The organism is Bacillus sp. FSL P4-0334 (assembly GCF_038004825.1).
GTDB classification, from domain to species: domain Bacteria; phylum Bacillota; class Bacilli; order Bacillales; family Bacillaceae; genus Bacillus; species Bacillus velezensis.
Window position 1 is genome coordinate 1,314,386 of sequence record NZ_JBBORX010000001.1, and the last position, 115,343, is coordinate 1,429,728.

At 48.8% G+C, this 115,343-nt stretch carries 89 protein-coding genes (2 of these 89 running past the window's edge); 62 read left to right on the plus strand and 27 right to left on the minus strand.

The window, feature by feature from the left end; genetic code table 11:
- Nucleotides 1-309: the end of a YcdB/YcdC domain-containing protein gene (locus NSQ37_RS06830; protein WP_160222827.1), read on the plus strand. Its footprint begins 1,050 nt before the window's first position; only the last 309 of its 1,359 coding nucleotides appear in the window; its start codon lies beyond the left edge, outside the window; its stop codon occupies nt 307-309.
- On the opposite strand, the gene NSQ37_RS06835 is transcribed toward NSQ37_RS06830, so the two are convergent.
- Nucleotides 306-809: a M15 family metallopeptidase gene (locus NSQ37_RS06835; protein ID WP_011996280.1), complete on the minus strand. Its 504-nt coding sequence runs from the start codon at nt 807-809 to the stop codon at nt 306-308. The genes NSQ37_RS06830 and NSQ37_RS06835 overlap by 4 nt on opposite strands.
- A 109-nt stretch (nt 810-918) precedes the next feature.
- Here NSQ37_RS06835 and NSQ37_RS06840 point away from each other — a divergent pair, with 109 nt between their 5' ends.
- The 6 genes from NSQ37_RS06840 to NSQ37_RS06865 all read left to right on the plus strand — a co-directional run bounded on the left by NSQ37_RS06840 (nt 919) and on the right by NSQ37_RS06865 (nt 7,390).
- On the plus strand, nt 919-2,040 hold the full coding sequence (locus tag NSQ37_RS06840) for a response regulator aspartate phosphatase (RefSeq protein ID WP_007409040.1): 1,122 nt from the start codon (nt 919-921) through the stop codon (nt 2,038-2,040).
- A 115-nt stretch (nt 2,041-2,155) separates the two neighbouring features.
- Nucleotides 2,156-2,935 (plus strand): glucose 1-dehydrogenase, encoded by a 780-nt coding sequence (locus NSQ37_RS06845; RefSeq protein WP_257726587.1) that lies wholly within the window; start codon nt 2,156-2,158, stop codon nt 2,933-2,935.
- 83 nt (nt 2,936-3,018) lie between these two features.
- Nucleotides 3,019-4,698 (plus strand): glycoside hydrolase family 13 protein, encoded by a 1,680-nt coding sequence (locus NSQ37_RS06850; protein ID WP_326364953.1) that lies wholly within the window; start codon nt 3,019-3,021, stop codon nt 4,696-4,698.
- Between the two features lie 185 nt (nt 4,699-4,883).
- Nucleotides 4,884-5,843 carry a metal ABC transporter substrate-binding protein gene (locus tag NSQ37_RS06855; protein WP_011996284.1) on the plus strand — a complete coding sequence of 320 codons (960 nt, stop codon included), beginning with the start codon at nt 4,884-4,886 and terminating at the stop codon, nt 5,841-5,843.
- A 54-nt stretch (nt 5,844-5,897) separates the two neighbouring features.
- Entirely contained in the window at nt 5,898-6,593 is a 696-nt protein-coding gene (locus NSQ37_RS06860) for a metal ABC transporter ATP-binding protein (protein WP_003156655.1), read from the plus strand.
- Nucleotides 6,551-7,390, plus strand: a complete 840-nt coding sequence (locus NSQ37_RS06865; RefSeq protein ID WP_007409044.1) for a metal ABC transporter permease — start codon at nt 6,551-6,553, stop codon at nt 7,388-7,390. The genes NSQ37_RS06860 and NSQ37_RS06865 overlap by 43 nt, the downstream gene beginning before the upstream one ends.
- A 44-nt stretch (nt 7,391-7,434) precedes the next feature.
- On the opposite strand, the gene NSQ37_RS06870 is transcribed toward NSQ37_RS06865, so the two are convergent.
- On the minus strand, nt 7,435-8,430 hold the full coding sequence (locus NSQ37_RS06870) for an LLM class flavin-dependent oxidoreductase (RefSeq protein ID WP_007409045.1): 996 nt from the start codon (nt 8,428-8,430) through the stop codon (nt 7,435-7,437).
- Nucleotides 8,431-8,705: 275 nt separating this feature from the next.
- On the opposite strand from NSQ37_RS06870, the gene NSQ37_RS06875 reads away from it, so the two are divergent.
- The 10 genes from NSQ37_RS06875 to NSQ37_RS06920 all read left to right on the plus strand — a co-directional run bounded on the left by NSQ37_RS06875 (nt 8,706) and on the right by NSQ37_RS06920 (nt 18,804).
- A complete protein-coding gene (locus NSQ37_RS06875) occupies nt 8,706-9,302 on the plus strand; it encodes a TerD family protein (RefSeq protein WP_043021499.1) in 597 nt (198 codons plus the stop codon).
- 23 nt (nt 9,303-9,325) lie between these two features.
- Complete coding sequence (locus NSQ37_RS06880; RefSeq protein ID WP_007409047.1) at nt 9,326-9,907, plus strand: TerD family protein; 582 nt, start codon at nt 9,326-9,328, stop codon at nt 9,905-9,907.
- A 32-nt stretch (nt 9,908-9,939) separates the two neighbouring features.
- Nucleotides 9,940-10,518, plus strand: a complete 579-nt coding sequence (locus NSQ37_RS06885) for a TerD family protein (RefSeq protein WP_003156645.1) — start codon at nt 9,940-9,942, stop codon at nt 10,516-10,518.
- Between the two features lie 38 nt (nt 10,519-10,556).
- Nucleotides 10,557-11,330 (plus strand): TerC family protein, encoded by a 774-nt coding sequence (locus tag NSQ37_RS06890; protein WP_003156644.1) that lies wholly within the window; start codon nt 10,557-10,559, stop codon nt 11,328-11,330.
- A 69-nt stretch (nt 11,331-11,399) separates the two neighbouring features.
- The gene (locus NSQ37_RS06895; protein ID WP_326364967.1) at nt 11,400-13,022 is read left to right on the plus strand and encodes a YceG family protein; all 1,623 of its coding nucleotides are present in this window, start codon (nt 11,400-11,402) and stop codon (nt 13,020-13,022) included.
- Between the two features lie 6 nt (nt 13,023-13,028).
- Entirely contained in the window at nt 13,029-14,117 is a 1,089-nt protein-coding gene (locus NSQ37_RS06900) for a toxic anion resistance protein (RefSeq protein ID WP_007609246.1), read from the plus strand.
- A gap of 115 nt (nt 14,118-14,232) precedes the next feature.
- Complete coding sequence (locus NSQ37_RS06905; RefSeq protein ID WP_025284192.1) at nt 14,233-15,435, plus strand: MFS transporter; 1,203 nt, start codon at nt 14,233-14,235, stop codon at nt 15,433-15,435.
- A gap of 382 nt (nt 15,436-15,817) precedes the next feature.
- Nucleotides 15,818-17,074 carry a glycine/proline betaine ABC transporter ATP-binding protein OpuAA gene (opuAA, locus tag NSQ37_RS06910; RefSeq protein ID WP_003156640.1) on the plus strand — a complete coding sequence of 419 codons (1,257 nt, stop codon included), beginning with the start codon at nt 15,818-15,820 and terminating at the stop codon, nt 17,072-17,074.
- A complete protein-coding gene (gene opuAB / locus NSQ37_RS06915) occupies nt 17,075-17,923 on the plus strand; it encodes a glycine/proline betaine ABC transporter permease subunit OpuAB (protein ID WP_003156639.1) in 849 nt (282 codons plus the stop codon).
- Nucleotides 17,923-18,804, plus strand: a complete 882-nt coding sequence (locus NSQ37_RS06920; protein WP_007409051.1) for a glycine betaine ABC transporter substrate-binding protein — start codon at nt 17,923-17,925, stop codon at nt 18,802-18,804. Before opuAB ends, NSQ37_RS06920 begins: the two co-directional genes overlap by 1 nt.
- 34 nt (nt 18,805-18,838) lie before the next feature.
- Here the strand turns inward: NSQ37_RS06920 and NSQ37_RS06925 are convergent, their stop codons facing one another.
- The gene (locus NSQ37_RS06925) at nt 18,839-19,960 is read right to left on the minus strand and encodes a M20 peptidase aminoacylase family protein (RefSeq protein ID WP_341123442.1); all 1,122 of its coding nucleotides are present in this window, start codon (nt 19,958-19,960) and stop codon (nt 18,839-18,841) included.
- 133 nt (nt 19,961-20,093) lie between these two features.
- Between NSQ37_RS06925 and NSQ37_RS06930 the strand changes: the two genes are divergently transcribed.
- The 4 genes from NSQ37_RS06930 to NSQ37_RS06945 all read left to right on the plus strand — a co-directional run bounded on the left by NSQ37_RS06930 (nt 20,094) and on the right by NSQ37_RS06945 (nt 25,540).
- Nucleotides 20,094-21,527: a YfcC family protein gene (locus tag NSQ37_RS06930; protein ID WP_038456901.1), complete on the plus strand. Its 1,434-nt coding sequence runs from the start codon at nt 20,094-20,096 to the stop codon at nt 21,525-21,527.
- Nucleotides 21,528-21,618: 91 nt separating this feature from the next.
- A complete protein-coding gene (locus tag NSQ37_RS06935) occupies nt 21,619-22,107 on the plus strand; it encodes a DUF6773 family protein (protein WP_007409054.1) in 489 nt (162 codons plus the stop codon).
- 229 nt (nt 22,108-22,336) lie between these two features.
- Nucleotides 22,337-24,316 carry an alpha-amylase gene (amyE, locus tag NSQ37_RS06940; RefSeq protein ID WP_341123446.1) on the plus strand — a complete coding sequence of 660 codons (1,980 nt, stop codon included), beginning with the start codon at nt 22,337-22,339 and terminating at the stop codon, nt 24,314-24,316.
- Between the two features lie 270 nt (nt 24,317-24,586).
- Entirely contained in the window at nt 24,587-25,540 is a 954-nt protein-coding gene (locus NSQ37_RS06945; RefSeq protein ID WP_011996292.1) for an L-lactate dehydrogenase, read from the plus strand.
- Between the two features lie 41 nt (nt 25,541-25,581).
- On the opposite strand, the gene NSQ37_RS06950 is transcribed toward NSQ37_RS06945, so the two are convergent.
- Nucleotides 25,582-27,114: an MDR family MFS transporter gene (locus NSQ37_RS06950; RefSeq protein WP_015239110.1), complete on the minus strand. Its 1,533-nt coding sequence runs from the start codon at nt 27,112-27,114 to the stop codon at nt 25,582-25,584.
- A 113-nt stretch (nt 27,115-27,227) separates the two neighbouring features.
- Here NSQ37_RS06950 and NSQ37_RS06955 point away from each other — a divergent pair, with 113 nt between their 5' ends.
- The 3 genes from NSQ37_RS06955 to NSQ37_RS06965 all read left to right on the plus strand — a co-directional run bounded on the left by NSQ37_RS06955 (nt 27,228) and on the right by NSQ37_RS06965 (nt 29,211).
- Nucleotides 27,228-27,689 (plus strand): MarR family transcriptional regulator, encoded by a 462-nt coding sequence (locus tag NSQ37_RS06955; RefSeq protein ID WP_151280404.1) that lies wholly within the window; start codon nt 27,228-27,230, stop codon nt 27,687-27,689.
- A gap of 63 nt (nt 27,690-27,752) precedes the next feature.
- Entirely contained in the window at nt 27,753-28,382 is a 630-nt protein-coding gene (locus tag NSQ37_RS06960; protein WP_341123448.1) for a LysE family translocator, read from the plus strand.
- Nucleotides 28,383-28,449: 67 nt separating this feature from the next.
- A complete protein-coding gene (locus NSQ37_RS06965) occupies nt 28,450-29,211 on the plus strand; it encodes a YqcI/YcgG family protein (protein WP_341123450.1) in 762 nt (253 codons plus the stop codon).
- Nucleotide 29,212: 1 nt separating this feature from the next.
- Here the strand turns inward: NSQ37_RS06965 and NSQ37_RS06970 are convergent, their stop codons facing one another.
- Complete coding sequence (locus tag NSQ37_RS06970) at nt 29,213-30,541, minus strand: amino acid permease (protein WP_341123451.1); 1,329 nt, start codon at nt 30,539-30,541, stop codon at nt 29,213-29,215.
- A 124-nt stretch (nt 30,542-30,665) separates the two neighbouring features.
- On the opposite strand from NSQ37_RS06970, the gene NSQ37_RS06975 reads away from it, so the two are divergent.
- Both NSQ37_RS06975 and nadE read left to right on the plus strand, forming a co-directional pair.
- Nucleotides 30,666-31,262 (plus strand): DUF1989 domain-containing protein, encoded by a 597-nt coding sequence (locus NSQ37_RS06975; RefSeq protein ID WP_011996295.1) that lies wholly within the window; start codon nt 30,666-30,668, stop codon nt 31,260-31,262.
- A gap of 134 nt (nt 31,263-31,396) precedes the next feature.
- Nucleotides 31,397-32,215, plus strand: coding sequence for an ammonia-dependent NAD(+) synthetase (gene nadE / locus NSQ37_RS06980; protein WP_007409061.1), 819 nt, complete (start codon nt 31,397-31,399; stop codon nt 32,213-32,215).
- Between the two features lie 50 nt (nt 32,216-32,265).
- Here the strand turns inward: nadE and NSQ37_RS06985 are convergent, their stop codons facing one another.
- From NSQ37_RS06985 to NSQ37_RS06995, 3 genes are all read right to left on the minus strand, one after another.
- A complete protein-coding gene (locus tag NSQ37_RS06985) occupies nt 32,266-32,550 on the minus strand; it encodes an antimicrobial peptide LCI (RefSeq protein WP_011996297.1) in 285 nt (94 codons plus the stop codon).
- A gap of 165 nt (nt 32,551-32,715) precedes the next feature.
- On the minus strand, nt 32,716-33,309 hold the full coding sequence (tmrB, locus tag NSQ37_RS06990; RefSeq protein ID WP_326364966.1) for a tunicamycin resistance ATP-binding TmrB: 594 nt from the start codon (nt 33,307-33,309) through the stop codon (nt 32,716-32,718).
- A gap of 54 nt (nt 33,310-33,363) precedes the next feature.
- Entirely contained in the window at nt 33,364-34,152 is a 789-nt protein-coding gene (locus NSQ37_RS06995) for a sugar phosphate isomerase/epimerase family protein (protein ID WP_326364951.1), read from the minus strand.
- Between the two features lie 219 nt (nt 34,153-34,371).
- On the opposite strand from NSQ37_RS06995, the gene NSQ37_RS07000 reads away from it, so the two are divergent.
- The 9 genes from NSQ37_RS07000 (at nt 34,372) to NSQ37_RS07040 (ending at nt 45,127) form a co-directional block, all read left to right on the plus strand.
- Nucleotides 34,372-35,682, plus strand: a complete 1,311-nt coding sequence (locus NSQ37_RS07000) for an MFS transporter (RefSeq protein ID WP_326364950.1) — start codon at nt 34,372-34,374, stop codon at nt 35,680-35,682.
- 125 nt (nt 35,683-35,807) lie between these two features.
- Nucleotides 35,808-36,368, plus strand: a complete 561-nt coding sequence (locus tag NSQ37_RS07005) for a shikimate kinase (RefSeq protein WP_038456909.1) — start codon at nt 35,808-35,810, stop codon at nt 36,366-36,368.
- Nucleotides 36,369-36,508: 140 nt separating this feature from the next.
- Nucleotides 36,509-37,465, plus strand: coding sequence for a cephalosporin C deacetylase (gene cah / locus NSQ37_RS07010; RefSeq protein ID WP_038456910.1), 957 nt, complete (start codon nt 36,509-36,511; stop codon nt 37,463-37,465).
- A gap of 65 nt (nt 37,466-37,530) precedes the next feature.
- Nucleotides 37,531-38,316, plus strand: a complete 786-nt coding sequence (locus tag NSQ37_RS07015) for a nucleotidyltransferase domain-containing protein (protein WP_011996301.1) — start codon at nt 37,531-37,533, stop codon at nt 38,314-38,316.
- Between the two features lie 187 nt (nt 38,317-38,503).
- Nucleotides 38,504-39,415, plus strand: a complete 912-nt coding sequence (locus tag NSQ37_RS07020; protein WP_087920787.1) for a proline dehydrogenase family protein — start codon at nt 38,504-38,506, stop codon at nt 39,413-39,415.
- Nucleotides 39,416-39,432: 17 nt separating this feature from the next.
- The gene (gene pruA, locus NSQ37_RS07025) at nt 39,433-40,980 is read left to right on the plus strand and encodes an L-glutamate gamma-semialdehyde dehydrogenase (RefSeq protein ID WP_011996302.1); all 1,548 of its coding nucleotides are present in this window, start codon (nt 39,433-39,435) and stop codon (nt 40,978-40,980) included.
- 91 nt (nt 40,981-41,071) lie between these two features.
- Nucleotides 41,072-42,526 carry a sodium/proline symporter PutP gene (gene putP / locus NSQ37_RS07030; RefSeq protein ID WP_015239118.1) on the plus strand — a complete coding sequence of 485 codons (1,455 nt, stop codon included), beginning with the start codon at nt 41,072-41,074 and terminating at the stop codon, nt 42,524-42,526.
- A gap of 157 nt (nt 42,527-42,683) precedes the next feature.
- Nucleotides 42,684-43,919: a PucR family transcriptional regulator gene (locus NSQ37_RS07035; protein WP_108725177.1), complete on the plus strand. Its 1,236-nt coding sequence runs from the start codon at nt 42,684-42,686 to the stop codon at nt 43,917-43,919.
- A gap of 197 nt (nt 43,920-44,116) precedes the next feature.
- Nucleotides 44,117-45,127: an NAD(P)/FAD-dependent oxidoreductase gene (locus NSQ37_RS07040; protein WP_163113940.1), complete on the plus strand. Its 1,011-nt coding sequence runs from the start codon at nt 44,117-44,119 to the stop codon at nt 45,125-45,127.
- A gap of 55 nt (nt 45,128-45,182) precedes the next feature.
- Here NSQ37_RS07040 and cobA read toward each other — a convergent pair whose 3' ends face one another.
- The 5 genes from cobA to nirB all read right to left on the minus strand — a co-directional run bounded on the left by cobA (nt 45,183) and on the right by nirB (nt 54,019).
- Entirely contained in the window at nt 45,183-46,622 is a 1,440-nt protein-coding gene (gene cobA, locus NSQ37_RS07045) for a uroporphyrinogen-III C-methyltransferase (protein ID WP_326145693.1), read from the minus strand.
- Between the two features lie 66 nt (nt 46,623-46,688).
- The gene (gene nirD / locus NSQ37_RS07050) at nt 46,689-47,009 is read right to left on the minus strand and encodes a nitrite reductase small subunit NirD (RefSeq protein WP_007409365.1); all 321 of its coding nucleotides are present in this window, start codon (nt 47,007-47,009) and stop codon (nt 46,689-46,691) included.
- Between the two features lie 20 nt (nt 47,010-47,029).
- Entirely contained in the window at nt 47,030-49,447 is a 2,418-nt protein-coding gene (nasD, locus tag NSQ37_RS07055) for an NADPH-nitrite reductase (RefSeq protein WP_341123455.1), read from the minus strand.
- Nucleotides 49,448-49,566: 119 nt separating this feature from the next.
- Nucleotides 49,567-51,699, minus strand: coding sequence for an assimilatory nitrate reductase catalytic subunit NasC (gene nasC / locus NSQ37_RS07060; protein WP_326364946.1), 2,133 nt, complete (start codon nt 51,697-51,699; stop codon nt 49,567-49,569).
- Nucleotides 51,692-54,019, minus strand: coding sequence for a nitrite reductase large subunit NirB (gene nirB, locus NSQ37_RS07065; protein ID WP_326364945.1), 2,328 nt, complete (start codon nt 54,017-54,019; stop codon nt 51,692-51,694). Before nirB ends, nasC begins: the two co-directional genes overlap by 8 nt.
- 180 nt (nt 54,020-54,199) lie before the next feature.
- On the opposite strand from nirB, the gene NSQ37_RS07070 reads away from it, so the two are divergent.
- From NSQ37_RS07070 to NSQ37_RS07095, 6 genes are all read left to right on the plus strand, one after another.
- Entirely contained in the window at nt 54,200-55,405 is a 1,206-nt protein-coding gene (locus NSQ37_RS07070) for an MFS transporter (RefSeq protein WP_085341717.1), read from the plus strand.
- A gap of 185 nt (nt 55,406-55,590) precedes the next feature.
- Nucleotides 55,591-56,793 carry a GTP-binding protein gene (locus tag NSQ37_RS07075; RefSeq protein WP_085341718.1) on the plus strand — a complete coding sequence of 401 codons (1,203 nt, stop codon included), beginning with the start codon at nt 55,591-55,593 and terminating at the stop codon, nt 56,791-56,793.
- A gap of 64 nt (nt 56,794-56,857) precedes the next feature.
- Nucleotides 56,858-57,994, plus strand: coding sequence for a zinc-dependent alcohol dehydrogenase (locus NSQ37_RS07080; protein ID WP_025284207.1), 1,137 nt, complete (start codon nt 56,858-56,860; stop codon nt 57,992-57,994).
- 14 nt (nt 57,995-58,008) lie between these two features.
- Entirely contained in the window at nt 58,009-58,443 is a 435-nt protein-coding gene (locus tag NSQ37_RS07085) for an RDD family protein (protein WP_012116767.1), read from the plus strand.
- Nucleotides 58,444-58,514: 71 nt separating this feature from the next.
- Entirely contained in the window at nt 58,515-58,838 is a 324-nt protein-coding gene (locus NSQ37_RS07090; protein WP_085341719.1) for a YckD family protein, read from the plus strand.
- A gap of 103 nt (nt 58,839-58,941) precedes the next feature.
- The gene (locus tag NSQ37_RS07095; protein ID WP_025284208.1) at nt 58,942-60,378 is read left to right on the plus strand and encodes a glycoside hydrolase family 1 protein; all 1,437 of its coding nucleotides are present in this window, start codon (nt 58,942-58,944) and stop codon (nt 60,376-60,378) included.
- Nucleotides 60,379-60,418: 40 nt separating this feature from the next.
- Here the strand turns inward: NSQ37_RS07095 and comJ are convergent, their stop codons facing one another.
- From comJ to hxlA, 4 genes are all read right to left on the minus strand, one after another.
- Nucleotides 60,419-60,817, minus strand: coding sequence for a competence protein ComJ (gene comJ / locus NSQ37_RS07100; RefSeq protein ID WP_007609299.1), 399 nt, complete (start codon nt 60,815-60,817; stop codon nt 60,419-60,421).
- A 20-nt stretch (nt 60,818-60,837) separates the two neighbouring features.
- Nucleotides 60,838-61,275, minus strand: a complete 438-nt coding sequence (locus NSQ37_RS07105; protein WP_003156588.1) for a NucA/NucB deoxyribonuclease domain-containing protein — start codon at nt 61,273-61,275, stop codon at nt 60,838-60,840.
- A gap of 357 nt (nt 61,276-61,632) precedes the next feature.
- The gene (gene hxlB / locus NSQ37_RS07110) at nt 61,633-62,190 is read right to left on the minus strand and encodes a 6-phospho-3-hexuloisomerase (RefSeq protein ID WP_007409354.1); all 558 of its coding nucleotides are present in this window, start codon (nt 62,188-62,190) and stop codon (nt 61,633-61,635) included.
- Nucleotides 62,187-62,822: a 3-hexulose-6-phosphate synthase gene (gene hxlA / locus NSQ37_RS07115; protein ID WP_015239130.1), complete on the minus strand. Its 636-nt coding sequence runs from the start codon at nt 62,820-62,822 to the stop codon at nt 62,187-62,189. The genes hxlB and hxlA overlap by 4 nt, the downstream gene beginning before the upstream one ends.
- 231 nt (nt 62,823-63,053) lie before the next feature.
- Here hxlA and NSQ37_RS07120 point away from each other — a divergent pair, with 231 nt between their 5' ends.
- From NSQ37_RS07120 to NSQ37_RS07155, 6 genes are all read left to right on the plus strand, one after another.
- On the plus strand, nt 63,054-63,416 hold the full coding sequence (locus NSQ37_RS07120) for a winged helix-turn-helix transcriptional regulator (protein ID WP_341123458.1): 363 nt from the start codon (nt 63,054-63,056) through the stop codon (nt 63,414-63,416).
- A 591-nt stretch (nt 63,417-64,007) separates the two neighbouring features.
- The gene (gene srfAA / locus NSQ37_RS07125) at nt 64,008-74,762 is read left to right on the plus strand and encodes a surfactin non-ribosomal peptide synthetase SrfAA (RefSeq protein WP_341123459.1); all 10,755 of its coding nucleotides are present in this window, start codon (nt 64,008-64,010) and stop codon (nt 74,760-74,762) included.
- 21 nt (nt 74,763-74,783) lie between these two features.
- Nucleotides 74,784-85,544, plus strand: a complete 10,761-nt coding sequence (srfAB, locus tag NSQ37_RS07140; protein ID WP_445661285.1) for a surfactin non-ribosomal peptide synthetase SrfAB — start codon at nt 74,784-74,786, stop codon at nt 85,542-85,544.
- A gap of 34 nt (nt 85,545-85,578) precedes the next feature.
- Nucleotides 85,579-89,415 carry a surfactin non-ribosomal peptide synthetase SrfAC gene (srfAC, locus tag NSQ37_RS07145; protein ID WP_253600724.1) on the plus strand — a complete coding sequence of 1,279 codons (3,837 nt, stop codon included), beginning with the start codon at nt 85,579-85,581 and terminating at the stop codon, nt 89,413-89,415.
- 19 nt (nt 89,416-89,434) lie between these two features.
- Complete coding sequence (gene srfAD, locus NSQ37_RS07150) at nt 89,435-90,166, plus strand: surfactin biosynthesis thioesterase SrfAD (RefSeq protein ID WP_012116775.1); 732 nt, start codon at nt 89,435-89,437, stop codon at nt 90,164-90,166.
- Nucleotides 90,167-90,287: 121 nt separating this feature from the next.
- Nucleotides 90,288-91,598, plus strand: coding sequence for an aminotransferase class I/II-fold pyridoxal phosphate-dependent enzyme (locus NSQ37_RS07155; RefSeq protein ID WP_043021388.1), 1,311 nt, complete (start codon nt 90,288-90,290; stop codon nt 91,596-91,598).
- A 34-nt stretch (nt 91,599-91,632) separates the two neighbouring features.
- On the opposite strand, the gene NSQ37_RS07160 is transcribed toward NSQ37_RS07155, so the two are convergent.
- Nucleotides 91,633-92,028 (minus strand): YcxB family protein, encoded by a 396-nt coding sequence (locus tag NSQ37_RS07160; RefSeq protein WP_038455972.1) that lies wholly within the window; start codon nt 92,026-92,028, stop codon nt 91,633-91,635.
- Between the two features lie 139 nt (nt 92,029-92,167).
- Nucleotides 92,168-93,130 carry a DMT family transporter gene (locus tag NSQ37_RS07165; protein ID WP_081111619.1) on the minus strand — a complete coding sequence of 321 codons (963 nt, stop codon included), beginning with the start codon at nt 93,128-93,130 and terminating at the stop codon, nt 92,168-92,170.
- Between the two features lie 118 nt (nt 93,131-93,248).
- On the opposite strand from NSQ37_RS07165, the gene NSQ37_RS07170 reads away from it, so the two are divergent.
- Nucleotides 93,249-94,559, plus strand: coding sequence for an aminotransferase-like domain-containing protein (locus NSQ37_RS07170; protein ID WP_341123460.1), 1,311 nt, complete (start codon nt 93,249-93,251; stop codon nt 94,557-94,559).
- Here the strand turns inward: NSQ37_RS07170 and NSQ37_RS07175 are convergent.
- From NSQ37_RS07175 to NSQ37_RS07200, 6 genes are all read right to left on the minus strand, one after another.
- Nucleotides 94,554-95,228, minus strand: coding sequence for a 4'-phosphopantetheinyl transferase family protein (locus NSQ37_RS07175; RefSeq protein ID WP_024084876.1), 675 nt, complete (start codon nt 95,226-95,228; stop codon nt 94,554-94,556). The two genes, NSQ37_RS07170 and NSQ37_RS07175, sit on opposite strands and share 6 nt — an antisense overlap.
- A 98-nt stretch (nt 95,229-95,326) precedes the next feature.
- Entirely contained in the window at nt 95,327-95,938 is a 612-nt protein-coding gene (locus NSQ37_RS07180; RefSeq protein WP_023356699.1) for a YczE/YyaS/YitT family protein, read from the minus strand.
- A 117-nt stretch (nt 95,939-96,055) separates the two neighbouring features.
- The gene (gene tcyC / locus NSQ37_RS07185; protein WP_080131074.1) at nt 96,056-96,799 is read right to left on the minus strand and encodes a cystine ABC transporter ATP-binding protein TcyC; all 744 of its coding nucleotides are present in this window, start codon (nt 96,797-96,799) and stop codon (nt 96,056-96,058) included.
- Between the two features lie 12 nt (nt 96,800-96,811).
- The gene (locus NSQ37_RS07190; protein ID WP_003156375.1) at nt 96,812-97,516 is read right to left on the minus strand and encodes an amino acid ABC transporter permease; all 705 of its coding nucleotides are present in this window, start codon (nt 97,514-97,516) and stop codon (nt 96,812-96,814) included.
- Entirely contained in the window at nt 97,503-98,300 is a 798-nt protein-coding gene (gene tcyA / locus NSQ37_RS07195) for a cystine ABC transporter substrate-binding lipoprotein TcyA (RefSeq protein ID WP_020955311.1), read from the minus strand. The genes NSQ37_RS07190 and tcyA overlap by 14 nt, the downstream gene beginning before the upstream one ends.
- 128 nt (nt 98,301-98,428) lie before the next feature.
- Nucleotides 98,429-99,301, minus strand: a complete 873-nt coding sequence (locus NSQ37_RS07200) for a LysR family transcriptional regulator (protein ID WP_003156371.1) — start codon at nt 99,299-99,301, stop codon at nt 98,429-98,431.
- 93 nt (nt 99,302-99,394) lie between these two features.
- On the opposite strand from NSQ37_RS07200, the gene NSQ37_RS07205 reads away from it, so the two are divergent.
- From NSQ37_RS07205 to NSQ37_RS07220, 4 genes are read left to right on the plus strand one after another with little or no spacing between them, the layout of a single operon-like run.
- The gene (locus NSQ37_RS07205) at nt 99,395-100,009 is read left to right on the plus strand and encodes a non-oxidative hydroxyarylic acid decarboxylases subunit B (protein WP_132106754.1); all 615 of its coding nucleotides are present in this window, start codon (nt 99,395-99,397) and stop codon (nt 100,007-100,009) included.
- 2 nt (nt 100,010-100,011) lie between these two features.
- Nucleotides 100,012-101,433, plus strand: coding sequence for a phenolic acid decarboxylase BsdC (gene bsdC / locus NSQ37_RS07210; RefSeq protein WP_007410249.1), 1,422 nt, complete (start codon nt 100,012-100,014; stop codon nt 101,431-101,433).
- 17 nt (nt 101,434-101,450) lie between these two features.
- On the plus strand, nt 101,451-101,678 hold the full coding sequence (locus NSQ37_RS07215) for a non-oxidative hydroxyarylic acid decarboxylases subunit D (protein ID WP_007410250.1): 228 nt from the start codon (nt 101,451-101,453) through the stop codon (nt 101,676-101,678).
- Nucleotides 101,678-102,139 carry a hypothetical protein gene (locus tag NSQ37_RS07220; RefSeq protein ID WP_076425718.1) on the plus strand — a complete coding sequence of 154 codons (462 nt, stop codon included), beginning with the start codon at nt 101,678-101,680 and terminating at the stop codon, nt 102,137-102,139. Before NSQ37_RS07215 ends, NSQ37_RS07220 begins: the two co-directional genes overlap by 1 nt.
- A 48-nt stretch (nt 102,140-102,187) precedes the next feature.
- Here the strand turns inward: NSQ37_RS07220 and NSQ37_RS07225 are convergent, their stop codons facing one another.
- Entirely contained in the window at nt 102,188-103,666 is a 1,479-nt protein-coding gene (locus tag NSQ37_RS07225) for a peptide MFS transporter (RefSeq protein WP_012116786.1), read from the minus strand.
- A gap of 278 nt (nt 103,667-103,944) precedes the next feature.
- Between NSQ37_RS07225 and NSQ37_RS07230 the strand changes: the two genes are divergently transcribed.
- A complete protein-coding gene (locus NSQ37_RS07230; RefSeq protein ID WP_341123463.1) occupies nt 103,945-105,690 on the plus strand; it encodes a right-handed parallel beta-helix repeat-containing protein in 1,746 nt (581 codons plus the stop codon).
- A gap of 91 nt (nt 105,691-105,781) precedes the next feature.
- Here NSQ37_RS07230 and NSQ37_RS07235 read toward each other — a convergent pair whose 3' ends face one another.
- Nucleotides 105,782-106,003, minus strand: a complete 222-nt coding sequence (locus NSQ37_RS07235; RefSeq protein WP_007410254.1) for a hypothetical protein — start codon at nt 106,001-106,003, stop codon at nt 105,782-105,784.
- 121 nt (nt 106,004-106,124) lie between these two features.
- On the opposite strand from NSQ37_RS07235, the gene gerKA reads away from it, so the two are divergent.
- The 9 genes from gerKA to NSQ37_RS07280 form a co-directional block, all read left to right on the plus strand.
- Nucleotides 106,125-107,765, plus strand: coding sequence for a spore germination protein GerKA (gerKA, locus tag NSQ37_RS07240; protein WP_039252803.1), 1,641 nt, complete (start codon nt 106,125-106,127; stop codon nt 107,763-107,765).
- Entirely contained in the window at nt 107,752-108,978 is a 1,227-nt protein-coding gene (locus tag NSQ37_RS07245; RefSeq protein WP_060563071.1) for a Ger(x)C family spore germination protein, read from the plus strand. Before gerKA ends, NSQ37_RS07245 begins: the two co-directional genes overlap by 14 nt.
- A 24-nt stretch (nt 108,979-109,002) precedes the next feature.
- Nucleotides 109,003-110,121 (plus strand): GerAB/ArcD/ProY family transporter, encoded by a 1,119-nt coding sequence (locus NSQ37_RS07250; RefSeq protein ID WP_014416891.1) that lies wholly within the window; start codon nt 109,003-109,005, stop codon nt 110,119-110,121.
- Nucleotides 110,122-110,290: 169 nt separating this feature from the next.
- Nucleotides 110,291-111,616 carry an LLM class flavin-dependent oxidoreductase gene (locus NSQ37_RS07255; protein ID WP_341124670.1) on the plus strand — a complete coding sequence of 442 codons (1,326 nt, stop codon included), beginning with the start codon at nt 110,291-110,293 and terminating at the stop codon, nt 111,614-111,616.
- A gap of 13 nt (nt 111,617-111,629) precedes the next feature.
- Entirely contained in the window at nt 111,630-112,121 is a 492-nt protein-coding gene (locus NSQ37_RS07260; RefSeq protein WP_003156352.1) for a GNAT family N-acetyltransferase, read from the plus strand.
- Nucleotides 112,122-112,149: 28 nt separating this feature from the next.
- Entirely contained in the window at nt 112,150-112,941 is a 792-nt protein-coding gene (locus NSQ37_RS07265) for an amino acid ABC transporter substrate-binding protein (protein ID WP_341123467.1), read from the plus strand.
- 22 nt (nt 112,942-112,963) lie between these two features.
- A complete protein-coding gene (locus tag NSQ37_RS07270) occupies nt 112,964-113,638 on the plus strand; it encodes an amino acid ABC transporter permease (protein WP_007410261.1) in 675 nt (224 codons plus the stop codon).
- 13 nt (nt 113,639-113,651) lie between these two features.
- On the plus strand, nt 113,652-114,401 hold the full coding sequence (locus tag NSQ37_RS07275; protein ID WP_326142697.1) for an amino acid ABC transporter ATP-binding protein: 750 nt from the start codon (nt 113,652-113,654) through the stop codon (nt 114,399-114,401).
- A gap of 17 nt (nt 114,402-114,418) precedes the next feature.
- Nucleotides 114,419-115,343, plus strand: partial view of a M20 peptidase aminoacylase family protein gene (locus NSQ37_RS07280; RefSeq protein WP_007410263.1) — the 5' portion only. Its footprint extends 227 nt past the window's final position; the window shows 925 of its 1,152 coding nt (coding positions 1-925); its start codon is at nt 114,419-114,421; its stop codon lies off the right edge, out of view.

The following is a 115,343-nucleotide window of genomic DNA, read 5'->3' on the forward strand; positions in this document are numbered from 1 at the left end:
TTTTCCATATGGCATCAGGATATTCCGCTGCGGTTCGGCGCTGCGAGAATACTTGTCAGTCCCGTAACGGGGCTTGTGGAAGCTTACATGGCGCCTGACATTGACCCGGAGCAGCTGGAGAAGATCAATCCGGTGCCGGCCGTTACTCCCGAAGAAGCAAAGGCCGCTTTTTTATCCGATTTCCATCTGCGGCTGGAGTGGCAGCGCGATTTTACGCCGTCCGGCAATGAAGGATATAAGCTTGTGTACAGGCCTGTCTATCCTCCGTACATTGATGCGCAAAAGCGAAAAAAGAAAAGGTTTTATTAGCCAGGGATCATTTGTAAATGAGGATAATCTTTAAAGCCTCTCCAATCGCCTCCCCAATCAAAACCGAGCGTTTTGGCAATCGATACGACCTCAAGCCAATCGGGCGTGCCGTTTCGGTTTCCGTCGTACGTCATATCCCAAATCAGGCTTCCATCCTTTTTTTGCAGGGCGAAGTCGATCGCAAGGCCGTAATTGTGGTAAGATTCCCCGCCTTTTGCGTAGGTGACGATATTTCCTTTTTTTGAACGTCCTTGACGGTACAATTCGTTTTGTTCCTCAATTGATCTGAAACCCTCTGTGATAACGACGGTGATGCCTTTTTTCAGAGCGGCCGTCTGCAATAGCTCCGCATTCTGTTTCACGAGCGGATGAAGAGCGCTTGGAATGGCTCTGTCTTGTAATGCCGTCTGCGGCCTCAATTCTTTCTGCACATAGGAAAAACATAGGTCTGCGGAAAAGAAGAGGATCAAAAGCAGTGCAATTCTGACTGGTCGTTTCATGGTGAATTCTCTCTTTCTTTAATTGATTAAAATCTTTGTTTGCTCACTGCCATAAATTTGCTATGATAAAATATAACATAATTAGTAGCCGGAGGAAGGAGGCAAATCTATGAAATCCAAGATTCCATCTGAAGAAGTGGCCGTAAAGATGAATGAATGGTATAAGCTGATCCGCGCGTTTGAAGCCGATCAAGCTGAAGCGCTGAAGCGGGAGATTCAATATGAACTCGAAGATATGGAAGAGAACCAGGATTTATTGTTGTATTTTTCATTGATGGAATTTCGGCACCGCATCATGCTGGATAAATTAAAACCCATGAAAGACGGCGACTGCCAGCCTCCGTTCTCTGAAATGCTCACTGAGATTGAGATGAACCAGCAAAAGCTGACCGGCTTACTGGAATATTATTTTTACTATTTCAGGGGAATGTATGAATTTAAGCAGAAAAACTTCATCTCAGCGATTTCTCATTATAAGCGGGCTGAGGAAAAGCTTGAATATGTGGAAGATGACATAGAGAAAGCCGAGTTTCTGTATAAAATTTCTGAGGTGTACTATCATATCAAGCAGACTTTCTTTTCGATGAATTACGCGGGACAGGCGCTTGATATTTACAAGAAATATGAATTATACGGAATGAGAAGGGTGCAGTGCAAATTTATCATTGCCGGAAATCTGATGGACGCCCAGCAGCATAAAAAAGCGCTGGAATACCTCGAATGCGCCTTGGAACACGCGGAGCGGCTTGATGATCAATATATGATTGCTGCGGCCTATTATAATATCGGGCACTGTATGTACAGTCTGGGTGACTTTTGCAAGGCGGCGGAGGATTTTGAACGGGCGGCTGCCGGATTTGAAGCACACAGCTTCCGGCAGGTCATCCAGGCTGTTTTTTCACTCACGCATATCTACTTTAAAACGGAAAAATACAGTGAAGCCGCCGCCAGCTGCGCGCGGGGCATGAGAAGTGCGGCGGAGTGGGAAGATGAGATCTATATGACGAAATTCCGTCTGATTAAAGAGCTTTATCAGGGGGAAGGCGGACAGGATTCGCTCAAAGAGTATTTTGACATTCTGGAATCAAAAGAGCTGTTGGCTGACACAGAGGAGCTGCTTCAGGACGCGGCTCATTTCTTTCATAAACGGGAGAACTACAAAGCGGCATCTTATTTTTTCAGCAGGCTTGTCGGCGTGCAAAAAAGGCTGCAAATGAACAACTACGCATAATGAAAAAAAGAACGAGGGAGCTTCGGCTTCATCGTTCTTTTTATGATCTCTTTTGTTTTCGGCCGATCAAAACCGGGTACATGCTCTGTATTAACATCAGGGAGGAAAAGAGACAATGTATCAGGATTTACAGGGAAAAACAGCGATCGTAACAGGTTCTTCGAAAGGAATCGGAAAGGCCATTGCCGAACGCTTCGGCAAGGAGCGGATGAATGTGGTTGTGAACTACCTCGGTGATTCCGCCGGAGCGGAAGAAGCGGCGGACATCATTGAGAAAGCGGGAGGCCGAGCCGTCACCGTAAAAGCCGATGTATCCTCAGAAGAAGGGATTCAGGCGCTGTTTCATGCCGCGCAGGAGCATTTCGGGGGTGTGGACGTGATGGTCAACAATTCCGGCTTTAACGGGGCCGAAGCGATGCCCCATGAAATGAGCCTGGAGGATTGGCAAAGGGTCATCGACGTCAACGTGACCGGCACCTTTTTGGGGGCGAAAGCGGCACTGAAACATATGCTCGAGCGCGGCAAAAAAGGAACGGTCTTAAACATATCGAGCGTTCATCAGCAAATACCGCGTCCTGAAAACGTGCAGTACTCGGCATCCAAAGGCGGGATCAAAATGATGACGGAAACGATGGCGCTCAATTACGCAGACAAAGGCATCCGGGTGAATGCCATCGCTCCCGGCACGATCGCCACGGAGTCCAATAAGGATCTGGAAGATGAAACACATAAACAGGCCCAGCTGAAAAAAATTCCGATGAACGCCTTCGGAAAACCGGAAGAAGTCGCCGCGGCCGCCGCATGGATGGTGTCGGAAGAAGCGAGTTACGTGACCGGAACAACACTTTTCGTCGACGGAGGCATGACGCTTTATCCGTCTCAGCTGGAAAGTTAAAAGAGGAGGGGAAACCTTCTCTTTTTTGTTTAGGGAAGGATTATAAAGGAAATGGTTCTCTAAAAAACAGGAGGGGCCGCAAGATGGCGAATGACTGGTGGAAAGACGCCGTTGTCTATCAAATCTATCCGCGAAGCTTTCAAGATACGAACGGCGACGGTATAGGCGACCTGCGGGGGATTATCGCGCGTCTCGATTATATAAAAGAACTTGGCGCTGATGTGATATGGATCTGCCCGATTTACCCGTCGCCAAACGTCGATAACGGCTACGATGTGACGGATCATCAAGCGATTATGGAATCTTACGGAACGATGGAGGACTTTCACGATCTGCTTACAGAATGCCGCAGCCGCGGATTAAAGCTTGTGATGGATTTCGTCTTAAATCATACCTCCACGGAGCATCCTTGGTTCAAAGAGGCGGAAATGAATCCGGACAGCAAATACCGCGATTATTATATTTGGCGGCCGGGCACCGCGGACGGCCCGCCGACCGATTGGGTGTCGGATTACGGACAATCCGTCTGGCAGTACGAAGAACATACGGGCGAATATTACCTGCATATGAACGCCGTCAAACAAGCCGATCTGAATTGGGAAAATCCCGAGGTTCGGCAATCAGTATACGAGATGATGAGATTTTGGCTCGATAAAGGCGTGGACGGATTGCGTATAGACCAGCTCCATCTTCTGTCAAAAAAAGAATATTTGCCGCCATATGAAGATTACATCGCCCGCCGGGCCGATCCGAAGCCTTTTCGGCCAAACGGGGCACGGATACACGATTACTTAAAAGAAATGACGAAAGAGGTATTTTCCAAATATAACGTGATGTCGGTCGGTGAGGCCGGATCAGTGACGCCTGAAGAAGGGCTGGTCTACACGGGAACCGATGAGCATGAACTGAATATGATTTTTCATTTTCAGCATATGGAGCTTGATCAAAAGCCGGGCCAAGAGCATTGGGATGTAAAGCCGCTTGAGCTGTCCGATTTGAAAAAAGTGCTCACAGACTGGCAGGAAACACTGGAACATCAGGGCTGGAATACGCTGTATTGGTGCAATCATGACCAGCCCCGGATCGTATCCCGTTTCGGAGACGAAGGCACATACCGCAAAGCATCCGCCAAAATGCTTGCCGCCCTGCTTTATTTCATGAAAGGCACGCCGTACATTTACCAGGGGGAAGAAATCGGCATGACAAACGCTCCGTTTGACAGGATTGAGGACTATCAGGATATTCAGACCGTCAATATGTATCACAAAAGGGTATTTGAAATGGGCCGCAACAGGGAAGAAGTCATGGCGTCCATTATGGCGAAAAGCCGGGACCATGCCCGTACACCGATGCAGTGGGACGGCAGCAAGAATGCCGGATTTACGGAGGGCGAACCGTGGCTCGCGGTCAATCCCAATTACAAAACCGTCAATGCGGCCGAGGCTCAGGATGATCCCGATTCTATATTGAACTTTTACAAAAAACTGATCCGCCTGCGAAAACAGTATGCTGATATCATAAAAGGCAGCTACACGCTGCTGCTTCCTGATGACCCGCAGCTGTTCGTGTATGAAAGACAGGCAAACGGACAAAAACTCATGTCCATCAGCAACGTATCGAAAGAAGAAGCCGCTTTTTATTGGCCGGACGGTTCCGAACCTGAAAGGGCCGAGCTGCTTCTCAGCAACTATGATAATGACGGCGGCACGGAATCCCGCATCACATTCCGCCCGTACGAAACAAGAGTTTATCTGCTTGTCTGATATGTGATAGGACGCCCCCGTCCATACATGGCGGGGGCTTTTTAGGTAAATTGGATATCAATTTAGAAAAAAATATCTTGCAAAACGTAATTACTTCGTTTTATTATGGTATAGGTAACAAATGAACGAGAAAGTACGCTTTGGAAATCGTCATCATTCTGATTTACAGAACAGGGGGAAACGGCTTGTTTAAAAAATGGAGCGGAATCATTGTCATTGCGGCATGCTTTTTAATCGCGGCGGGCTGCGGCAATTCATCTTCAAAAGGTTCGTCAGGTTCTTCAAAAAGCGGCAAACTGCACGTCGTGACGACCTTTTATCCTATGTACGAATTCACGAAACAAATTGTCAAAGACAAAGGCGATGTAGACATTCTCATCCCGTCTTCGGTCGAACCCCATGATTGGGAGCCGACGCCGAAGGATATCGCCGGCATTCAAAACGCCGATCTTTTCGTATACAACAGTGAATATATGGAGACATGGGTTCCTTCAGCGGAAAAAAGCATGGGCTCTGATCATGCGAAGTTTGTAAAGGCGTCGAAAGGAATTGACTTACTCGAAGGTTCGGATGAAGAGGAAGAGGAACATGGACACGGCGGTCATGACCACAGTCACAGCATGGACCCTCACGTGTGGCTCAGCCCGGTTCTTGCGCAAAAAGAGGTCAAAACCATTACGGCGCAGATTGTAAAACAGGACCCGAAGAATAAAGCATACTATGAGAAAAATAGTAAAGAATATATTGCAAAACTGCAGGATCTTGATAAACTATACCGTACAACATTAAATAAAGCGGCGAAAAAAGAATTGATCACACAGCACGCGGCATTCAGCTATCTCGCCAAAGAATACGGCTTAAAACAAGTTGCGATTGCAGGCCTTTCTCCTGAAGAAGAGCCGAGTGCGGCCAAACTGGCGGATCTCAAAACGTTTGCCAAAAAGCATGATGTGAAGATCATCTACTTTGAAGAAGTTGCATCGCCTAAAGTTGCAGATACACTTGCCGGTGAAATCGGCGCGAAAACGGAAGTGCTCAATACACTGGAAGGTTTAAGCCAAAAAGAACGGGATAAAGGCATCGGTTATATCGACATTATGGAGAAAAACCTTGATGCACTGAAAGATTCGCTATTGGTTAAATAACATAGTGTGCGCCGCGGGGTGCACACTATTTCTATGCGGGAAAGGAAGGTCAGCATGAATCTCGTTACATTACAGGATATCGTTTTTGGTTATTCGCATACACCCGTGCTTGACGGCGTGTCGCTGGAAATCAAAAGCGGCGAATTCGTCGGCATTACAGGACCGAACGGCGCGTCAAAATCGACGCTGATGAAAGTCATGCTCGGCATGCTCAGACCTTGGGAAGGAACGGCCGAGATCAGTAAAAAAAACGCAGCCGGAAAACGCCTGACAATCGGCTATGTTCCGCAGCAGATTTCTTCATTTAACGCAGGATTCCCAAGCACGGTTCTGGAGCTTGTGCAATCAGGCCGTTATACGAAAGGAAAATGGTTTAAACGATTGAACGAAACGGATCACCACGAGGTGGAAAACGCGCTGAAGATGGTGGAAATGTGGGATTTCCGCCACCGGAAAATCGGCGATTTATCTGGCGGACAGAAGCAGAAAATCTGCATTGCGAGAATGCTTGCGAGCAATCCGGATCTGCTGATGCTTGATGAGCCGACAACCGCGGTTGATTATGAAAGCAGACAGGGTTTCTACGAATTTATGCACCATCAGGTGAAAAATCACAACCGCACCGTCGTCATGGTGACACACGAACAAAACGAAGTACAGCAGTATCTGGATAAAGTCATACGGCTAGAAAGGGGGGAAAAAGGCGGATGGAAATGTTTGACTTGGAATTCATGCGACGAGCTTTTCTAGCGGGAAGCATGATCGGAATTATGGCGCCGATATTAGGCGTATATCTCGTGCTGAGAAGACAGGCGCTGATGGCGGATACGCTGTCTCATATTTCATTGTCGGGCGTGGCCATCGGTTTTTTTCTCAGTACCAATATTACGGCGGCGAGCATCGTTGTCGTCACGATCGGAGCGATCGGCATTGAATACATGCGGCGGGCATACCGTACATATTCAGAGGTATCTATCGCAATCTTAATGGCGGCCGGGCTGTCGTTTGCGATGTTTCTGATCAGCCTGTCAAAAGGCGGCGCGTCGATGAGCATCGATCAATATTTATTTGGATCGCTTGTCACGGTCAGCCAGCAGCAGGTCTATATTATCGGAGGCATTACCCTGCTGATTCTGCTTTATTTCATTATATTAAACAGACCGCTCTATCTGCTTACCTTTGACGAGGCGACGGCGAAGACATCAGGCATTAACACAAACCTCCTGTCAATGTCATTCAGCATCGTGACGGGGCTGGCGATTTCGGTCATTATTCCGATTATCGGCGTGCTGCTCGTTTCCGCGCTCCTCGTACTGCCCGCGGCTTTTGCAATCCGTATCGCCAAAGGGTTTAAATGGGTGTTTGCGGCAGCCATTATTATTTCTCTTTTCAGTGTGTTCATGGGGCTGACGTCTTCGTACCAGCTCGGAACGCCTCCGGGGCCGTCAATCACTTTACTGTTAATCATTCTGCTTCTGCTCGGGTTTACGCTGCAGGGGATTTGGAATGCGTTTAAAAAAGGAAAAGAACGAAAAAACCGCCGTTAAGCGGTGCAGCAGTCTCATCTGCTGCTCCGTTTGACGGCTTTTTTTTACAGAAATATATCAGCAAGACGCTCATATGACTCTTTTTTTGCTTCGAAATCAAAGACGTTGCACAGCACCATCATCTCTTTTGTCTGATACCGCTCGGAAAGTTCAAGCAGACGGCGTTTCACTGCGGCAGGAGAGCCGATCACCATCCGCTTCCTGTTTTCTTCTATCTGTTTACGGTCCTCCGGCGAATACGGATAAGCCTTCGCTTCCTCCACACTCGGCACGCGGCTGTCGGCGCCTTTTCCGACACGAAGAAGCCATAAATCCTGGCTTAAGGCGAGTTCTTCCGCTTTCTCATCCGTAGCCGCGCATATGACGAAAATGGCACAGAGCGAGGCGGGAGCGGAAAAATGGGCGGAGGCCCGGAAATGGTCCCGATAGATCTGAAAAGCTTTTTCCCCGCGTTCCGGATTAATGAAATGGCCGAAGACATAGCCCGCACCTTGAAGAGCGGCGCGTCTGGCGCTGTTTTCCCCGAGGCCGAGCACCCAAAGCTGCGGGGCTGTTTCAATCAAAGGCGCTGTTTTTATTCCTGCATAAGCATGGTCCGAGGGAACCGAATCTGTCAGAAAGGATGATAAATCCTGAAGCTGCCTGTTGAACTCGGTCATGCTTTTCTTTACCCCGTCTGTGAGGGCGAGCCGGATTTTCGTTGTACCGCCCGGCGAGCGTCCGACCCCAAGGTCAATCCGGTTCGGGTGCAGCGCCTCAAGCTGACGGAAAGTTTCCGCGACTTTATAGGGGCTGTACTGCGGCAGCAGCACGCCGCCTGATCCGACACGGATGGACGTTGTGGCTGCGGCGGTATGAGCGATCATAATTTCCGGCGAAACGCTTGCGAGCCCTCTTGTGCCGTGATGCTCGGCAAACCAGTACCGCTTATAGCCCCATCCTTCACTGAGGCGGGCGAGCTCCGCTGAACGGCGGAGCGTCTCGTGCGGCCCGTTTCCTTTGGATACGGGCGCCTGATCAAGTATGCTTAAATCAATCACTCGTCTGCCCCTTTCCTGACATGTATTGATACAAGGATAGGAAAAATGTTCAGTCTTCGTCAATTTCTTTGTTTTCTCTATTCTCTCCGGAAAGAAGGAGAATATAGGAAGTAATTTTTCGCCGTTTTTCGCCAAAAATTCTTATGTTTTATGAAACTTTGATATAATAAAAGACGTATATCTTAATAAACACCGGGATTCTTGTCCCGGAATTTAGTAAAAATGCGCACTTGCGGCGTGCTTAGCGGCACCCTTACAGAATAGGAGTGAATCATATGGCGATCTCTTTACAAAAAGGACAGCGGATTGATTTAACAAAAGGAAAAGCCGGTCTGTCAAAACTGCTGGTCGGACTCGGCTGGGACCCTGTATCATCCGGGGGCTTTTTCGGAAAGCTGTTCGGCGGAGGCGGTGCCAATATCGACTGTGACGCTTCCGTACTGATGCTTGAAAATGATAAAATGACAGACAGTAAAAACGTCATCTATTTCGGCAATCTGAAAAGCCGATGCGGCGGTGTCGTACACACGGGTGACAACCTGACGGGAGAAGGCGACGGCGATGATGAACAAATTCTCGTCGATTTGGCGAAAGTCCCCGCTCAGATTAATAAACTTGTGTTTGTCGTCAATATTTACGACTGCGTCAGACGAAAACAGGACTTCGGCATGATTCAAAACGCGTTTATCCGCGTCGTTGATCAGGCTAACCGCGAAGAACTGGTGACTTACAATTTAAGAGATAACTATTCAGGCAGAACGAGCCTGATCGCGGCTGAAATCTACCGCGAGGACGGCGAGTGGAAATTCGCTGCGATAGGTGAAGGCACAAACGATACGAAAATCGGCGATATCGTTAACCGATACGCCTAAACGAAAAAAAGGAGAGTGCACACATGGCAATTTCATTGGCAAAAGGACAAAAAGTAGATTTGACTAAAACAAATCCGGGTCTTTCTAAAGTCGTTGTCGGCCTTGGCTGGGATACAAACAAATACGACGGCGGACATGATTTTGATTTAGATTCCAGCGTCTTTCTATTAAATGAAGCAGGAAAATGCGCGTCGCCTGATGATTTCATTTTCTATAATCAGCTTGAAGGCGGAAACGGCTCTGTCGCACATTCAGGCGACAACCTGACAGGCCAGGGCGAAGGCGATGACGAAAGCGTAAGAGTCAACCTGAGCGCGGTGCCCGCGGCTATTGACAAAATTTCATTCGTCATCACGATTCATGAAGCGGAAGCGCGCGGCCAAAACTTCGGACAAGTTTCCAACGCGTTCGTGCGCATTGTCAATGAAGAAACAAATGAAGAGCTGATCCGCTACGATCTGGCTGAAGATTTCTCAATTGAAACAGCCATTATCGCAGGGGAGCTTTACAGACATAACGGCGAATGGAAATTTTCCGCGATCGGCTCAGGCTACCAAGGCGGACTGGCCCGTATTGCGACAGATTACGGCCTGCAAATCGGCTGAACCATATCAAACACAGAAGGGAGAGACGGCACATGGCTATTCAATTGGCGAAAGGACAGCGTGTTGATCTGACAAAAACGAACCCCGGCCTTACAAAAGCGGTGATCGGTTTAGGCTGGGATACGAACAAGTACTCCGGAGGGCATGACTTTGACCTTGACGCGTCGGCTTTTCTTGTCGATGCCCATGACAACTGTGTAAATGATCTTGATTTTGTTTTCTACAATAACCTGGAACACCCAAGCGGGGGCGTCATCCATACGGGAGACAACCGGACGGGCGAGGGCGAGGGAGACGATGAACAAATTATCGTCGACTTCTCAAAAATACCCGCAAATATTGAAAAGATCGGCATCACCGTCACGATTCATGATGCGGAAGCGCGCGGCCAAAATTTCGGACAAGTTTCGAACGCGTTCGTGCGCGTCGTCGATGAAAACAGCCAGAATGAACTGCTTCGTTTCGATTTAGGAGAAGACTTCTCGATTGAAACGGCGGTTGTCGTTTGTGAGCTTTACCGACATGGGGCTGAGTGGAAGTTTAACGCCATCGGCAGCGGGTTTTCCGGCGGTCTGGCATCACTTTGCCGGAATTACGGCTTGCAGGTGTAAGCAGGAAATTACCGTTTTACTAAATAGGAGGAAAAAACTTGGATTTTCTACATCATATTATGTCGACCTACGCTTCCTTTTTTGATTGGAAAATGTGGGGTGAGGTGCTGACTGACCCTGTATCATGGGGGCTGATCGGTTCCTTGGTTCTGCTGGAAGGGCTGCTGTCGGCCGACAATGCGTTAGTGCTTGCGGTGATGGTAAGGCATCTGCCTGAAAAACAGCGGAAGAAAGCATTAACATACGGATTGTTCGGGGCATATATTTTCCGTTTTATCTTTATCGGGATCGGAATGCTGCTCATTAAGTTCTGGTGGATTAAAGTGCTTGGCGCGCTGTACCTGGCTTGGCTCGTCATTAAGCATTTCTGGATCGGAGAAGGTGATGACGATACGGAAGGCATGAAGAAAAATTCATGGATGGTCCGTACGTTCGGAATTTTCTGGGCCACTGTCGTTTCAGTTGAGTTAATGGATTTGGCCTTCTCTGTTGACAGCATTCTGGCCGCGTTTGCGGTATCGGAAAAAGTGTGGGTGCTCTTGATCGGCGGTATGCTTGGCATTCTCATGATGCGTACAGTCGCAAAAGTATTCCTTGTTTTAATTGATAAAATCCCTGAGCTTGAAAATACGGCTTTTGTGCTGATCGGGATTATCGCCGTGAAAATGGCGGCGAGCGCCTTTGATTATGAAATGCCGCACGTGGTGTTCTTCGGAATCATCATCGCTGCGTTTGTGGTAACGTTTATTATCCACTATTTCAACAAACAAAAGCAGGTTCAGGAGCAAACGGCTGCATCTAAAGAAGAATAAAACAAAAAAGGAGGGAGAGTTCATTTCCTTCCTTTTTTGTACCGATCATGAAGAGAAAGGAGGAAAATGATGAGGCAGGAAGAATTGGTGATCCGAAAGGCAGAGCCGGAAAACGATGACTGGGAAACGTTTCTGCTGCGGCCGCTGCCGGAACGTCCCGGTTACGAGCGGGAAAACGGGCTGGCGTTTACCCGGCTTGCCGTCCGGATTTTGGGCACTCCTTATGATGAGACGGAGTATTACAATAAGCTTTTCGAGCTGTCTTCTCATGAAAACATCCATGTGTTAAGCGAGACGCTGGATAAGACCATCGCGCCTGAAACGTTTCAGGCGCTCCAGCACATCCATTCGGTCAATCAAAAAGAGAAAGGGCTTTCGGTTTCCAGATTTGTCGCGTTTCTCGATGGGGGCAGGCTGCTTGCCAAACACGCTGATCCGCTTATGCACCGCCGGCTGAGAACCGCGTTTATGACGCTTTTGGAAACCTTTGCGGACCGGCATGAAAACGGGCTGAATCATCCCGATTTCCGGCGTGTGCTCTTGGATGTGTCAAAGTTTTCGCTGAACCACCTGAATCCATGGCTCGAACAAGCCGATATAGAGCGTGAGATGCCGAAGGTGGTGTGGTATGGAGACGCTACCAAAAGCCAGCTCTATTTTCTCTATTATCTCATGCTGATCGGCTGTGACGCCCTATTGTTTCATCCGGCTGCGGAAGATCCGTTCAGCTTGATTGATCCGGATGAGGAACTCAGCTTTGTGATAAAGCTCCCCGCAACAGGCGGCCTTGAGCCATTCCCGAAAGAAAAGCCGGACAGAACGTCCACGACGGCCTACCGGTCAACGAAAGAAATTGAGCATGTGCTGAACCATGAGGAATCTATGATGTATAAGCCTTGGCAGTTCAGGGATCATACCCCGCAGTCCGTGACATTAAAAACGACGTATGATGAGTTATTTCTCATTGCGAAGGAGCGGGCGTTTATCCGGCCGCAATTTAAAGCGGACAGGGAGCGGGTGGCCGTTCCGAACCTTTTTGCGAAAGTGATGGGGGTTTCCAAAGATACGAAAGAATATTGGAACAGACTCCATACCGCCGCAGACTATCAGGAGACACACATGATCCGCAGTTTTCCGTTTACGGAAGAGCTGAAAGCCAACTACCAGTATCACTACAGTCAGGTTTTGAACGAAGAAGGAGCGATTGACGCGGACAGGCTGAAAAGAAGCAACATCTGGCAGTACAAGCATCTCCCGTCAGGCGTGCAGAACGCCATCGCCAATGTGATTTCTGACATGTGCAGAAACCCAGGGCTGAAGGCTTTGCCCGGGGAGCAGGCAAGGGATGCCGCAATCTATTTGTTCCGCCAGGCGACGAACCTGCCCGCTTCGCTGCTGCAATTGATTCAGACGTTTGATTACGCCCAAACCGTTCCGAAACTCGTTTTATATCATACGGAACAAAATGGCGAACTCACACGTTCTGACGCCGCCGCTCTGTTGTTTTTAAATAAATTCGGCGTCGATATCATCTTGTATAATCCGCCGGGGCATCAAGACATTGAGCATTATATTGAAGAAAGCCAATTTGATGTCCATTGGCTGGAGGACATGGTATTTCGGCAGGAATATAAGGAGCCGTCACTCGTAAGAAAGCTGTTTAGAACCATTACGCAAAAGCAGGGAGAGTAAATAAACATGACAGAAAATCAAAATCCGCTTGTTCTTGATAAAAATGAAGAGATTTCTGAACAAAAAGCAGATGACATCAGGGTGCAGCTGCGCCAAGACCCTGAGGTGCAGCGCATTTCACAGCAGATTGACGTGAAAAACCAAATGGAGCTGCTTGAGTACGGAAAAGAACCGGCAGTTGAAATCTCGAAGTTCTCCGACCGCATCTTAAATATGATGAAAACAACAAGTGTCACGGATTCAGGCACAATGCTGACGCAGCTCGGAAAAATCATGGACCGTTTTGACAAAAATGATTTCGATGAACCAAAAGGATTTCTCGCTAAAATGTTCAAACGCGGCAACAGCATGATTGAAAAGATTTTTCAAAAGTACCGCACCCTGGGCGGAGAAATTGAAAAAATCCACGTCGAAATTTCAAAATACAAAGATGAAATGGCAAAGACGAACCATACGCTGGAAGAGATGTATGAAAACAACATTAACTACTACATGGAGCTTGAAAAGTATGTCGTTGCCGGGCAGATGAAGCTTGAGGAAATGCAGGCGCTCATTCCTTCTTATGAAGAAAAAGCGGCCGGCGGAAACCAGCTTGCGCAAATGCAGCTTGATACGCTGCGTGACGGGCTTCAGGCGCTTGAGGAACGTGTCTATGATTTAGATATGGCGCGGATGGTAGCGCTGCAAACGGCGCCGCAGATCCGCCTCCTTCAGCGCGGAAATACGAAGCTCATCGGGAAAATCAATTCCGCTTTCGTCATTACGATTCCGATTTTCAAAAACGGCATCATTCAGGCTGTCACAGTCAAACGGCAAAAGCTTGTGGCTGATTCAATGAGCGAGCTGGACCGCCGCACGAATGAAATGCTGAAGCGAAACGCTGAAAATATTTCAAACCAAAGCGTGGAAATTGCCCGTATGGCAGGCCGTCCGAGCATTGACATTGAGACGATTGAAACGTCTTGGAATACGATTGTCAGCGGTATGCAGGAAACGAAACAGATCGAGGAAGAGAACAGACGTATCAGAGAAGACGGAGCGAAACGAATTCAACAGCTTCAGGATAATATTAAAAACGCAGTCTTAAAGAATTAACACACACCCCGCTTGCTTACGGCAAGCGGGATTTTTTTGCGAAAAAAGATAATGACAATGTGTAAAGACAGGTGTAAACTTATACGGTAATCATTTTCGATTTGAGGTGCTGCTTATGAACAAACAACCTGCCGTCACTCCGCGAAAACTTCTGGCGATTGCCGGAATGGGCTGGCTGTTTGATGCGATGGATGTCGGAATTTTATCGTTTATTATCGCCGCGCTTCACACTGATTGGAATTTAACACCCGATCAAATGAAATGGATCGGAAGCGTCAATTCCATCGGTATGGCAGCGGGCGCCTTTGTATTCGGAATGCTGGCCGACAGGATCGGCCGGAAAAAAGTGTTTATGATCACGCTGTTATTCTTTTCTGTCGGAAGCGGCATATCCGCTTTCGCAACGGGATTGACGGTTTTTCTCATATTGCGTTTTCTGATCGGAATGGGGCTTGGAGGGGAACTGCCTGTCGCCTCAACGCTCGTGTCAGAAGCGTCCGCTCCCGAAAAGCGGGGACGGATCATCGTGCTGCTTGAGAGCTTTTGGGCCGCGGGCTGGCTTCTTGCGGCGGTGATTTCCTACTTTGTCATACCGTCATTCGGCTGGCAGGCCGCGCTGCTCTTAACGGCGCTGGCTGCATTTTATGCGCTGTACTTGCGGAGAAGCCTTCCGGAATCACCGGCGCATCAGGCATTGCCGCAGAAAAAAAGCATACGCGGGCAGGCGGGAAGTGTCTGGACGAAACCGTATATCCGGCCGACGGTGCTGCTGTCTGTCGTTTGGTTCTGCGTCGTCTTTTCATATTACGGCATGTTTTTATGGCTGCCGAGCGTGATGCTGATGAAAGGCTACAGCATGATTGAGAGCTTCGAATACGTCCTTCTGATGACACTTGCCCAGCTTCCCGGATATTTCTCTGCGGCGTGGCTGATCGAAAAAGCGGGGCGGAAGACCATCTTAGTCATCTATTTGCTCGGGACGGCGGGCAGCGCTTATTTCTTCGGTGCCGCGGATTCATTGGCCATGCTGCTCACAGCGGGCATGCTGCTGTCCTTCTTCAATCTCGGCGCATGGGGCGTGCTTTACGCCTATACACCGGAGCAGTATCCTGCGGCGATTCGTGCGACCGGTTCCGGCACAACGGCGGCCGTCGGCAGAATCGGCGGCATTTTCGGTCCGCTTCTCGTCGGATCGCTTGCAGCCCGGAACGTTTCGTTTACAGTGATTTTCGCCGTTTTTTGTGCGGCCATCCTGATTGCCGTCATCACCATTATTATTCTCGGAAAAGAAACGAAACAGACAGAGCTTGCGCAATGAGCACCCTTTTGGGGTGCTTTTTTTAGTGAGCGGTCTGTTGACAGACCTATATTTTTCCTTAATATTCCTTATTTTTAGGACGGGAAAACTTCTTTTTTCAGGACAATGTCGCGAAAAAATTCTTGTTTTTGTAAAAAAAGGATAGGAAATCAGTTTGCAGCACATTCGGTGGAAACGTTCTCAAGCCTGATAAAAGCCCGGTTTCCTTTATAATTTATCCTCAATAAGGAGGATTAGAGAGTATTTAGAAGCATACCAGAGGAAAATAAGACACAGGGATGTTTTTAAAGTAATGATACAAAATAAAAAGGGATTATGATGTTTGTTTGACTTATTACAAACGTGTTACGGTATTAAAGATTGCTTATTATGGAGGGAAAATATGAATTTGGATGAGAAACCAATTAAGATAAAAGTCGAAAATGTATCTAAGGTTTTCGGAAAACAGACAAAAAAAGCCATTCAGATGCTGTCCAGCGGAAAAAACAAAAAAGAGATCCTGAAAGCAACCGGATCAACCGTTGGTGTCAATCAAGCAAACTTTGATGTATATGATGGGGAGATATTTGTCATCATGGGTCTATCGGGGAGCGGTAAATCAACTTTAGTTCGGCTGTTAAACCGGCTTATTGAACCGACTGCCGGGAATATTTATATTGATGGTGACATGATAACAAATATGTCAAAAGACCAGCTCCGGGAAGTGCGCCGGAAAAAAATCAGCATGGTCTTTCAAAAATTTGCACTGTTTCCGCACAGAACGATTCTTGAAAATACGGAATACGGCCTGGAGCTTCAAGGCGTCGACAAAAAAGAGCGTGAGCAAAAAGCGCTTGATTCGCTTAAACTTGTCGGTCTTGAAGGCTTTGAACACCAATTCCCAGATCAGCTCAGCGGAGGAATGCAGCAGCGTGTCGGACTTGCCCGCGCATTGACGAATGATCCTGACATTCTTCTGATGGATGAAGCTTTCAGTGCGCTTGATCCGCTGATCCGCAAAGACATGCAGGATGAGCTTTTAGACCTTCATGACTCTGTCGGCAAGACGATCATCTTCATCACGCATGATCTTGATGAAGCATTGCGCATCGGCGACAGAATCGTGCTGATGAAAGACGGTAACATCGTTCAGATCGGGACGCCTGAAGAAATTCTGATGAGCCCGTCCAATGAATACGTTGAGAAATTCGTTGAGGACGTTGATTTATCCAAAGTTCTGACAGCGGGCCACATCATGAAGCGCGCTGAAACCGTGCGAATTGACAAAGGGCCTCGTGTAGCGCTGCAGCTCATGAAGAATCTCGGTATTTCTTCTATTTACGCCGTTGATAAACAGAAACAGCTTCTCGGCGTCATTCACGCGGCGGATGCGAAAAAAGCGGTGGAATCCGACTTATCGCTTCAGGATATTTTAAATACTGAATTTACGACTGTGCATGAAAGCACATACTTGACGGAAATTTTCGATGTCGTGTCTGATGCGAATATTCCGATCGCCGTCACGGATGATAAGGACCGCATGAAAGGCATTGTCGTAAAAGGCGCATTAATCGGCGCGCTTTCAGGAAATAACGATTATATAAATGTTGAAGATTCTGCTGAACAAGCTCAGGATTCTTCTGTTCAGGGGGTGAAGTAAATGGACAGATTGCCTAGAATTCCGTTAGCAGATATCGTTGACCGGTTTGTTGACTGGCTTACCATGACGTTCGGAGGTTTCTTTGACGGAATCTCAAACGGTTTGGCCGCTTTCGTAAACGCGATTGTGAGCGGTTTGGGTTTCATCCCGTCTATTTTATTGACTGTTATTTTTGCAGCTCTCGCTTGGTGGATCAGTACGAGAGGAATTGCACTCTTTACGTTAATCGGATTCCTTGTTATTGATTATTTGGGCTATTGGTCGCCGATGCTGCAAACGTTGGCGCTTGTCGTCACATCTGTTTTGATTTCCATTATTATCGGGGTTCCGATCGGCATATGGGCGTCTCAGAAAGAAACGGTCCGCCGCATTGTTACACCGATTCTGGATTTAATGCAGACCATGCCGGCTTTCGTATATCTGCTGCCTGCAATTTTCTTCTTTAATATCGGGGTTGTGCCAGGCGTCGTGGCATCTGTTATTTTCGCGATGCCTCCGACGATCCGCATGACGGTTCTCGGTATTAAACAAGTTCCGGCTGATTTGATCGAAGCGACGGAAGCATTCGGTTCAACGACGTCTCAGCGTCTGTTCAAGGTGCAGCTTCCGCTTGCCACAAAAACAATTCTTGCCGGTATTAACCAAAGCATCATGCTTGCTTTATCAATGGTCGTTATCGCGGCCATGGTTGGTGCGCCGGGTCTCGGTTCTGAAGTATACAGCGCCGTGACACAGTTGAAAACCGGTGTCGGAGTGGAAGCGGGTATCGCGATCGTTATCGTAGCGATTACACTCGACCGTATCACGCAAAACATTAAAGTGAAGAAGAAGAGCAGGGGGAATGCCTGATGCTTAAGAAAATCATCGGTGTCGGCGTTACCGCTGCGCTGGCTCTTTCTTTGGCTGCCTGCGGTTCGCAGACTGATGGTAAGGCAACGGCTGCGGACCAGGTGAACAAAACCATTATCGGTATTGATCCGGGATCGGGAATCATGGCCCTGACGGATGAGGCCGTGAAGGATTACGGATTGAAAGACTGGAATGTCGTCACGGCGTCAAGTGCTGCCATGACGGCGACATTGAAGAAATCATATGACCGGAAAAAGCCGATCATCGTAACGGGCTGGACGCCGCACTGGATGTTCTCCAGATACAAGCTGAAGTTCCTTGATGATCCGAAAAAAACGTACGGAACTGCCGAGCAGATTCATACGATTACAAGAACCGGCTTCAGTAAGGAACAGCCTAACGCGGCCAAAGTTCTCAGCCAGTTCAAATGGACGCAGGACGATATGGGAGAAGTCATGATTGCCGTTGAGGAAGGCGAAAAGCCGGCCAAAGCCGCAGCTGAATATGTGAAAAAACACAAAGACCAAGTGGCTCAATGGACAAAAGGCGCCCATAAAGTTAAAGGGGATAAAATCAACCTGGCTTATGTGGCGTGGGACAGTGAAATCGCAAGTACGAATGTAATCGGAAAAGTATTTCAAGACCTCGGTTATGACGTGAAGCTGACGCAAGTGGAGGCGGGACCGATGTGGACTGCGATTGCGACAGGCAGCGCGGATGCGTCATTGTCTGCTTGGCTTCCGAATACCCATAAGGCATATGCGTCTAAATATAAAGGCAAATATGAAGATGTAGGAACGAGTCTGACAGGCGTCAAGATGGGTCTGGTCGTTCCTCAGTATATGAAAAACGTCAATTCAATTGAAGATTTGAAGAAATAACGAAGAAAAGCAGCCCTGTAACGGGCTGCTTTTTTTATGCTTCAAACGATTTGAGGACGGCGGTCGTTAATATCTCAACGCCAGTAAAGATGGCGCTTCGGTCAAATGTCATTTGGGGATGGTGAAGTCCCGGCTCCAGACCGCATCCTAGGCCGAGCATCGTCGTTTTTAAGTTCGGCACCTTTAACCCGTAAAAGTGAAAATCCTCTCCTCCGGTTGTCACAAGAGGTTCATCCACATGTTCTTCTCCGAGAATGCCGCTTATCGCAGATGCCATGATGGCTTCCGCCTCTTTGTTTCGCTCGGCTGCCGGGAGGCTGTGTTCTTTTTGCAGTTCGATTTTTGCGCCGAATGCGGCAGCCGCCGCCTCACAGGCTCTTTCGGTTTCGGCGGTTAATTTCTCCATGGCGGCATTGGTTTGTGCGCGGAGATCAAGGCTGAACGATGCTTTTCCCGGAATGATATTGGAACTCTCACCGCCTGCCTGAAGCTTTGTCATCTTCACGGAATGCGGGATGCCGGGATCAAGATGAATGAAGCTGAGTTTTTGGACGAGAAGAGCGGCGATTTCGATACTGTTAAGGCCGAGATGCGGTCTCGCGCCGTGGGCTTCTTCTCCGATAATCAGGCCTTCTATATGCTGGCTTGAGCCATGCAGAATGGACGGTGCGCATCGGCCGTTTGCCGTTTCCTGTACGGGGCGCACGTGCACGCCGTATAAGAAGTCAACATCATCCAGTACGCCTTTTTCAATCATTTTCAGCGCTCCGCCGCCTTTTTCTTCAGCCGGCTGAAAAATAAAGCGGATGGTGCCCTTCGGAAGTTTCGGCTGACTCTTTAAAAGCATCATCGTGCCGAGCGCCATCGTCATATGTGAATCATGTCCGCATGAATGGTTCGCCTGAAAGACACCGTCCACTTCCTGCCACAGCGCGTCAATATCCGCCCGGACAGCCACAACGGGCGAGCCTTCTCCGATTTCGCCGACAACACCGGTACAATCATCAAACGTGCGGGTCCGGCAGTCGGCCTCTTTCAGTTTTTCAGTCAGATATTCAGTTGTTTGATATTCTTTCCAGCTTACTTCGGGATTAGCGTGCAGGTGGTCAAAAATATCCATAATGACTTGCTTTTCATGCGCTGTGAGTCTGTTCATGCCGTAAGTCCTCCTTCAAAAGCTGTCTGTTTTTTATTTTTGATATTGAAAACAGGCAATCGGTCTGTATATAATATAGCACATATCTGTATTTTCTGAATAGTTTATAAATTTAAAGCGGGATGGTGATGTTATGGCTGTGCCGAAGGCCGAACCTGTATTGAAAAAGAAGAAATTGTTTGTGATGCCTGATGCTTATGTGCTGCTGTTCATTGTCGCTTTACTATGCGCGATAGCGTCGTACATCGTTCCCGCGGGGGAATTTGACAGGGTGACAAAGGGCAGTGTGACGTCCGCCGTCCCGGGAAGCTATCATTCTTTAGACCAGTCTCCTGTCAGCCCGATCGCTTTTTTTACCGCGATTCAGGAAGGGATGACAAGTTCTGCGCCGATTATTTTTTTAATCCTGTTTACGGGCGGCACCATTGCGATTTTGGAGAAAACGGGCGCCATCAATGGATTGATCAGTAATGTCATCAGTACGTTCCGCACAAAACAGCTGCTGTTTATTGCGATTGTCGGATCTCTATTTTCGATCCTCGGCACAACCGGCATCGTCGTTAATTCCGTGATCGGTTTTATTCCGATCGGCCTGATCGTCGCCCGCTCGCTGAAATGGGACGCCGTGGCCGGAGCGGCCGTCATTTATATCGGCTGCTATGCCGGGTTTAACGCGACGATTTTATCACCTTCACCGCTCGGGTTATCACAAAGCATCGCGGAGCTGCCGCTGTTTTCCGGTATCGGCCTGCGGATTGCCGTCTACATTTGTTTTCTGTTATCATCTATTTTATATATTTATCGGTATACGAGAAAACTCAGAAAAGCAAAGGACGCCAGTCTGCTGGGGAACGATTGGTTTCCGGCGGCAGGTTCATTCCCGCAGGTTTCTGAGCCGGAGGACAAGCATGTCCCGTTTACCGTCCGCCATAAATTGATTCTGGCTGTTGCGGCTTTGTCGCTTGCCGGCTTTTTATACGGCGCGCTTACTCTTGGCTGGTCTGATTCAGAGATGGCCGCCGTGTTCATTTTTATCTCAATCGTGTCAGGCCTGATTGCGGGAATGGCGGCAAATGATATCGCAAAAACGTTTATTACAGGCTGTCAGGGGCTCGTTTACGGTGCGCTGATCGTCGGAATGGCGAGAAGCATTTCCGTTATCCTGGAACATGGAAAGCTGCTTGATACGGTAGTCAATGGACTTGCGTCACTGCTGCACGGTTTCAGCCCGATGGCAGGCGCAATCGGAATGTATATTTCCAGCGCCCTGCTTCATTTTCTGATTTCATCGGGCTCAGGGGAGGCGGTCGTATTTATTCCGATCTTGGCGCCGCTTGCCGATCTGATGGGCATCACGAGACAGGTCGCGGTTGAAGCGGTCATGCTCGGAGAAGGCGTCGTAAACTGTGTCAATCCGACTTCCGGCGTGCTGATGGCCGTACTGGCTGCCAGCGGCATTCCGTACGTAAAGTGGCTTCGCTTCATGATTCCGCTGGCGCTGATTTGGTTTGTCATCGGTCTCGTGTTTATCTGCATAGGCGTCCTGATCAATTGGGGTCCTTATTAACATTTTTGTCAATGATATTTCGGTTTATCATTATGAATCGGCAAGATATAATGGGAGTTGTAAGCCATTCTTAATAGTACGGGAGGAAGTCATGAATCAGCGTCGGAACGGACTTTCAAACGTGAATGGAAAGAGTGAGAGTGTGAAAGAGAAAGAACGAATGATTTGGTCAGAAGTCGGAATGCTTGTGGGCACACTGTCTTTGCTTGACATCATCGTACGCGGACTTGTTCTGAACTGTCCGTTTAGGGAATGGGCCGGAAGCTTGGCGGTTTTCTTCATTATAATTGTTTATTATTGCATCAGGGCGGGGGCGTCGGGAATGCTCATGCCGAGAATAGACACCAAAGAAGAACTGCAAAAGCGGGTGAAGCAGCAGCGGATAGATTCAATTGCGGTCACTTTTGCGGTAGCGGCGATTACGATGTACGACAGGGGGTTTCCCCATACATTCTTTGCTTGGCTGAAAATGATCTTTCTTTTTATCGTCTGCGGAGGCATTCTGTTTCTGCTTCGGTATGTCATTGTGAAGCTGTCTTACAGAAGAGCGATAAAAGAAATAAAAAAGAAATCATCTTGACAGGTGGTTTCTTTTTTTGTTTGAAAGCGGGAAGTCTTTTTAATTGATAGGAATATAGATTTGAATTCACTCTGTCACGTTGCTTTGATAGAGAGTGTGTGATAAGTTGAAATGTAAGCGTTAACAGAATTCTCCAGTCTTCACAACAGTTGAAAGGAGCTGAAGAAAGAGTAAGAGGAATTTTTGACTCCGCAGTCAGTCTTCAAAAATCAAATAAGGAGTGTCAAAAATGTTTGAAAAACGATTCAAAACCTCTTTACTGCCGTTATTCGCCGGATTTTTATTGCTGTTTTATTTGGTTTTGTCAGGCCCGGCGGCTGCAAACGCTGAAACTGCAAACAAATCGAATAAGGTGACCGCGTCATCGGTCAAAAACGGGACCATCCTTCATACATGGAATTGGTCGTTCAATACGTTAACACAAAATATGAAAGATATTCGTGATGCGGGCTATGCAGCCATTCAGACGTCTCCGATTAACCAAGTAAAGGAAGGGAACCAAGGAGATAAAAGCATGAGGAACTGGTACTGGCTGTATCAGCCGACATCGTACCAAATCGGCAACCGTTACTTAGGCACTGAACAAGAATTTAAGGACATGTGTGCAGCCGCGGAAAAATATGGCGTAAAAGTCATTGTCGATGCGGTTATCAATCATACTACCAGCGATTATGGCGCGATTTCTGACGAGATTAAGCGTATTCCAAACTGGACCCATGGAAACACACAAATTAAAAATTGGTCGGATCGATGGGACGTCACTCAAAATTCATTGCTTGGGCTGTATGATTGGAATACACAGAATACTGAGGTGCAGGCATATCTGAAACGTTTCTTGGAAAGAGCATTGAATGACGGAGCAGACGGGTTCCGCTATGATGCCGCCAAGCATATAGAGCTTCCGGATGATGGGAATTACGGCAGCCAATTTTGGCCGAATATCGCAAATACATCAGCGGAGTTCCAATACGGAGAAATCCTGCAAGACAGCGCGTCCAGAGATACAGCTTATGCGAATTATATGAATGTGACGGCTTCTAACTACGGGCATTCCATCAGATCCGCTTTAAAGAACCGTAATCTGAGTGTGTCGAATATCTCCCATTATGCATCTGACGTGTCTGCGGACAAGTTAGTCACATGGGTGGAATCACATGATACGTATGCCAATGATGATGAAGAGTCCACATGGATGAGTGAGGACGATATTCGTTTAGGCTGGGCAGTGATTGGTTCCCGCTCAGGAAGCACGCCTCTTTTCTTTTCCAGACCTGAGGGCGGAGGAAATGGTGTAAGATTTCCCGGAAAAAGTCAAATAGGAGATCGCGGGAGCGCCTTATTTAAAGATCAGGCGATCACTGCGGTCAATACATTTCACAATGTAATGGCCGGGCAGCCCGAGGAACTCTCGAATCCGAATGGGAACAACCAAATCTTTATGAATCAGCGCGGCTCAAAAGGCGTTGTGCTGGCAAATGCGGGATCGTCTTCTGTCACCATCAATACTTCAGCGAAATTACCTGACGGCAGGTATGATAATAGGGCCGGCGCCGGTTCATTTCAAGTAGCGAACGGCAAACTGACAGGTACGATCAATGCCAGATCGGCGGCTGTTCTTTATCCTGATGATATTGGAAATGCGCCTCATGTCTTTCTTGAGAATTACCAAACGGGGGCAGTCCATTCTTTCAATGATCAGCTGACGGTCACCCTGCGTGCAAATGCGAAAACAACAAAAGCCGTTTACCAAATCAATAATGGGCAGCAGACAGCATTTAAGGATGGAGACCGACTAACGATCGGGAAAGGAGATCCAATCGGCACGACTTACAACATCAAATTAACCGGAACGAACGGCGAGGGTGCAGCGAGAACCCAAGAATACAAGTTTGTTAAAAAAGACCCGTCCCAAACCAACATCATTGGCTATCAAAATCCGGACCATTGGGGCCAGGTAAATGCTTATATTTACAAACATGATGGAGGCAGGGCCATAGAATTAACCGGATCGTGGCCGGGGAAAGCCATGACTAAGAATGCAGATGGAATGTACACGCTGACGCTGCCTGAGAATGCGGATACGGCCAACGCCAAAGTGATTTTTAACAATGGCAGCGCCCAAGTGCCCGGACAGAACCAGCCCGGCTTTGATTATGTGCAGAATGGTTTGTATAACAACTCCGGTTTAAACGGTTATCTTTCGCATTAATGGATAGGGCCATCATCACATCATCGTGCCGGCAAACCCTCGCTTCTGGGAAAGGAACAGCGCGTTTTCAATCACGCTGAAAATGTGACAACATCCTAAAACGGTTCCGTTTTAGGATGTTGTCAACAATCCGGAAACCATCACCGATATTTTTTTGTCCAAAAATCAAACTTTTCTCTTGCAAAAGTTTGTGAAGTGTTGCACAATATAAATGTGAAACACTTCACAAGATAAAAACAGACACCACGAAACACTGGAGGATGAGCATACATGATGAACGAACGAGTGAACAAAGTAGCATTAATCGGAGCAGGTTTTGTTGGAAGCAGTTATGCATTTGCGTTAATTAACCAAGGGATCACAGATGAGCTTGTGATCATTGATGTAAATAGAGAAAAAGCCATGGGAGATGTCATGGATTTAAATCACGGAAAGGCATTTGCGCCTCATCCGGTCAAAACGTCTTACGGCACATATGAGGATTGCAAGGATGCCGATATCGTGTGCATCTGTGCAGGGGCCAATCAAAAACCGGGCGAAACGAGACTTGAGCTGGTCGAAAAAAATCTCGCCATTTTTAAAAGCATTGTCGGTGAAGTAATGGCAAGCGGATTTGACGGCATCTTCCTCGTTGCCACAAACCCGGTCGACATTCTCACTTATGCGACATGGACATTCAGCGGGCTGCCGAAAGAACGCGTCATCGGCAGCGGCACGACACTGGATTCTGCGCGATTCCGTTATATGCTGAGTGAATACTTCGGAGCCGCTCCGCAAAACGTACACGCCCACATTATCGGCGAGCACGGCGATACCGAGCTTCCTGTATGGAGTCACGCCAATATCGGCGGAGTGCCGGTGCAGCAATTGCTGGAGAAACATGCAGCTTACAAGCAGGACGAGCTGGATCAGATCGTTGACGATGTGAAAAACGCGGCCTACCATATTATCGAGAAAAAAGGCGCGACATATTACGGAGTGGCGATGAGCCTCGCCCGCATCACAAAAGCGATTTTGCGTAATGAAAACAGCATTTTAACCGTCAGCACATATCTGGACGGCCAATACGGTGTAAACGACGTCTTTATCGGCGTTCCGGCCGTCGTCAATCGGAACGGCATTGCAGGTGTGACGGAACTTGAGCTGAATGAAACAGAACAGGCTCAATTCAGCCGCAGCGCAAACGTGCTGAAAGATATTCTCGCTCCGCATTTCGCAGAGTAAACAAAAAAGCAGTACATGACAAACGCCATGTACTGCTTTTTTTAATTCGCTTTTTTCGCCATTTCCTGAGAGGTTTTTACTCTCGCTTTTCCCATAAACAAAATGGTAACGGCCGCAATGACGATCGGCGCCAGCGCAAGCGTAAATACATATGTGATGCTTTGCGACATGGCGTCAATAATGCGATCCAGAATGTGCGGCGGAATATGAGCGCGCGTGCCGGCCTGGAAAATCTCCTGCGGATTTCCGATGTTCTGCATCGCGCCGCCCGCTCCTTTCATGCCGCTGAATGAATCTGTGAGCTTGTTGGTAAACACATTCGTCTGGATGGTTCCGAAAATCGTCACACCGAGCGTCATACCGAATGATCTCAAAAACGAGTTTGTTGAGTTGGCGCTTCCGCGGTAACGCGGCTCCAGATCGTTCATGGACGCAGCCGGCAGCAGTGAGAAGTTGAAGCCGACGCCGAATCCGGAGATCAGCATGAATACCGTCAGCATCGTACGCGCCGTATCCGGTGTCATATTGGAAAGCAGCAGCATTCCGATAAAGAAAGCGACCACGGAAATCAGCATTAAAGTGCGGAACCGCACTTTTGTCTGGAAAATTCCGCCGATCATACTTCCGATAACAGAACCGATCATCATCGGCGTCAAAATAAAGCCGGCGCTTGTCGCGGTGCTTCCGTACACAGCCTGAACGAAGATCGGGATAAACACCGCTAAAATGACGAACGTGGCTCCGTAAAGGAACGCCAGAATCTGTGCCGTAGCAAATAAACGGTTTTTAAACATCCAAAATGAGATAATCGGTTCTTCCGCTTTTCTTTCCACAATAAAAAAGGCGATAAAGAACACGGCGAACACAGCGAACAGACCGATGATCTGCACGGAGTTCCAATCATACGTTTTTCCGCCGAGCTCAAGAGCGAACATCAGACCGACAATGGAAACCACCAGCGTGATTGCGCCGGCCCAGTCGATTTTCTGTTTCTTGTGTTCAAGAGATTCTTTATAATAACGAAGAATGAAAAACAATGATAAAATACCGATCGGCACGTTGATGTAAAACACCCAGTGCCAGCTGATGGAGTCGGTAATGAGCGCGCCTAAAAGCGGCCCGAGAACGCTGGACAGGCCGAAAACGGCACCGAACATGCCCGACATTTTTCCGCGTTTTTCCGGCGGAAATAAATCAAAAATGATCGTGAAGGCGATCGGCATCAGCGCGCCTCCGCCGATTCCCTGAATGACGCGGTAAATAATGAGCTGATCCATTGTTTGGGCGATTCCGCATAACGCGGATCCGATTAAGAAAAGAATAAGACCGAATAAAAAGAAACGTTTGCGTCCGTACATATCGGACAGTTTTCCGTAAATCGGCATACCGGCCATAACGGCTACCATGTATGATGCCGTCACCCACGCGAACTTATCGAAACTTCCGAGGTCCGCCACGATATTTCCCATCGCAGTGGCAACGATTGTATTATCCATAGCCGACATTAAAATGCCCAGCAAAAGACCGATGACGACAAACTTCGTCGAGGCGTCCTTCGCGGCTGTTTGTTCCATGCTTTTTCCTCCCATACTTACTTTTGATCATTAAATTTGCTATGATCATATTAGATTTGCCGAAAATTATCTTGATCGTCAAGATAAATTGATTTTATAGGGAGGCCTGTCAGTTGTCAACAAGAAATACCAGAAGCGAGACGGAGGAAACCGCGATACAGTTATTCCGAAAGATGGCCACAAGGACGATCCTTTTTCATCAGGCGGCCGCTCAATCTCTCGATCTGTTTCCGACCGATTTAAAATCAGCTGATATCTTAAATGAAGCAGGCCCGATGACCGCAGGCGAGCTTGGGAAAAAAACCGGTCTCAGCACAGGTTCGGTAACGGCGCTCATTGACCGGCTCGAAAAAGCGGGATATGTCATGAGGAAAAAAGACCCCGAAGACAAACGTCGGGTGATTATCGTGCCGCTGACAGCCGGAAAAGCGAATGTGAAGCAATTGTTCAGCTCCTTATCCCAGTCCACGATCAGCCTTTGCCGGCAATATAAAGAAGAAGAACTGCGGCTGATATTCGATTTTTTAGGAAAAGCGACGGACATGATGGAAGACGAGCTTGAGAAATTAAAATAATATATCATAGCACGGCCCATTCATGAATAACTTGTACAAGTTGCATGAATGAGGGGGAAGCCAATGAACATCTTTTTAAGCTACATCGTTCTCGGGCTGTCATTGTCAGCACCTGTCGGACCGGTCAATGCGGCGCAAATTGACAAAGGCATCAAAAACGGCTTTTGGCATGCATGGATTTTCGGTCTTGGCGCCATGGCCGCGGACGGGCTGTATATGATTCTGATCTATTTCGGGCTGTCTCAATTTTTGACCGCTCCTTTTGTAAAAACGTTTTTGTGGCTCTTCGGTTTTTTCGTGCTGACCTATACGGGAGTCGAAACGTTAAAAAATATAAGGGAAGCCATGAATGTCAGAAGCGAAAAAGGAAAACCGGCTTTTTACAAAACATTCGGCGCGGGATTTTTTATTTCTCTTTCCAATCCGCTGAGCATTTTATTCTGGCTCGGCATATACGGGAGCATTCTCGCAAAAACCGCTGAATCCTTCGATGCGAACCAGCTTTTGATTTACAGCTCCGGCATTCTCCTTGGCATTTTGATCTGGGATTTCTGCATGGCGATCGCCGCGAGCACTTTCAGAAATCTTCTTCATGAAACAGCGCTTCGCTGGCTGACGGGAGCGGCGGGTGTGTCTTTGATCGTTTTCGGATTTTATTTCGGCTGGCAGGCGATTCAAATGCTCTTCTTATAAATAGAAGGACTGTCACCCATCGCCTGTCTCCATCATAACGTATCCTGACGATACTGGAGGTGGGCCGATGGCAAGCGAGCTGTACACAAAAAGTTGCCTTGAGGAAAAGTTATTGGATCTGCCAAATTGGCAGAGAGTCGCTTTTGAGCTTCTATCAGAAAAAGTAGGCGATAAAGCGGACGCGTTTCCGTGCATTCCCGGACGGCAGGGATTTTTGACAGATCAGCTCCGGATATCTTTTGCGGGTGATCCCCGCGAAGAGGGAACCCCGGAGGAAGTGGGGATGCTGCTGTCCGAGTACGGAAAGATCTCAAGGAATACCGGAAAATACGCGTCGCTGCTTGTGATTTTTGATACGCCTGAGGATTTAGCTGAGCATTATTCCGTTGATGCGTATGAAGAGCTGTTCTGGTCTTTTTTAAACCGGCTGAGCGGCTGCGACCCGAAAGACTGGCCGGAAGACATACCGGAAGACCCTGAACATTATAAATGGGAGTTCTGCTTTGACGGCGAGCCGTATTTTATTCTGTGCGCGACGCCTGCACATGAAGCGAGACAAAGCAGAAGCTTTCCGTTTTTTATGCTGGCGTTTCAGCCGAGATGGGTTTTCGAAGGATTAAACGATTCAACCGCGTTCGGACGAAACATGAGCCGGCTGATCAGAAAACGTTTAGAGGCATATGACGAAGCCCCTCTTCATCCCCGATTGGGGTGGTACGGAGGAAAAGACAATTTAGAATGGAAGCAATATTTCCTCCGTGATGATGAGACGGAAGTGTCAAAGTGTCCCTTTTCTTATTTAAAGAGGCTGTTTAAACCGACGAAATAAGCTATGATCCGGCAGGGCTGTGTCCCTGCTTTTTTTGTACGATCCATGTCACGATCGCAATGACGGCGAGAAAACAAAGGCTGACCAGAAAACCGGGCCGGCTCGATTTCTCAAACAGCGTCCCGGAGACGGCCGCGACAATCAGCACAAGGGCGATAAAAATCTGTGCGGTTCCCATCTTTGTCGGTTCGAGCAGTTTCTTGCCCGAGAACAAAATGAACAGCCACGTATAAAGAAGCATGAGGCCCGCCGCGGTTGTCATGTGTTCATATATATTTTTCGGCAGCACCAATGACAGGATGATGGAGACGATGAGTCCGGCAAATGTTAATCCGAGCGCAGGCCAGCAGATTTTTTTGTTTTCCTTTAATCTGAAGCATTTCGGCGCATCTCCGTCATCTGCCATCGTACAAAGCAATGTCGTCACGGCAAACAGCGAGGCGACGAGCGTGGAAAATCCCGCAATAATAAAAATCCCGTTAAAAATATCAAGAATGATATCTAAATGAAAACCCTTCAGCGATGTAATAAACGGGCTGTCCTGTTCGGTGAATTTGCCCAGCGGCACTAACAGCAGCGCCAGGCCGAGAGAAATGACGTAAATCACCGCAAGAACGGCAAGCATCAGCCGGCCTGATTTTGAGGCTTCCTCCGGCTTTTTCAAATGCACGGTCATCAGCCCCAAGACTTCAATTCCTCCGAAGGCGTAAAACGCATAAATCAATCCGGTCCATAACCCCATCGCTCCGTGCGGGAACAAATCCTTTGATTCGTTCGGCACCTGCACATCCGGTTTATGAGAAAATATACCGCACAGCGCCAATATGGCGATCACGATAAACATAAAAATCGCCGCTGTCTTGACAACAGCGAGCACATTTTCCGTTTTTTGAAAAACGGACAGCCCCGTAAATATAATCAAAAGACCGAGCACCGCATAGATGGAGGCGAAAATCCACAGCGGCACATTCGGAAACCAATGCTTCGTAAAAAGCGAGATCGCTGTCAGCTGGCTTCCCGTGATCAGCATCTCGGACGACCAGTACACCCATCCGTTGCTGAAACCGGCCCAAGTGCCGAAAGCCTTTCTCGCATAAGCGCAAAAAGACCCCTTTTCGGGCTGTTTAGCCGAAAGCTTCGCGAGCTGCTCAAAGACAAAATAGGTGCCAAGCCCGGCAATCAGAAATGAGATCAGCGCGGAATATCCGCTTTTGACAATAGCGATGCTGGACCCGAGAAAAAATCCCGTCCCGATTGTGCAGCCGACGCCGATTAAGGAGAGCTGCCACCAAGCGAGATTCCCTTTAGGCTGGTCCTGTGATTTACCCATGAAGTTCAACCCCTTTATCAAAGCTTAGATTGCGGCCGTCAGAAGGGGAATATACATCCAATAAATTGCTTTACATGAAACAAACGGCCGAAGTTCATAATAGAAGAAAAAAAGGAGCAGTCTGATGACACAGCAATTTATTGTACCGCCGAAAAAAGGGCTCGGCCTGAAGGTTCACAAAGGGCAGATTATAAAAGTAGTCGATGTGGAAGGGCAGCAGGTGGCTGATTTTACGGCGTATCATGCCAAGGACTTTTATGAACATCTTGATCAGGGCGCGACGATTGATGCCAACCAGTCCATTCATGTAAAAACGGGTGATCATATTTATTCGAATTTATACAAGCCGATGCTGACGCTGATTGAGGATACAGTCGGCAAGCATGACCTGCTGCTTCCCGCCTGCCGTCCGGATATGAACAGGCTTTTATACGGAAAGCATAAAGACGAGCTCCAGGATACGTGCTATGACAATATGAGCGGGGCGCTTGAACCGTTCGGGGTGCCGCGGCCGCATATGCATTACCCATTTGCCATCTTTATGAACACGGTGCTCGATGAGAAGGGGAACTTATCAGTCGAAACGCCTCTTTCTGACGCGGGTGATTATGTACGGCTCCGTGCGGAAATGGATCTCGTCGTCGCGTTTTCATCCTGTCCGATTGAAAAAGGAAAATGCAACGGAGACAGCATCACGGCGCTGCGGGTGGAAATCAGCTGATCCCGGTGTATTTGATTCACTTAAAATCTGCACCTGTGCTATATTTAACAGAGAGTCGTACATAGTGGCATGATTCATTTTCAGCATGAACGGGAAATGGATCATAAAGAAACAATGCAGGAGGAGTGATTGGGATGAGCATCCAGAAACAAATTATGAATGATCTCCATGTAAAGCCCTCAATTGATCCGAAACAAGAAATTGAGGACAGAGTGAACTTTCTGAAACAATATTTGAAAAAAACAGGTGCCAAAGGCTTTGTGCTCGGCATCAGCGGGGGGCAGGATTCCACGCTTGCGGGACGCCTCGCCCAATTGGCGGCTGAGAGCATCAGAGAAGAAGGCGGAAATGCGGAATTTATCGCCGTCCGCCTTCCGCACGGCACACAGCAGGATGAGGATGACGCCCAATTGGCGCTCAAATTCATTAAACCTGATAAATCATGGACATTTGATATTAAGTCCGCTGTCAGCGCGTTCGCTGATCAGTATAAAAAAGACACGGGCGATCAGCTGTCTGACTTTAACAAAGGAAATGTAAAGGCCAGAATGAGAATGATCGCTCAATATGCCATCGGCGGACAAGAGGGGCTGCTTGTCATCGGAACCGACCATGCGGCCGAGGCGGTGACCGGTTTCTTCACGAAATACGGTGACGGCGGAGCTGATCTGCTGCCGCTGACCGGATTAACGAAACGCCAGGGCAGACGTTTATTAGAAGAGCTCGGCGCGCCGGAACGCCTGTATTTGAAATTACCGACGGCCGATCTGCTTGATGAAAAACCGCAGCAGACTGATGAGACCGAACTCGGCATCACATACAATGACATTGATGATTATTTAGAAGGCAAGGACGTTTCTTCCGAAGTGATTGAGGCGCTGGAAAAACGCTATCTCAGTACGGAGCATAAGCGCCAGGTGCCGGCATCAATGTTTGATGATTGGTGGAAATAGAATGAAAAAAACCTCCCTTTTGAAAGGGAGGTTTTTTGTTTATCTCATTTTTATTTATCTACACTTTCATAAATCCCTACCCAATACCCTTTGCTGCTGTCATAGTATTTGCTTTTGAAAATCCACGTTGTTCCATCTAAAACGAAAGAAGCAGCGAAGTTGCCGTTAGGGCTTTGAACGAGTTTGATGGCATTAATGCCGGCATCTGCTTTCGTTGAGATTGGGCTATTTTCCGCGGATGCGGATGCTGTTGGTGATGCGGCAAAGGCAGGAGCGGCAGACATCAGTAAGGCAAGAGACAGCGCAGAACCGGTTAACACTTTTTTGAATTTCATTTCGAGCACTCCCTTTTCAAATGAAATGTGTTACAGTGTTAATAATTAGATGATTATCCATAAAATTCCTTCTGTATTTCTAAAATTTTTTTCTTAACCTTCAGAGGGGCTTTTTATTTATTGATCCATTTGCATGGATCAGGGACATGTTTTCAAAACGTTTTTTTATTTGATACGGATATGATTCAGCTTCACCATCAATCTGTCGTTGAATCTTCGAAGGCTGCCTCTCAAATCAGGCTCAAGAGGCAGATTTGCTTGGGCAGCGATCGTTTCTGCGACCTGCTGAATAGACATTTGGTCTGTATGGAGATGTTCTGTGAAGAGGCTATCAGACAGGCTGTTGATGCAGCGGTCGATTTGTTTTGCGGCCCAGGAGTTTTTTCCTTCCGCTCTGGTGCGCAGGCGTTTCAGCAATGTTTCCTTTGAAGCCAGCAGGGTAAAGTGGTGAATGGTCCGGCCATCCTGTCTCAGCCTGCTGATAATGTCATGGAAGTATTGATCGTTCGTAATGGCCATGGGCACAATGATGATGCCCTGATATGTATCTGACAAATAGGAAAGCATGCTGTAATTGAATTCCCGCCACAGAGGGTAGCTTTGAAAGTCATCTTCAGCGATATCCGGCGGTATCATCGAACGCATCGCAAACCCCATCTTTTCAGGATCATATATGTAAGACGGTTTCAGTCTTCTGTGCAGTTCAAACGCTGTTTGTGTTTTTCCGGAACCGAAAGCCCCATTTATCCAAATGATCATCATGATATCCCCCTTTTTCTATATGATACAAAAAAAGACCCTTCGATCGAAGAGTCAGCGGGAAAAAACAGACGTATATTCGCGGAGCGATTCCTTTATATGCGTAAAGGCATGTTCCCCAAAATACTCAAGAGAAACAAAACCGTCATATTGTCTGTTCATCAGCTCTTTTAAAAATGCTTTTTGATCGAGATCTCCTTGAAAAATCGGAGTTGGCTTGCTGAGATACCAGTTGTCAAAATTCCAGTGATAGTTTTTCAGATGAATGTGGCTGACGGTATGATACAGTTTTTCCAAAGCGGACATTTGGTCAACGTGATTGACGTGTAGGTTGGAGCCGTCAAAAATGGTGCGGACCCGCGGATGTCCGACATCCTCCAAAAATGCCAGCGCCGCCTCCGGTGTATCCGCGTACGTATCGTAATGAATCTCAAGCCCGATATCGACTTCATAGTCATCTGCGAGCCGTGCCGCCTGCTGAAATTGATCAACCGCACGTTGCCACTTTTCCGGTGACGTCCGGTGCGAAGGAAGATTGCCGGCAAAGACTCTGATCAAGGGACTGTGCAGCTGTCGTGCCGCGCTTAATGCCCTTTGAACATCCTTTAACGCCTGCCTTTCATCCTGAGTGGCGAAGTCAGTGTACAAACTGACGGCAGGCACCCCGATGCCTACCTCCTGAAGCTGCTGATAAAGCCTGTCGAGCGGGCCGATTTCCTCTATATATTGTTTACCGTGTCCGTACCACAGTTCGATTCCCTCAAAGGAGTGCTCCTTCGCGAAAGAAATGATGTCAAAAATATGCTTTTTCTTAAATCCTGTTGTGCAAAAACTCAGTTTCATCGGTAATCCTCCCGTAACTGTCTATCATATGTGTACTTTTTCCCCGGGTGCGATACGGATAAACAGGTGAAAAGGGCAGACACTTTTTTATAAGCGGGGTGTGTCTGCATCAGGTCAGTGCGGCACACAAATTGTTTAACGCTTTTTTGCGTCAAAGTATTAAATAATTAACCGAAGTGTTGTACAATTAATTTCATTCGAGTAAGGGGGGAGAAGCCATTGAAAAAAGAAACGGAGCTGAGGGCCTTCAGTCCCGTCCGCAATAAACCGACTCGCGCTCGTTATGTGATATTGGTTCTTTTGTTTTTTATCACTGCGATTAATTATATAGACCGAGCCAGTGTATCTATTGTCGGCCCATCCATTCAACATTCGCTGAACCTAAGCCCCGCGCTTTTGGGCATCGTTTTTTCTGCGTTCAGCTGGACCTATACGGGGATGCAGATTCCAGGCGGGCTCATTTTGGATAAATTCGGGTCAAAACGGACATACGGAATTTCTTTATTTGTGTGGTCGGTTTTTACCGGAGTACAAGCTTTTGCGACAAGTTTCGGGTTTCTATTCGGCTGCCGCCTGCTCATCGGCATAGCTGAATCGCCGGCGTTTCCGGCAAACAACCGGATTGTCACGACATGGTTTCCAAGGCGGGAACGCGCCTTTGCGACGGGTGTTTATACGGCGGGGGAATATGTCGGGCTGGCGTTCGCCACACCGGTTTTATTCTGGGTGTTAACGGCATTTGACTGGCGCGCCGTATTTATTTCCTCAGGGGTGCTCGGAATTGTTTTCTCCATTTTCTGGTTTAAAATGTATCACGAGCCGAACGGGTATCGGAAAGTGAATCGTGAGGAGCTTGATTATATTAAAGAAGGCGGCGGACTGACTGAGGTGTCTGATTCAGCCGGCAGGATATCGTGGGCGGATTTCGTCCAGCTTCTAAAATACCGCAAGCTTGTCGGATTGTATATCGGCCAATTCGCCGTAGCCTCCACGCTGTTCTTCTTTTTGACATGGTTTCCGACTTATCTGGCGGAGGCAAAGCACATGGCTTTCTTAAAAGTCGGCTTCGCCGCATCAATTCCGTATATCGCCGCCTTTTTCGGCGTATTGTTCGGCGGGTATTGGTCTGACGGCATGATGAAACGGGGGGTGTCGGTGAACGTTGCCCGGAAAACGCCCGTCATCCTCGGTCTTCTGCTGACAGGCTCCATCGTGCTTGCGAATGTTACGGATTCTGCTCCCGCGGTTTTGACGATCTTATCCATTGCTTCTTTTGCGCAGGGCATGTCCAACATATCCTGGACGATGCTGAGTGAGGTCGCGCCAAGCGAAACAATCGGATTGGCAGGGGGCGTCTTTAGCTTTTTCGCCAATATGGCCGGTATTATCACCCCGCTTATCATCGGGTTTATCGTTTCTGCGACCGGTTCTTATAACGGAGCGATTCTGTTTGTCGGCGCTGTCGCATTTATCGGGGCATTTTCTTATATTTTCATTGTCGGAAAGGTGGAACGCATTAAGCTCCGATAGAAAGAAAAACTCATCTCTTCTTATAAAGGATGGGTTTTCTTTCATTGCATTATCTCTATATTTCAATATTGAGTTATCATATAATAAACATAACTTTTTCATTTCTTAGGAGGATTTCGCCGAAGATGAACGCAAAACGTGCCATTCCCGTAAGAGAAAGAAATATCGTACTGATCGGATTCATGGGTGTCGGAAAGACAACAATCGGCCAGCTGGTCGCTAAGAAACTATACAGAGACTTTATTGATATTGATTTGCAGATTGAGAAAGATTTCAATATGTCCATCCCTGAAATGTTTGAGCAGAAGGGTGAAGCCTTTTTCCGTCAGACCGAAAAGGATTATATATTAGATATTTGCCGTAATACGAAATTCAAGATCGTGTCGCTTGGGGGCGGTTCGTTTAAACAAGAGGAAATCAGACAGTGCTGCCTTGAAAACTGTCTCGTGCTCCATCTTGATTTATCATGGGAGAATTGGAAGCAGCGGGCTGATCTGCTGATTGAAAGCCGTCCCGTTCTGCATAACCGTTCCATGGATGAAATGCAGCAGCTCTTTAACGAGCGCCAAAGCATCTATGATAAACATAATTCAAAAGTGGCGACGGATAATCTGGAACCAGAAGAAATCGCCGATTATATCGTAGAAACGTTAAAAATCGGCTGGGACCTGTATCAGCCGATGTAAAAAGAGCCGTGACGCTGTGAGCGCACGGCTTTTTTGTTTTTAAACAAACGTTTATTAAAATGTTTAGAAAATGAGTGTAAAATCGTGTTAAGATAGAGTCAGAAAATTAAATCTTATAAAACAAAGGAGAATAATCGGATATGCAATTATACGACTTGCCGCTCGACCAACTGCAAACCTATAAACCAAATAAAACCGCTCCTCATGACTTTTCGGATTTTTGGGCATCATCATTACATGAGCTTGCAAAGGAAGAGGCAAAGCCTGAATTGACGGCTGAAAGCTACCCGGCTGACGGCGTGAAAGTATTCCGGCTGACATACCGAAGCTTCGGCAAGGCGGAAATTGAGGGATGGTACGCCATTCCCGACCGGCAAGGACCGCATCCGGCCATCGTGAAATATCACGGCTATAATGCGAGCTATGACGGGGATATACATGACATCGTAAATTGGGCGCTTCACGGATATGCCGCGTTCGGCATGCTTGTCCGCGGCCAGCACAGCAGCACAGATACAAGCGTCTCACCGCACGGACACGTTCCCGGCTGGATGACGAAAGGGATTTTAGATAAAGATACATATTATTACCGCGGCGTGTACTTAGACGCCGTCCGGGCTTTGGAAGTCATCAGCGGCTTTGATGAAGTTGATGAAACGAGGATCGCCGTCATCGGCGGGAGCCAGGGAGGCGGACTTTCAATCGCCGCGGCGGCACTATCTGACATTCCGAGAGCGGTTGCGGCCGATTATCCTTATTTAAGCAATTTTGAGCGGGCCATTGATGTCGCTCTTGATGAGCCGTATCTTGAGATTAACTCCTTTTTCAGAAAGAACGGCAGCCCTGAAACGGAGAAGGCCGCGATGAATACACTGGCCTATTTTGATATCATGAATCTGGCGGACCGCGTAAAAGTTCCGGTGCTCATGTCCATCGGGCTGATTGACCGTGTGACCCCGCCGTCGACGGTATTTGCCGCGTACAATCATCTGGAAACGGAAAAAGAATTGAAGGTTTACCGGTATTTCGGACATGAATACATACCTTCTTTCCATACGGAAAAGCTGGCCTTTCTGAAAGCGCATCTGAAAGGCTGACGACAGCGAAAAGCCCAAGTACTTGGGCTTTTTTCAGGAATGATCACGGAAAAGGACGGATACAGATGAAACAAAGGATCATCGAAGAATTAAAACGAATTGAAGCACAGCACGGCGTCAAGGTGCTTTACGCCGTAGAATCAGGGAGCCGCGCATGGGGGTTTCCGTCAAGCGACAGCGACTACGATGTGCGGTTTCTCTATGTGCCGAAAAAAGAATGGTACTTTTCGATCGAACCGCATAGGGATGTCATAGAAGAGCCGATTCATGACATGCTTGACATCAGCGGCTGGGAACTGAGAAAAGCGCTTAGGCTTTTTAAAAAATCAAATCCGCCTCTTTTGGAATGGCTCTCTTCTGAGATGATCTATTATGAAGCTTTCTCAGCGGCTGAAAAGCTTCGAAAACTGAAAATCCGCGCCTTTTCGCCTGAAGCCGGCATCTATCATTATCTCAATATGGCAAAACGGAATGAAAAAACGGAATTGCGGGGCAGTGAAGTAAAGATTAAAAAGTATTTTTATGTTCTGCGTCCTCTCCTTGCCTGCAGATGGATTGAAACGTTCGGCTCCGTACCGCCGATGTCATTTCCCGTACTGGCCGATGCCTTATTGACGGATGAAGCGCTCATTTCTGAAATCAATACACTGCTTACAAGGAAAAAAAGCGGTCAGGAGCTGGCTCCGGAACCCAGAAATACGATCATTCATGCATTTATAGAAGAAGAAATAGAACGCATCGGGCACTATGTCAAAACGATCAAAACGCCGAAACCTGACATAACGGAGGAACTGAATCGGCTATTGATTCAGACCGTCGAAGAGGCGTGGGGGGAAAAAGGCGGAAATTGACGATTGCCGTCATTTCCGTCCGCCTTTTTTCGGCATAATCCGCCTGCTATCTAAGAAGCTGATTGTGGTAAAACCACAAAAATTTATCAGAATCTTTGTATTTTTAGAATATTGTGAGAGGATGTTTTGTCCATTTACAATAGACTCATACAAATACTTCTTAGATTGCGGGGTGTTAAGGTTGGAAGTGATTACAAGAGATTTTTTCTTATTTTTATCCAAGAGCAGCTTTCTCAATAAGATGGCGCGAAGCTGGGGAAGCCGTGTGGCAGCCGGCAAAATCATCGGAGGAATGGATTTCCGCAGTTCTATCCCGACAATCCGACATTTGAACAGCCAGGGGCTGTCAGTTACTGTCGATCATTTGGGGGAATTTGTCAACAGCGGTGATGTCGCGAAAGAACGCACCGAGGAGTGCATGCAGACCATCGCCTTAATCGCTGATGAACAGCTGAATTCCCAAGTGTCATTAAAAATGACGTCTTTAGGTCTTGATATAGATCTCGATCTCGTCTATGAAAATATGACGAAAATCCTCCAGACGGCTGAAAAACATAAAGTCATGGTGACGATTGACATGGAAGATGAAACGAGATGCCAGAAAACGCTGGATATCTTTAAAGACTTCCGGAGCCGGTATGAATATGTAAGCACCGTGGTGCAGGCCTATCTGTACAGAACGGAGAAGGATCTTGACGACCTCAGCCCGCTGAATCCGTTTCTGCGGCTTGTCAAAGGGGCCTATAAAGAATCGGAAAAGGTGGCCTATCCTGAAAAAAGCGACGTCGATGAAAATTATAAAAGACTCATCCGCAAACAGCTTTTAAAAGGACATTATACGGCAGTTGCCACGCATGATGACAAAATGATCGAGTTTACAAAACAGCTTGCCAAAGAGCACGGCATTCCAAACGACCGTTTTGAGTTTCAGATGCTGTACGGCATGCGCTCGCAAACCCAGCTCAGCCTGGTGGAAGAAGGATACCGCATGAGAGTCTACCTGCCTTACGGGGATGACTGGTACGGCTATTTCATGAGACGGCTCGCCGAACGCCCCTCAAACATCGCATTCGCCTTTAAAGGGATGACTAAGAAGTAAAAAAGGGAGAGATGACAATGACTACACCTTATAAACACGAACCATTCACGAATTTCCAAGATCAATCGAACGTTGAAGAATTTAAGAAAGCGCTTGCGACGGTAAATGAGTATCTGGGAAAAGATTATCCGCTCGTCATCAACGGTGAAAAGGTAGAGACGGAAGCGAAAATCGTTTCAATCAATCCGGCTGATAAAGAAGAAGTCGTCGGAAAAGTGTCAAAGGCGTCCCAGGAGCACGCTGAGCAAGCGATTGAAGCTGCTGCGAAAGCGTTCGAAGAGTGGAGATACACATCCCCTGAAGAAAGAGCGGCCGTTTTGTTCCGCGCAGCTGCCAAAGTCCGCCGCAGAAAGCACGAATTCTCCGCCCTGCTCGTCAAGGAAGCGGGAAAACCTTGGAACGAAGCTGATGCAGATACGGCTGAAGCGATTGACTTCATGGAGTATTATGCACGCCAAATGATCGAACTGGCAAAAGGCAAACCGGTCAACAGCCGTGAGGGCGAGAAAAACCAATATGTGTACACGCCGACTGGAGTGACAGTTGTTATTCCGCCGTGGAACTTCTTGTTTGCGATCATGGCAGGAACAACAGTGGCGCCGATCGTTACTGGAAACACAGTGGTTCTAAAACCTGCGAGTGCTACACCTGTTATTGCAGCAAAATTTGTTGAGGTGCTTGAAGAGTCCGGATTGCCAAAAGGCGTAGTCAACTTTGTGCCGGGAAGCGGAGCAGAAGTAGGCGATTATCTTGTTGACCATCCGAAAACAAGCCTTATCACATTTACAGGATCACGTGAAGTCGGTACGAGAATTTTCGAACGCGCGGCGAAAGTGCAGCCGGGCCAACAGCATCTGAAACGCGTCATTGCAGAAATGGGCGGTAAAGATACGGTTGTCGTTGACGAAGATGCGGACATTGAATTGGCGGCTCAATCCATCTTTACATCAGCATTCGGCTTCGCGGGACAAAAATGTTCTGCAGGTTCACGTGCAGTTGTCCATGAAAAAGTGTATGATCAAGTATTAGAGCGTGTCATTGAAATTACGGAATCAAAAGTAACTGCTAAACCTGACAGTGCAGATGTTTATATGGGGCCTGTCATCGACCAAGGTTCTTACGACAAGATCATGAGCTACATTGAAATCGGAAAAGAAGAAGGCCGTTTAGTAAGCGGCGGCACCGGAGATGATTCAAAAGGCTACTTTATCAAGCCGACGATCTTCGCTGATCTTGATCCGAAAGCAAGACTCATGCAGGAAGAAATTTTCGGGCCTGTCGTGGCGTTTTCTAAAGTGTCAAACTTTGATGAAGCTTTAGAAGTGGCCAACAATACTGAATATGGTTTGACAGGCGCGGTCATTACAAATAACCGCAAACATATTGAACGGGCGAAACAGGAATTCCATGTCGGCAACCTGTACTTCAACCGCAATTGTACGGGAGCGATTGTCGGCTACCATCCGTTCGGAGGCTTCAAAATGTCCGGCACTGATTCAAAAGCGGGCGGCCCGGATTATTTGGCCCTCCACATGCAGGCGAAAACAATCAGTGAAATGTTTTAAGAGGGACTGAATGGGCATCCTCCTCGCGGGGGGTGTCCATTTCACCATAAACATATAAAGCGGAGGAGGAAATGCCATAGCAAACATTCAGTTGATTATTTCCATTTGTATTTATATGGCGGGTATGCTGTTTATCGGTTATTTCGCCTACAGACGGACGTCAAATCTGACGGATTACATGCTCGGGGGGCGTTCTTTAGGCCCTGCCGTCACAGCGCTCAGCGCGGGAGCGGCGGATATGAGCGGATGGCTCTTGATGGGGCTTCCGGGTGCTATGTTCTCGACAGGATTAAGCGGCGCTTGGATTGTGCTCGGGCTTGTGCTCGGGGCGTGGGCGAACTGGCTTTTCGTGGCGCCGAGACTGAGAACGTATACCGAAAAAGCGGGGAATTCCATCACCATTCCGGGTTTCCTTGAAAACCGTTTCGGTGATCATACGAAGCTTCTCAGACTGTTTTCGGGTCTTGTCATTCTCGTCTTTTTCACATTTTACGTATCATCCGGCATGGTATCCGGAGGTGTCTTATTCAACAGCATTTTAGGGTTGAATTACCACACGGGACTGTGGGTCGTGACAGGCGTCGTTGTCGCCTACACCTTGTTCGGGGGCTTTTTGGCGGTAAGCTGGACGGACTTTGTTCAAGGGATCATTATGTTTGTGGCGCTTATTCTTGTGCCGATTGTGACGATTTTCCATACGGGCGGCCCGGGGGAAACCGTTGCCGATATCCGTTCCGTCAACCCGGAACTGTTTAACATGTTCAAAGGGACGACCGTCCTTGGCATTATTTCTTTATTTGCGTGGGGGCTCGGCTATTTCGGGCAGCCGCATATTATTGTGCGCTTTATGGCGATCACGTCTGTGAAAGAAATCAAACGTGCCAGACGGATCGGAATGGGATGGATGATTTTGTCTGCACTAGGCGCGCTGTTTACGGGTCTTGCGGGAATCGCGTATTACCACCAGAACGGACTGAAGCTGGCTGATCCGGAAACCATTTTTATTCAGCTCGGCAACATTCTGTTCCACCCGATTATTACGGGATTTCTCATTTCTGCGATTTTAGCGGCCATTATGAGTACGATTTCGTCTCAGCTGCTCGTTACGTCCAGTTCTTTAGTGGAGGACTTGTATAAGTCCATGTTCAGGCGTTCAGCTTCTGATAAGGAACTCGTATTTCTGGGGAGAATGGCAGTGCTTGCGGTGTCAATCATCGCTTTGGTGCTCGCCTGGGAGAAAAACAACACGATACTTGGTCTTGTCAGCTATGCATGGGCGGGATTCGGCGCTTCATTCGGGCCGGTCGTACTGCTCAGTTTATTTTGGAAACGGATGACGAAATGGGGGGCACTCGCCGGCATGATTGCGGGAGCGATTACCGTAATCATTTGGGCGAATGCCGGTCTTTCAGACTTTTTGTACGAAATCATTCCGGGCTTTGCTGTAAGCCTTGCCGCTGTATTTGTCGTCAGCTTATTGACACAGGCTCCGTCAAAAGATGTCACAGATCAGTTTCATGAGTACCGTGATACACTTTCTCAATAAAAGCAAGGAACGAGAGGAAGAAGGGACCGCCCTTTTTCCTCTTTTCACGATACAGAATTCCGGATCATGCCGTTTTGGGATTATGTGAATTTTTTTCTATACAAAAAGTCACCCCGCAGAGTATGATAAAGATAAAAAGAGCATAGGAGAAATAGGTATGGAAGAGCTTTTAGAGAGAGTTTTTTCATTTACGGACATTGATAAATTAATTGATTTCATCAGTTATGAATTGCAGAAGCCCGTTATTCTGGAAAGCGCGGATTTCTTTTTGCTTGCCTATAATTCTTATTACATTAATCACTTCGACTCCGCCAACCAGCAGACGATATTTTCAAAAAAATGCCCCGTGCAGATTTTTGAAAGGTTTCTGAAGGACGGGGTGATCGAAAAGCTGAAAACCGTTCCTGAACCGTTCCGTGTCGAAAAAATAGACAGTATCGGACTGAATCAGAGAGTGGTTGTAAGCGCAAAACATAAAGGCGAAGTGATGGGCTACATCTGGATTCAGGAGCTCGACCGAAACTTGACGGACGAGGAGCTCGATTTTTTATATGAAACTTCATTCCATGTCGGAAAAATCATCTATAAAACGAACCGGCTGAAACAGGAAAAAGAAGAGAGAGCGGAAGACCTGGTGAAACGGGCGATCTTTCAGCAATTCTCCTCTGAAAAGGAGTTCAGGCGGGAAGCGGAAAAGATGAACGCCGTGCTGCCGTCGGTTTTTTCAGTAGTCGTCCTGCATGCCGCGAATGGGGATGGGGAGGCAGTCGAAGATGTGAAGGAAAATATCAAATCGTACTTGAATTTGCGGGATAAAGTCAGTCACGTCTTAACCATTGATTCCAATATTGTCATCGTCGTCGCAAGCTTCTCGCAAAAAAGCTCCGGCACTTCGGCAGCATCTGAATTCACCCACAAACTGCTGACTCATTTTCACTTTCAGAAGATCCCCACTCCCATCTATATCGGAATCGGCAATGAATACAGCAGCATCCTGAAGCTCGGCAAAAGTTATATAGAGGCCCTTGAAGTCATAAAGGCCGCCGAAATTACCGGAAATCAGGAAAATATCCCGTACGAATACAGTAAGCTCGGGATTTACCGCTATCTTGAAAGCATCGAAGAAAAAAACGCCTCACTGGAATATGTAAACGAAGATTTAGCGTTATTAAAAGCCAAAGACAGAGAAAGCAGTACCGAACTGCTGAAAACGTTAGAAATCTATCTCCTCAATAACTGCAAAACAAAACCAGCCGCAGAACAGCTTTTTATTCATCAAAACACATTGAACTACCGTATCAAACAGATTCTTGACATGACATCAATTAATTTAAACGACTTCAGGACAAGGTGCCAGCTGTATCTCGATATCATGCTGATGAAAAAGAGATAAAAAAGAAACCAGTCGCCGTACTGGTTTCAGTTTTAATACCTTCCCGCTTATCAATCTCAGAACCTCACTTCTGAATCACTCCTTTTCCGCAAGAGAGAAATGAATAAACACTTCTCCTCAATATGTGTTATACTTTCATTGATATTGATTCTCAATTAAAAATGTTTGAAGTATAGATATAAACGGGAGGCAGAACGATGGCGGAAAATCATGAGGTGTATGACGTCACGATTATAGGCGGAGGCCCGATCGGCCTGTTTGCGGCTTTTTATTGCGGGATGCGCGAGCTGAAAACGAAAGTGATCGAGTTTTTGCCGCGGCTCGGAGGGAAAGTGTCTATGTTTTTCCCTGAAAAAATCATCCGTGATATCGGCGGAATACCCGGGATTGCCGGAGAACAGCTGATTAAGCAGCTGAAGGAACAGGCTGCGACATTTAAGCCGGATATCGTGTTGAATCAGCGGGTGACCGGATTTGAACGGCTGGAAGACGGAACCATTGTGCTGGAAAGTTCCGAAGGGGAAAAGCACTATACACGCACGGTGATTTTGGCCGTCGGCATGGGGACGCTTGAGGTCAATGAACTTGACAGCGCGGATGCGAGCCGTTATTCGGGAAAGAACCTTCATTATAAGGTGGAGAAGCTTGATGCGTTTCGAGATAAGCATGTCGTGATTTCCGGAGGGGGAGATACCGCGGTTGACTGGGCGAATGAGCTGGAACCGATTGCGGCGTCTGTTACCGTCTTGCACCGCAGGGAGGAGTTCGGCGGTTTGGAAAGCAGCGTGGCGAAAATGAAGCGGTCTTCCGTGCGGGTGCTTGCGCCATATCGTCTGAAGCATCTCAACGGCACCGGAGAACGGATCGAGAGCGTCACCATTTGCCAAACCGAGTCCGGACTTTCTGAAGTCATCAAGCTTGATGAGCTCATTATCAACCACGGGTTTAAAATTGATCTCGGTCCGATGAAGGACTGGGGGCTTGAGATAGAAGAAGGCAGGATTAAAGCTGACAGACATATGCGGACGAATCTTCCGGGCGTGTTTGTCGCCGGTGACGCCGCCCATTATGAAAGTAAGCTCAGATTGATTGCAGGCGGTTTCACGGAGGGGCCGACCGCCGTGAACAGCGCCAAAGCCTATTTGGACCCGCAGGCGGATCAGATGGCGATGTATTCGACTCACCATAAAAAATTGGTGACACAATAAAAAAGGGCTGACCCCCGATGTTGAGTCTGGGGGGTCAGAAAAGCATTCCGGCGTATCAGCTGTGAACGAGCATGTCTTTCATTTCATTTCGTATAAACGCAAATAACTGTTCCTGATTTTTCACGGCGGTAAACCCGCAGCCGGCGGGGACGTCTTCGCCCATGCAGATGACGGGAGGGCGGTTTGCTGACGGATCCGGTGATATGCCGATTTGTTTTCCGGCGCTGATCAAATGCTGAGCGGATTCTTTGCCAGTACAGATAATCATTTGCAGAGGAGACTCACTGATCGTGCGTTCGATCATGGAAGTGAACCGCTCATCTGCGATATGTTCATGGGTGATATAAAACGGGCATGATTTTGAGTCTGACAAGTTTTCTGCTGCTTGACGGCTTCCTACAATGAGTGAATGCGGAGAATCAATTTGACATTCGGATAGGAGAAAGCCCCGTTTTGTCAGTTCCGTCTTTGCGGCTTCAGTCGCTGCATTCAGGCTTGAGGTCACCCGGCGGATGTCGATCTGCTTGAAAGCCAGTGTGTCAAAGAATTCGCATACCGCAAGGCGTGATGTGAAAAATAGTTGTTCAAAGGTACTGATCTGTTTCAGGATATTTTCGTTTGCGGGCATTTTTTTAACGATCCGCTTCGGCCATTCAATAACATCGGCGCCATATTCGCGCAGCTTGTCTGTCAATGTGTGTTCTTCATCGCCATGAGTGACAACCATGATATGCTGCCCGATGAACGGCTTGCTTTCAAACCAGCTGTGTGTTTGAAAATTGACAATATCACCGATGACGATAATGGCTGGGTTGGTGATGTTTTGGCTTTGAACTTTTTCATGGATATCCTGAAGCGTTCCTTTAACGCTCCGCTGCCGCCCCCACGTCCCCCATTGAATGACGAGTACGGGAACGGAAGGGGATTTTCCGTACTCCGTAAGCTTACGGCATATAAATGACAGATTTTTAACGCCCATATAAAACACAAGCGTTTGAACGCTTCGGGCAAGCCCTTCCCAGTCGAGATTCGGCCTGCCGTGCAATGATGTATCATGAGCGGTGATCATCGCGAAGGACGAAGCGAAATCACGATGGGTGACGGGGACTCCCGCATACAGCGGCGCTGCGATTCCCGAGGTGATGCCGGGCACCATTTCGTAGCGGATGCCGTGCTGATGAAGCGCCTCTGCTTCTTCGCCGACTCTGCCGAACACACTTGGGTCTCCGCCTTTCAAGCGGACAACGGTGAAGCCCTCCGCCGCTTTTTCAATCAGCAGGGCATTTATCTCAGACTGTTTCATAAAATGGCGGTCGGGCAGCTTTCCGCAATAAATGAACCGGCAGTCCGGTGAGGCATATTCAAGAAACTTTGGGTTTGCGAGCCGGTCATACAAAATAATATCCGCTTTCTCCAGAGCCTGTTTTCCTTTTACGGTGATCAGCCCCGGGTCTCCTGGTCCGGCACCGACAAAATATACGATTCCGTTTTTCATGATGGCGTCATCCCTTCAGCAATTTAAAAAATGAAGGACCACTTGAAAAAGTGATCCGGTCTTTGCTCAATACAGGAGGTATACATTCTCTCCTTCAATCAGTGTTTCGTATGTTTTGACACAGCCATGATCCGGCTCTTGGACTTTTCCGTCTTCTAAGGAGATTTTCCAGTCATGCATCGGGCAGAAGACGTATTCTCCGCTGACGATGCCTTCAGCCAGGACGCCCCCTTTATGGGGACAGCGGTTTTCGACGGCGCGGACGCTCCCGTCAGAAAGCTTAAATACGGCAAGCTCTTTATCTTCTATATATACGGTTTTTCCTAACTCCTCGGGTAATTCGTTTACTTTGCCTATGCAAACCTTTGTCATATCTTTATTCACCATGTCCGTTCCCCCTTACTGTTTTATGAAGTCGTGACGACATTTTCGAATAGATCTTTAGATGCTTTTTTATCTTTAAGGAAGTATTGCCACGGATCTTTGTGGACAGAGAGTGTCTCATTCATTCTGTCGTTGAGCTCCTGCCGTTTTTCCGGATCGTTTAATACGGATTGGACATGAGATAAACCGACGCGCTCAAGCCATGCGGATGTCCGCTCCAGATAGTTTGCCGTTTCTCTGTAGTACTGAAGGTAAGCCCCCGCATATTCTAAGACTTCTTCATTCGTTTTTACTTTCATCAGCAAATCACCGGCGCGCAAATGGGTTCCGCCGTTTCCGCCGACATAAAGCTCCCAGCCTCCGTCGATGCCGACAACGCCAAGGTCCTTAATGCCTGATTCCGCACAGTTCCGCGGGCAGGCGGACACGGCCATTTTGACCTTATGAGGCGTATTGAGCCCTTCGAATTTTTTCTCAAGCGCAATGCCCAGTGCCATGGAGTCTTGCGTGCCGAAGCGGCAGAATTGTTCGCCTACGCACGTTTTTACCGTGCGGAGTGTTTTTCCGTACGCGTAGCCTGACGGCATATCAAGCTCGGCCCATACTTTCGGCAGGTCTTCTTTTTTGACGCCGATGAGATCAATTCGCTGGCCGCCTGTCATTTTAACGAGCGGGATCTCATATTTGTCGACGACATCGGCGATCTTGCGGAGATCCTGAGAGTTGGTCACGCCGCCGTACATCCGGGGAACGACTGAGTATGTTCCGTCTTTTTGAATATTGGCGTGCATCCGTTCGTTTACAAAACGGGATGTTCTGTCATCCTCGTATGTAGCCGGATTAATCATGCCTAAGTAGTAGTTGAGGGCAGGACGGCATTTGGAGCAGCCCTCCGGCGTTTTCCAGCCGAGCACGTTCATGATTTCTCTTGTATGGGACAGCCCTTTGGCTTTGATTTCTTCTACGACTTCATCTCTCGACAGTGATGTGCAGCCGCAAATCGCTTCTTTTTGCGCGGACGCGTCAAATTCTGAGCCCAGTGTATATTGAAGAATGTCTTCCACGAGCGGTTTACAGCCTCCGCAGGAACGGGATGCCCCGGTGCATGCTTTGATTTCGTCCGTAGATGTGCAGTCTTTTTCCTGAATGGCTTGAATAATCGCGCCTTTTGAAACGCCGTTGCATCCGCAGATGATTTCATCGTCGCTCATCGCCGCGGTCATGCTTGCGCCTGCTTCCTGATCAAGAGGCTGTAAGATTGATATTTTGGAAGTTTCGGAGATATCGGCTTCTTTTTGAATCATAGAAAACAGGCGGCCGCCCTCGCTGCTGTCGCCGAACAAAACAGCGCCGACAATTTGATTGCCCCTCAGGACGATTTTTTTATAAATGCCGTCCTGCTCATCGAACACTTTAATCGCTTTTTTGTCCTCTGATTCGTTAAAGTCACCGGCAGAGAAGACTTCGACGCCTGATACCTTTAATTGAGTGGAGAGAACGGAGCCTTCATACGGTTTTGTTTCAATGCCGCAAATATGTTTGGCCAGCACTTTTGCCTGTTCATAGAGCGGCGCCACAAGACCGTATGCGATTCCGCGGTGCTCGGCACATTCACCGACCGCGTAAATGTGCGGAATGTCAGTCTGCATATAATCGTTGACAATGATTCCGCGGTTTACCGGAATGCCGCTTTCTGTGCCAAGCTGTGTATTCGGGCGGATGCCGACCGCCATGACGACCAGGTCAGCTTCGATGCTTGTGCCGTCTTTGAAGCGTACCCCTTCGACACGGTCAGTACCGAGAATTTCTTCGGTTTGCTTTTCAAGGAAAAAGGTCATGCCTTGTTTTTCTAATTCGTTTTGCAGCAGGCGTCCCGCCGCTGCGTCAAGCTGGCGCTCCATCAGGAATGGGGCGAGGTGGATGACAGACACGTCCATTCCGAGATTCAGCAGTCCGCGTGCGGCTTCCAAACCAAGCAGTCCTCCGCCGATGACGGCTGCTTTTTTATATTGTTTTGACGCGGAGAGCATCGTGTCGGTATCTTTTATATCCCGGAAAGCCGTGACGCCTTGTTTGTCTGCGCCCGGAATCGGAAGGATAAAAGGGACAGAGCCTGTCGCCAGGATGAGTTCATCGTAAGGCTGGATTCTGTCTGCATCGGTGATGACGGTTTTGTTTTCCGTGTCGACTTTGATGACTGTTTCACCGGTATACAGCTGAATGTTGTTTTCTTTGTACCAGTTCCAATCGTTTAACGTAATGTCTTGAATGTCGGTATCGCCTTGCAGCACTTTTGACAGAAGGATTCGGTTATAGTTGGGATGAGGTTCGGCCCCGAATATTGTAATCTCGAATTCGTCTTTTGAAACACGCAGTATTTCTTCAATCGCTCTTACCCCGGCCATTCCATTTCCAACAAGAACTAGCTGTTTTTTTCCCATCAGATGATCCGCTCCTTATCTTTGTTTTTTTTAGCGTAGCACAGCAAAAACAAATATTTAAGATGCATGTTATGAAATGTAACAAAAAATACTAAAAAATCTAAAAATTTTATGAAAAATTATATAGGGCTGATTCGTACCGCACACATCTTAAAACCGGGCATTTTACAGTCCGGATCCAAGGCTTCACCAATTAAGTCGTTGACGTTTTGCGTGTCAGACCAATGGATGGGAACAAACAACGTGTCTTTTCGTACTTTCTCCGACCATCTGCTCCGGACCGTGATGCTGCCCCGGGGGGATTCTACTTTCACGAGAACACGGTCTTCGATATGATAGTCGGCCGCCGTTTTTGGATGGATTTCCACAAAGGATTCGAAATGTCTTGCAGCCAGGGCGGAGCTTTTTCTCGTTTGGACACCCGTTAAGTAATGAGACATCACCCTTCCTGTGGTTAAATAAAGCGGATAGCCGGCGCTCGGTTTCTCTTTCGGGACGGCCGGTTCATTTGGAATCACGCTTAATTCAGCTCTGTGATCGGGATGGGCAAATGAGTGCTCAAACAATCGCCCGGTTCCGGGGTGATCCGCTTCAGGACATGGCCACTGAATGCCGCCTTCCCGCCTGAGCCTGTCATAGGTGATGCCTGCGTAATCAGCGATTCCGCCGCGGCTCGCTTCTCTCAGTTCGTTAAAGATTTCCTCCGCCGACGTATAGGAAAAATAATGCCCTTTACCAAGAGCGGAGGCAATGTCACAGATGATCTGCCAATCATGTTTCGCTTCTCCGGGGCAGGTGCGGCTCGCTTCTCTTAATGTCACGCGGCCTTCTACATTTGTCATCGTGCCTTCGTCTTCCAAATAAGAGGAGGCGGGTAAAATCACATCCGCGAATGCCGCGGTCTCAGAAATAAATAAGTCAACTGCGACAAAAAATCTCAGTTTCTTGATTGCCTGCTTGACGAAATTCGCATTTGGGCCGGAAACAGCCGGATTGGAACACATGAGAAACAGTCCTTTGATGTCGCCGCTATCTATTTTTTCTATCATTTCATAGGCTGAGACGCCTTTTCGCGGCAGCTCATCCTGATGAATCCCCCACACCTTCGTAATATGCGCCCGGTGTTCTTCAATTTCGATAGAACGGTAGCCCGGAAGCTGATCCGCTTTTTGGCCGTGTTCTCTCGCGCCTTGTCCGTTGCCTTGACCGGTAATCGCCCCGTAACCTGAGAAGGGCTTGCCGATTTTTCCCGTGATCAGCACTATATTTAAGAAAGCTTTCACTGTCGCGGTACCGTCAGTCTGCTGTTCGATCCCCCGCGCTGTAAACAGCATGCCGGATGTTTCCTTGGCAAACTTCACGGCGGCCTTTCGTATATGCTCCAAAGGAACACTTGTCTGCTCGGAGATCTCTTTCAGATCCAAAGCGTCGGTATGCCGTTTGAGCTTATCGAATCCGTTTGTTCGTGTGCGGATAAAGTCTTTGTCTGTAAGCTGTTCGTCAATGCAGATTTTGACGAGTCCGTTTGCCAAGGCGGCGTCTGTACCGGGCTTGATTTTCAGGTGAAGATCGGCTATTTTGGTCGTCGCCGTTTCCCGGGGATCAATGGCGATAATGTAAGCCCCGTTTTCTTTCGCTTTATCAAAATACGGCATGATCGTCGGCTGGCATTCGGCGATATTGGTGCCTGCCAGGATGATGACACGTGTATGCGGAATGTCCGATAATGGATTCGTCAGGCCCCTGTCCGCGCCGAATGTCTGGCCGGCCGCCGTTGCTGCGGCAGACATACAGAGCCGCCCGTTGTAATCGATGTATTTCGTCTGTAAGCCGACCCGTGCGAACTTTCCAAGCAGATAGGCTTCTTCATTTGTAATTGAGGCGCTCCCATAGACGGCCATCGCATCATTGCCGTGTTCGGTTTGGATCAGATTGATTTGTTCCTTAATGCGATTCAGTGCTTCAGCCCAAGAGACAGGCACAAATTCACCGTTTTTTTTAAGCAGGGGGCGTGTAATGCGGGAAGAGTGCACGGCATGCTGATGGGCATTCATGCCTTTTGTACATAAACGGCCATGTGTCGTCGGATTATCAATGCCGATTGCAGTGTATTTCTTCCGTGCCGCGAAGGTTTGTTCCGTAAGCTGCATTTTGCATTGCATGCTGCAGAACGGGCATTGCGTCTCATATGTTTTTTCCGATTGGACATCTTGCAGTTTGTCACGGAAATAACGGAGCATCGGTTCAGTCAAAAAGCTTCATCCTTTCGTATGGCGTTTTCCCGGCAGACAGGTTTTGCAGCAGGGATATGTCTGAACAGAGATTTTTCAGAAGCTGTGTCCGCATATCTTCTTCAAACAGCATTTCTCTGATATGGACGAGGCCGAGTCTGTCAACCCATTGATAAATCGCTTCGTTGTAGTGAGCTGTTTCGCGATAATATTGAATAAGGCCTTTCATCATAGCGGCGGTACTGTCTTCGTTATCCGTCACACAAAAAAGGCTGCCGGCGCGGGCTTGTTTTCCGCGGACGCCCCCGATATAAATCTCCCAGCAAGTTTGTGTCTGAAGCGCGCCGATATCCTGAATGTAAGCATCGGTGCAATTGTTTTCACATGACAAGCTGACGGATACATAAGCGGGTACGGCAAGCGTGTCGGTATCTCGTTCAATCCTGCTTGCCAGCTCTTGAAAGGAGCGATGCTGTCCGCACGTACATGCTTTGATTTGCATCGTCCAGCGGTGCCGGGGGGAGAAAACCGGCATGTTCAGTGCTTTTCTGATGCTTGCAAGGTCATTTGGTCTTATTCCGGAAAGCCTCAGCCGGTGACTGTCAGTCATCGAAACCCCAGGGATGCCGTATGCTTCGATGACGTCTGCGATGTTTTTGAGCTCTGCCGCACTTGTCAGTCCGCCGTACATTTGCGGAATCAGGGTGCATGTCTCTTCTGCCGATATATCATTGAACTGCATAAAATCAGGCCGCGTCCTTTCCAAGTAATAGTGAAGCGCCGGAATACAAATGCGGCAGCCGTTTTCTGTTTTCCAGCCGATCACTTCCATCACCTCGGCGGCATCAGTGAACGGACGGCGCCGAAGTTCGGCGATGACTTCTTCTTCTGTCAAATCGGTGCAGCCGCAAAACGAAGGCTGGCGGGAGGGTTTTGTGTAATCATCGCTTGCCATATACTTCAGCAAGTCTTCAACGAGCGGCCTGCATCCTCCGCAAGATCCGGACGCTTTTGTCATGTGCTTCACTTCCTCCGCGGTTTTTAAGCCATATTTGTTCACCGCTTCTTCAATGGAGCCCTTGGTCACTGAGCTGCATTGGCAAATGGTTTCATGGGGAGGCATGGATTCAAAGGATATACCGCCCTGATCCGGTTCCATGAGCTGTTTTTTCACGATGGAAATATCTCTTTGCTTCACAAGACTGTCGAGAAGCCGCTGTTTACCGCGCGTGTCCCCGAATAAAATAAAGCCGGCCGGTTTATCGTCCTCAAAGAGCGCTTTTTTGTAGATGCCTGCATGCTCATCATGGAACAATATGCCGGCTGTGTGCTCATCCTCGTGCACCTTTCCTGCCGACCATACATCAATACCGGCTATTTTTAAGGCTGCAGATTGTGCAAAGCCTTGAAACCCTTCGCACGGGACGCCGCATAGATGCTGCGCGAGCACTTTTCCCTGTTCATAAAGCGGCGCCGCCAATCCGTATACAATCCCGTCATGCTCCGCGCATTCACCGACGGCATACACATTCGGTTTGTTCGTCTGCATGAATTGATTGACGATGATTCCTCGGTTCACTGAAAGTCCGGCAGATGCAGCCAATCGGATATTGGGCCTCACACCGGCGGCCATGACAATCAGGTCTGCTTCTATGGAAGAACCGTCTTTGAAACGGATGCCTTCCGCCCGTGAGTTCCCTGTAATGGATGCCGTGTCTTTCTCTAAAAGAAAGACTAAGCCTTTTCGTTCCAGCTCTTTCTGCAGCAGGCGGGATGCCGTTTGATCAAGCTGTTTTTGCATAATGGCGGAAGAGTGGTGAATGACGCTGACGTCCATGCCGAGCTGCCGTAAGCCGACGGCCGCTTCAAGACCTAATAAACCGGCGCCGATGACCGCCGCCTTTTGATACCGGCCGGCCGCATTGATAAGGGATTGGCAGTCTTCTATTGTCCGAAAGCCGTACACACCTTCTTTATCTGCTCCGGGTATGGGGAGAATATAAGGAGAGGAGCCCGTTGCAAGGATGATTTGATCGTAAGTCATGCTGCGCTTCCGATCCGTTGTGACAACCTGCCGTTCTGTATCAATGTGTACAACCGTTTCTCCTGTGTAAAGCGTAATTCCGTTTTTTTCGTACCATTCGCGGCTATTCAGCGTAATGTCATCAAGCGAAACCTCACCTTGTAAAACGGAGGATAAGAGAATGCGATTGTAATTGGGATGAGGTTCGCTTCCGAAAATGTCAATCTCAAACATGTCACGGTTCATCTTTAAAATGTGTTCAATACAGCGGATTCCGGCCATTCCGTTCCCTGCTGCAATTAATCGTTGTTTCTTCATTCGCCAAACCTCCTTTGCAGCTGCCTGTAAGATTGCTTCTCTATGAGAAATTATGGCACATTGCCTGATTAACGCATTAAATGTGTCGCATTATCTTACACATGTCTTTTCCGGTGAATGCCGGTCATATATTCTTGATTCAGCAATTTGAAATGATAGAAGACCGGAAAGGAGAATGTTATGAAGCTGTCGGAATTAAAAACAAGCGGTCATCCGCTCACTCTGCTCTGTTCCTTCTTATATTTTGATGTGAGTTTTATGATTTGGGTAATGCTGGGGGCGCTCGGCGTTTATATTTCTCAGGATTTCGGGTTATCTTCTTTTGAAAAAGGGTTTGTCGTGGCTCTGCCGATCTTATCAGGATCTGTGTTTCGGATCATTTTAGGTGTGTTAACGGACAGGATCGGGCCGAAGAAAACAGCCGTGATCGGGATGCTGATCACGATGATCCCGCTGCTTTGGGGGGCATTCGGCGGCCGTTCTTTGACTGAGCTGTATGCGATCGGCATTCTGCTGGGCGTAGCGGGCGCAAGTTTTGCTGTTGCGCTTCCGATGGCGAGCCGGTGGTATCCGCCTCACTTGCAGGGGCTTGCGATGGGGATAGCAGGTGCCGGCAACAGCGGCACTTTGTTTGCGACATTGTTCGGCCCCCGCCTTGCGGAACAGTTTGGGTGGCACAGTGTAATGGGGATTGCGCTTCTTCCGTTGATGATCGTTTTTATACTGTTTATCGTCATGGCGAAGGACTCTCCTGCACAGCCCGCACCGCAGCCGCTTAAAAACTACCTTCACGTGTTCAGGCAGAAGGAAACATGGTGTTTCTGTCTTCTGTACGGCGTCACTTTCGGAGGTTTTGTGGGATTATCAAGTTTTTTGGCGATTTTTTTCGTTGATCAATATCAATTGTCAAAAATCCATGCCGGTGATTTCGTCACAATATGTGTCGCAGCGGGCAGTTTTTTTCGCCCTGCAGGAGGCTGGTTTTCAGATCGGGCGGGAGGTGCGAAAGTTCTGGCTGTACTGTTTGTCATCGCGGCTCTGTGTATGGCGGGAGTCAGCAGCCTGCCTCCGCTTTCAACGGTGATCGTTCTGCTGTTTATCGGAATGATGGCGCTCGGTATGGGCAACGGAGCGGTATTTCAGCTTGTCCCTCAGCACTTTGCAAAAGAAATCGGAATGGTGACGGGAATCGTCGGAGCAGCCGGCGGCATAGGGGGTTTTTTCCTTCCGAATATTTTAGGGTCATTGAAGCAGATGACGGGAACGTATGCAATCGGTTTTATCTCTTTCTCATGTATCGCATTGCTCGCATTTGTGCTTGTTCTGGCCGCAGGCTATTTTTGGAGAAAAAGCTATGGCACTGAAAACAGTCCTGCGGATGTTTAAGTTTGGGCGGAAGACACGTATGACAGCGTGTCTTTTTTATGATTGATTATTTTTCACTTGATTTTAAACGGAGAATATATCAGAATAAATAGTAACCATTACGATTTAAAACAATGTACATCATGATAATAAGGCAGGTGCGGGGTGTAAATCGTAATCATTCTATTTTGTCAGGAGGCTATTTTATGAAAAAAATTCCGGTTACAGTATTGAGCGGCTATCTTGGTGCCGGAAAGACGACCGTTTTGAATCATATTTTACAAAACCGCAACGGTTTAAAAATTGCCGTCATCGTCAATGACATGAGCGAAGTAAATATAGACGCGGGCTTGGTGAAGCAGGGAGGCGGCTTGTCAAGGACGGATGAGAAACTCGTAGAATTATCCAACGGCTGTATCTGCTGCACGCTGCGTGAAGATTTATTAGTCGAAGTTGAGAAACTCGCGAAAGACGGCAGATTTGATTATATAGTGATTGAATCAACCGGGATCAGCGAACCGATTCCCGTTGCCCAGACATTTTCTTATATAGATGAAGAAATGGGCATTGATCTGACAACATTCTGCAGGCTGGACACAATGGTGACCGTGGTGGATGCAAACCGCTTCTGGCATGATTTCCAGTCCGGTGACAGCCTTCTTGACCGGAAGGAAGCGGCGGGAGAAGAGGATGAACGGGTGATTGCCGATTTATTAATTGACCAAATCGAGTTTTGTGATGTGCTCATTTTAAATAAATGCGACATGGTCGGCGAAAAAGAGCTTGAACAGCTGGAAACGGTTCTTCGCGCATTACAGCCCCGTGCCAGACTGATCCGGTCCGTCCGCGGAGAAGTGCCCGCCGAATACATATTGAATACCGGTTTATTTGAGTTTGAGGAAGCGAGTTCATCAGCAGGATGGATAAAGGAGCTGACGGCAGGTCATGAAGCGCACACTCCCGAAACGGAAGAGTACGGTATCACTTCGTTTGTGTACTCGCGGCGTCTGCCGTTTCATACCGCTCGTTTTGACAGCTGGCTGCATCAATCAATGCCTGACAGCATTGTGCGCGCAAAAGGAATTGCTTGGTGTGCAACCCGCAACAGTCTTGCGCTGCTGATGTCTCAGGCGGGTCCGGCGGTTTCGATTGAGCCTGTTTCTTATTGGGTGGCGGCAATGCCGAAACTTGAGCAGGAGCAAATCAAACAGCAGGAACCGGAGATTCTGGAAGATTGGGACGACCAATTCGGAGACCGTCATACGAACCTGGTGTTTATCGGAACAGATTTAGATGAAGCAGCCATTACAAAGGAATTGGATCAGTGCCTGCTCACGCCGTCTGAGTTCGATTCCGATTGGTCGCAGCTTGAAGATCCTTTTCAATGGGATATTCAGCGGGCCGAATAACATACCGGCCAAGTTTAGAAGCAGGTGAAAAGGGAAGGAGTGATGAAAAAGGAGCTGACCAAGTGTGAAAGCACTGACATACCAAGGAAAAGAACATATGGAAGTGAAAGAAGTCCCGGCACCCGCCATTCAAGATGAGAGAGATGTCATCGTTCGAATCACCGCAACCGGGATATGCGGTTCAGACCTTCATTTATATAAAAACGGAATACCCGCCGATCCGGGTTATATCGTCGGGCATGAGCCGATGGGAATCGTTGAAGAAACGGGCAGTCAAGTCAAAAAGCTGAAAAAAGGCGACCGGGTCGTGATTCCTTTTAACATCGGCTGCGGAGAATGTCATTATTGCAAGCACCAGATGGAAAGCCAGTGTGATGAATCTAATCCAAATCCTCATACAGATGCCGGCGGCTTATTCGGTTTTTCGGAGTTTAACGGTAATTATCCCGGCGGGCAGGCTGAATATTTACGTGTTCCTTATGCTGATTTCTCTTCTTTTCTGGTTCCGGCAGACAGTGAGCTTGAAGATGAGCAGGTGCTGCTTCTGTCAGATGTCATGCCGACCGCCTTTTGGAGCGTCCAGCACAGCGGAGTGAAAAAAGGAGATACAGTCGTTATTCTGGGATCAGGTCCGATCGGTTTAATGGCGCAAAAATTCGCGTGGAAAAAAGGAGCTAAACGGGTTATCGCAGTTGATCAAGTCCCGCACCGCCTTGAACATGCGAGACGCATAAACGGAGCAGAGACCTTCAATTTTTCAGAACATGATGAGATCGGGAAACTGCTGCATGAACATACGTCAGGGGGCGCGGATGTAGTGATTGATTGTGTCGGAATGGACGGCACGCCGCTTTCAAAAGAAAAAGCAGAGCAAAAACCGAATCAGTTCGGAACGATCAGTCCGATTCTTACAGCATCAGAAGCCGTTAAGAAGTTCGGAACCGTGCAGCTCACGGGCGCATACATTTCTGAAGCGGACGGCTTCCCGCTCGGTGATTTTTTCACACGCAACGTTTCTTTGAAAATGGGCCAGGCACCCGTTATTCATCTGATGCCGATGCTGTATCAAATGATCGAACAAAATGAAATTGATCCGACGGATATCATTACACACAAAATGAGTCTTGCGGAAGCTCCTGCTGCATATGATATATTTGACAAAAAAGAAGATGGCAACATTAAAGTGATTTTAAAGCCATAGCGAGGAGAAACACGATGAATATTTACAGACCGGCGGGATTTTGGATCAGATTGGGAGCCGTGGTACTCGACTATTTAATTACTTCAGTGCCTTTGGCGATTATTTTTATGCTGGCAACAGGAAAAGATCCGAATGAGAGCACAATGATCAGCATCATTTTGACTCTTTATGCTATTTTGCTCCCTGTATACTGGAACGGTTATGTTATCGGCAAAAAGATCTGCGGTATCCGCATCGTCAAAAAGGACGGCACTCAGGTAGGCTTTCTCACTATGATTTTGAGAGTGCTTGTGGGCGGCCTGATATATGGCGTGACGTTTGGAATCGGCGTGATCGTGAGCGCATTCATGGTCGGAATGAGAGAAGACAAACGGTCAATCCACGATTTTGTAGCAGGAACGTATGTCACATACGCGCTGCCGGACGAATCGATTGAAAAGAGCGAATAATTTCGCTCTTTTTTTGCATAAAAAATGGATGAGGGAGCAACATATAACAAACGTTAAAGGAGGAAAGAGTCATGAAAAAAGCTGCATTGTCTTTAGCTGCGTTTTTCATTACAGCAATGGTTTTCACAATGCCGGCACACGCCGCCGGAACAAAAATGCCTTCAACAATGTCACTCACGGAACAGCAGAAAAAAGAAATTGAATCACTTGAAAAAGAAGTGCTCGAAAAACGAAAACATGTTATATCCAAATATGTTGAGTACGGGGTCCTGCCGAAAGAAAAAGCAGAACATATTAAACAGCATATGGACAGGCGCTTTAACATGATGAAACAAAATGGGTTTGTCCCGAAGCCTCCGCCTCATAAATTGGAAAAGCAGCATCATCATTCTTAAGCATCCGGCAAGCCGGATGCTTTTTTGTTTTTATCGGGATTGCTCTGAAACGCGTTTCATAACGTATGATATCAATATCATACGCATCAGGAGGATGAGACACATGATACATAAAAAACAGGGCCTGTTCCCTGATACATTTCTATGGGGGTCAGCCTCGGCTGCCTATCAGGTTGAAGGAGCCTGGAATAAAGACGGTAAAGGACCTTCAGTATGGGACTTATTCACGAAAATACCGGGTAAAACGTTTAAAGGCTCAAATGGCGATACAGCAGTCGGCCATTATGAGCGTTATAAAGAAGATATCGCCTTGATGGCAGAAATGGGTTTGAAAGCTTACCGCTTTTCTGTCAGCTGGCCGAGAATTTTTCCGAATGGCAGAGGGGAGATCAACGAATCAGGGATCGCATTTTACGAAGACCTGATCGATGAATTGATTTCTAACGATATTGAGCCGGTGCTGACTCTTTATCATTGGGACTTGCCTCAGGCGCTGATGGATGAATACGGCGGCTTTGAATCAAGAAAAATTATTGATGATTTTAATGATTACTGCATTGCGTTATACAAAAGATTTGCCGGCAAGGTGAAATACTGGGTCACGTTAAACGAGCAGAATTATAATTTTCATAACGGGTTTATTACAGCTGCACATCCGCCCGGCGTAAAGGACAGAAAACGATTTTATGAAGCGAATCATATCGCATTTTTAGCTAATGCCAAAGCGATTGAATCCTTCAGACAATATGTTCCAGGCGGCATGATCGGCCCGAGCTTCGCTTATTCACCGGCTTATCCGCTTACAAGTCATCCTGAAGACATAACTGCATTTGAAAACGCAGAGGAATTTATGAATCATTGGTGGCTTGATATGTATTGCCGGGGGACTTATCCGCAAATTCCTTTCAATTATTTAAAGGAAAAGGGCTGGGCGCCCGCCATTGAAGCCGGGGATATGGAATTGCTTGCAAAAGGCAAGCCGGATTTTATCGGTGTTAATTATTATCAGACGATTACGTACGAAAGAAATCCTCTTGATGGTGTATCGGAGGGGAAAATGAACACGACTGGTCAGAAAGGGACAAACCAGGATACCGGTATACCGGGGCTGTTTAAAACGAAAAAGAATCCTAACCTCGTGACGAGTAATTGGGATTGGACGATTGACCCGATAGGTCTGCGCATCGGCCTCCGGCGTATAACGAGCCGCTATGAGCTGCCGGTTTTTATAACAGAAAACGGGCTGGGGGAATTCGATAAAATAGAAGAAGACGGCTCAATTCAGGATGACTACAGAATTGACTATTTACGCTCCCATCTTGAACAGTGCAGAGAGGCCATTAGTGACGGAGTTCATCTCATCGGCTACTGCAGCTGGTCATTCACGGATCTGTTAAGCTGGCTGAACGGCTATCAAAAACGCTACGGTTTTGTCTATATCAATCGAGATGAAGAAGATGAAAAGGATTTGAAACGGATCAGGAAAAAAAGTTTTTATTGGTACCAGAATGTAATTGAAACAAACGGTAAAAGTTTATAAAAGTTCCCTGAGAGAAATATGATTCTCTCAGGGATTTCTTTTACATTGCGGCTGCATCAATAATATACGTATCCGCATGAAGATCGGATATTTCGGCAGGCACTGAATAACAGGTAAGGCTGTATCGGCCTTTCGGAATATGAAAGAAAAGCCGCTTGGACATCACGCTTTCAATCTCAATTCCATCTTTTACAGCCTCAAAGGGAACAGTCGCTTTTTTCTCATAGGATGGTACCGGTTCACTTGTGTTAAGCCTGAGAACGATAAATGCCCTCGTATTTCTCCTTGCCTCAAATGAAACAGCTCCGTCAGCTTCCGCATATCCTTTTTCAATGGCTTCATCGGTCCAATCGATAACAGGCGGTTCTGAATCTTTTTGGAAGATTGTAAATTGATGATAAGAAATGGCCAGTTCTTGCGGTTTCCATGATTTAATCAATGCGCTGTTCCTCCTGTTTTTTACTTAATTTTAAATAATACTCTTGTTCCGTCGGGATCATTGGTAAGCTGGTGTCCGACCCATGAGCCGGCTCCGCGGTTGTCTGCCGGAGAAATATATTCTACGGAGGCGTTGTTTCCGCCCTGTTTACAAACCGCCATCGGCCATTCATCCCTATCGTATCCCGTTTTGACGGGCACATGTTTAAGAGATTGCTCACGCCGCTTATGTACTCCGTCTCTGTCAATGGTGCATATGCTGGAATGTCCTTCTTTTATCGCGTCCTTAATATGCTTTGCTGTTTCCGGATATCGATCGGACGGAAATAAGATTACTTTGTCGTAATCACTCTTCTGAACGGTCTGCTCGTTATCTGAGAAAAGATCACCCTTGATCAGGGCCGCGACTGCTCCGGCAATGATGATAAGAACAAGCAGCAGTGCTTTTAATGTTTTCAAGAGTATCAATCACCTCCAGTTTTAATTGCTGTAAAGCTGGTCCAAGAATAAAGCAGAATCGGCCGGCTGTAAAGCTGTTAAAATATATTTCTCAGCCGCAATTCAGCTGAATATCTGTAAAACCATCCGCACAAATCAACTTTATTCATTAAAAATTCGATCAGAAAGTGTTTTTTGCTGTTTCCCTATTCAGAAATGAACGGTTGCGGGTGTATCGTCAATTGACTTATTATAGCGATAAGCTCACCGGCAGGATATCTTCGTCTGCGAGTGTCCGACCCGAAAACCTTGGTCTGCATGACCGTGCGCAACAAGACGATAAAAAGACGGCCATCTGATAAGAAGGCCGTCAGCAAATCATTCCAGATTCGCATGCTTTGTAAACATGTCTGCTGAATTCAATTCTTTTTTCTCCATGATTTTTAGAATAACCGCATCGTAAAATAGCAGAAGAGTTTGTTCGAATAAAGAACCCATCGGCTGAATCGTCTTTCTGTCTCCGCCGGTCTCTTCCTTAGGAGAGCCGGGAATCGTTATTGTAAGATCCGCAAGTTTGCCGAGACTTGAGTCGGGGTTAATCGTTAATGCAGTGATGATGCCGTTAAGGCTTTTGGCTTTTTCAGCCGTATGAAGCAGACTTTTTGTTTCGCCTGAGCCTGAGCCGATGATGACGAGACCGCCTTCTTGGAGGGGAGGGGTAAGCGTCTCACCGACGATGTAAGCGTTCAGACCGATGTGCATCATCCTCATGGCGAACGCTTTAGCCATAAAGCCGGAACGTCCCGCTCCGGACGTGAAGATTTGATCTGCCGATAAAATCTGATCCGCAAGCTTGTCAGCTTCACTGTCGGATATTAATGCTGCGGTGCGGGATATTTCATTTAGTATTTCATGTAAGTATTCAGTCGTTTTCATGATCCTTGTGTGATCAGCTGTTTCATTTTAGCAGCAGCATCCGCTTTATTGTCAGCTCCCGTAATGCCTCCGCCGACAATGATTAAATCTGGGTTTTGTTTGATGGCTTCAGGAAGCGTATCAAGTTTAATGCCTCCGGCAATTGCGGTTTTAGCGCTCTTGACCGCTTTTTTAATCGCCGTCAGTTCCTCGAATGAATTTTTTCCTTCTGCTTGAAGATCATAACCTGTGTGAACACAAATATAATCAACACCGAGCTGGTCAATTTCTTTTGCCCGTGTTTCAAGGTTTTTTACGTTAATCATGTCGACGAGAATTTTTTTCTGCTGTTTTTTTGCTTCGGCAACCGCCCCTTTGATTGTTGAGTCGTCTGTCGCTCCTAAAACGGTGATGATGTCGGCTCCCGCTTCTGCCGCTTTCATAATCTCGTAACCGCCTGCATCCATGATTTTAAGATCGGCAAGCACTTTCAAGTGAGGAAAGGCTGTTTTCATTTCCTGCACGGCTTTCAGTCCTTCATTAATGACAACGGGAGTGCCGATTTCTACAACATCTATATATGGTTCGACCTCTTTCACAAGTTCAATTGCTTCCGGGATATTCACTAAGTCTAATGCCAGCTGTAATTCCACTTTATATCCACTCCTCTTTTTTATGTATTTTCATTCTATAGAGTGCCCCGCATGTTGAGAAGTACGCACTTTGAAGTCTAATAGTTACTTTGAGGATACTGTCCCCGCAGGCAATGCGCTTTGTTTCAGCAAAACTGCGTGGTAGTATAAACTGATGAAAGTTGTGTAAAAAAGTAAGCGTGTATGAATAGATGATGACCGTACAAAAAGTAAGAGGAAGGAGAATGGCCCGTGAGCCGAATGGATAAGAAAACGTTTAATTGCGAAAAGGAATTGACGCTTGCCGTGATAGGCGGGAAGTGGAAAATGCTGATTATGTGGCACTTGGGAAAAGAAGGGACGAAGCGGTTTAATGAGCTGAAAGCTTTAATTCCGGATATTACGCACAAAATTCTTGTGAATCAGCTCAGGGAGCTGGAGCAGGATCTGATCGTTCACAGGGAAGTTTACCCTGTCGTCCCTCCGAAAGTGGAGTATTCTTTAACGGCGCAAGGAGAAAGCCTTATGCCGATTCTGGACGCCATGTATAAGTGGGGAAAAGATTATATGGAATTAATCAACATTAATAAAACTGCAATAAAGGAATCTTTTTGAAGTGCTCTATGTAAAATAGAGTGCTTTTTTTGCGGTTTAATGAAATCATATTGCGAACATTCGGACTGTCTGTTTCGGTTCTTGCGCTGTTTTTTCCGGGTCAGCTTCCGTACGTAAATTTTTTTCATTCTGCCATAACTGGATATTCGACAGATTTTCATTATAGTTTAAAGATTTTTAATTTTACGTAAATAATATTTTTGAAAATAAATTGCGGGATGCCGCAAAATACCCTCTGGATTTGTCGGAATTTTTTTCGGTGTGCCGCATGAAACTTTTCACCCATTTTTCGGTGATAAAAACAATATTTTCATATAAAGTGAACGTAAGTAGATATATAGAAATACATGCAGAAATAGGTAAACCTTTCGTGCTTACAATCAATGGCTTTTTGTCTTGATTTCTCATAAATTTGATGCCGCATTTCGGACTGCGCGGGTGAACGGATGACGGATTTCGGCGGTGATTGAATCGGGATCGTTTTTGGAGGTAAGTGGTTCTTTTGGCTTGAGAATGAGTTAGGGACATAGAGGGAGGCTGTTTCTAAGGGAGAATTGACATCTTTATCTTAAAAAGGGGAGGCGCACACATATGGAAATAACTTTTTATCCTTTAACAAATGCTCAAAAACGTATCTGGTATACAGAAAAATTCTATCCGAACACAAGTATTTCAAATCTTGCCGGGTTCGGGAAACTCATTTCTGAAGACGGCGTACAGGCTCATTACGTTGAGAAAGCGATACAGGAATTCGTCCGGCGGTATGAGTCGATGAGAATCCGTCTGCGGCTTGATGATGAGGGGGAGCCCGTTCAATATGTGAGCGAATACCGTCCGCTCTCTATCGGGCACACAGATATCAGGCAAGCCGGCTGCTCTGCGGACGAGCTGTCCAAATGGGGGCGTGAAGAAGCTGGCAAGCCTCTGGCGTTATATGATCAGGATTTATTCCGTTTTTCCGTGCACACGATCAGTGAAAATGAGGTCTGGTTTTACGCTAATGTGCATCACATTATTTCAGACGGGATTTCCATGACGATTCTGGGCAATGCGATTACTGATATTTATTTGGAGCTTTCAGGCGGGACAAGTGAGGAACAGACGGAGATTCCTTCTTTTATCGAGCACGTGCTGACAGAGCAGGAATATGTGCAATCGAAGCGGTTTAAAAAGGATCGGGATTTTTGGAACGGGCAGTTTGAGACCGTGCCGGAGCTTGTGTCCCTGAAACGGAGCCAGGCAGATGCGGGTCTTGATGCGAAACGGTTTTCTCAAGAAATTCCTCACGACTTATATGGCCGCATTCATTCATTCTGCGAGGAGCATAAAGTCAGCGTACTATCTCTGTTCCAGTCAGCTCTGATCACTTATCTCTACAAAGTGACCGGCCGGGATGACGTTGTCACGGGTACGTTTATGGGAAACCGGACGAATGCGAAAGAAAAGCAGATGCTCGGGATGTTCGTATCTACGGTGCCTGTGCGGACAAGCGTTGACGGAGGACAGTCGTTCTTGGAATTCGTTAAAGGCCGGATGAAGGATCTGATGAAAATTCTCCGCCACCAAAAGTATCCGTATAACCTGCTTGTCAATGATTTGCGCGCTTCGAAAAGTTCGCTGAGCAGATTGTTTACGGTGGCTCTGGAGTACCAGGTGATGCAGTGGCAGAAAAAAGAGAATCTGTCCTTCCTGACAGACCCTATTTTCAGCGGAAGCGGTACAAATGATATTTCAATTCATGTGAAGGAACGATGGGACACCGGGAAATTGACAATTGATTTTGACTATCGCAGCGACATTTTCAAGGGGGAAGAGATTGAATCTGTTTCTGAACGTTTGATCACGCTGATTGAAGATGCGATTTCATCTCCTGATCGCATAATTGATGAACTTACTCTTCTTTCTGAATCCGAGAAAGAGCGGCTGCTGAAACGGGCCTCCGGCAATCCGGTGAATTACCGCGGAGAGATGACGATACCGGGGCTGTTTGAAGAGAAAGTGAAGTCACTGTCTGACAAACCCGCGGTTGTGTATGAAGGCCGAACATTGTCCTATCGCACATTGCATGAACAGTCAGGCCGTATCGCCGGACGCCTTCTTCAAGCCGGGATATCAGCCGATTCTCCTGTCGCGGTGCTGCTTGGCCGTTCTGAGCGTGTCATTGCGGCAATATTGGGAATTTTGAAAGCGGGCGGCGCCTATGTGCCGATAGATCCTGACTTTCCGGCGGATCGGATTCAGTACATTTTAGAGGACAGCGGAGCGAAGGCTGTTCTGACGGAGGCCGGAATACAGGTGCCTGCAGCGGATGCCGAACGGATTGATTTTGACGAGGCTGTTCAGTTTGAAACGGCTGCGGACGGTGTCATCACACAATCAGACCGGCTGGCTTACATCATCTACACGTCAGGTACAACGGGGCGGCCGAAAGGCGTGATGATTGAGCACCGGCAAGTTCATCATCTGGTGCAATCACTGCAGCAGGAGATTTATCAATCCGGTGAGCAGACATTAAGAATGGCGCTTTTGGCTCCGTTTCATTTTGATGCGTCCGTCAAACAGATATTCGCCTCGCTTCTTTTGGGACAGACGCTTTATATCGTGCCGAAAACGACTGTGACGAATGGCTCGGCACTGCTGGACTATTATCGGCAAAACCGGATTGAAGCCACTGACGGAACGCCTGCGCATCTGCAGATGATGGTTGCGGCGGGAGATGTCAGCGGAATTGAATTGCGCCACATGCTCATTGGGGGAGAGGGCCTGTCCGCGGCTGTTGCTGAACAGCTGATGACGCTCTTTCATCAATCGGGCAGGACGCCGCGTCTGACGAATGTCTACGGGCCGACAGAAACGTGCGTAGATGCGTCCGTGCATCAGATGTCAGCGGATAACGGAATGAATCAACAGGCGGCGTACGTTCCGATCGGAAAACCGCTCGGCAACGCCCGTCTGTATATATTGGATAAGCACCAGCGGCTTCAGCCCGACGGCACGGCCGGTGAGCTGTATATCGCGGGTGACGGTGTAGGCCGCGGCTATTTAAATCTGCCGGATTTGACCGCAGAGAAGTTTTTGCAGGACCCGTTTAACGGAAGCGGCCGCATGTACCGCACGGGTGATATGGCGCGCTGGCTGCCGGACGGGACGATCGAATATATCGGCCGTGAAGATGATCAGGTGAAAGTCCGCGGCTACCGCATTGAGCTGGGAGAAATTGAAACGGTGCTCAGAAAAGCTCCGGGCGCGGCGCAGGCCGTCGTGCTGGCACGGCCGGATCAGCAGGGCAGCTTAGATGTCTGCGCATATATCGTTCAGGAAAAAGGAACCGAGTTTCACCCTGCCGAGTACAGGGAGTATGTGTCCAAGCACCTTCCTGATTACATGGTGCCCGCTTACTTTACAAAAACGGACGAAATTCCGCTCACGCCGAGCGGGAAGGCGGACCGCAAAAAGCTGTTTGCGCTTGATGTGCAGGCTGTCAGCTCATCTGAATATGCCGCGCCGAGAAATGAAACGGAGGAAACACTTGCCGTCATCTGGCAGGAAGTTCTCGGAATGGACAAGGCGGGCATTTATGATCATTTCTTCGAGTCAGGCGGTCATTCATTAAAGGCAATGACGCTTCTGACGAAAATTCATAAGCAAATGGGCGTTGAAATTCCGCTGCAATACTTGTTTGAGCATCCGACGATTGCGGCGCTTGCCGATTATGCGGAAAACCGAAACGAAGGACCGGCATTCAGTACAATTGAGCCGGCTGAGAAGCAGGCGAGCTATCCGCTTTCGCTCGCTCAGCAGCGGACTTATATCGCAAGCCAATTTGAAGACGCGGGAGTCGGATATAACATGCCGGCTGCGGCCATGATTGAGGGCGCTTTAGACCGTGAAAAGCTTGAGCGTGCATTTTCTGCCTTAATCAGCAGGCATGAAGCGCTCAGAACATCGTTTCAATCAGAGGACGGCACGCCGAGACAAGTGATTGGCGAGCATGTTCCGTTTCATATTGAAATGATCGAAGCGCGCGGAAGAACGAATGAACAGGTCATGAAGGACTTTGTGCGCCGTTTTGATTTATCTGAGGCGCCGCTGTTCAGAATCGGCCTGCAAACGCTCGGTCACAATCGCCATATGCTGCTGTTTGATATGCATCACCTGATTTCTGACGGGGTGTCTATTTCCATCATGCTGAAGGAACTGGCTGACATCTACGTCGGAAATCAGCTGCCTGAATTGCGCATTCAATATAAAGATTATGCCGTATGGCAGGCGGAACGGGCGAAAGAAGGCTACAAGAAGGAGCGGGCGTACTGGAAAGAAGTCTTCAGCGGCGAACTGCCGGTGCTTCAGCTGCTTCCTGATTATCCGCGGCCGCAGGTGCAAAGCTTTGAAGGTGACCGCGTGTCCGCCAAGCTGCCGAAAATGCTGCGGGAACGGCTGCAGAAGCTTGCCGAGAAAAACGGAGCCACCCTTTACATGGTGCTGTTATCAGCATACTATACGCTGCTTTCTAAGTATTCGGGACAGGAAGACATCATCGTGGGAACACCGTCAGCGGGAAGAAATCACTCCGATACCGAGGGGCTTATCGGGATGTTTGTCAACACGCTTGCGCTGCGAAGCTCCGTGAAGCAGGATCAGACATTTGCCGGCTTGTTAGGTCATGTGCGCAAGCAGGTGCTGGATGCGTTTTCTCATCAGGATTATCCGTTTGAGTGGCTGACCGAGGAACTGAACGTGCCCCGGGACATGAGCAGGCATCCGATATTTGACACGATGTTCAGTCTGCAAAACGCCTCCGACGGAATTCCGGAGATCGGTAATCTGACGCTGTCTCTTCATGAAACAAACTTCAATATCGCCAAATTCGACCTGACCATGCAGGCTCGGGAAACAGCGGAAGGCATTGCGCTTGATTTGGATTATTGCACGAAGCTGTTTAAGCGCTCAACTGCGGATCGCATGCTTGCGCACTATGTCCGTCTGCTGGAAAGCGCGGCAGCTCAGCCGGATGCGAAAATCAGCGAATATGATCTGCTTTCTGAACGGGAGGCTTTGAATCAATTACAGCGGTTCAACCCGGAACGCACGGTATACCCGAAAGATCAAACGATCGTGCAGATCTTTGAAGAACAAGCCCGAAAGAACCCTGACCGGACGGCTCTACAGTTCGAAGGGGAAACCCTGTCGTATCAGCAGCTGAATGAACGCGCCAACAGGCTTGCGCGGCATATTCTTTCGGTCGGAGGCGGCGGAAAAACCGCGGCTGTTCTGTGTGAACGGTCAATGGATATGATTGTTTCCATTATGGCTGTGTTAAAAGCGGGGTCCGCCTATGTGCCGATTGATCCTGAGCATCCGGTTCAGCGGATTCAGCATTTCTTCTGCGACAGCGGGGCGAATGTGCTCCTGACTCAGCAAAGCCTCAAGCCGCTTGCGGAAAAGGCCGGTTTTCAAGGCGTCATTGTGCTTGCTGATGATGAGGCGAGCTATGAAAAGGACTCTCGCAATCCAGCATTGCCGTTTGATTCCAAAACGATTGCCAATCTCACTTATACATCAGGCACGACGGGAACGCCGAAAGGAAACATCGTCACACATGCCAACATTTTGCGGACGGTAAAAAACACGAACTATTTGACTGTTTCTGAAGAGGACACAGTGCTCGGTCTGTCAAACTACGTTTTTGACGCTTTTATGTTTGATATGTTCGGTTCGCTGTTAAACGGTGCAAAGCTTGTGATCGTCCCGAAAGATACGGTGCTGGATATGTCACGCCTGTCCAGTGTGATCAAACGGGAGAACGTCAGCATTCTGATGATTACGACGGCCCTGTTCCACCTGCTTGTTGATATGGAGCCGTCCTGTCTGACGACGCTTCGGAAAATCATGTTCGGGGGCGAAAGAGCGTCTGTAGAACATGTCAAAAAGGCGCTTGCGGCAGTCGGAAAAGGAAGACTGCTTCATATGTACGGTCCGTCGGAAAGCACTGTGTTTGCGACATACCATCCGGTGGATGTCATTGAAGAGGATACGCTCTCCGTTCCGATCGGGAAACCGGTCAGCAATACGGAAGTCTTCATCATGAACTCAGCCGGACGCATTCAGCCGGCGGGTATCGCGGGAGAGCTGTGCGTCAGCGGGGAAGGACTCGTAGAAGGCTACTACAACCGTCCTGAACTGACGGAAGAAAAATTTGTAAAGCATCCGTTTAAGGAAGGTGAACGGATGTATAAAACGGGCGACTTGGCCAGATGGCTTCCGAATGGCGATATCGAGTTTATCGGACGTATCGACCATCAGGTGAAAATCCGCGGTCAGCGGATTGAGCTTGGCGAAATTGAGCATCAGCTCCAAAGTCATGACCAGATTCAGGAATGTATTGTGCTCGCTGTAGATCAGGGTGCGGGTGACAAACTTCTTTGCGCGTATGTTGTCGGCCTCAGGGAAATCTCTTCCCGGGAGCTGAGGGAGCATACGGCGAAGGATCTTCCGGCTTATATGATTCCGTCCGTCTTTATTCAATTGGATGAACTGCCTCTTACAGGGAACGGAAAAATCGACAGGCGGGCGCTGCCGATGCCGGATGTGACCGCAGCGAATGCCGTGTCATATACGGCGCCGCGCAATGAAACAGAACAAAAACTGGCGGATATTTGGGCTGAGGTGCTGCAAATGGAGCGGGTCGGCGTCCATGACCAGTTCTTTGAGATCGGGGGCCACTCGTTAGCGGGGATGAAACTGCTGGCCCTTATCCAGAAGACATTCGGCGTGCAGCTTACCTTAAAGGATCTGTTCACTTCTCCGACGGCCGCGGGGCTGGCGCAGCTGATTGAAGGGGCTGAGCGGAAGGCGGCTGAGAGCATCGCACCGGCGGCCGAGCGGGAAACGTATCCGGTTTCTTCACCGCAGAAGCGGATGTTCGTGCTTCAGCAGCTGGAAGGCGCTGAAACAAGCTATAACATGCCGTCTGTGCTCCGCTTAAAAGGAAAGCTTGATGCAGAAAAGCTGAAATCCGTCATGAAACAGCTGACAGAACGCCATGAAGCCTTCAGAACGACATTTGACATAAAGGATGGGGAAACGGTTCAGCGCATATGGACGGAAGCTGATATCGACATGGAATATTATGAAGCCTCTGAAGAAGATGCTGAACGGATTATTCAGAGCTTTATCCGGCCGTTCCGCCTGGATCAGCTTCCTCTCGTCAGAACGGGACTGGTTAAGCTGGCTGAACATGACCACCTGCTGCTGTTTGACATGCACCATATCATTTCGGACGGCGCTTCAGTCGGCGTGCTGATAGATGAACTGTCCCGCTTGTATGGCGGCGAAACGCTTGAGCCGCTGCGGATTCATTATAAAGACTATGCGGTATGGCAGCAGAAATTTATTCAATCAGAGCAGTACCGCAAGCAGGAGGAGCATTGGCTTCGGGAGCTTGACGGCGAGCTTCCGGTATTGACGCTGCCGGCTGATTACAGCCGTCCGGCCGTGCAAACCTTTGAAGGAGACAAGCTGGTCTTTTCTCTGACTGAGGAACAGACGTCGGCTCTTCGCAGTCTTGCGAAACAAACGGATTCTACCATGTACATGGTGCTGCTGGCGACATACAGCGCCTTTCTATCAAAACTGAGCGGACAGCATGACATCATTGTCGGCTCGCCGGTTGCGGGACGGTCACATGCGGATCTCGCAAACGTCATCGGTGTTTTTGTGAATACACTCGCGCTTCGTACGTATCCGGAAGCGGACAAAACGTTCACGGACTATCTTAAAGAAGTAAAACAAACCGCTTTACATGCATTTGACGCGCAGGATTATCCGCTTGAAGACCTTCTGCAAAAGGTTGAGGTGCAGCGTGATACGAGCAGAAATCCGCTGTTTGATGCGGTATTCTCAATGCAAAATGCAAATGCGGAAGATCTGGTCATGGAAGGAATTGAGCTGAAGCACCATCCGTTTGACAGAAAAACAGCCAAGTTTGACCTGACAATGACGGCTGAGGACACAGACGAAGGTTTAACGTTTGTGCTTGAATATAACACCGCGCTGTTTAAACCGGAAACGGCAGAGACATGGAAGCATTACTGGCTTCAACTGTTAGAAGCCGCAGCGGAAAATCCGGCTGCGAAGCTTTCTGAGCTTTCATTGGTGAATAAAACAGAAAAACAAGCTCTCCTCAACGCATGGAAAGGAAAAACACTTTCTGTGCCGCGGGACAAAACGGTTCACCGTCTCTTTGAAGAAACGGCCGCCCGCTACGCGAACCGGCCGGCCGCGGCATACAACGGCGCGAAATGGACGTACGGCGAGCTGAACGCAAGGGCGAACCGGATCGCGCGCATTCTCATGGACTGCGGCGTCACGGCTGACGAACGTGTCGGCATTTTGACGAAACCGTCCTTGGAAATGGCCGCGGGCGTACTCGGCGTCCTGAAAGCGGGCGCGGCATTTGTGCCGATTGATCCCGACTACCCGGAAGAGCGCATCAGCTACATTCTGCAGGACAGCGGCGCCAAGCTTCTTCTCACACAGGAAGCGCTGGGCGTGCCGGAAAGCTACAAAGGAGAAACGATTCTGCTTGACGGCGGACGCTCCATTCTGAGCCTGCCGCTTGATGAAAACGATGAAGCGAACCCGCAGACGGAAACAACGGCGGATCATCTCGCTTATATGATTTACACGTCAGGAACGACCGGACAGCCGAAGGGTGTCATGGTCGAACACCATGCCCTGGTGAACCTGTGCTTCTGGCATCACGACGCATTCGCCATGACGGCGGATGATAAAAGCGCCAAATACGCGGGCTTCGGTTTTGACGCCTCCATCTGGGAAATGTTCCCGACATGGACCATCGGCGCGGAGCTTCACGTCATTGACGAAGCGATCCGGCTGGATATCACCCGCTTAAATCACTATTTCGAAGAGCACGGCGTGACCATCACTTTCCTGCCGACGCAGCTGGCCGAACAATTTATGGAGCTGGAAAATACCTCTCTCCGCATGCTTCTCGTCGGCGGCGACAAGCTGAAGCGGGCGGTGAAACAGCCGTACACGATCGTCAACAACTACGGCCCGACGGAAAACACCGTCGTCGCGACAAGCGGCGTCATCAATCCGGAGGAAGGATCGCTTTCGATCGGACGGGCGATTGCCAATACGAGAGTTTATATTCTCGGCGACGGCGATCAGGTGCAGCCGGAAGGCATTGCCGGTGAATTGTGTGTGGCCGGCCGCGGTCTGGCGCGCGGATACCTGAACCGTGAAGAAGAAACGGCGAAGCGGTTTACCGCAGATCCGTTCGTGCCGGGCGAGCGCATGTACCGGACCGGCGACCTCGTCAAATGGAACGCGCAGTGCGGCATCGAATACATCGGCCGTATTGACCAGCAGGTCAAAGTGCGGGGCTACCGGATCGAGCTTTCAGAAATCGAAGTCCGCCTCGCCCAGCTTGCGGACGTTCATGACGCAGCGGTGACGGCCGTGGAAGACAAAGCGGGCAATACCGCGCTTTGCGCCTATGTCGCGCCTCAGCAGGACGATATCGAAACGCTCAAATCCGCGCTGAAAGACACGCTGCCTGACTACATGGTGCCGGCTTTCTGGGTGGAGATGGACGAGCTTCCGGTCACCGCGAACGGAAAGATTGACAAAAAAGCCCTGCCGGAACCGGATATTGAAGCGGGAAGCGCCGCGTACAAAGCGCCGGAAACGGAGATGGAGACGCTGCTTTCCGACATTTGGCAGGAAGTGCTCGGTCTTGACCAGATCGGCGTAAGCGATAATTTCTTCACACTCGGCGGGGACTCGATCAAAGGCATCCAAATGGCGAGCCGTCTGAACCAGCACGGCTACAAGCTGGAGATGAAAGACCTCTTCCAGCATCCGACCATCGAAGAGCTCGTCTCCTACGTGGAGCGGACGGAAGGCAAGCAGGCCGACCAAGGCCCTGTCGAAGGCGAAGCGGACTTAACGCCGATCCAGCGCTGGTTCTTTGAACGAAACTTTACCGACAAACATCACTGGAACCAATCCGTCATGCTTCACGCGAAAGACGGCTTTGATCCGGAGATAACAGAAAAAACATTACATGTCCTGACGGTTCACCATGATGCGCTCCGGATGATTTATCGTGAACAAAAACCGTATTACAGAGGGCTTGAGGATGCGTCTGTTGAACTGAACGTCTTTGAGCTGAACGGACCTGCTGAAGACCATGAGGACCGTATCGAAAGGGAAGCAGACCGTCTTCAAAGCAGTATTTCACTGGAAACAGGACATCTCTTGAAAGCCGGGCTCTTCCGGGCTGAAGATGGAGACCACCTTCTTCTCGCAATCCATCACTTAGTCGTGGATGGTGTATCTTGGCGGATTTTACTGGAGGACTTTACGTCCGTTTATACGCAGCTGAAGCAAGGCAATGAACCCGCGCTGCCGCCGAAAACACATTCATTCGCCGAATTTGCCGAGAGAATCAAAGAATACGCAAATACGAAGGCGTTTCTGAAAGAAGCGGATTACTGGAGAGAGCTTGAGGAAAAAGAGGTATGCACTCAGCTTCCGAAAGACAGGCAGTCTGGTGATCAGCGCATGAGACATACGAGAACGGTCAGCTTCTCTCTGACGCCTGAACAAACTGAACAGCTGACGACAAACGTACATGAAGCCTATCACACCGAAATGAACGACATCCTGCTCACGGCGCTCGGACTGGCGCTGAAAGAGTGGACGAGTGAAGACACGATCGGCGTTCATTTGGAAGGCCACGGGCGCGAAGACATTCTTGACGGCCTGAATATCACCCGGACGGTCGGATGGTTTACGAGCATGTATCCGATGATCCTTGAGATGAAGCACGCCGACGATCTTTCATATCAGCTGAAACAAATGAAAGAAGACATCAGACACATCCCGAACAAAGGAGTCGGCTACGGCATTCTGCGTTATGTAACGGCGCCTGAGCATAAAGAGAATCTTTCATTTGAGATTGATCCGGATATCAGCTTTAACTACTTAGGCCAGTTTAATGAGATGTCGGATTCCGGCTTATTTACAAGATCCGGGATGCCGTCAGGACAATCGCTGAGCCCTGACACAGAGAAGCCGAATGCGCTTGATATTGTCGGATTTATAGAAAATGGGCAGATGACGATGACGTTTGCCTATCATTCTCTCGAATTTCATGAAAAAACCATTCAATCGTTCAGTGACAGTTTTAAAGGGCACCTCTTGAAAATCATAGATCACTGCCTGGCCCAAGACGGACCTGAGCTTACGCCTAGCGATCTTGGCGATGATGATCTGACGCTTGATGAACTTGATAAATTAATGGAAATTCTCTAACAGAAAAGACAGAGGTGACATATGAGCAAAAAATCGATTCAAAAGGTGTATGCACTCACACCGATGCAGGAGGGAATGCTGTATCATGCGCTGCTTGATCCGCATTCTTCCTCCTACTTCACACAATTAGAGCTTAGGATTCACGGAAGCTTTCAGCTGGAGCTTTTTGAAAAAAGCGTCAATGAGCTGATCCGGACATATGACATTTTGCGTACGGTATTCGTGCACCAGCAGCTTCAAAAACCGCGCCAGGTCGTATTAGCCGAGCGGAAGACGAAGGTGCACTATGAAGATATCAGTCAATTAGATGAAGCGCGCCAAACCGAATATATTGAACGCTATAAACGCGGCGTGCAGCAGCAGGGCTTTCATCTGGCGAAAGATATTCTCTTTAAAGCGGCGGTGTTCAGACTCAGTGAGAAGGAGCTGTATCTCGTCTGGAGCAATCATCATATCGTCATGGACGGCTGGAGTATGGGCGTTTTGATGAAAAGCCTGTTCCAAAACTATGAAGCGCTTCGTGCCGGCCGGCCCGCCGGGGGAAGCCAGGGCAAACCTTACTCTGACTATATCAAATGGCTCGGAGGCCGGGATTATGAGGAGGCGGAACAATATTGGAGCAGCCGCCTGGCGGATTTCGAACAGCCGAGCCTGCTCCCGGGCCGTCTGGCAGCAGAAAAGAAAGACTACCAAAATGAAGAATATTCTTTTGTCTGGGATGAAGAGCTGGTCGCGCAGATTCAGCAGACCGCCAACCGGCATCAAGTCACGGGGCCTAACCTGTTTCAGGCCGTTTGGGGTGCGGTGCTCAGCAAATACAACTATACAGACGATGTGGTGTTCGGCACCGTCGTATCAGGCCGTCCTTCAGAAATCAACGGCATAGAAACGATGGCGGGGCTGTTCATCAATACAATTCCCGTCAGAATCAAGATTGACAAAGATGCAGCCTTTTCGGACGTGATGGCGGCAGTTCAGAAAAACGCCGTGGAAGCCGAGCGCTATGATTATGTGCCGCTCTATGACATTCAAAAGCGCTCCGCCCTGGACGGCAGCCTCTTAAATCATTTGGTCGCGTTTGAAAACTATCCGCTGGACAAAGAGCTGGAAAACGGGGGCATGGAGGAAAGACTCGGCTTTTCCATTAAAGTTGAACATGCTTTTGAGCAGACGAGCTTTGATTTCAATCTCATCGTGTATCCGGGAAAAACGTGGACTGTCAAAATCAAATACAACGGAGCGGCTTTCGCTCATGATGCCATCGAACGAACGGCGCACCATCTGACCCGCATGATGAAAGCCGCGGTCGGAACGCCTGACGCGCCCGTGCGGGAACTCGGCCTTGTTTCAGGCGAAGAAGAGCGGCAGATTGTTGAGATATTCAATGATACGAAAACGGCGCTTCCGGAAGAGGAGGCCGTTCACCGTTTGTTTGAAGCACAGGCAAACCGGACGCCTGCAAGCATCGCGATAAAAGAAGCGGGACGCGAATGGACCTACCGTGAAGTGAACGAAGCGGCCAACCGCCTGGCGAGACACCTTGTGAAGAGCGGGCTGGAAAAAGGCCGGACCGCTGCTATTATGAACGACCGGTCTGCGGAAACCGTTGTCGGAATGCTTGCCGTCCTAAAAGCAGGCGGCGCATATGTGCCGATTGATCCGGCTTTTCCGGAGGACCGTCTCCGCTTTATGGCGGAAGACAGCTCGATTCGGCTCGTGCTGACAGTTCAGGACTATCAAGAACAAGCGGGCACATTGCAAGTCCCGGTCGTCATGCTGGATGAAAGCGCGGATGAAACGGTAAGCGGAACAGACTTGAATCTTCCGACCGGCGGCAACGACTTGGCGTATATCATGTATACATCCGGATCGACCGGCAAACCGAAAGGCGTCATGATTGAACACAGAAATATCATCAGGCTCGTCAAACATTCGAATTACGTGCCGGTTCATGAAGAAGACCGGATGGCGCAAACGGGAGCCGTCAGCTTTGATGCCGGAACCTTCGAAGTCTTCGGCGCATTGCTGAACGGAGCGTCATTGCACCCGGTGAAAAAAGAGACGCTGCTTGACGCCGGACAATTCGCCCAATTTCTGAAAGAGCAGCGGATCACGACCATGTGGCTGACGTCTCCGCTGTTTAATCAGCTTGCCCAAAAGGATGCCGGCATGTTTAACACGCTCCGGCACCTCATCATCGGCGGTGATGCACTTGTGCCGCATATCGTCAGCAAAGTGAGAAAGGCATCACCGGAGCTGTCGCTTTGGAACGGATACGGGCCGACGGAGAATACGACGTTTTCGACGAGTTTTCTCATTGATCAGGATTATGACGGTTCGGTCCCGATCGGGAAGCCGATCGGAAATTCCACTGCGTACATTATGGATGAAAACCGCAACCTCCAGCCGATCGGCGCGCCCGGTGAGCTGTGCGTCGGCGGAAGCGGAGTGGCAAGAGGCTATGTGAACCTGCCTGAATTAACGGAGAAGCAGTTTGTCCGCGATCCGTTCAGACCGGATGAAATGATATACCGGACGGGGGACTTGGCGAAGTGGCTTCCGGACGGCACGATCGAGTTTCTCGGCAGAATTGACAACCAAGTAAAGGTCCGCGGTTTCAGAATCGAGCTCGGCGAAATCGAGGCGAAAATCAGCCAGGCGGAGAATGTGACGGAATCTGCGGCTGTGATCCGGAAAAATAAAGCGGATGAAAATGAAATCTGCGCTTACTTTACGGCAGACCAAGCCCTTTCGCCGGAAGACCTGCGCAAAACACTTTCGGAATCACTTCCGGAATATATGATTCCCGCGCACTTCATCCAGATGAATCAGTTTCCGCTTACGGCGAACGGAAAAATTGATAAAAAAGCGCTGCCTGAGCCTCAGGCTGAAGCCGTTCAAAAAGAATACGTAGCGCCGAAAACGGAAGCGGAGCAGAAACTCGCTGACATTTGGGAAGGCATTCTCGGTGTAAAAGCGGGTGTGACTGACAATTTCTTCACGATTGGCGGACATTCTTTAAAAGCCATGATGATGACCGCTAAAATCCAGGAGCACTTTCAAAAAGAAGTGCCGATTAAAGTGTTATTTGAAAAGCCGACCATTCAGGAGCTTGCGCATTATTTGCAGCATGAGAGCGAGGAGGAGCAGCAGTTTGAACCGATCCGACAAGCGCCTTATCAGAAGCATTATCCTGTTTCCTCAGCACAACGCAGGATGTATATCCTTAATCAGCTCGGACAGGCCAGCACGAGCTACAACGTCCCTGCTGTACTTCTGCTGGAAGGGTCAGTAGACAAAAAGCGTCTTGAGGAGGCCATGCAGGCATTAATCAACCGTCATGAGACACTGCGTACGTCGTTTGACATGGCAGAGGGAGAAGTCGTGCAGACCATTCACAAAAATGTGTCGTTTGAGCTTGAAACCGCCGAGGGCCGGGAAGAAGATGCAGAAGAGCTGACAAAAGCCTTTATCAGGCCGTTTGCGCTCAACCGCGCGCCGCTTGTCCGTTCGAAGCTGATCCGGCTTGAAGAAGACCGGCATCTTCTGCTGATTGACATGCACCACATTATTACGGACGGAAGCTCAATGGGCATTTTCATCGGTGATCTTGCGAAGCTTTATCAAGGCACGGAGCTTGCGCTGCCAAAGATTCATTATAAGGATTTTTCAGTCTGGCAGCGTGAAAAAGCAAGTCTCGATCAGCACGAAGCCTACTGGCTTGATACGTTCAAAGGCGATCTGCCGGTGTTGGATCTGCCGCTTGATTTCCCGCGTCCTGCCGAGCGCAGTTTTGAAGGGGAACGCGTCATCTTCGGGCTTGATAAACAGGTGACGGCGCAGATTAAGAAGCTGCTGGCTGATACGGATACGACGATGTACATGTTCTTGTTAGCCGCTTTTCAAGTGCTGCTGTCCAAATATTCGGGGCAGGAAGACATCATAGTCGGGTCTCCGACGGCCGGAAGACAGCATCCTGATCTCCAAGACGTGCCGGGCATGTTTGTCAACACAGTTGCGCTTCGGTCGCATCCTGCCGGCAAAAAAACGTTCAAACAATTTCTGGATGAGGTGAAAACGGCGAGCCTTCAAGCTTTTGAGCATCAAAGCTATCCGCTTGAAGAATTAATTGAAAAACTGCCGTTAACGAGGGACACAAGCCGGAGTCCGCTGTTCAGCGTGTTATTTAATATGCAGAACATGGAGATCCCGGCCCTGCGGCTCGGAGATTTGGAGATTTCTTCATACTCCATGCATCATCATGTAGCTAAATTTGATCTTTCCTTAGAAGCGGCTGAACGCGGAGAAGAGGTCGGATTGAGCTTTGATTACGCGAAAGCCTTATTTGCGGACGAAACCATCCGCCGCTGGAGCGCTCATTTTGTCAATCTGATTAAAGCCTGCGCTGAAAATCCGGATATTCAGCTGGCCGACGCAAGCCTGCTGTCCGCTCCTGAACGGGAAGCGCTCCTTTCTGATGAAAAACGTACGGAAGCGGATCTGCCTGAGGGCACTTTTGTTTCGCTGTTTGAACGGCAAGCGCAAAAAACGCCTGATCTCACGGCGGTTGCGGGCGGAATAAGTCTGACATATCGTGAGCTTGATGAACGCTCGAACCGGTTTGCCCGCCACCTTCAGGCTTGCGGAACGGGCAGTGAGGACATCGTGGCCATTATGATGGATCGTTCGGCCGACTTGATTACCGCGATTCTCGGCGTCATGAAAGCCGGAGCGGCATTTCTCCCGATTGATCCGGAGACTCCTGAAGAGAGAATCCGCTACTCTCTCGAAGACAGCGGAACGAAGCTTCTGGTCGTCAATGAGAGAAACATGACCGCGGCCGCCGTTTATAAAGGAAAAACGGTCGTAATGGAAGACGGAGAATGGCAGAACGAAAGCGCCGACCGGCTTGAAACGGAGCCCGGCGCCGACCAGCTTGCCTATATTATTTATACTTCGGGAACAACGGGCAAACCGAAAGGCGTCCAGCTGGAGCACCGCAATCTAATCAATTATGTTACATGGTTCAGCCGTGAAGCCGGTTTGACCGAAGCTGACAAATCCGTGCTGCTGTCTTCTTACGCATTTGATCTCGGCTATACGGCCATATTTCCGATTCTTCAGGCAGGCGGCGAGCTGCACATTGTGCCGAAAGAGACGTACACCGCGCCTGATCAGCTTGGTGAGTATATACAGAAAAACGGCATTACGTATATGAAACTGACGCCGTCATTGTTCCATATGATCGTCAATACAGCCCGTTTTACGTCAGAACGCCGTTTCAGCCCGCTTCGTTTAGTGGTGCTCGGCGGAGAAAAGATCATCACGTCCGATGTCCGCAAGTTTCATGACGTATACGCCCATACCGACTTCATCAATCACTACGGGCCGACGGAAACGACGATCGGCGCCATTGCGGAACGGATCAATATGGAGCGTCTTGATCAATATGAGCAGCGTCCCGTCATCGGCCGCCCGATCGCAAATACCGGCGCGCTTGTATTGGACGGAGCAATGCAGCTCGTTCCTCCGGGCGCAAGCGGCGAGCTTTATATTACCGGGAAGGGGCTTGCCAGAGGATATCTTCACCGTCCGCAGCTGACGGCGGAGAAATTTCTCTCAAATCCTTTTTCGTCGGACAGCCTCATGTACAAAACGGGAGATGTCGTCCGCAGGCTTCCTGACGGGACGATTGAATTTATCGGCCGTGCGGATGATCAGGTGAAAATCCGGGGCTACCGCATTGAATTAAAAGAGGTTGAAACCGTGCTGTTAAGCGTAAACGGCATTCAGGAGGCGGTCGTTCTCGCAGTCAGCGAAGGCGGGCTGCCGGAACTGTGCGCGTATTATAAAGCCGACAGCGAGCTGAAAGGCTCTGAGCTTCGCAAACGGCTTTCCGAAACACTGCCGTCTCATATGCTTCCGGCTTATTTCATACAAGTAGACCGCATTCCGCTCACAGCCAACGGAAAAACCGATAAAAACGCCCTTCCGAAACCGGGCGTCAGCCAAACGGCGCAAACAGCTTCAGCCTTGCCGGAAACGGAATTGGAGGAAAAGCTGTGCCGCATTTGGAAACAGACACTCGGTACGGATACGCTCGGCATTGACGATAATTTCTTCGATTACGGCGGGCACTCTTTAAAAGGCATGATGCTCCTCGCCAATATTCAGGCTGAACTGGACAAAACGGTTCCGTTAAAAGCGCTGTTCGAACAGCCGACTGTCCGCCTGCTTGCCGCATATATCGAAAAATCAGCGGTATCTGAGGGATATCGGATGATCTCACCGGCCGACAGTGCAGACGCGTACCCGTTATCATCCGCCCAAAAACGGATGTACGTCCTGAACCAGCTTGACCGGGAGACAATCAGTTATAATATGCCGTCCGTTCTTCTGATGGAAGGAGAAGTCAATATTTCAAGGCTTCAGGAAGCGCTCAATCAGATGATCAATCGCCACGAGTCTTTGCGGACGTCCTTTATCGATCAAAACGGCCGCCCGATGCAGCAGATCGCAGAACAGGCTGACATCGACCTGCACATCTTTGAAGCAGCAGACGAGGAGAAAGCGGATCTTATCATTCAGGCATTCATTAAGCCGTTCGATCTGAGTGCGGCTCCGCTCATTCGGGCCGCTCTTGTCAGACTGAATGAAAAGAAACACCTGCTGCTGCTGGATATGCATCATATTATTGCCGACGGCGTGTCCAGAAGCATGCTGGTCAAAGAGCTCGCTCATCTTTACAAAGGCGGAAGCCTGCCGTCGCCGAACCTGCACTATAAAGACTTCGCCGTCTGGCAGAATGAACCCGAGCAGGCCGAACGGATGAAAGACCATGAGCGTTATTGGCTCTCCGCATTTTCCGGCGAGCTTCCTGAATTGAATCTGCCGACCGATTTCCCTCGTCCGCCGGTTCAAAGTTTTAAAGGACAATCCGTCCGTTTCAGAGCGGGGCGTGAAACGGAAAAAGCGGTGCGTGAATTAATGGAATCATCGGGAGCGACTCTTCATATGGTGCTTCACGCCGCGTTCCATGTCTTTTTGAGGAAAATCACGGGGCAGCGCGATATCATTATCGGTTCGGTGACCGCCGGAAGAACGAGCGCCGAAGTTCAGGAAATGCCGGGGATGTTTGTCAATACGCTTGCGCTTCGCAATGAAACGCAAAAAGAGCAGACCTTTGCCGAGTTGCTCGAACGGGTGAAACAAACCAATCTCGACGCGCTGGCGCATCAGGATTATCCGTTTGAAGATCTGATCGGAAAGCTTGACCTGCCGAGAGATATGAGCCGTAACCCATTGTTCCAGGTGATGGTGACGACAGAAGATCCGGATAAAGAAACACTGGAACTGGAGAACCTGCGCATCACTCCGTATGAGTCAAACCAAGGCACGGCGAAATTCGATCTGACACTCGGCGGCTTTACGGATCAAGAAGGTCTCGGCCTTCAGTTTGAATATGCGACTGATCTGTTTAAAAAAGAAACAATTGAAAAGTGGAGCGCCGGGTTCCTGCGGATTCTGAAGCAAGCGGCAGAAAGTCCGGACAGAAAGCTGCCTGAGATTTCACTGATCAGCGATGCTGAAAAACAAGCCCTCCTCAACGCATGGAAAGGAAAAACAATTTCTGTGCCGCGGGACAAAACGGTTCACCGTCTCTTTGAAGAAACGGCCGCCCGCTACGCGAACCGGCCGGCCGCGGCATACAACGGCGCGAAATGGACGTACGGCGAGCTGAACGCAAGGGCGAACCGGATCGCGCGCATTCTCATGGACTGCGGCGTCACGGCTGACGAACGTGTCGGCATTTTGACGAAACCGTCCTTGGAAATAGCCGCGGGCGTACTCGGCGTCCTGAAAGCAGGCGCGGCATTTGTGCCGATTGATCCCGACTATCCGGAAGAGCGGATCAGCTACATTCTGCAGGACAGCGGCGCCAAGCTTCTTCTTACACAGGAAGCGCTCGACGTGCCGGACAGCTACAACGGAGAAACGATTCTGCTTGACGGCAGCCGCTCCATTCTGAGCCTGCCGCTTGATGAAAACGATGAAGCGAACCCGCAGACGGAAACAACGGCGGATCATCTCGCTTATATGATTTACACGTCAGGAACGACCGGACAGCCGAAGGGTGTCATGGTCGAACACCATGCGCTGGTGAACCTGTGTTTCTGGCATCACGACGCATTCGCCATGACGGCGGATGATAAAAGCGCCAAATACGCGGGCTTCGGTTTTGACGCCTCCATCTGGGAAATGTTCCCGACATGGACCATCGGCGCGGAGCTTCACGTCATTGACGAAGCGATCCGGCTGGATATCACCCGCTTAAATCACTATTTCGAGGAGAACGGCGTGACCATCACTTTCCTGCCGACGCAGCTGGCCGAACAATTTATGGAGCTGGAAAATACCTCTCTCCGCATGCTTCTCGTCGGCGGCGACAAGCTGAAGCGGGCGGTGAAACAGCCATACACGATCGTCAACAACTACGGCCCGACGGAAAACACCGTCGTCGCGACAAGCGGCGTCATCAATCCGGAGGAAGGATCGCTTTCCATCGGACGGGCGATTGCCAATACGAGAGTTTATATTCTCGGCGACGGCGATCAGGTGCAGCCGGAAGGCATTGCCGGTGAATTGTGTGTGGCCGGCCGCGGTCTGGCGCGCGGATACCTGAACCGTGAAGAAGAAACGGCGAAGCGGTTTACCGCAGATCCGTTCGTGCCCGGCGAGCGCATGTACCGGACCGGCGACCTCGTCAAATGGAACGCGCAGTGCGGCATCGAATACATCGGCCGTATTGACCAGCAGGTCAAAGTGCGGGGCTACCGGATCGAGCTTTCAGAAATCGAAGTCCGCCTCGCCCAGCTTGCGGACGTTCATGACGCAGCGGTGACGGCCGTGGAAGACAAAGCGGGCAATACCGCGCTTTGCGCCTATGTCGCGCCTCAGCAGGACGATATTGAAGCGCTCAAAGCCGCGCTGAAAGACACGCTGCCTGACTACATGGTGCCGGCTTTCTGGGTGGAGATGGACGAGCTTCCGGTCACCGCGAACGGAAAAATTGACAAAAAAGCCCTGCCGGAACCGGATATTGAAGCGGGAAGCGCGGCATACAAAGCGCCGGAAACGGAGATGGAGACGCTGCTTTCCGACATTTGGCAAGAAGTGCTCGGTCTTGATCAGGTCGGCGTAAGCGATAATTTCTTCACGCTCGGCGGGGACTCGATCAAAGGCATCCAAATGGCGAGCCGCCTGAACCAGCACGGCTATAAATTGGAGATGAAAGATCTCTTCCAGCATCCGACCATCGAAGAGCTCGTCTCCTATGTGGAGCGGACGGAAGGCAAGCAGGCCGACCAAGGCCCTGTCGAAGGCGAAGCGGACTTAACGCCGATCCAGCGCTGGTTCTTTGAACGAAACTTTACCGACAAACACCACTGGAACCAATCCGTCATGCTTCACGCGAAAGACGGCTTTGATCCGGACCTGGTGGAAAAAACCCTGCAAGCATTGATTGAACACCATGATGCGCTCCGCATGGTTTACCGTGAAGAAAGGGAAGGCATCATTCAGACATACCTCCCTGTCACAGAATGCAAGGCAAGCTTTGAAATCGTTGATCTGTACGGAACTGACGAGGATATGCTGAAAAGCCAGATTCAGCGGCTTGCCGATCATCTTCAGGGAAGTCTGGATCTGGAGAACGGCCCGCTGTTAAAAGCGGAGCAATACCGGACAGAACAAGGCGATCATCTGTTAATCGCGATTCACCATCTCGTCGTGGACGGGGTTTCATGGAGAATTCTGCTTGAGGATTTCGCTTCAGGTTATAAACAGGCGCAGCAGCAAAACAGCATCGTCCTCCCGCAGAAAACCCACTCCTTTAAAGATTGGGCGGAGGCGCTGAACACGTTTGCGCAATCAGAAGAGCTGAAAAAGCAGGCGGCTTATTGGGCGCAGGCAGATGCGGAAGAACTTCAGCCGCTGCCGAAAGACCATGATCCGAACAAACGGCTCGTCAAACATACGGCGGCCGTGAAATGTGAATTGACTGAGGAAGAAACGGCACAGCTGCTCACAGATGTTCATCATCCGTACGGAACGGAAATCAACGACATTCTGCTCAGCGCGCTCGGCTTAACGATCGGTGAATGGACGGAAAACGGCAAAGTCGGCATCAACTTAGAAGGACACGGCCGGGAAGAAATCATACCGAATGTCAATATTTCACGGACGGTCGGCTGGTTTACGGCCCAATATCCTTTGATTCTGCAGATCAGCAAGGAAGACGGCGTCTCTTCCGTCATTAAAACGGTAAAAGAGACGGTGCGGCGCGTTCCTGATAAAGGTGTAGGATACGGGATTCTCCGGTATCTGTCATCCGATAAAACAGAAAAAGGCGCCGCGCCTGAAATCAGTTTTAACTATTTGGGGCAGTTTGACAATGAAGTGAAAACGGAATGGTTTGAGCCGTCTCCATATGATATGGGACGTCAAGTCAGCGAAGAGTCAGAGGCGTTATACGCACTGAGCTTCAGCGGGATGGTTACAGGCGGCCGCTTCGTCATTTCCTGCTCATACAATCAGGAAGAATATGAAAGAAGCACCGTCGAAACACAGATGCAGCGGTTTAAAGACAATCTCTTAATGATCATCCGCCATTGCACGGCCAAAGAGGAGAAAGAATTTACGCCGAGCGATTTCAGCGCGCAGGATCTTGAGATGGATGAAATGGGAGACATCTTTGACATGCTTGAGGAGAATTTAACGTGACAAAAACAGATAACAGAAGGGGGGAGCGGAGCAGATGAGCCAATTCAGCAAAGATCAGGTTCAGGACATGTATTATTTGTCGCCGATGCAGGAGGGAATGCTGTTTCATACTCTCCTGAATCCCGGCCAAAGTTTTTACATCGAACAAATGACAATGAAAGTAAAAGGCAGCTTGAATATCAAAAGCCTTGAAGAAAGCATGAATGTGATCATGGACCGGTACGATGTATTTCGTACCGTGTTCATTCACGAAAAAGTAAAAAGGCCGGTCCAAGTCGTATTGAAAAAACGGCAATTTCAGATAGAAGAAATCGATCTGACACATGTAACGGACAGCGAGCAAACAGCCAAAATCAATGAATACAAAGAACAGGATAAGATCAAGGGCTTTGATTTGACGCGGGATATTCCGATGCGGGCAGCCATTTTTAAAAAATCGGAAGAAAGCTTTGAATGGGTGTGGAGCTACCACCACATCATTTTGGACGGCTGGTGCTTCGGCATCGTCGTGCAGGATCTGTTTAAGGTATACAATGCCCTGCGTGAACAAAAGCCGTACAGCCTGCCGCCGGTCAAACCGTATAAAGACTATATCAAGTGGCTTGAAAAGCAGGATAAACAAGCATCACTGCATTACTGGCGCGGGTACTTAGAAGGTTTTGAAGGACAAACGACATTTGCGGAGCAAAGAAAGAAACAAAAGGACGGCTATGAGCCGAAAGAGCTGCTCTTCTCACTGCCGGAGGCGGAAACAAAAGCATTTACCGAGCTTGCAAAATCGCAGCATACCACTTTGAGTACGGCACTGCAGGCGGTTTGGAGTGTATTAATCAGCCGCTACCAGCAGTCCGGCGATTTGATCTTCGGTACAGTCGTTTCCGGGCGTCCCGCAGAAATCAAAGGCGTTGAACATATGGTCGGGCTGTTTATCAATGCTGTCCCGAGGCGGGTGAAGCTGTCTGAGGATACCACATTTAACGGCTTGCTCAAGCAGCTGCAGGAGCAATCGCTGCAGTCTGAGCCGCATCAATATGTGCCGCTCTATGATATTCAAAGCCAGGCCGATCAGCCAAAGCTGATTGACCACATCATTGTGTTTGAAAATTATCCGCTTCAGGATGCAAAAAATGAAGAGAACAGTGAAAACGGCTTTGATATGGAGGATGTACACGTTTTTGAGAAATCGAATTATGATCTCAACCTGATGGCTTCTCCAGGTGATGAGATGCTGATTAAGCTTGCCTATAACGGGAATGTGTTTGATGAGGCGTTTATCCTGCGCTTAAAATCTCAGCTTCTCACAGCGATCCAGCAGCTCATCCAGAAGCCGGATCAGCCTGTCAATACGATCAGACTTGTTGACGAAAAGGAAAGAGAGCTTCTGCTTACCGGCTTAAACCCGCCGGCTCAGACTCATCAGGCGAAGCCTCTGACAGATTGGTTCAAGGAAGCGGTGAATGTAAATCCAGATGCACCGGCGCTTACGTATTCCGGCCAGACTCTTTCCTATCGTGAATTAGATGAGGAAGCGAACCGTCTTGCGCGCCGTTTGCAAAAGCAAGGTGCGGGTAAGGACACCGTTGTCGCGTTATACACGAAGCGCTCGCTTGAGCTGGTGATCGGCATTCTCGGCGTATTAAAAGCGGGAGCGGCTTATCTGCCGGTTGATCCGAAGCTGCCGGAGGACCGAATCTCGTACATGCTGGCTGACAGTGCGGCAGCCTGTCTGCTGACACATCAGGAGATGAAAGAAAAAGCGGCTCAGCTGCCGTATACAGGAACAACACTCATCATCGATGATCAAGCACGGTTTGAGGAACAGGCAAGCGATCCTGCAGCCGCAATTGATCCCGATGATCCGGCGTATATTATGTATACGTCCGGCACAACCGGAAAGCCGAAGGGCAATATCACGACTCATGCCAATATTCAAGGATTGGTCAAGCATGTAGACTACATGGCATTTTCTGAAAAAGATACGTTCTTATCTGTTTCGAATTACGCCTTTGATGCATTTACCTTTGATTTCTATGCTTCAATATTAAATGCGGCACGGCTCATTATCGCAGATGAACATACACTGCTTGATACAGAACGGCTCACTGATCTGATCCGGCAGGAGAATGTCAATGTCATGTTTGCGACAACCGCACTTTTTAATCTTCTCACCGATGCGGGAGAGGAGTGGCTGAAGGGGCTTCGCTGTGTGTTATTCGGGGGTGAGCGCGCGTCAGTGCCTCACGTCAGAAAGGCGCTTGAGATCATGGGGCCCGGCAAGCTGATTAATTGCTACGGGCCGACTGAGGGAACGGTGTTTGCGACAGCTCACGTCGTGCATGATATACCGGATTCCCTTTCCTCATTGCCGATCGGAAAGCCGATCAGCAATGCCAGTGTTTATATTCTTAACGGGCAAAATCAGCTTCAGCCGTTTGGAGCTGTCGGTGAACTGTGCATCAGCGGAATGGGTGTATCAAAAGGGTATCTGAACCGTCATGACCTGACGAAGCAAACGTTTATCCCAAATCCGTTCAAGCCGGGAGAAATGCTTTACCGCACAGGGGATTTAGCACGCTGGCTGCCGGATGGAACAATTGAATACGCCGGGCGTATTGACGATCAGGTCAAAATACGCGGACACCGGATTGAGCTTGAAGAAATCGAAAAGCAGCTGCAGGAATACCCGGGTGTGAAAGATGCGGTCGTTGTTGCAGACCGCCATGAGTCTGGAGATGCATCAATCAACGCCTACCTCGTGAACCGGACGCCGCTTTCAGCTGAAGACGTAAAGAGGCACCTGAAAAAACAGCTTCCTGCTTACATGGTGCCGCAAACCTTTACTTTCTTAGAGGAGCTTCCTTTAACGACAAACGGGAAGGTCAATAAACGGCAGCTGCCGAAACCGGATCAGGCTCAGGCGGCGAAAGAATGGATCGGGCCTCGAAACGCGACGGAAGAAACGATTGCACACATCTGGTCCGACATCCTCGGCAGACAGCAGATCGGGATTCATGATGATTTCTTCGCGCTCGGAGGCCATTCCTTAAAAGCGATGACGGCAGCGTCGCGCATTAAAAAAGAGCTCGGTACGGACATTCCGGTGCAGCTGTTATTCGAAGCGACGACAATCGCAGACATTGCCGGTTATCTGCTTCACGGTGAAGAAAAAGGAATGAAAGATCTCACCATCATGAATAAAAATCAGTCTGACACACTGTTTGCGTTCCCGCCGGTTCTCGGTTACGGGCTGATGTACCAGCCGCTGGCAAAACAGCTGTCCGGCTATAAAATCTGTGCGTTTGATTTTATTGAGGAAGACAACCGCATCGAACGCTACACAGAGCTGATCAATCAGCTCCAGCCGGAAGGACCGGTCAAGCTGTTCGGATACTCGGCAGGCTGCACGCTCGCCTTTGAAACGGCCAAACGCCTTGAAGCAGGGGGCCGTAAAGTGGAGCGGCTGATCATGGTTGATTCCTATAAAAAACAAGGCGTCAGCGACTTGGAAGGCCGCACCGTAGAAAGTGATGTCCAGGCGCTGATGAAGGTAAACCGGGACAATGAAGCGCTGAATGACGAAGCTGTCAAAGAAGGTCTCGCCAAAAAAACAAACGCGTTTTATTCTTATTTTGTGCATACCGTCAGCACCGGCACGGTCAATGCGGATATAGATCTTTTAACGTCAGAACCGGACTTTGCGATGCCGCCGTGGCTCGCTTCGTGGGAGGAAGCCACGACAGGTGAATACCGTGTGAAAAAAGGCTGCGGCACGCACGCAGAAATGCTTCAGGGAGAATGTCTCGAAAGGAATGCGGCATATTTGCTCGAATTCCTAAGGAAGGAACATCTGAAGCTGACAACTTCACGATAGAAAAGGAGGAAGCCCGCCAATGGTCCAGCTCTTTAAATCGTTCGATACCACAGAAAAAACGCAGCTCATCTGTTTTCCGTTCGCAGGAGGCTATTCCGCATCATTCCGCCCGCTCCACACCTACCTTCAAGGTGAGTGTGAGATGCTTGCCGCGGAACCGCCGGGACACGGAACAAATCAAATGTCCGCCGTTGAGGATTTTGAACAGCTTGTCAGTTTATACAAGCAGGAGTTGAATCTCCATCCCGACCGCCCGTTTGTGCTGTTCGGCCATAGTATGGGAGGCATGGTCGCTTTCAGGCTGGCGCAAAAGCTGGAGCGGGAGGGCATTTACCCGCAGGCCGTGATCATCTCAGCCATTCAGCCGCCGCATGTGGAAAGGAAAAAAGTGTCTCATCTTGATGATGAAAAATTTCTCGCCCATATTATCGAGCTTGGCGGAATGCCGCAGGAGTTAGTGGAGAATAAGGAGGTCATGTCATTTTTCCTGCCTTCTTTCAGATCCGACTACCGCGCGCTTGAAAGCTTCCGTCCGTCTGATTCTCACATCATTCAATCACCCGTCCATATTTTTAACGGGCGGAAGGATAAAAAATGTATCAAAGATGCGGACGGATGGAAAAAATGGGCCGACAATCCCGTATTTCATGAGTTTTCGGACGGCCACATGTTCATATTAAGTGAAACTGAAAAAGTGGCGGAACGAATCTATGAGATTATTAACAGGAGCACTGCAGGCCAATTGTTATAGGATATGACAGACAGCATTCGCTGTCTGTTTTTTGAAACAAAATCTGCCCGCGAGTTTTCTCATTTATCAAAAATTTTATGTTATGATTTGATGGAATATAATTTTGAAGGGATTGTCGTACATGAATGATGCAGCAAAAGAGCTGAACAGAACATTATCTGAAGAAAACCCGCACGTGCTTCATATGCTTTCTGATTTGGGCAGAGAGTTGTTTTATCCGAAAGGGGTGCTGACACAATCGGCGGAAGCGAAAGCCAAGGCCGGAAAGTATAATGCCACGATCGGAATCGCCACCTCACAGGGCGAGTCCATGCACTTTTCCCATATTCAAGAGACACTGTCCGCCTATAACCCCGATGATATCTACGATTATGCTCCGCCGCAGGGAAAAGAGCCGCTCAGACAGGAATGGCTGAAAAAAATGCGTCTCGAAAATCCCTCATTAGCCGGCAAAGACATCAGCACGCCGATCGTGACAAACGCTTTAACACACGGGCTGAGCATCGCCGCCGACTTGTTCGTCAATGAAGGGGATACGCTGCTTCTGCCTGATAAATATTGGGGAAATTACAATTTCATTTTCGGTGTCCGGCGCATGGCATCCATTGAGACGTACCCGCTTTTTCAGCAGGATGGGCGTTTTAATGCGGCGGGGCTGTCCGAGCTGCTGAAAAAGCAGGAAGAAAAGGCGATTGTCGTGCTGAATTTCCCGAATAATCCGACAGGCTACACGCCGGGAGAAGAGGAAGCGGCAGAAATCGTCAGCGTGATCCTGGAGGCGGCGGAGGCCGGCAAAGAGATTGTCGTGCTCGTAGACGATGCGTATTACAATCTGTTTTACGATGAAACGGCCATTCAGGAATCCATCTTCAGCAAACTCGCCCAAGTGCACGACCGGGTGCTTTGCGTGAAAATAGACGGCGCGACGAAGGAAAATTACGCGTGGGGCTTCCGCGTCGGTTTTATTACGTACAGCACAAAAAGCGAAAAAGCGCTGCGCGTGCTCGAGGAAAAAACAAAAGGAATTATCAGGGGAACGATTTCAAGCGCCCCGCATCCGTCTCAAACGTTTATGCTGCGGGCGATGCAGTCACCGGAATACGAGAAAGAAAAATCGCTGAAATATAACATCATGAAAAAACGGGCTGACAAAGTGAAAGCCGTTCTTGCAGAAAACAAGCACTATGAAGACGTATGGACGCCTTATCCGTTTAACTCGGGTTATTTCATGTGTGTCCGGCTGAAAGACATAAACGCCGGCGAATTGAGAGTATCGTTGCTTGAAAAGAGAGGAATCGGGACGATATCCATTAATGAAACCGATTTGCGAATCGCATTTTCATGTGTTGAAGAAGAACACATCGCGGATCTGTTCGAAGAAATTTATCAAGAAGCAAAGCAGCTGCAGAAACAGGCGGAAATATCAGGCTGACAAAAAAGGAGGGGGGCACCCTCCTTTTTGTCATTTATTCTGTTACATTTACTTTCTCATTCACATTTTCCCGGAGCATTTGCCTGAAAACGGCGATATCTTTTTGCGAATAGAAAAGTCGTTTCGGCAGCAGAAGTGTTCCGTAACCCGATGTTTGTAATCGAAACATATTTTTGTGCTCCCTAGCCGAGAGCAGTTCATCCCATTCAAAAAGAATGCTTGCGTTTTTTTGTTTTTGGCTGATTCCGAGCTGATGAATCGTAATACTTCTGGCAGATTTCAGCCGCTGATTCGTTTTGTATGTTCTGTAAAGACGGAAGAATGAGATTGCCGTTGCGATCACCGTGACTGCCAAAGAGAGAATCACAGCTGCAAGGAAATTCAGGAGAGCTCTGACGCCCCATGTGCCGCCTGTAACCGGGCCGTTCATTCAAAACAGATGGCAGAAGCCAGCAGCATAATCAAAAAACAGACAGCCGCGGATTTTCCTTGATGATAAGCAAAGTGTTCTCTTACATCGGCAAATGTTAAGCAGCCCGCGAGATAGATATTTTCATTTCGTGTGTTGATCATATTCCGTCTTCGTTTCCTTTCATTTTTTCCCTATGTCGTAATATGCTTTTTTTCCGCCGTCCTGAAGCATTGCTTCCCAAGACTCCGATGACGATACAGACGGCGCCGGCGATATGATACCAGCGGAGTGACTCATGGAGAACGAGGACACCCGCAAGCATCGTCACGATGACGGACAAATTGTTAAAGGCGCTCATCTTAAACGCTTCAATCTTGGACAGCGCGTAGTTTGACATCAATGATGTAATGAGAGAAGACAAAATGCCTAAATACAGAATCGCTGCGATAAAACCGGGATCGCGGAAGGGCAGAAAATACTGCCCGATCGTTCCTTCCGCTCCGTGCCGGAAGAGAGCGATGCAGTTGAAGGAAGCAAAGCCGATCGCAGACATGCACCAGGTCAGCTCACCCAATGAAAAACGCTGGGTCGTGCGTCTCGCTGCCGTATTGTAAAGGGCGGAGGACAGCGCGGACAACAGGATCAGGAAAGCACCTTTAAAACTCGCCGATTCCGCGGACACCCCTTTCATTGTGAAAATAAATACCACCCCGGCCACTGACAGGCATGTGAATCCCTTTTGCGCCCATGTCGGACGTTCCTTTAAAAAGTAAGACGAAAACAGCATCGTAAAAATCGGGATGGCGGCTTGAATGATACCGGCTTCCGATGATGAAGAATACAAAAGGCCGAACGCCTGAAAACTGAAAAACAAAGCCGGATATAAAAGGGCCAAAGGCAAGATCGCCAGCACATTCTTCCAGCTGACGGACAGTTTGATCCAGCCGAATAAAACAGGAAGCATTGCACAGATGAAGGCCGCTGTGAACCGATGAGCCAATATATCAAACGGATTGGCGGATTGAAGCGCAATCTTGACAAATATAAAGGAAAAACCGATAATCAGCGCATTTAAAATGGCAGCGAGGTAAGCAGCAGCCAAACGGTTTTGATTAATCATCTTTACGAACTCCTTTAAAGAGATCGAGCGCCGGCCGCTCCCTTTTATTGTATGGGAAGGGAAGAAGCAGTACAATGAGAATAATGATAAACTGTACCGGTACAGATGGAGGTTCAGCATGGAAAAGTATATGAACGTGATGATAGAAGTGGAGAGTCTCATTGAAGGCGGCACTTTTCAGGAAGGGGCGCGGCTGCCTTCTATCAGGCAGCTGGCCCAGCGTTTTCACGTCAGTAAAAGCACCGTCATCCGTGCGCTTCAGGAGCTTGAAAAACGGCACATTATTTATGCCGTGCCGAAAAGCGGCTACTATCTTATTAAAAATGACAAAAAGCAGGAGCGAGAACAAACAGGTATCATTGATTTTGCAGCCTCGGCGCCGGACCCTGATATTTTTCCGTACCGCGACTTTCAGCATTGCATCAACAAAGCCATTGATATGTATAAAAATGATTTGTTCATTTACGGCACGCCGCAGGGGCTTCCGTCTTTAATCCGGGTGCTTCAGACGCTATTATCCGATTATCAGGTATTTGCAAAAGAGCGGAACATTTTTATCACCTCGGGTGTGCAGCAGGCGTTATCCCTGCTGTCTCTGATGCCGTTTCCGAACGGAAAAAAGAAGATTTTAATCGAACAGCCGGGCTATCATCTGATGGTGGAGCAGCTTGAAGCGCTGCGCCTTCCCGCCTGCGGCATTAAACGGACGGCTGAGGGGCTTGATATGGCGGAAGTCGAGCGGCTGTTTCAGACGGAGGAAATTAAGTTTTTTTACACGATGCCCCGATTTCATAATCCGCTCGGCAGCTCTCTGACAGAATGGCAAAAACGAGAGCTTGTCCGATTAGCGGAGGCGTATGACGTTTATTTGGTTGAGGATGATTTCCTAGGAGATTTAGAGGACAATCAGAAGGCAGACCCGCTGTACGCCTACGATCTGTCTTCCCGCGTGATTTATTTGAAAAGCTTTTCGAAAATGATTTTTCCGGGGCTGCGTGTTGGAGCGGCTGTGCTCCCGGATTCGCTGGCCCCGGTTTTCCATACGTATAAAAAGCTGAGCGATATCGACTGTTCGATGATATCCCAAGCGGCCCTTGAAGTGTATATCAAAAGCGGCATGTTCAAAAGGCATAAAGAAAAAATCCGGGCCTCTTACAGAGCACGTTCCGAGCTGCTCCAAAACGCGCTGCAGGAGTACGACGGTTTTTCTGTAAAGCAAACGTCGATCCATACCCATCTCGTGCTGGAGAAAAGCCTTTCCGCTTCAAGAGTTGTGCAGCGTCTGAAAGCGCAAGGCGTGCTGGTGGAGCCGATTGACAGCCATTACCTATCGGATTTTCCGAAAGAAAATATCATCAAACTCAACGTGTCCAACGTCAAGACAGGGGATATCACGCGAGGCATCAAAATGCTGACGGATTGCTTATAACAGCTCTTCATACGTTTTCATCTCAATCCCGTCACAAAAATCGGGATGCGCCGCACAAACGGCCAGCTTATACTCCTCGTCCGCATCATATGTGCGGATGAAACAAGGTTCATGTCCGTCCGGGAGCTCAATGGACACATGGCCGTCGTCTTTGAGGCGGACGCTGAATGAATCAAGCGGCAGGGAAAGCCCTTTTCCGGCCTGTTTGATAAAGCTTTCTTTCATCGACCACAGGTGGTAAAAATAATCGGTCTGCTGATCGGGGTGTTTCGCTTGCAGATCACTGTATTCCGTCGGCGAAAAAAACCGTTTGGCGATATCAATCGTGCCGGGCTTCATTTTTTCAATATCAATGCCGATCGGTTTTGAATCAACGGCGCACACGATCCAGCGACCGGAGTGGGAAATATTAAAGTGCATGTCCGGAAGCGCGGGGATGTACGGCTTTCCGTATTCCTGAACGCTGAATGAAATCCCGGCCGGATCAAGTCCGTAAGCCTTCGCCGCAGCGGTGCGGATCAGCATGTCGCCGATCAAGGTGCGGTGAGCATCCTCCTTATGGTAAAAGCGCCGGCATTTTTCCCGCTTTTCGGCGGACACGGCCGCCATCATCCGATCCTCTTCCCCTGCAGAAAGCGGGCGGTCCATATATACTCCGTAAATTTTCATGTCCAGATCCTCCGTCTGAAAATATTGTCAAAACCATCCTATCATATCAGGCGAAAGCTGTCCGAAAATAAAAAAACAAAACCGTTTCGGCTTTGTTTTTAATGAACGGACGTTGCACGCCCGGAGATCGCGTATGTTAACAGTTTAGAGGACTGCGGCAAAGAAAAACGCAGAATCAGCCCCGTCAAAACAGCCGTAATAATGGTTCCGGCACCGATCGGTCCGCCCATCATCCAGGCTGCGGCAAGAATCGTCAGCTCAATGCCGTTCCGCACCCATTGCACGTTCCAGCCTGTTTTTTCAGATATCAGCATCATCAGAGAGTCCCGGGGGCCCGCGCCAAGCCCTGCTGATACGTAAATACCGACACCGCAGCCGATCAGCAGCAATCCGATAGAAAAACACACGGCCGCTAAGGAAAAAGCGTGCGTCTCAGGAAGCAGAAACGAAAAGAAATCAATAAACATTCCCATCAGCACCATGTTTAAGATAGCGCCGATTTTCGGGAGTGTCCTTGTGAACAGGCAGGTTAAAGCCACGATGACCGCGCCGACCACGATGGACCATTGGCCGACAGAAAGTCCGAAATGCTGAAAAAGCCCATAATGAAAGGCATCCCAAGGGCTGATGCCGAGAGCTTTTCCTTTAATGGTTAACGATACCCCGAAAGACAAAATTAACAGACCGGCAAAATAAAACGTCCAGCGCATCAAGAATTCCCGCTTCAAAGAGGTCCCTTCTTTCATAAAATTTCATTAATTGTCATTGTAGCATAACCGCCAAAAAAAAGAAGAAGCGAAATCAGTGTTTCGCTTCTTCTCCCGCTCCTACAAAGGATTCAGTATACGATTTAAAAACCGCTGCGTGCGTTCTTCTTTCGGCGCGGAGAAAATTTGCTCCGGCGGTCCTTGTTCCACAATGACGCCGCCGTCAATGAAGATGACTTCATCGGCCACTTCCTGCGCGAATTTGATTTCATGGGTGACGACGACCATCGTCCAGCCCTCGTTCGCCAAATCCTTAATCACTTTGAGCACCTCGCCGACCAGCTCCGGATCAAGCGCTGACGTCGGTTCGTCAAACAGCATCAGCTCGGGCTGAATCGCAAGCGCGCGGGCGATGCCGACACGCTGCTGCTGACCGCCGGAAAGCTGGAACGGATATAAATCCATTTTGTCTTTGAGTCCGACTTTTTCCAGAAGCTCCATCGCTTCTTTTCTGACTTGCTCCTTGTCGCGCTTTTGCACTTGAATGGGTCCTTCCATGACGTTTTCAAGCGCCGTGCGGTGAGGAAACAGATGATACGCCTGGAAGACCATGCCTGATTTGCGGCGGAGGCGAAGAATATCAGCCTGCTTCACTTTTTTGGAGAAATCTATTGAAAAATCGGAGAATGCCAGCTCGCCGCGATTGGGGATCTCAAGCGCGTTCAGACAGCGCAGAAGCGTCGTTTTTCCTGAACCGGACGGTCCCAGAATGGCGATGACTTTCCCTTTTTCTATCTCCATATCTATCTTTTTTAAAATTTCATTCTGTCCGAATGATTTATTTAATCCTTTGACGGAAAGCATATCGAAACCTCCTTATTTGGCCACATAACGGTCGAGACGCCGTTCGATCACGTGCTGTACGATTGACAGCAAGAAGCAGATGATCCAATAAATAAAGGCGGCTTCAATATAGATGACCAAGATTTGATCAAGGTTTTGCGCGCCGATTTCCTGCGCTTTTCTGAACAGCTCCGCGACGAGAATCTGTGACGCGAGAGATGTATCCTTGATCAGGCTGATAAATGTATTTGATAATGGCGGAATGGACACGCGAAACGCTTGCGGCAGGATCACGCGGAACAATGTCTTGCGATAGGTCATGCCGATCGTATAACCGGCTTCCCATTGCCCTTTCGGCACGGATGAAATAGATGCCCGGATGATTTCAGAAGCGTAGGCGCCCACGTTTAACGAAAACGCGATGACTGCGCTTGGGAAAGGATCCAGCGTAATATTAAATGTCGGGAACAGATAAAAAATGATGAACAATTGAACGAGAAGAGGAGTGCCGCGCACCGCTGATACGTATACGCTGAACACCCATCTCAATGGTTTCATATTTGACATTCTGGCGAGCGCCGTAATCAGCGCGATGATCATTCCGAAAATAAAGGAAAGAATGGTAAGGGGAATCGAATAATAGATTCCCCCGGAAAGAATCGGCCAGAATGACTGCTGCACCAGATCCCAAGGAATGGCTGTTGCAATCACGGGTTCCGGCATGTTACTTAGAAACATCTTCGCCGAACCATTTTTTCGCTATTTTAGAAAGAGTCCCGTCCTCTTTCATTTCTTTTAACGCTTTGTTGACGTGAGTCACAAGTTCGCCGCTTCCTTTTCGGAATGCGAAATACGTCTGCTGCGGCTGGCCTGCTTCAAACGCGATTTTCACGTTTTTATTGCCGGACGTTTTTAAGTAGTTCAGTACGGCAAGCTTATCGTTGTAAGTCAGATCAGCGCGGCCCTGCTGAATGAGCTGAAGGGATTGAGCCATGCCTTCAACGCCTTCAATTTTCGCGCCGGCTTCTTTCGCTAATTTATTGTAATTGCTTGTTAATGACTGAGCCGCTGTTTTTCCTTTGACATCAGCCTCTTTCGCAATCGTGCTGTCTTTTTTCGTCACGACGACTGCATTTGACGTTGTGTATTTATCCGAAAAATCATATTGGTTCTCACGGCCTGTTTTGCCGACTTGGTTGGCAACGACGTCAAACCGTTTCGCGTTTAATCCGGCAAACATGCTGTCCCATTGCGTTTCTTTGAAGTCAGCTTTCAGACCGAGGCGTTTCGCGACTTCTTGAATCACTTCAACATCATATCCGGTCAGTTTGTCACTCTTTTTATCATGGAAGGTAAACGGTTCGTACGTTCCTTCTGTGCCGACGGTCAGTACGCCTTTTTTCTTGACAGAAGCCCAAAGATCGCCGTCTTTTGACTTAGATCCGCTGTCCTGTGAGTTTCCGCAGGCTGCAAGCATTGCGATGCTGACCATCATGAACAAAGCGAATAATGCTTTTTTCATCTTCTTTATTCCCCACTTTTCTGAGTAGTTTTATTGAGAAAAAATAGCTCCCAATTGTAAAGGATAACTTTTTTTTAGTATGAGTCAAGTAATTGGTTTTCATAAGCGGGAATTCTTCGTGTTCCGGATCAAAATAATTCCAAAAACTGTCTGACCGGCTTCGGCAGATAGCTGTCTTTTCTCCAGATGACGGCCGGTGTCATGACAAACGGGTTGTCTTCGATGATAACCGTTTTGACATGCGAACGCATATGGACGGGAATCATCGTCAAAGGCAGAATTGTGGCGCCGAATCCTGATGATACGAGGCTCAAGAGCGTCGCGGAGTCATGGCATTCACAGACAACCTGAAGGTCGAGACCGTACTGTTCACAAACTTGGAGGACTTGGTCATACACACCTCTTCCATTGACGGTGCGCAAAAGGATCAAAGGCAAAGAGGCGATGTCATTCAGTTTAATCGTTTCACCGCACAGTCGTTTTGAATGCTCGGACAGCACCAATACACACGGAATGTCTTCAAGCTCCTTCGATTCAATGCCGTCGTTTTTAATCAAGGTGGTGGTGACGGCGGCGTCAATCTGCCGGGTTTCCAGAAGCTCGAGCAGTGAGACGGGCTCATCTTCCCAAATGTTAAAAGTGAGATGCGGAAACCGCTCTTTCATCTGTGACACTTTCTCAAGCATGAGCGCGGCGCAGTAAATGGTTGACCCGACGGCAAGTGTCCCGGCCACCTCCTCCTTCAGCTCTTGTACCTCGATAATGGCATCCTCAAACTTATGAAGAATCTCTTTCGCTCTTTTCAAAAAGACATTTCCTTCATATGTAAGGGTCATTTGTTTCTTTTTATTGCGGTCAAACAGAATGACGCCCAATTCTTCTTCGAGCTGTTTCAGCTGTCTGCTTAAAGGCGGCTGTGCCATATGAAGCTTTTTGGCGGCCGTCGTGATTTTCTGCTCTTGGGCAATGGTGATGAAATAACGCAATTGCCGGATATCCATGAGAACGCTCGCTCCTTTCCTTTATACCTTTAAGGTATGATACATAGATTTAACGAATATTTTTCATATGGATATATCAGGAGTATGATGGTTTTGACACCACATTTCAAGCGTAAAGGAGGGGTCGATATGAAGCTCGTCATCGGAATGACCGGGGCAACGGGAGCCATATTCGGGATCAGGCTTTTAGAATATTTAAAAGCCGCGGAAATCGAAACCCATCTTGTCGTGTCTCCTTGGGCAAATGTCACCATTACACATGAAACCGATTATACGTTAAAAGATGTCGAGAAACTCGCATCCTATACGTATTCTCACAAAGACCAAGCGGCGGCGATTTCAAGCGGCTCGTTTGAAACGGACGGGATGATCATCGCTCCGTGCAGCATGAAATCACTGGCAAGCATCCGCACCGGAATGGCTGACAACCTGCTGACAAGGGCGGCTGACGTCATCCTGAAGGAGCGGAAAAAACTTGTGCTGCTGACAAGAGAAACGCCGCTCAGCCAAATTCATTTAGAAAATATGCTAACGCTTACAAAAATGGGTTCCGTCATTCTTCCGCCGATGCCGGCATTTTATAACAAGCCGGCTGACATGGATGAATTGATCGACCATATTGTGTTCCGGACGCTCGATCAGTTCGGCATCCGTCTGCCGGAAGCGAAACGGTGGTACGGAATTGAAAAACAAAAAGGAGGAATCTGATAATGGCCTATCAGGATTTTAGGGAATTTCTCGCCGCTCTTGAAAAAGAAGGGCAGCTCTTAACAGTCAACGAAGAGGTGAAACCGGAGCCGGATCTGGGTGCCGCCGCGCGTGCAGCCAGCAATCTCGGGGATAAAACCCCTGCGCTTTTATTTAACAATATTTACGGACATCACCATGCGCAGGTGGCTCTGAATGTCATCGGCTCGTGGCCGAATCACGCGATGATGCTCGGCATGCCGAAAGATACGCCTGTTAAAGAACAATTCTTTGAGTTCGCCAAACGGTACGATGCATTTCCGGTGCCGGTCAAGCGGGAAGAAACCGCGCCGTTTCATGAAAATGAAATAACGGAAGATATCAATCTATTTGACATCCTTCCGCTATTCAGAATCAACCAGGGGGACGGCGGCTACTATTTGGATAAAGCGTGTGTCATTTCCCGCGATCTTGAAGATCCGGACAATTTCGGCAAGCAGAATGTCGGCATTTACAGAATGCAGGTAAAGGGAAAAGACCGCCTCGGCATTCAGCCCGTGCCTCAGCATGATATTGCGATTCATCTTCGCCAAGCTGAAGAACGCGGCGTGAATCTTCCCGTTACGATCGCGCTCGGCTGTGAGCCGGTGATTACGACAGCTGCGTCAACTCCGCTGTTATACGATCAATCCGAGTATGAAATGGCCGGCGCGATTCAAGGGGAGCCCTACAGAATCGTCAAATCTAAACTGTCTGATTTAGACATCCCTTGGGGCGCTGAAGTCGTTCTGGAAGGAGAGATCCTTGCGGGAGAACGGGAATACGAAGGACCTTTCGGTGAGTTCACGGGCCATTATTCAGGCGGCCGCAGCATGCCGGTGATCAAAATCAAACGGGTATATCATAGAAACAATCCGATTTTTGAACATTTATACTTAGGCATGCCGTGGACGGAGTGCGATTATATGATCGGCATTAATACGTGCGTGCCGCTTTACCAGCAGCTCAAGGAAGCTTATCCGAACGAAATTGTCGCCGTGAACGCGATGTATACGCACGGCCTGATCGCCATTATTTCCACGAAAACGCGCTACGGCGGATTTGCCAAGGCGGTCGGCATGCGCGCCCTGACGACGCCGCACGGACTCGGCTACTGCAAAATGGTCATTGTTGTGGATGAGGATGTCGATCCGTTTAACCTGCCGCAAGTCATGTGGGCGCTCTCAACGAAAATGCATCCAAAACACGATGCAGTCATCATTCCTGACCTGTCCGTCCTTCCGCTTGACCCGGGGTCTGATCCGGCAGGGATGACACACAAAATGATTCTTGACGCCACGACGCCTGCCGCGCCGGAAACAAGAGGCCATTATTCTCAGCCGCTTGATTCTCCGCTGACAACGAAAGAATGGGAACAAAAACTGATGGACTTAATGAATCAATAAGAAAGGATGAGGTTGCAATGAAAACATGCCCGCGCTGTGAATCGAAAAAAGGAGAAACCGTCAGCCAATCGCCGGTCAAAGGCGCCTGGGAAATTTACCAATGCCAAACCTGCTTTTTCACATGGAGATCCTGTGAACCGGAAAGCATCACGAATCCGGCGGCATTCAACCCGGCATTTAAAATTGATCCGAAAGAAACGGAGACGGCCGCACATGTTCCCGCTGTCCCGGAAAGAAAAGCGTAATGCTGACGGAGCACTTGCCGGAGACGCTTTACACGCTTTTAGACGGGACGGAGCTTGAAAAAAAGCAGCACGACGCATTTGTGCTCCAATCCGTGACAAAAGAAGGCCGTCCGCACGCGGCCATGATCAGCGCCGGTGAAATCGTGGCCGTGAGCAGAACAAATCTCCGGCTCGCCTTATGGAAAAACACGACGACCGTAAGAAGCCTTCTGCATTCGGGACAAGCTCTTTTCATCGCCTGGCACGGAGGAGCCGCATATTACGTCACATTGGAATGTGAGGCGCTTCCGCCGCTGAAAGAGGCGAAACACGAGCGGGAACGGTTCAGCTGCCGCGTGATCACCGTCAAGGAAGATCGGGCGAAATACGCGGATCTGACATCCGGACCGGCCATCCAGCTCCACGAACCGGAAGATGTCTTGAAGAGATGGAGAGAAACACTTGAGGAGTTAAAACGATAGACGCATCAAAAAAGCCTGCGGACGATTCCGCAGGCTTTTCTTTATCTGTTATTGTACGCCTTTCATCGCCCGTTTAATGACGGGAGACAGAAGAATCAAAATAATACCGAGAATGATCGAAACAAGACCGATTGAGCCGAAGTAGGCCGCTTCAGAAATCTTATCAAACAAACCGACTACTTTTGCGTTCAGGGCTTGACCGCAGGCGTTTGTTAAAAACCACATGCTCATCGTCTGCGCTGAGAAAGCGGCAGGCGCAAGTTTTGTTGTGACGGATAAACCGACCGGTGAAAGGCAAAGCTCACCAAGCACAACCAAAAGGAAGCTGAGCACAAGCCAAAGCGGGCTCACAAGCTCACCGCTCCCGCCCATAACCGGAAGCACCATGACTAAAAATGATAATCCGGCAAGGATAATGCCGATGGCGAATTTAATCGGTGTTGAAGGCTGGCGTTTGCCAAGCTTCATCCAGATCCAGGCGAACACCGGCGCGAAAATAACGATGAATAACGGGTTCAGAGACTGGAACCATGAAGACTCAAGATGCATGCCCGCAAAGGAAAGTCTCGTGCGCTGATCCGCATATAAAGCAAGAATCGTCGCGCCCTGCTCCTGAATCGCCCAGAACATTGCCGCTGCAACAAACAGCGGAACATAAGCCGCAAGCCGTGATTTTTCCGTTTTCGTCGCTTTTTTGCTCGTGAACATCACGATAAAGTAAATAACCGGAATGACAATGCCGAGGATACTGACGGTATCAATCACACGCTGGATCGTCAGCCAGCCGGTTTGAATCAGAACGATGATAACGGCTGCTGCGATGACCACTCCGATTCCCGTGCCGATCACTGATGATTTAGAAATCGGATTCGGTACATTGGAGCCTGCTTTGCCGAGGTATTTCTTTCTCGTAAGAGCGAAAACAATCAGTCCGAGGAACATACCGGCCGCGGCGCATCCGAAGCCTAAGTGGTAGTTGTACTTCTGTCCGAGTGTTCCGACAATTAGCGGCGCAAGCAATCCGCCGAGGTTGATCCCCATGTAAAAGATGCTGAAACCTGAGTCGCGGCGCTCGTCTTCCTTCGTATATAAATCTCCGACAACGCTGGATACGTTTGGTTTAAGCAGGCCGGTTCCGATAATGATCAGAGCCATGCTGGTAAAAAACGCCGCCGTGCTGCCAGGGAAGGCAAGAGCGATGTGCCCGAACATAATTAAAATTCCGCCGTAAAATACGGTGTTTGCCGTGCCGAATACCCGGTCGGCCAGCCATCCGCCGATGACGCTCGACATGTATACGAGAGACCCGTATATGGACATGATGGCAACTGCGGTCGTTTTATCAAAGCCGAGACCGCCATGAGCGACCTCCGTGTATAAATAGTAAAGCAATATGGCTCTCATACCATAGTAGGAGAAACGCTCCCAAAATTCGGTGAAAAACAGTGTGAACAAGCCGCGGGGATGACCGAAAAAGCCTCGTTGCGGCACAGTTTCTGTTATAGAGTCCTTATCAATAGATGCCACCTGAGCCAACCCTTTCTTAAAAAAGTGTATTACAAAAATCATATTCTTATATAATACTTGTGTCAATATAATTTATACTGAATTCAAAAAATTCCAGAATGAAAAGATATTAAAACGTTGAATATAGACGAATTTTCCTAATTCCAATGACTTATTTTGTTATATTATCTGACTAAACTATCTTTATAAACTTTTTTAATAAAATTTAAAGTATGTACAGGCGGAGCGGGATATGGCGGAATAAGATGACAATAAGAGAGGAAGGAGGAGATTATCACTTGCCGAATCGTATATTGGATATTACGGATTGCGGTGTGGAGGTAGACGGAAAAACCGATGTGACGGGCGCCATCAACCAATGCTTGGCCAAGGCCGTCAGCGAAGGCTGTCATACGGTGTTTTTTCCGCCGGGAACGTATAAAATCAACGGCACGCTTGGCGGGGACAGCAGCCAGCCGTTTCGGAACGCCGGGATTAACGTGCCGAGCCATCTCACCATCGTTTTAGATCCGGAATGCACGATTAAAGTGGCGCCGAACAGCTCCTGGGGCTACTCGGCTTTCTATATAGGCAGGCGGGAAAATGTCACCATCACCGGCGGCCGGATCATCGGCGAACGGGATGAACACACGTATACCAATGTCCCTTTGCGTTCGACCCATGAATGGGGGTTTGGAATCTGTATTGAAGGCAGCAGCAATGTGCTGATCGAAAATGTGAAGATTTCGGATTTTACGGGAGACGGCATTATTGTCAGCCCGCTCGGGTTAAAAACAAACAGTGATTACGAAACTTCAGAACAGGTGACCATCCGCCGCTGTGAGATCAGGCAGTCAAGGCGAAACAACATTTCAATCACCGGCTGCAATACCGTTACGGTGGAAGAATGCGTGATTGAAGACGCCGGGCAAGGGAACGGAACGGCTCCGAAATTCGGAATCGATATTGAATCGTACGGAGAAGGCGATATTGATTATGAAGAAGCTCTTCATATTACGGTCCGCAACAACTTCTTTTCCGGAAACGCCGCAAGCTCAGTCACCAATTTTAACGGATATCATGTGTTAATTGAAGGAAATCATTCCGATAACACAATCAGCTACGGGTATGGGGCACATACCGTCATTTCGGGGAATATCTTCTTTCGGTCAGACGGCGGCTCAAGGACCGCAGTCGCCGGACAAGGTGTGTCACAAGGACAGGACAGCAGCAATGCCGTCATTTCCAACAATCTGATTACCGGTTTTTCCACCGGAATAGATGTAAGGGGAAAAAGCGTCCTCGTCACCCATAACAAAATCAGTCAATTTGAAAATACGGGCATTTCCGTCTATCAGGCAGAAGATGTGACCGTTGACGGCAATGTCATTGAAAACGGACGTTCCGAAACGAGACGAAGCACGGGGATGCGGGCGACGCTGTCGGAAAACGCCGTCTTTATGAATAATACTCTGAATCAGGTAACGGACGGAATCAGCATGTCGGCCGGCAATATCACCGTAAAACAAAATGTGCTGAAATCGTTCAGCCGGGGCATATGGGTCACAGGCGGAAATGCCGTTATTGAAGGAAATACGCTGATTCCGAATGCGTATCAGGGCTCCGCGGAGTCCTATGCCGTATCTGTGACAAATGACGCCAGGGCTGTCATCAAGGGAAATCTCTTCAAAAGCTACAAAAACTATCCCATTTTCAGTTCAACATCCTCGGGAACCTCTGTCATCAGCAACCGCTTTGAATCATCACCGCTTATCGTTACCGTGTATCTGAATTCAGGCACGCATGAAGTCATAGACAATACGCTCACGATCAACCGAACGGCGGGCAGCCCGATCGGCATCTATCTGAACGGAACCTCAAATTCCCTCGTGTCGGGCAATACCATCAACAACCTTTCCGCCGCTTCTGCTTCCGCCATCCAAACCAATTCCTCCGCAAGTACTAAAATCATCGGCAACCGCATTATCAGAGGCGTCATTGTGAAACACGCGACAGATACGGACAGCGGAAATATCGTCATCTGAAAACGGTCCCGCCGGAAAAATAAAAAGAACACATGAACTCCGAAAGAAGGAGGGATGTGTTCTTTTTTGAAACAATACAGCCGTGCGCCTGTCAGGCATCTTTTTTACCTGATTTATATAAAACGATCATTTCTCTGATTAAAAAGAGGGCGAATAAAAACAGCATCAGCCATTCTGAGAAGGTGGTCAATTTAAAAGCGGACAGGTTGTTTTGGACCGCTCCATAGAAACTGAAACCTTGCAGCATATCTATCGTTACTGAAATGATCAGACAGGCAGCCAGCAAAAAAAATGAAACCCCCAATATTTTCATGCGCATCACTCTCCCTTTTTATCCTTTTCGATTACGCAGAACTTATACAGACTTTCCGCCGTGCATAATCTTTTGCCGTACAGGAAGAATATGAAAAAAACGAGGAAAGGTTTTTTGCGATATGCCGCCATTTTTTAAGCAGAAGAAACAAAAAAAAGCCGATCAAAACGACCGTGACAATGAAGGCAGAAAAGAAGCGGACAGCCAGCCGGACAAAGAGCGGGATGAGCCGATCTCCCTCAGCTTAAAGCAAAATATGAAGAAGCTGTCTGAGAGGTTCGGCAACAGTGCCGATGTCGTCATCCGCCGGCTTAAAATCGGAAAAGAAGAGCTTCCGGCCGCAATTGTGTATATCGCCGGTTTGGTAGACGAACAGCTCGTCAGCCAATCCCTTCTGGAGGATTTAATCGACATCCCGTCCGTTCAGCCGGAACAAGCGGTCTGCCTGATATACGATAAAACGCTTGCGATCGGCGGGGTGAAAGAGGCAGAAAAATGGAAAAGTCTTTATGCCGGGCTGGTGGCGGGCAGCACGCTCATTTTTGTCGACGGGGCTGACAAGGCGCTGATCGCCAGCACGGAAGGGGGAGAGCACCGGTCCATTCAAGAGCCGAGCACTCAGGTCTCTTTCCGCGGCCCGCGGCAGGGATTCACTGAATCTCTGCAAACCAATATTTCCATGATCCGCAGGTATGTAAAAACGCCTGATGTATGGGTTGAAAAAATGGAGATCGGACACGAAACGAATACGGATGTCGCGCTGATGTATATTAACGGAATTTGCGATAAAAAGCTGATTAAGGAAGTCCGCAAGCGGCTGAAGCACATTGACATCGACAGCATTCTGGAATCTGGCTACATTGAACAGCTCATTGAAGACGCGCCGTTTTCTGTGTTTCCCACCGTATATCATACGGAGCGGCCGGACGTTGTGGCGGGGAATCTGCTGGAAGGACGATTTGCGATTATCGTGGACGGAACGCCGTTCGTTCTCATCGCGCCGGCCTTATTTATTCAATTTTTTCAATCTGTTGAGGATTATTATTCACGATTTGATATCGCCACAAGCATCAGGGTGCTGCGGGTTTTGATTTTCTTCATTTCACTGGTGGCGCCGGGGATTTATGTGGCGGCGACGACCTTTCACCAGGAAATGATTCCGACGCAGCTGCTGATTGTCATCGCGGCTCAGCGGGAGACGGTGCCGTTCCCGGCCGTGATTGAAGCGCTGACGATGGAAGTGGCCTTTGAGATTCTCAGGGAGGCGGGTGTCCGGCTTCCGAGAGTTGTCGGCTCCGCCGTTTCCATAGTCGGAGCGCTTGTCATCGGCCAGGCCGCCGTACAGGCCGGCATCGTCTCCCCGGCCATGGTTATCGTCGTCGCGCTGACGGCGATTGCCAGCTTTGCGACCCCGGCTTTTGACATGGCGATATCTGCGCGCCTGATCCGGTTTCTCTTTATTCTGTCGGCGGCGGTCATGGGATTTTACGGGCTGATTCTGGGCATTATCATGATGTTTGTCCATCTGTGCGGCCTGCGTTCATTCGGATTTCCGTATATGTCCCCGCTCGCTCCTTTAACCCCGGGCGGGCTGAAGGATTCCCTTCTCCGAGCTCCGTTATGGGCGGATGAAAAAAGGCCGGGACTGCTCGTGCAGGAAAACAACAGGCGCCAAGGGGAACATCAAAGACCGAAACCGGAGACATCCAGAGGAATGGTTAATAAAGATGTAGAAGAGGGCGACGGTAATGAAAAGACGTAAATGGATGCTTATCCTTTGTACGATGGTTTCCCTTATGTTTGTATCCGGATGCTGGGATAAAAGGGAGCTGACCGATCTAGCGGTGATCTCCGCCATCGGTATTGACCGAACCGAAACGGGAAAATACGTCCTTCACTTGCAAATTATCAATCCGGGAAACGTGGCCGGCGGTCTGCAGGGCGGCGGAGCGGGAGACCGGCCTCCGGTTTCCGTCTATTCGGTGTCCGGAGACAATATGACGGAAGCTTTGAGAAAAGGCTCGATGAAAGTGTCCAGAAGGCTCTATTTTGCGCATACGAATCTCGTGGTGTTCAGTGAAAAACTGGCGAAAGAGGAAGGGCTCAGTTTTATTCTGGACAATCTTGACCGCGACACCGAATTCAGGACGACCGCAACCGTTGTGATCGCGCATAATTGCAAGGCTGAAGACATTATTAAAGTGCTGACGCCGATTGATAAAATCCCTTCCAATAAAGTGAACAAGACGCTCAGCTTCACGCAGGAACAATACGGCAGAGTCATTAAAACCAACCTTCAGGACGTTCTGATTGATCTCGCTTCTCCGACCGGGTCACCGTTTATTCCGGGTTATGAAATGCACGGAGACGATAAAGCCGGTCCTACGATGGAAAATACGCAGACAACTGAACCGAAAGCAGTGCTGTCAGCGGACGGACTGGCGGTGTTCAAAAAGGATGGGAGGCTGGATTACTGGATTGAGGATGACGACAGTGTGGGGGCTGTATGGCTGCTCAATAGGATCAAGCATACGTTCATCAATGCGGATTGGAAGAATGTGAAGCATGCAATCAGTCTGCAGGTCACCCGCCAGAATACAAAGGTGACGGCCACTTTTCCGAACGGAAAACCGCATATTCACGTGCATGCTCAGGTCGAAGGGCTGGTGGACGCTGTCAGATACCCTTTCCATCTGTCTGATCCGCAAGTGCTGATGACGATGCAAAAGGCGCTCAGTGTGCAGCTTGAGAAAGATATCACCAAATCGATTGAAGATATAAAAGCCCATAAGAATGACTTCGTCGGCTTCGGAGACCTGATCTATCGGAAGCATCCGGACAAATGGAAAAAGTTCAAAGGGAAGTGGGATGAAGAATATTTCCCCAATCTCCCCGTAGATGTCAAAACAGAAGTCATTATCAGAAGAACGGGCTTGCGGAATAATCCTCTCTCAGACAAGCTTGAGCATGATTGATTTGAGGAGAAAGGAGCGAAGCGTATGGAAAATGCGAAAATCGGCACGCGTCAGCTGTTTATTATGATCATTTTGTTTGAATTGGGCAGTTCGTTATTGATCCCGCCGGGCACGATGGCCGGGCGGGATGCGTGGCTGTCCGTGCTTCTCGGGTGCGTTATCGGTCTCGGACTTTTCTACGTTTATCAGGCGCTGTATCAATTTTTTCCTGAGTCTTCTCCGAGAGATTACATGAACGAACTGATCGGCAGACATCTGAGCTGGGCGGTCTCCCTTCTTTATATTCTCTATTTTGCTTATATCGCCGCCCGCGTATTGCGGGATTTTGGCGAAATGCTTGTCACCTTCGCCTACCAGGACACGCCGCTTTTAATTGTGAATGCCATGCTGATGATCGCCGCAATATTTGCGGTCAGAAAGGGAATTGAAGTGATAGCGAGAGCCGGCGAGCTGCTGTTTGGCATTATGTATTTCCTGACAGCCGTCGGGCTGATCCTCATTATCAGCTCAGGCACGATAAACCTCAGATTTCTCCAGCCCGTTTTAGCGGAGGGTGCAGGAACGGTCATTTATTCCGTGTTTAAACAGACGATGTTCATCCCGTTTGGTGAATTAATCGTGTTTGTCATGATTTTCCCTTATTTAAAAGATCGGAAAAAGGTGAAGAAAACCGGATTTCTGGCGATTATCATCAGCGGGCTGTTTTTGGCAATGTCAGTGGCGATTAATATTTGTGTGCTGGACGTCAACTTAATGCTCCGCTCTCAATTTCCGCTGCTGAGCACCATACAGACAATTAAAGTGGAAGAGTTTTTAGACCGGCTGGATGTCTTTTTCATGCTCGTGCTCGTCATCGGCGGTTTTTTCAAAGTCAGCCTTTTTACATATGCGGTTGTCGTGGGCGTGTCCACGCTGTTTAAAGAAAAAAATCCGTCCCAGCTGGCCTTCCCGGTCGGATTAGGGGTGCTGATTCTCTCCATCAGCATCGCAAGCAATTTTTCGGAACACATGAATGAAGGCTTAAACATTGTGCCGATCTATATTCATCTTCCGTTTCAAGTGCTGTTCCCCGTTTTGCTGCTTATCATTGCCGTTATTAAGAAAAAGGTCAAAGGGACCGTCTATACAGTTTCGAAGAAATAACCCGGCCGGGGCGCCGGGTTTTTTAAAAAATCATGATTTTTGTCTTAATGCATTGACAAACTTGCCTGACAATTGTACATTTTGATTTATTCTTATAAAATTACTAGGAAATATAGGTTTAGTGGTGTTAATATGTTCCGAAACCGTATTTCAGAATAGAAGGAGATCCATCATGACAAAGAAAAAAGAAATCAAACTCGGTGTGTTTCTCGCGGGCACCGGCCATCATGTCGCTTCTTGGAGACATCCTCAGGCACCGGCGGACGCGAGCATGAATTTGGATTATTTCAAAGAACTGGCGAAAACAGCGGAGCGGGGGAAACTGGACATGCTGTTCTTGGCGGACAGTTTATCAATAGACGGCAAATCACATCCGAATGTGCTGACGCGCTTTGAGCCGTTTACGCTGCTGTCGGCGCTCGCTCAGGTCACATCCCGCATCGGTCTGACGGCGACCGCGTCTACCACATACAGCGAACCGTTCCATATCGCGAGACAATTTGCATCGCTTGACCATCTTTCCAACGGCCGCGCGGGCTGGAACGTCGTCACATCTTCGATTGAATCGACCGCGCTTAATTTCAGCGGCGAAAAGCATCTTGAGCACCATCTCAGATATCAGCGCGCGGAAGAATTCGTTGAAGTCGTCAAAGGATTATGGGATTCGTGGGAGGAAGACGCCTTTATCCGTGACAAAGAATCAGGAGCATTTTTCGATAAAAACACAATGCATGAATTGAACCATAAAGGAACATATTTCTCCGTGAGAGGGCCGTTAAATGTCGCCCGCACACCTCAAGGGCGCCCGGTCATTATTCAGGCCGGATCATCAGGAGACGGAAAAGCGCTGGCCGCCAAAACGGCGGAGGTCATTTTCACCGCGCAAAATCATTTGGAGTCCGCGCAGGAATTCTATCAATCTATTAAAGAACAAGCGGCTTCTTTCGGCCGTGATCCTGAAAAAATCGCGATCATGCCGGGAATTTTTCCCGTTATCGCCGATACCGAAGAAGAAGCGCAGGCAAAATATGAAGAGCTCCAAGACCTCATCATTCCGTCTGTCGGCCTGAACATTCTGCAAAACTATCTGGGCGGCGTCGATCTTTCCGCCTGCCCGCTTGACGGCCCGCTGCCTGAATTGGATGCGGATGCGTCGAATGCCGTTAAAAGCCGCTTCAAGCTCGTTCAGGAGATGGCCAAACGCGATAACATGACCATCCGCGAGCTGTACAAATATGTGGCGGGTTCAAGAGGCCATCATATCTTTGTCGGAACGCCAGAACAGCTTGCCGATAAGATGGAAGAATGGGTCGGAAAACAAGCTTGTGACGGTTTCAACATCATGCCGCCGCTTTTGCCTGAAGGTCTCACTCTTTTTGTAGACAAAGTGATTCCGATTTTACAAGAACGGGGCGTGTTCAGAAAAGAGTATGAAGGAACGACGCTCAGAGAACATTTCGGACTGGAAAAACCGGCAAACCGATATGCCGACTAAAGGAGGGCTCATCATGTCAAGACAATACCGGCTCGCAACGGAGGCAGACGCTGATGAGCTGCTTTCACTGACACTGCGGGCGTATGAACCGATCCGCAAGCTCGGCATCAACTTTGCCGCTGCCACGGCGGATAAAGAACTCGTTTTGAATAACATACAAAAAAACGCCTGTTACGTTTTGGAGGAAGACGGCCGGATTCTGGCGACGATTTCTCTGCGGATGCCGTGGGGGCCGAATCCCGGGCCGTACGGTGTTCCACATATTTGGTGGTTTGCCGTCGATCCTGAAACCGGAAAAAAAGGGACGGGCTCAGACATGCTGGAGTGGCTGGAGAATACAGTGCTCCGCGACACATTAAAAGCGCCTTTCGTGTCACTGGGCACAGCGGACAAGCATCCGTGGCTGATCGGCATGTACGAGCGAAAAGGCTACGTCCGTGCAGGCGAAAAGGATCTAGGAAAAGGGCACATCACCATCTATTTAAAAAAACAATTGCAGGATTAACATATTAATAGGAAAAGGCGGGATTTTAATGAAGAAGAAAACATGGACTTTGCTGCTGTCTGCCGCGCTTTTGGCGGTCTTATCAGCATGCGGAAACGGAAAAGAAAGCGAAGGCGGCGATAACGTACTGCATGTCGGCGCCACGGGACAAAGCTATCCGTTCGCATATAAAGAAAACGGCAAGCTGACCGGCTTTGACGTGGATGTCATGGAAGCCGTTGCGAAAAAAATCAACATGAAACTGGACTGGAAGCTGCTTGAATTCAGCGGTCTGATGGGAGAGCTCCAGACCGGCAAACTCGACACCATCTCTAACCAGGTCGCTGTCACGGACGAACGCAAGAAAACGTATAACTTCACAGAACCGTATTCGTATGCGGGCACTCAAATCGTCGTCAAAAACGATAACAAAGACATCAAATCAGTCAACGATCTAAAAGGAAAAACAGTGGCGGCCGTTCTGGGCTCAAACCACGCGAAAAACCTTGAGAGCAAGGACCCGGATAAAAAAATCAACATGAAAACGTATGAAACACAAGAAGGCACGCTGAAAGACGTGGCTTACGGACGGGTTGACGCTTATGTAAACAGCCGCAGCGTCCTGATCGCCCAGATCAAAAAGACCGGTCTGCCTCTGAAATTAGCAGGAGACCCGATTGTCTATGAAAAAGTCGCTTTCCCGTTTGCGAAAGATGCGGCTCACGATAAAATCCGCAAAAAAGTAAACAAAGCCATTGAAGACCTGCGAAAAGACGGCACGCTGAAAAAGCTGTCTGAAAAGTACTTTAAAGAAGATATCACAACAGAAGCAAAGCATTAAGAAACGGCGGTGAAAATCGAGAATGAACAGCATTGATTGGGGATTTATGTTTTCAGCTTTTCCCGCGTTAATCGAAGCCTTGCCGATCACATTACTAATGGCCGTCGCGGCCATGGTATTTGCCGTGATCGGCGGCCTTATATTAGCGCTTATCACAAAAAATCGTGTTCCTGTGCTTCACCAGCTGTCAAAGGTGTATATTTCATTTTTCCGGGGCGTGCCGACGCTCGTCCAGCTTTTCTTAATTTATTACGGCCTGCCTCAGCTGTTTCCCGGAATGAGCAAGATGACGGCGTTAACTGCGGCGATTATCGGGTTAAGCCTGAAGAATGCCGCCTACTTGGCTGAAATCTTCCGCGCGGCGCTCAACTCAGTCGATGAGGGGCAGCTTGAAGCCTGTCTGTCTGTCGGAATGACAAAATCCCAGGCGTACAGGCGGATCATTTTCCCGCAAGCCGTCAGAAACGCGCTTCCCGCGACGGGAAATACGTTTATCGGCCTGTTAAAAGAAACATCGCTCGCCTTTACATTAGGAGTGATGGAAATGTTCGCCCAAGGAAAAATGTATGCATCAGGCAACCTCAAATATTTTGAGACGTATTTAGCCGTCGCGGTCATGTACTGGATTCTTACGATTATTTACAGTGTGCTGCAGGATCTGCTCGAACGGGCGATCAGCAAGCCTTATCGCACATAGGAGGAGGCTCAGGATGATACAAGTCAGACATATTCGAAAAGCATTTAAAGACCTTACCGTACTTGAGGGGATCGATCTTGAGATCAAAAGCGGCGAAGTCACGGCCATCATCGGCCCGTCAGGCTCGGGAAAATCAACGCTCCTCCGTTGTTTGAATCTGCTGGAGCGCCCGGATGACGGCATCATTGAAATCGGTGATGCAAAGCTGAATGCAGCGTCCTATTCGCGCAAAGACGTTCATAAGCTTCGCCAGCAGACGGCGATGGTGTTTCAGAATTACAACCTGTTCAAAAACAAAACCGCCCTGCAAAATGTGACAGAGGCGCTGATCACCGCGCAAAAGAAACCGAAAAAAGAAGCGGAACAGATCGGTATGGATCTGCTGCGGCAAGTCGGTTTAGAACACAAAGCGGACAGCTACCCGATTACGATGTCAGGCGGACAGCAGCAGCGGATCGGGATTGCGCGCGCCTTGGCCGTTGATCCTCACGCGATTTTACTGGATGAACCGACTTCGGCCCTTGACCCTGAGCTTGTAGCCGGGGTGCTCCAAGTCATCAAATCAATTGCCGAAAAACAGACAACCATGATCATCGTCACGCATGAGATGGCTTTTGCTCGTGAAGTGGCCGACAAAGTTATTTTTATGGCGGACGGACGCATCATCGAACAGGGAACGCCGGAAGAGCTGTTTGACAATCCGCAGAACGAACGGACGAAAAAATTTATTAAGCAAGTGGGAGAGCCCGCCGAACTTGTCTAAGAAGGGAAGAAGAAGAAATGGCAAATGAAACGTATGAATCATTAAACAAACGTTTAATCAATATCCGCCGCGACCTTCATGAACACCCTGAGCTGTCAGGCGAGGAATACGAAACGACGAATAAAATCCGCCGCTGGCTGGAGGAAGAAGGAATTACGGTTCTTGATATGCCGAAACTTCAAACCGGAGTGATCGCTGAAATCAAAGGAGACAAAAGCGGCCCCGTCATCGCCGTCAGAGCGGACATCGACGCATTGCCGATCGAAGAGAAAACAAACCTTCCGTTTGCTTCGCGCAACAGCGGCGTGATGCACGCCTGCGGCCATGATTTCCATACGGCATCTATCCTCGGCACGGCTTTTTTATTAAATGAGAGAAAGCATGAGCTGAAAGGAACGGTGCGGTTTATTTTTCAGCCCGCGGAAGAAATCGCCGCCGGAGCAAGACAGGTCATTGAAGCCGGCGCGCTTGACGGTGTATCGGCGATATTCGGCATGCATAACAAACCTGACCTCCCCGTCGGCACGGTCGGTCTGAAAGAAGGCCCGCTGATGGCGAGTGTCGACCGCTTTGAAATCACTGTTAAAGGAAAAGGCGGCCACGCCGGAATCCCTGATAACAGCATTGATCCGATTCAGGCGGCAGGACAGATCATCGGCGGCCTGCAATCGGTTGTCAGCAGAAATATCAGCTCGCTTTATAATGCCGTCGTCAGCATCACAAGAGTTCAAGGCGGCAGCTCTTGGAATGTCATCCCGGACCATGTTGAAATGGAAGGCACCGTCCGGACGTTTCAAAAAGAAGCGCGTGACGCTGTTCCGAAACATATGAAGCGGGTTGCCGAAGGAATCGCAGCCGGATTCGGGGCAGAGGCTGATTTCCGCTGGTATCCTTACCTTCCGTCAGTGATGAACGACGCCCGTTTCATACAGGCGGCGGAAC

Excerpts from the sequence above, each read along its gene's own strand:
- tcyC (WP_080131074.1), bottom strand. The coding sequence starts at position 96,799 with ATGCTTTCCGTCAAAGGATTAAATAAATCATTCGGACAGAATGAAATT.
- NSQ37_RS06920 (WP_007409051.1), top strand. The coding sequence starts at position 17,923 with ATGCTTAAGAAAATCATCGGTGTCGGCGTTACCGCTGCGCTGGCTCTT.
- tcyA (WP_020955311.1), bottom strand. The coding sequence starts at position 98,300 with ATGAAAAAAGCATTATTCGCTTTGTTCATGATGGTCAGCATCGCAATG.
- NSQ37_RS06935 (WP_007409054.1), top strand. The coding sequence starts at position 21,619 with ATGAATCAGCGTCGGAACGGACTTTCAAACGTGAATGGAAAGAGTGAG.
- bsdC (WP_007410249.1), top strand. The coding sequence starts at position 100,012 with ATGGCCTATCAGGATTTTAGGGAATTTCTCGCCGCTCTTGAAAAAGAA.
- NSQ37_RS06895 (WP_326364967.1), top strand. The coding sequence starts at position 11,400 with ATGAGGCAGGAAGAATTGGTGATCCGAAAGGCAGAGCCGGAAAACGAT.
- srfAD (WP_012116775.1), top strand. The coding sequence starts at position 89,435 with ATGGTCCAGCTCTTTAAATCGTTCGATACCACAGAAAAAACGCAGCTC.
- NSQ37_RS07040 (WP_163113940.1), top strand. The coding sequence starts at position 44,117 with ATGGCGGAAAATCATGAGGTGTATGACGTCACGATTATAGGCGGAGGC.
- cah (WP_038456910.1), top strand. The coding sequence starts at position 36,509 with ATGCAATTATACGACTTGCCGCTCGACCAACTGCAAACCTATAAACCA.
- NSQ37_RS07275 (WP_326142697.1), top strand. The coding sequence starts at position 113,652 with ATGATACAAGTCAGACATATTCGAAAAGCATTTAAAGACCTTACCGTA.
- NSQ37_RS06865 (WP_007409044.1), top strand. The coding sequence starts at position 6,551 with ATGGAAATGTTTGACTTGGAATTCATGCGACGAGCTTTTCTAGCGGGA.
- NSQ37_RS07260 (WP_003156352.1), top strand. The coding sequence starts at position 111,630 with ATGTCAAGACAATACCGGCTCGCAACGGAGGCAGACGCTGATGAGCTG.
- NSQ37_RS07090 (WP_085341719.1), top strand. The coding sequence starts at position 58,515 with ATGAAAAAAGCTGCATTGTCTTTAGCTGCGTTTTTCATTACAGCAATG.
- NSQ37_RS06950 (WP_015239110.1), bottom strand. The coding sequence starts at position 27,114 with ATGGAACAAACAGCCGCGAAGGACGCCTCGACGAAGTTTGTCGTCATC.
- NSQ37_RS06960 (WP_341123448.1), top strand. The coding sequence starts at position 27,753 with ATGAACATCTTTTTAAGCTACATCGTTCTCGGGCTGTCATTGTCAGCA.
- NSQ37_RS07075 (WP_085341718.1), top strand. The coding sequence starts at position 55,591 with ATGAAAAAAATTCCGGTTACAGTATTGAGCGGCTATCTTGGTGCCGGA.
- NSQ37_RS07015 (WP_011996301.1), top strand. The coding sequence starts at position 37,531 with ATGAAACAAAGGATCATCGAAGAATTAAAACGAATTGAAGCACAGCAC.
- NSQ37_RS07250 (WP_014416891.1), top strand. The coding sequence starts at position 109,003 with ATGGAAAATGCGAAAATCGGCACGCGTCAGCTGTTTATTATGATCATT.
- NSQ37_RS06930 (WP_038456901.1), top strand. The coding sequence starts at position 20,094 with ATGGCTGTGCCGAAGGCCGAACCTGTATTGAAAAAGAAGAAATTGTTT.
- NSQ37_RS07265 (WP_341123467.1), top strand. The coding sequence starts at position 112,150 with ATGAAGAAGAAAACATGGACTTTGCTGCTGTCTGCCGCGCTTTTGGCG.
- tmrB (WP_326364966.1), bottom strand. The coding sequence starts at position 33,309 with ATGATCATTTGGATAAATGGGGCTTTCGGTTCCGGAAAAACACAAACA.
- NSQ37_RS07095 (WP_025284208.1), top strand. The coding sequence starts at position 58,942 with ATGATACATAAAAAACAGGGCCTGTTCCCTGATACATTTCTATGGGGG.
- NSQ37_RS06875 (WP_043021499.1), top strand. The coding sequence starts at position 8,706 with ATGGCGATCTCTTTACAAAAAGGACAGCGGATTGATTTAACAAAAGGA.
- NSQ37_RS06985 (WP_011996297.1), bottom strand. The coding sequence starts at position 32,550 with ATGAAATTCAAAAAAGTGTTAACCGGTTCTGCGCTGTCTCTTGCCTTA.
- pruA (WP_011996302.1), top strand. The coding sequence starts at position 39,433 with ATGACTACACCTTATAAACACGAACCATTCACGAATTTCCAAGATCAA.
- srfAB (WP_445661285.1), top strand. The coding sequence starts at position 74,784 with ATGAGCAAAAAATCGATTCAAAAGGTGTATGCACTCACACCGATGCAG.
- NSQ37_RS07220 (WP_076425718.1), top strand. The coding sequence starts at position 101,678 with ATGCTGACGGAGCACTTGCCGGAGACGCTTTACACGCTTTTAGACGGG.
- srfAC (WP_253600724.1), top strand. The coding sequence starts at position 85,579 with ATGAGCCAATTCAGCAAAGATCAGGTTCAGGACATGTATTATTTGTCG.
- NSQ37_RS06905 (WP_025284192.1), top strand. The coding sequence starts at position 14,233 with ATGAACAAACAACCTGCCGTCACTCCGCGAAAACTTCTGGCGATTGCC.
- srfAA (WP_341123459.1), top strand. The coding sequence starts at position 64,008 with ATGGAAATAACTTTTTATCCTTTAACAAATGCTCAAAAACGTATCTGG.
- NSQ37_RS07180 (WP_023356699.1), bottom strand. The coding sequence starts at position 95,938 with ATGCGCTGGACGTTTTATTTTGCCGGTCTGTTAATTTTGTCTTTCGGG.
- NSQ37_RS06975 (WP_011996295.1), top strand. The coding sequence starts at position 30,666 with ATGACACAGCAATTTATTGTACCGCCGAAAAAAGGGCTCGGCCTGAAG.
- NSQ37_RS06900 (WP_007609246.1), top strand. The coding sequence starts at position 13,029 with ATGACAGAAAATCAAAATCCGCTTGTTCTTGATAAAAATGAAGAGATT.
- NSQ37_RS07160 (WP_038455972.1), bottom strand. The coding sequence starts at position 92,028 with ATGAACGGCCCGGTTACAGGCGGCACATGGGGCGTCAGAGCTCTCCTG.
- NSQ37_RS06835 (WP_011996280.1), bottom strand. The coding sequence starts at position 809 with ATGAAACGACCAGTCAGAATTGCACTGCTTTTGATCCTCTTCTTTTCC.
- opuAB (WP_003156639.1), top strand. The coding sequence starts at position 17,075 with ATGGACAGATTGCCTAGAATTCCGTTAGCAGATATCGTTGACCGGTTT.
- NSQ37_RS07085 (WP_012116767.1), top strand. The coding sequence starts at position 58,009 with ATGAATATTTACAGACCGGCGGGATTTTGGATCAGATTGGGAGCCGTG.
- NSQ37_RS07035 (WP_108725177.1), top strand. The coding sequence starts at position 42,684 with ATGGAAGAGCTTTTAGAGAGAGTTTTTTCATTTACGGACATTGATAAA.
- NSQ37_RS07170 (WP_341123460.1), top strand. The coding sequence starts at position 93,249 with ATGGAAAAGTATATGAACGTGATGATAGAAGTGGAGAGTCTCATTGAA.
- NSQ37_RS07005 (WP_038456909.1), top strand. The coding sequence starts at position 35,808 with ATGAACGCAAAACGTGCCATTCCCGTAAGAGAAAGAAATATCGTACTG.
- NSQ37_RS06880 (WP_007409047.1), top strand. The coding sequence starts at position 9,326 with ATGGCAATTTCATTGGCAAAAGGACAAAAAGTAGATTTGACTAAAACA.
- nirB (WP_326364945.1), bottom strand. The coding sequence starts at position 54,019 with ATGAAGAAACAACGATTAATTGCAGCAGGGAACGGAATGGCCGGAATC.
- NSQ37_RS07155 (WP_043021388.1), top strand. The coding sequence starts at position 90,288 with ATGAATGATGCAGCAAAAGAGCTGAACAGAACATTATCTGAAGAAAAC.
- NSQ37_RS07175 (WP_024084876.1), bottom strand. The coding sequence starts at position 95,228 with ATGAAAATTTACGGAGTATATATGGACCGCCCGCTTTCTGCAGGGGAA.
- NSQ37_RS07235 (WP_007410254.1), bottom strand. The coding sequence starts at position 106,003 with ATGAAAATATTGGGGGTTTCATTTTTTTTGCTGGCTGCCTGTCTGATC.
- nirD (WP_007409365.1), bottom strand. The coding sequence starts at position 47,009 with ATGGTGAATAAAGATATGACAAAGGTTTGCATAGGCAAAGTAAACGAA.
- NSQ37_RS06885 (WP_003156645.1), top strand. The coding sequence starts at position 9,940 with ATGGCTATTCAATTGGCGAAAGGACAGCGTGTTGATCTGACAAAAACG.
- NSQ37_RS07215 (WP_007410250.1), top strand. The coding sequence starts at position 101,451 with ATGAAAACATGCCCGCGCTGTGAATCGAAAAAAGGAGAAACCGTCAGC.
- nadE (WP_007409061.1), top strand. The coding sequence starts at position 31,397 with ATGAGCATCCAGAAACAAATTATGAATGATCTCCATGTAAAGCCCTCA.
- NSQ37_RS06995 (WP_326364951.1), bottom strand. The coding sequence starts at position 34,152 with ATGAAACTGAGTTTTTGCACAACAGGATTTAAGAAAAAGCATATTTTT.
- NSQ37_RS07165 (WP_081111619.1), bottom strand. The coding sequence starts at position 93,130 with ATGATTAATCAAAACCGTTTGGCTGCTGCTTACCTCGCTGCCATTTTA.
- NSQ37_RS06850 (WP_326364953.1), top strand. The coding sequence starts at position 3,019 with ATGGCGAATGACTGGTGGAAAGACGCCGTTGTCTATCAAATCTATCCG.
- hxlB (WP_007409354.1), bottom strand. The coding sequence starts at position 62,190 with ATGAAAACGACTGAATACTTACATGAAATACTAAATGAAATATCCCGC.
- NSQ37_RS06965 (WP_341123450.1), top strand. The coding sequence starts at position 28,450 with ATGGCAAGCGAGCTGTACACAAAAAGTTGCCTTGAGGAAAAGTTATTG.
- NSQ37_RS07070 (WP_085341717.1), top strand. The coding sequence starts at position 54,200 with ATGAAGCTGTCGGAATTAAAAACAAGCGGTCATCCGCTCACTCTGCTC.
- NSQ37_RS06925 (WP_341123442.1), bottom strand. The coding sequence starts at position 19,960 with ATGAACAGACTCACAGCGCATGAAAAGCAAGTCATTATGGATATTTTT.
- NSQ37_RS07270 (WP_007410261.1), top strand. The coding sequence starts at position 112,964 with ATGAACAGCATTGATTGGGGATTTATGTTTTCAGCTTTTCCCGCGTTA.
- nasD (WP_341123455.1), bottom strand. The coding sequence starts at position 49,447 with ATGGGAAAAAAACAGCTAGTTCTTGTTGGAAATGGAATGGCCGGGGTA.
- NSQ37_RS06970 (WP_341123451.1), bottom strand. The coding sequence starts at position 30,541 with ATGGGTAAATCACAGGACCAGCCTAAAGGGAATCTCGCTTGGTGGCAG.
- NSQ37_RS06845 (WP_257726587.1), top strand. The coding sequence starts at position 2,156 with ATGTATCAGGATTTACAGGGAAAAACAGCGATCGTAACAGGTTCTTCG.
- opuAA (WP_003156640.1), top strand. The coding sequence starts at position 15,818 with ATGAATTTGGATGAGAAACCAATTAAGATAAAAGTCGAAAATGTATCT.
- NSQ37_RS06860 (WP_003156655.1), top strand. The coding sequence starts at position 5,898 with ATGAATCTCGTTACATTACAGGATATCGTTTTTGGTTATTCGCATACA.
- gerKA (WP_039252803.1), top strand. The coding sequence starts at position 106,125 with ATGCCGCCATTTTTTAAGCAGAAGAAACAAAAAAAAGCCGATCAAAAC.
- cobA (WP_326145693.1), bottom strand. The coding sequence starts at position 46,622 with ATGAAAAACGGAATCGTATATTTTGTCGGTGCCGGACCAGGAGACCCG.
- NSQ37_RS07245 (WP_060563071.1), top strand. The coding sequence starts at position 107,752 with ATGAAAAGACGTAAATGGATGCTTATCCTTTGTACGATGGTTTCCCTT.
- NSQ37_RS06945 (WP_011996292.1), top strand. The coding sequence starts at position 24,587 with ATGATGAACGAACGAGTGAACAAAGTAGCATTAATCGGAGCAGGTTTT.
- NSQ37_RS06840 (WP_007409040.1), top strand. The coding sequence starts at position 919 with ATGAAATCCAAGATTCCATCTGAAGAAGTGGCCGTAAAGATGAATGAA.
- amyE (WP_341123446.1), top strand. The coding sequence starts at position 22,337 with ATGTTTGAAAAACGATTCAAAACCTCTTTACTGCCGTTATTCGCCGGA.
- NSQ37_RS07200 (WP_003156371.1), bottom strand. The coding sequence starts at position 99,301 with ATGGATATCCGGCAATTGCGTTATTTCATCACCATTGCCCAAGAGCAG.
- NSQ37_RS07190 (WP_003156375.1), bottom strand. The coding sequence starts at position 97,516 with ATGTTTCTAAGTAACATGCCGGAACCCGTGATTGCAACAGCCATTCCT.